Raw genomic sequence first — 114,259 nt, 5'->3', positions numbered from 1 at the left:
GAAGATCGGTACGACGGGGCGCGGTATCGGCCCGACCTACGCCGACAAGATCAACCGGGTCGGCATCCGGGTCCAGGACCTCTACGACGAGTCGATCCTGACCCAGAAGGTCGAGGCGGCCCTCGACGTCAAGAACCAGATGCTCACCAAGCTCTACAACCGGCGCGCGATCGCCGTCGAGCAGGTCGTGGAGGAGCTGCTCGGCTACGCGGAGAAGCTCGCTCCGTACGTCGCCGACACGGTCCTGGTCCTCAACCAGGCCCTGGAGGAGAACAAGGTCGTCCTCTTCGAGGGCGGCCAGGGCACGCTCCTCGACATCGACCACGGCACGTATCCGTTCGTCACGTCCTCGAACCCGACCGCGGGCGGCGCCTGCACCGGCTCAGGTGTCGGCCCGACGAAGATCAGCCGGGTCATCGGCATCCTCAAGGCGTACACGACCCGTGTCGGCGCCGGCCCGTTCCCGACCGAGCTCTTCGACGCGGACGGCGACGCGCTGCGCCGGATCGGCGGCGAGCGGGGTGTGACGACCGGACGCGACCGCCGCTGCGGCTGGTTCGACGCGGTCATCGCCCGCTACGCGACCCGCGTGAACGGCCTGACCGACTTCTTCCTCACCAAGCTCGACGTGCTGACGGGCTGGGAGGAGATCCCGGTCTGCGTGGCGTACGAGATCGACGGCAAGCGCGTCGAGGAGCTCCCGTACTCGCAGACCGACTTCCACCACGCGAAGCCGATCTACGAGACCCTGCCGGGCTGGTCCGAGGACATCACCAAGGCGAAGTCCTTCGCGGACCTGCCGAAGAACGCCCAGAACTACGTCAAGGCGCTGGAGGAGATGTCCGGCGCCCCGATCTCCGCGATCGGCGTGGGCCCGGGCCGCGACGAGACGATCGAGATCAACTCGTTCCTGTAGAGCAGCGGTTGGACGACTCACTTGGGCCGGTCTTGGGAATCCTTGACCGGCCCTTGGGCTGTCCGTGGTTACGCCGGTAACGGGGGAGGGTCAGCATCTACGCGGGTAGCCCGCCGCGCCCCGCATGCCACACCCGTCCTCTCCGCCTTCCCAGGAGCCCTGAATGCCCGTCAATCCCATGAACCGCCGTGAGTTCGTGCAGAAGTCGGCCGTCACCGGCGCTGCCGTGGCCGTCGCGGGAACCGTCGGTACCGGCAGCGCCCAGGCCGCCGAGCTCGCCTCCGCCAAGCCGCCGAAGGCGCCCAAGACCTGGTCGTTCTCGATCCTGGGCACCACCGACCTGCACAGCCACGTCTTCAACTGGGACTACTACACCAACGCCGCCCCGGTGGACTCCAGGGGCAACACGTACGGCATCGCGCGCATCGCCACCCTGGTCAAGAACCTGCGCAAGGAGAAGGGCGAGCACCGGGTGCTGCTCGTCGACGCGGGCGACATCATCCAGGGCACCTCGCTGGCGTACTACTACGCGAACGTCGACCCGATCACCGGCAAGGACGGCAAGCGCGGCCCCAAGCACCCCATGGCGGTCGCCATGAACGAGATGCGGTACGACGCGGCCGCCCTCGGCAACCACGAGTTCAACTACGGCATCGAGGTCATCCGCACCTTCGAGAAGCAGTGCGACTTCCCGCTGCTCGGCGCCAACGCCCTGGACGCCAAGACGCTGAAGCCGGCCTTCCGGCCCTACACCGTCAAGCACATCAAGGTGCCCCACGGCCCGGACATCAAGGTCGGCATCCTCGGCCTCACCAACCCGGGCATCGCCCTGTGGGACAAGGACAACGTCTCCGGGAAGATGGCCTTCACGGGCCTGGTCGAGCAGGCGAAGAAGTACGTGCCGCGGCTGCGCGCCCTCGGTTGTGACGTCGTCTTCCTCACCGACCACTCGGGTCTGGACGGCTCGACGTCGTGGGGCGACGAACTCCCCTACGTGGAGAACGCGTCGAACCTGGTCGCCGAGCAGGTCCCCGGCATCGACGCGATCCTCGTCGGCCACACCCACGTCGACGTCCCGACGTACACGGTGAAGAACGCGGAGACGGGCGAGGACGTCCTCCTCTCCGAGCCGTACTGCTACGGCTACCGCCTCTCCGTCTTCGACTTCGAGCTGGAGCACGTGCACGGCTCCTGGAAGATCACCAAGAAGACCGCCACCACCCTGAACAGCAACACGGTCGCGGAGGACCCGCGGATCACCGAACTCCTCACCGCCGACCACAACCTGGTCGTCAAGTACGTCAACACGGCGATCGGCACCTCCACGCAGAACATGCCGACGGCGGAGGCCTGCTGGAAGGACGTGCCCGCCATCGACTTCATCCACGAGGTCCAGACGGAGGCGGTGAAGGCGGGCCTGTCCGCGGCGGACGCGGCGCTCCCGCTGATCTCGGTGGCCGCGTGCTTCAGCCGTACCGCCGACATCCCGGCCGGCAACGTGACGATCCGCGACATCGCCGGTCTCTACATCTACGAGAACACGCTGTACGGCAAGAAGCTCACCGGCGCCCAGCTCAGGGACTACCTGGAGTACGCGGCGAAGTACTACCACCAGGTCCCGTCCGGCACGGCGGTGGACACCGCCACCCTCACCAACGCCAACAGCTTCTGGGACTACATGTACGACACCGCGTCCGGCGTCTCGTACGAGATCGACATCGCGGCCGCCGAGGGCTCGCGCATCAAGAACCTCACCTACAACGGTGCGGCGGTCGCCGACGACCAGGTCTTCGTCGTCGCCGTCAACAACTACCGCGCCAACGGCGGCTCCGGCTACCCGCACATCGCCGCCGCGGAGACCGCCTACAGCTCCACCAACCAGGTCCGGGACCTGATGATCGCCTACGCCACGGCCAAGGGCACCATCGACCCGTCGACCTTCGCGGCCACCAACTGGAAGCTGACGCAGGGCGGCACGCCCGTCTTCTAGCGCCTCTTCCGGCGCCTCGCCGGTTCGTCGTGTGGTGGGGGCCCCCCCCCCGGGGGGGGGCCCCACCACTTTTTCTTTTCCCCGAATAAGAGGGACCTGTCGATTTCATTTGTGGATTTCGTTGTTTCTGTGAATCCTGAAAATCTTGCACCGGCCGTAATTCGACGCTGTTATCGGATCGGGCTTTCACATTGAGTGTCAACGTTGTTGTTGGTAATGTCCGCGGCGCGTTCCCAAACTCTTCCGACCAGCCAACGGGTGCCTCCGTATGGCTAGTTCGGCATGCCGAAGGGGCAGTTAATGAGCAAAGAGAGAACCCGTCTGATCCGCTCCAGGCGGACTCGACGGGCCGTACTCGGAGCCGCCACGGCTCTGGTCCTCGCCGGTGGTGGATTCGCCGTGGCGAATGCGGCCACGCCCGCCGGTGAGAAATCGGCCGCGGGCGTCCAGCGGCCGGTCGACAAGCAGGCCAAGGGCACCGCGGCCGTCGTCAGCGCCGCCAACGCCTTCCTGAACACCCTGACCTCCGACCAGCAGGCCTCGACCCTGCTGGACTTCTCCCAGGCGAACGCGACCGCCTGGTCGAACCTCCCCTGCGGCGGGACCTGCCGTCCCGGCATCCAGTTCAGCACCCTGTCGGACGACCAGCTGGCCGCCGCCGAGGCCCTGCTGAAGACGGCCCTGGGCACCGGCAAGGACACCGGCTACGAGCACGTCCTGCAGACCCTCAAGGCCGACGACGTGCTCGCCTCGGCCGAGAGCACCAGTTCCGCCTCGGCCGCACCGACGGACGCGCCCACGGCGACCGACTCGGCCTCGGCCACGGCCACCGACTCGGCCTCCGCCGACCCCTCCGCCACGGCCACCGACTCCGCCTCCGCGGCGCCCACCGACGTCCCGACCGGCGCCCCGCCCTCCGGCGGTGCCGGCGGCGGGGGCGGCTTCTCGTACGGCAGCGGCTACTACTACCTGGCGCTCCTCGGCACCCCGTCCAAGACCGGCAGCTGGCAGCTGCACTTCGGCGGCCACCACCTCGCCGTGAACATCACGTACAAGGACGGCAAGGTCTCCGGCGCCAGCCCCTTCTTCACCGGCGTCGAGCCGACCAGCTGGACCGCGGACGACGGCACCACGTACGCGCCGCTGGCGAAGTTCCGCGACGGCCTGCTGAAGCTGACCGGCAGCCTGAGCACCTCGCAGCTGGCCGAGGCCAAGCTGTCGGAGTCGTTCAGCGACGTACTGCTCGGTCCCGGCAAGGACGGCGACTTCCCGGAGACCAAGGAGGGCATCAAGGTCAGCGAGCTGTCGCCGAAGCAGAAGAAGCTGGTCCTGGCGGCGATCCACCCCTGGATCGCGGACGTGGACGACGCCACCGCCGCCCAGCTGATGAAGACGTACGCGAAGGAGCTCGACGAGACCTACGTCTCCTACTCCGGCGGCACCGCTCTGGACACCCAGGGCGACTACGTACGCATCGACGGTCCCAGCGTGTGGGTCGAGTTCGTCGTGCAGAACGGCGTCGTGTTCCAGAACCAGGTCCACTACCACACCGTGTACCGGGACCACACCCGCGACTACGGGAACGAGTTCTCCTTCTCATGACCGGACCGCGAAACTGGCTGACCACCGTCCTGACACGCCTGGTCGCCGGGATCGCGATCGTGGTACCGGCGGCGCTCCTCCTCGGGGCGTCGCCGGCCGCCGCGCATCCGATGCCGCACTCGGTGGTGCAGTTGGACGTGTACAGGTCCTCGGTGTCCGCACGGCTGGAGCTGCCGGTCTCCGACTTCTCCCGGGCCAGCGGCATCGACCTGGACGACGTCACCGGCAAGGCCGTCCCGGCCGCGCAGACCAAGGCGATCCGCGCCTACCTCGCCCAGCACATCCACCCGACCACCACCGGTGGCAAGGCATGGCAGGTCGCCATCGGCTCGATGCACCTGAGCGCCACCCAGCAGACGTCCACCGGTACCTACCGCGAACTGACCGTCGCCGCGGTCCTCACCCCGCCCGCCGCCGCCGACGTACGCCACTTCACCTTCCACTACGACGCGATCGTCCACCAGGTCGTCACCCACGTCACCCTCGTGACCGTCCGCCAGGACTGGGCGAACGGCCAGGTCGACGGCAAGGGCACCACCCAGGTCGGCACCATCGAGCTGGACATCCGGCACATGAAGGTCCCGGCCCTGAAGGTCGACCTCGGCCCCGGCAGCGCCTGGCGCGGCTTCGTCGCCATGGTCGAACTCGGCGGCAACCACATCCTGACCGGCACGGATCATCTGTTGTTCCTGTTGATCCTCCTGCTGCCTGCCCCGCTGGCCGCGACCGGCGGCCGCTGGACCGGCCTGGTGGGCCCCCGCAAGGCGCTCGCCCGCATCGGCGGCATCACCCTCGCCTTCACGGCCGGCCACTCGGTCGCCCTGGCCGCCACCGCCCTCGGCCGCCTCCAGATCCCCTCCTGGCCGGTGGAGGCGTTCATCGCCGCGAGCATCCTGGTCGGCGCGATCCACGCGATCCGCCCGCTCTTCCCCGGGCGGGAAGCGGTCGTGGCGGGCGTCTTCGGCCTGGGCCACGGCATGGCGTTCTCCTTCGTACTGGCCGAAATGCACCTCTCCACCCGCCAGTTGGTCACCAGCCTGCTCGGCTTCAACCTGGGCATCGAACTGGTCCAGCTGCTGCTGGTCTGCCTCGCCCTGCCCTCGCTCCTGGTCCTGGCCCGGCTGCGCGCCCAGCCCGCGCTCCGCCTGACCGGCGCGGCGGTCACCGGGGTGGCGGCCCTCGGCTGGCTGGTCGACCGCCTCGGCCTGCCCAACCCGGTCGCCCGCGCCGCCGACAGCGCAGGCTCCCACACCACGCTGCTGCTGATCACGCTCACGCTGGCCGCACTCGTCAGCACCGGGTGGGCCCTGGCCACCCGCCTGCGCAGCGCACCCCGGGGCGGCGGCCTCAGGCTCCGATGGCGTGCAGACCCGGGCCGGTCATGAGCCTGCGGAAGCCGTCCTCGGCCGCCGGGTCCGCGGGGGTGACGGCGATCAGGTACTGGTCCGAGTTGTCGAGGGTGGCCAGGGTGTCGTAGCAGACGGCGAGTTCGCCGACGACGGGGTGCCTTACGCGCTTACGGCCGTGGGCGCGCTGCTTCACCGTGTGGTCCTCCCACCATGCGGTGAACTCCGCGCTCCGGTCCCGCAGTTCGGCGATCACCTCAAGCAGCCGCGGGTCGTCCGGATGGCGTGCGAGGTTCGCCCGCAGGTTGCCGACCGTCTCGCGGGCCACCCGCGCCCAGTCCAGCTGGACCTCGCGCATGCCCGGCTCCAGGAACAGCACCCGTGCGGTGTTGCCGCTGAGTTCCCCGGCTGCGCCGAAGTCCGCGCCGAGCAGAGCCGTCGCGGCCGCGTTGTGGGCCAGCACGTCGAAACGGAAGTCCACGACATAGGCCGGGATCAGCGGCATCCCCGCCAGCAGCACGCGCAGCGAGTCGCCGACCGGGACGGACAGGTGCCGGGCCACCGGGGTCTCGTCCCGCGCGATGAGATGCAGATGGTGCCGCTCGGACGGCGACAGCCGCAGCGCCTGGGCCACCGCGTCCAGCACGGCGGCGCCGGGTGTGCCGACCCGGCCCTGCTCCAGCCGGATGTACCAGTCGATGCTGACGGCGGCGAGCTGGGCCACCTCCTGCCGCCGCAGCCCCGGCGTCCGGCGCCGGCCCACGTCCGGCAGATCGACGTCCCCGGGCCGCAACCGCGCCCGCATGGCCCGCAGGAACTCACCCAGTTCCGCACGCCTCGGTGCCCGCTCGCCCGCCCTGCCCGCCCTGCCCGCCATGCCCCTCATGATCCCGACCCCGGCCGTGCGCTGTCGACCCGGGAGCCTGGTATCCCGAATGCCAGCAATCCGAGAGCCTTCCTGCCGGTGTCCCGCCTCCTTGATCGTGGTGCCACCGCAGACACCCACCCAGGAGGGCACCATGAGAACGTCGATCCGAGCCGCCGCCGCGCTGACCGCGGTCGCCGCCGCCGTCACCACCGGCGTGACCACGGCCAACGCTGACACGCACACCGGCCGTGCGGACGACGGAGGGTACGGCTACACCCAGGTCCGCAAGGTCGTCCCGGACTCCGCCGCCCGCTTCAGGGTCACCAGCCCCGACATCCGCAACGGCGGCACCATCCCGGCCGACTCCTACGCCGACTCGTTCGGCTGCTCCGGCGCCGACAAGCAGATACGGCTGTCCTGGCACGGCGCGCCGAAGGACACCCGCAGCTACGCGGTCACCATGTTCGACCCCGACGCCCCCACCGGCTCCGGCCTGTGGCACTGGCTGACCTGGGACATCCCCGCCTCGGACAGCGAGCTGGGCTCCGCCCTGCCGGCCGGCGCGGTGTCCGGCACGAACGACGCCGGCCAGACCGGCTACCTGGGCCCCTGCCCGCCGGTCGGCGACATCACCCACCACTACCGGATCACGGTCTACGCCCTGGACACCCCGAGCCTGCAACTGCCCGCGGCGACCCCGGCCGCGATCACCCGCTTCACCATGTCGACCCACGTCATCGGCACGGCGACGATCACGGCGACGGCGCGCAGGGCCCAGTAGCGCTTCGGCCTCGCCGGCAGAAGCCGCCCTCGGCGAGCGGTCACCGGGCCGCGTAGGCACCGCCGTTGACATGGATCACCTGTCCGGTCAGGTGGCCGGAACCGGGCCGGGCGAGGAAGAAGATCGCCTCCGCGATCTCGTCCGGGGTGCCTGGCCGCCGGTTGAACGCGGCGGACACCCGGGCCGCCACCCACTCCTCGGACATCGTGCCGGCGAAGAACTCGGTGTCCAGAGTGACCCCCGGTGCCACGACGTTGGCCGTGATCGCGCGGGAACCCAGCGTCCTCGCGGTCTCGACGTTCCACGCCTCCAGGGCGGCCTTGGCCGCGCCGTACGAACCGGATCCCTGCTTGGCGGCCACCGAACCGACGGTGACTATGCGTGCCCCGTCCGCCAGCCGCGGCTTGAGCGCCTCGGTGACCAGGACCGTGGTGAGCACGTTGGCCTCGTAGTTGGCCCGCCAGGCGTCGGCCACACCGGCGAGGTCGCCCGCGGCGGCGGTCGGACGGCGCCGGTCGGTGTTGCCGCCGGCGTTGTTGACCAGCACGTCGACGGTGGTCGGCAGTTGGCCGAGCGCAGTCTGAACGGCGGCCGGGTCGGCGGCGTCGAACACGGCGTGGGCCACCCCCAACCGCTCGGCGGTGGCGGCCAGCACGTCACCGCGCCGACCCGTGATCGTGACGTCGTGCCCGGCTTCGGCGAACAGCTCCGCGGTGGCGGCGCCGATGCCCGTCCCGCCACCGGTGATGACGACGTTGCGTTTCGTCGTAGAGGTCATGGGTCAGAAGTCTCGACCCTGAATCTTCGAGGTGTCAATGGATGTTCGAACATCCTGCGTCATGTCGAAGTTGTGTATCCTGCGGTCCATGTCAACCAGTGCGAAGACCCGCACGGACGAGGTGCACGCCCGGCTGCGGGCCGACATCCTCGGCGGGCGCTTCGCGCCGGGCGAGCGGCTCAAGTTCACGCCGCTGTGCCAGGACTACGACGCCAGCGTGGGGCTGATCCGGGAGGTGCTCGGCCGGCTGGCCGAGCAGGGGCTGGTGCTGGCCAACCCGCAGGTCGGTTTCCAGGTCAAGCCGATCTCCGTCGACGACCTGCTCGATCTGACCCGGACGCGGACGGACATCGAGTGCCTGGCCCTGCGGCGCGGCATAGAGCGGGGCGACACGGCCTGGCGCGCCCGGCTCGTCGCGACCCATTTCACCCTTGCCGACACGCCTCGCCGCGACGTGTCCGATCCGACCCGCGTCGCCCCGGCGTGGGAAGCCGCCCACGCGGACTTCCACGACGCCCTGCTCGCCGGGTGCGGCAGCCCCCGGCTGCACGCGATCGCGACGGCGCTGCGGGACAGCGCCTGCCTCTACCGCCGCTGGCAGGAAGCGATCGACCCGTACGACGCCGCGCGCGATCCGGCCCGGGAGCACGCCACCGTCTTCCAGCACGCGATCGACGGCGACGCCGACTCCGCCGTTGCCGCGCTGGCCGCGCACATCGAGCTGACCACCACGTTGATCGTGGCCTCGCGCACCCCGTCCTAAGCCGCCGCCGACCTCATGGTGCGGGCCATGACCACCTGCTCGTATCGTGAAAAGACAGAGCGCGGCTTGGCAAGCAGGAAGATCATGGCAAACCCGGCGGTCGACTACGCGGCGGTGTTCCAGGCCCTTCCCGGGGCCGCGGCGCTGGTGACTCCGCAGCTGATCTTCGCGGACGCCAACGCGGAGTTCGTGCGCCTCCGGGGCCTGCCCCGCGAGCAGGTGATCGGCCGCTTCCTGCCCGAGGACAACACCGAGAACCAATCCGCCGAGCCCCTCCTGCTCAGGGTTCTGGCGTCACTGCGCCGGGCGGCGGCCACCGGTCAGCGCAGTGACGTGGCGCTGCAGCGCTTCGACATCGAGGACCCCGACCAGCCCGGGGTATGGCACGAGCGGTACTTCAACGTGAGCAACATTCCCGTGTTCGGAGCCGACGGCCGGGTGACGCTGCTGCTGCACCGGCTGGAGGACGTCACCGAACTCATCCGCGCCCGTGAAGTCGCGCTGACCCTGCAGGAAGCCATGCTGCCCGCCCCTCGCCCGGTCGGCCGGCACCCGGCGGCCGTCCGCTACCGGCCCGCCGCCGAAGCCCTCAACGTGGCCGGCGACTGGTACGACCTGATCGACCTGCCCGGCGACCGCATCGCCGTCGCCGTCGGCGACGTCGTCGGCCACGGCCTGCCCGCGGCCTGCGTCATGGGACAACTGCGCAGCGCCCTCACCGCCGCCTCTCTCGTCCCCGAAGGCCCCGCCCGCGCCCTGGAAGTCCTCGGGCAGTACGCCCGCACCGTCGACGGCGCCGAGAACACCACCGTGGCCACGGCGTTCATCGACTGGGAGAGCGACACCATCACCTACAGCAGCGCCGGCCACCCCCCACCGGCACTCCTGCGGCCGGACGGGACCGTCGAGTTCCTGGACCGGGCCACCGACCCGCCGCTGGCCGCCCGCCCTCAACACGGCCCCCGGACCCAGGCCGTCGCGGCCTTCCGCGAGGACTCCGTCCTCGTGCTCTACACCGACGGCCTGATCGAACGCCGCGGCGAGGACATCGACACGGGCCTCGCCCGCCTCGCCGACTCCCTCGCCCGCCACCGGGCAGACGATCCCGAAGCCCTCGCCGACGCCGTGCTCACCGACCTGCTCCCACCCGGCGACGCCACCGACGACACGGCCCTGGTCATCGTGCGCCTGTGAACCTGGAAGCTTGCAGGAAGGCGGCCCAGGCGGCGGGGGAGAGGGCGAGGTGGGGGCCGCCGGGGGCCGTCTTGGAGTCGCGGATGTGGATGGTGTGGGGGCAGGGGGATATTTCCAGGCAGTTCCCGCCGCCGCCGTCGCTGTAGGAGGACTTGCGCCAGGTGTATGCGTAGGCGGTCTCGACGCAGTTGCCGCCGCCGCTGTCGCTGTAGCTGGACTTGAACCACCGAAGGGTGTCGGTGCCGGTCATCGCTTCTCTCCTGCCAACCGTTCGATGAGGCTGACCGAGTCGTCGGGACTCAGGGCCTGTGCGCGGATCTTCGCATAGCGGTGGGCGAGTTGGGACACTTCCTCCGGCTCGCTGACCAGGATGCCCTGGTCCTCGATCTCCATGTAGACGACGTGTTCGTGCTCCGCGGTCACCACCATCTTCATGGGGCCGCGGTCACCGGCGTACGTGCCCCGCAACCCCCGCTCCATCGGCAGCACTTGCAGGCACACATTGTCCCGCGCCGCGTCCTCGACGAGCGAGAGCAACTGCCCGCGAAGCACCTCCCAGGACCCGAACGGCCGCCGCAGCACGCTCTCTTCGAGGATCAGCTCGATCATCGGAGTCGGCTCCCGCTTGAACAGCGCTCGGCGGGCCAGCCGCGCCTCGACCAACTCCTCCCGCTTCTGCTCGGAGACCTGCGGAAAGCCGCCTCCGATCAGTGCCCGTGCGTAGTCCTCGGTCTGGAACAGGCCGTCGACCACATGCGTCTCGTACGACGAGATCGTGACCGCCCCGGCCTCCAGCTCCGAGAAGCCCCGGAACCGAGGGGGGTACTTCTCCAGCAGCATGTACTTGCGGGCCTTCTCGAAGACCCCCATGCCGCCGCCGATTGCCTCCTCGAGCTTCACCAGCATCTTGTCGCTGGCGGGCTGCGCGCACGTCTCCATGGCGCTGATCGCGGATGCCGTGTAGCCGGTCCGCTTACCCAACTCCTCCTGTGTCAGCTCCTGTTGCTCCCGCAGTGCCTTCGCCAGGGCGGCCACCATCTGTGCCGTGCCGCTCGCTTCCTCTTTGTTCTCAGCCCGCGCCATTGCGGTCACCCCCGAACTCAACCGAACTCAACCGGTCACAACCGACGCACCCCGATTTCCGACCGTATTCAGTGGTCGACTCAGAGTTATGGCGACGGTAGCCGCACCTGCCCAAACTGGTCCCATGAACACGCAAAGTGACCAGTTAAACCTCGGCTGGCTCCCGGCCTCCGGCGTTCAACTCCGCAAGGCCGGCGTCCAGTTCGACGCGGTGCGGGTGGACGACGGGGAGTGGGGGCGGCGGCTCGCCGACCGACTCGCGGAGATGACAGGGGGTGACCCGGGGCCCGTCATCGAGGTCGCCAGTGGGCGGCGGTGTGTGTACTTCCTGGTTCCGGCCGGGAGTACGGATCACCTGCCCTGGCCTGCGGAGGTGACCAGACTGACCGCCGTTCCGGCCCGGGTGTCGTACATCCCGATTCCCGCGCTGGACGACATGACGTGGCCGTTGGCCTGGCGCTATCGGCCCACCGCGCACGGGCGCTTCGTGCACACGCGATTGCTGCGGACCGCGCTTCACTCGCCGGAGTGAATTGCGTCAACACGCAGGCAGAAAAAAGGGATTGTGGCTTGCGTTCGGCTCTTTGCGAGGCCTTAAAGTCACGATCAACGAGATTGCCCCCACGGTGCGCCAACACCTGGGGGCTCGACACCGGGAGCTACCACTCCGATGCGCGTTCATCGTACGGCGCCCCTGCGCGCCTTCGCAGCCCTCGCCAACTCCCGTTTCGGGGACCGACGTCTGTCCTGGGGAGCGGTAGGCGTACTGACGTACCTCTTGGGGCTGCCGAACGGTTCCTGGATCACCGAGCGCATCCTCGCGGCACAGCGCGGCGAAGGGTGCATGTCGATCGTCGCGTCCCTGCGTGAGCTGGAGGAACGGCGGTATCTGCGGCGGGTGGTGCGGCGGGATCCCGTGACTCGGCAGTACTCGACGACCTGCGAGGTATTCGAGAGGCCGTACGAATCCGGGTCACCGGCGGGTGAATTGCAAAAAGTTCGCCTCATGGCGGCCTGAAAACCAGAGAAAGGAACGTCGATGACTGTCACACTCGTACGCCCTGAGACGGTATACCGCCAGTATACTGTCCTCATGGCTGACACCACGATCAAGGTCGACCCCGCCGTCCGCGACCGCCTCCAGGAGCTCGCCCGGGAACGCGGGATGAGCATGCGGGACCTCGTGGCGGAGCTGGCCGGGGCCACGCCCACCAAGGAGGAGCTGCGCAAGCGGTACGAGGAGACCAGGGCGTACGTCGAGGAGCACTTCCTGGGGCGGCCCTACAGCGAAGAGGACGAGAAGGCCGGCGAGCAGCTGTGGGCCGACATCGAGTCGGGTCGGATCGGGGAGGTCCAGTGACCGGGGAAGAGCGCTACCCGCTGGCGCGTGCCGTCATCTTCGACGACACGGCGGCCCTCGCACTCGGCGCCGGGAACAGCATGGCCTCGCGGCTCGTGGTCGAGGCCGAGAAGGACCCGGCTCTGCGGGTCTACATCCCCGCGGTGAGCCTGGCCGCCGCCGAGCGGGAGCGGGCCGGTGTCGCCGAGCACGTCGGTGCGCTGCCGTCCGTCAACATCGAGGGGCTCGACTTCGCGGCGGCCACCGCCGTCGGCAAGCGGCTGCGTGCCGCGAAGGGCGACTCGGAGCACGGCAAGGACGAGCCCGACTGGAGCGGCGCGCATGTGCTGCACCTCGCCCTGCCGACCGTCGAATGGCCGCGCGGCCGTGCCGTACTGACCAGGACCCCGATGCGTTACCGGGGCACGGGCATCCGCACCATCCGTATCGTCGAGAACTGATCCCGCCCGTCAGCTGAACACGATCATCGAGCCCTGGGCCAGGCTGCGCGTCGCCGCCGCGTGCAGGCCGAGCCAGACGTGGCGTTCGCGGGCGAAGGGGCTCGGGTCGTAGGGGGCCGGGACCGCCGGCTCTTCGAGGTCGGTCGGGGCGGCGGGGGGCTGCGGCGGGGCCGGGGGGTTGGCCGGGTCGATGCCGATCGACGGGGCGACGTACTCCAGCTCGCGCAGCAGGGCGTGGGAGGAGCCGAGGGGGCCGCCGCTGGCGAGGAGTTCGTCGCTGGCGAGCGGGTGCGGGAAGTCGACCGGGACGTACGCGCCCGCGTGGTCGTAGTGCCAGACCAGGTGCGACTGCTGGGCCGTCGACTCGAACATCTCCAGGAGCTGCTCGTAGTCGCCGCCCAGGTCGTCCACCGGGGAGACGGGCAGGCCGCAGACCTGGAGCAGGTACACGCGGCGGAGGAAGTGCAGGGCGTCGTAGTCGAAGCCGGCCACGGGCGCGACCTCGCCGGACAGGCCCGGCATGTACTGGTACACCGGCACCGGGGGCAGCCCGGCCTCGGCGAGCACCTTGTTGTACTGCGCGAGTTCCTCTGCGAACGGATTGTCGGGGGTGTGGCACAACACGTCGACGAGCGGTACCAGCCAGAGGTCACAGGCCAAAGAGGGCTCCTAGTATCAGCGCGTTCACAGCAAGTGCTCAGCCAGGTGGTCAGGGAAGAGTAATCCGTGCGGCGCCGGTCAGCTCCCCCCGTGCAGGTCCCATACCCAGACCCCACCGGTCCACTTACCGGGTTTTCCGGTCAGGGCCGCCACCGCCTGTCGTAGTTTCTCGTCATTGGGTTGCGGGGCGACCACCAGGACCCCCGCCTTCCAGTACGCGAAGTCCTTCTTCGCCTGCGCCTGCCAGTTCTTGCCGATCACCGGGACCTTCCCGGTGTACCGGACGTCCCGCAGCATGCTGGAGGTGTAGCGCGGGACGGCGCCGTAGATTCCGGTGCGGTCCTCGCCGTAGGGGCCGTTGAAGTATCCGCCGGGGAGCTTGAAGCCGAGCCCTGCGCTGGTCTGCCAGTGCAGGGCCTCCGCGTAGCCGGGGTCCGGCAGCGGGAGGGGGACGAGGGACTCGCCCTTGCCCACGTACGACTTCCACATCCCGCTGCTGATGAACTCCGGGACCGCCTCCCGCTGTTCCGACTTGAGCGGGGCCGGGACGATCGGGAGCAGGGCGAGGGCGACGGCGAGCAGGCCGAAGTACTGGGCGCCGATGCGGCGGGTGGCGAGGATCTTCTCCAGGGCCAGGGCGAGCAGCACGCCCAGCGCGGGTGCGCAGATCATCGCCACCCGGCCCTCGATGACGGACTCGAAGAGCGGGAACTTCCGCACCAGCGCCCAGGGGCCCGGATACACCGTCTCCGTCAGCGGGATGCGGATCTTCGGGCCCATGGACAGGACGGCCGCGGCGACAGAGGTGAACGCGAGCGCCTTGACCAGCGGCCGCTCCCACAGTCGTACGACGATCCCGAAGGCGACCAGGACCAGCGGCCAGCCGTAGAAGGCGTTCTGCTCGGTGGGGTTGAGGGAGAGCTCGTTGGCGCGGCCCGCGTTGCCGTAGAGCAGCGAGCGTTCGGCGAAGCCGAGGAGGGAGAGGGGGCTGTTTCCGGCGTTGTCGCCGTGCAGGACGCTGTGGTAGCTCTGCGGGCCCGTGAACTGCCAGTAGAGGGGGAAGGCGACCAGGGGGAGGCAGACCGCCCCGGCGATCAGCAGGCCCTTGCCGAGCGGGCGCCAGGCCTCCTTCGCCACCTGCGGCCGTACGACCGCGTACGCGACGGCGAACAGGGTCATGCCCAGCGCCGCGAGCAGGAACGGCTCCTCGCCCAGGAAGACCTGGTAGGCCGCCATCAGGCCGAGCACGATCCCGTCCCGCCGGACCCGGGCGCCGGTGGCCAGGCGCAGGGCACGGTCGATGATCAGCGGGATCATGAACAGGATCACGAAGTTGGGGTGCGCGTTGGCGTGGCTGACCATCGGCGGCGCGAAGGCCGCCAGGGCCGCGCCGACGAAGGCGGCACCCCGGTGCCGTACCACCCGCTTCACGATCAGCCAGTACCAGGCGACGGCGGTCGTGGCGAGCCCCAGCGCCATGCACACGGAGAGCGAGACGGCCGGACCGGCTATGAGGGTCAGCGGGGCGAAGGGGACGGAGACGCCCAGCATGACCGTGTTGGCCATGAGGTTCACGCCGTCGGGGAAGTTCTGGAAGTCGGAGAAGAGCGGGTTGCGGAAGTGCGCGAGGTTGTCCGCGGTCACCGCGAAGAACCACTCCCACTGGTTCTGGTCCTGGAGGGAGTCGACGAGATAGCGGTGGTCCGGGTCGAAGAAGCGGCCCGAGTAGAGGGCGATCGAGAGGGCGAGGAAGAGGACCGGGACCAGCAGGTCGGCCGGGCGCAGCCGGCGCAGCCGCAGCCGGGCCAGGTCGGCGAGGACCTTCGGGTAGTCCAGCGGGCCCACCTTGGAGCCGGGCCGGTGGCTCCAGCGGACCGGGACCTCGGCGATCGGGTGGGCGCCCCGGTGCAGGTGCTGCAGGACCTCGACGTCGATGCCCCAGCCGTCCAGCCGGGAGTCGGCGAAGGCCTCGCGGGCCAGGTCGCCGTCGAAGAGCTTGAACCCGCACTGGGTGTCCTTGATCCCCGGCACGGCGGTCGCGCGTATCAGCAGGTTCCCGGCGCGGCCGAGCAGCTCGCGCAGCCGGTGCTGGTGGTCGGCTATCTCCGCGCCCGGCACCGCACGCGAGCCGATCGCCGCCGCGCTGCCCTCGCTGAGCGCCTTGTCCAGCCGCTCCAGCTCCTCGATCGGCGCCGCCAGGTCGGCGTCGGTGACGAGCACGCGGCTGCCGCCCGTCGCGGCGACACCGAGGCGCAGGGCGTTGCCCTTGCCCCGGTTGCGGTCCGCGGTGACCAGGCGGACGTGCGGGTGCCGTAAGGCGGCCACCTCGCGGGTCCCGTCCGTCGAACCGTCGTCGGAGACGATCACTTCCCAGGAGCCGAAGCGGCTCTCGTTGTCGGCGAGGTAGCGGGTGACGGCGTCGAGGGTCGGGCCGAGCCGTTCCTCCTCGTTGTACGCCGGGATGACGACGGAAAGGTCGACGTTCCCCCTGTCCTCGTCCTCCGTGGTCTCCGTGGGCGCGGTCATCCGTTCTTCTCCGCCAGTCGCTCGATCAGGGCGAGGGAGTGCGTGTTGTACGCGGCGACGATCCCCCGGGCGGCCTCGGTGTCCCGGCGGGACAGCGCGTCGACCAACTCGGTGTGCCGGGACCACAGATACCCGCGTAGATCGGGCAGCCGGCGCAGATGCTGCACCGCGCACACCCAGGACTGCACGCGCAGCCGGTGCAGGAAGTCGGCGAGGTAGGGGTTGCCGAACAGGGCCGCCAGCTCCCGCCAGAAGCGCAGGTCGTAGCCGATGAGGATGGTCAGTTCACCGGCGGCCGCGGCGCGCTGCGCCTCCTCGCCGCGCCGCCGGACCGCGGCGAGGGCGGCGGCGACCCGCGGCTCCTCGGGGTCCTTGAAGGCCGGGTGGAGGCCGTCGGCGACAGCCTGGAACATGCCGTCGGTGACCAGGCTGCGGGCCTCGATCATGGTCCGGTAGTCGGCGAGCGTGTACTCGGGGACCCGGAAGCCGCGGTGCTGGTCGGCGTCGAGGACGCCCTGCGCGGACAGGTCGACCAGCGCCTCGCGGACCGGCGTGGCGGAGACCCCGTACTGCTCGGCGATCTCCTTGACGGTGAACTCCCGGCCCGGCTGCAGCCGCCCGGCGAGCACCTCGTCACGGAGCGCGTCCGCGATCTGCTGGCGCAGGGTACTGCGGGTCACAGCGCCGTTGCCGGGCATCGTCGGGTGCCTCTCCTCACGCGTACGGGTGACGTGCTCGCTTACAGATACATGTACGAGCACGCCACCTTACGCGTTCGGGTTCCGGGTGTACTCCTTCTGTACCCGGGAAGCTACCCGTGGGTCGGTTGTGAGGAGCGTGAGAGTCGCGCCCCCGAAGGGGCGCGGGGAACTGCGCGACCAGCCCCCACGCACCCGCAGCCGAAACGCAGCCTCACGCCACCGTGAACTCGTCGGCCACGCTCAGCGCAGCGTCCAGCGCAGCGAACCCTTCCTTCAGCTCGGCCTCACTCACATTGCACGGCGGCACGACATGCGTCCGGTTCATGTTCACGAACGGCCACAGCCCCTGCTTCTTCGCCGCAGCGCCGAAGGCGGCCATCGCCGCGTTCGCCTCCCCGGCCGCGTTGTACGGGACCAGCGGCTCCCGGGTCTCCCGGCTCTTCACCAGGTCGAGCGCCCAGAACATGCCGACCCCGCGGACCTCGCCGACGCTCGGGTGCCGCTCGGCGAGCGAGGCGAGCGCCGGCCCCACGACCTCCGCACCCAGCCGCTTCGCGTTCTCGACGACCCCTTCCTCCGCCATCACGTTGATCGTCGCGACGGCGGCGGCACAGGCCAGCGGATGCCCGGAGTAGGTCAGCCCGCCCGGGTAGGGCCGCTTGGCGAAGGTGTCGGCGATCTTCTGGCTGATGGCGACACCACCGAGCGGCACGTACCCGCTGTTCACGCCCTTGGCGAAGGTCATCAGGTCGGGTACGACCCCGAACAGGTCGGCGGCGAACCACTCGCCGGTCCGCCCGAACCCGGCCATGACCTCGTCCAGGACGAAGACGATCCCGTACCTGTCGCAGATCTCGCGGACCCCCGCCAGGTACCCGGCCGGGGGAACCATGATCCCGGCGGTCCCGGGGATGGTCTCCAGCACGATCGCCGCGACCGTCCCCGGCCCCTCGAACGCGATCGTGGTCTCCAGGTGCTCCAGCGCCCGCGCGGTCTCCTGCTCCTCGGTCTCCGCGTAGAAACGGGAGCGGTAGAGGAAGGGGGCCCAGAAGTGCACGACCCCGGCGGCGGCGCCGTCGGAGGCCCAGCGGCGCGGGTCGCCGGTGATGTTGATCGCCTGCTGGGTGCCGCCGTGGTACGAGCGGTAGGCGGACAGCACCTTCGGGCGCCCGGTGTGCAGCCGCGCCATCCGCACGGCGTGCTCGATGGCGTCGGCGCCGCCGTTGGTGAAGAAGATCTTGTCCAGGTCGCCGGGCGTGCGCTCGGCGATCAGCCGGGCCGCCTCCGACCGCGCCTCGACGGCGAAGGCGGGCGCGAAGGTCGTCATCTTCGCGGCCTGCTCCTGGATGGCGGCGACGACCTTCGGGTGCTGGTAGCCGACGTTGGTGAAGACGAGCCCGCTGGTGAAGTCCAGGTAGCGCCGGCCGTCGTAGTCCCAGAAGTACGACCCTTCGGCGCCGGCCACGGCGAGCGGGTCGATGAGGTCCTGAGCGGACCAGGAGTGGAAGACGTGCGCACGATCGGCCGCCTTCACGGCGGCTCCGGCCTGGGGATTGGGCTGAGGGGTCATGCCCGGGAGCGTAGGAGTGCCCGGCAGGTGAGCGATATCGGCGACATGTTCCGTGGTCAGGGGGATTCCGCGACAGGTTGTCCACAGCCTGGGGACACGGCTGGGCGAACGGCGCCGGTGCCTGTTACGTAACCGTAGACATAGCGCGGCGCGATCCCCGGAACGACCGCATTATTCTCGGCTCGATCACAAGTGTGAGCAAGGAGCGGATCTGCCATGGAGAAGCTGGGGCCGGGGGATCCGCAGCACATCGGGCGCTACCGGCTGCTGGCGCGGCTGGGCGCGGGCGGGATGGGGCACGTGTACCTCGCCCGGTCGGAGCGCGGTCGCACGGTCGCCGTGAAGCTGGTGCGGGCGGAACTCGCCGAGCACGAGGAGTTCCGGGAGCGCTTCCGGCAGGAGGTCCGCAACGCCCAGCGGGTCGGCGGGTTCTGGACCGCGCCCGTTCTCGACGCCGACACCGAGGCCGCCGTGCCCTGGGTGGCCACCGGCTATGTGGCCGGGCCGAGCCTCCAGCGGGTCGTCGAGCACGACCACGGGCCGCTGCCCGAGCGGTCGGTGCGCATCCTCGCCGCCGGGCTCGCGCATGCGCTCGGCAACATCCATGCGGCCGGGATCGTCCACCGTGACCTGAAGCCGTCCAATGTGATGCTCACCATAGAGGGGCCCCGGGTCATCGACTTCGGCATCGCGCGGGCGCTGGAGACGCTGCCCGGCGAACGGCTCACCCAGACCGGTTCCCTCCTCGGCTCGCCCGGCTTCATGGCCCCCGAGCAGGTGCGCGGCGACCGGATCACGCCGGCCTGCGACATCTTCTGCCTCGGCTCGGTGCTCGCCTACGCGGCCACCGGCCGGCTTCCCTTCGGCTCCACCGAGGGCGGCGCACACGCCCTGATGTTCCGGATCGCCCAGGAGGATCCCGACCTCTCCGGCCTCCCCGAGGACATCGCCGACGTGGTCCGCGACTGCCTGCGCAAGGACCCGGCGGCCCGTCCGTCGCTGGACGCGATCCTGGCCCGCATGGGAGCGGGCGACACGGTCTGGGAGGGCCGCTCCAGGGACCCCTGGCTCCCGGGCGCCCTGGTGGCCCAACTGGGCCGCCACGCCGTGGAGTTGCTGGAGGTGGAGGACCCTACGGTCTACGGGGCGCTGGTGGAGGCGCCTGTTGAGCGCCCCGAAGGGGCGCGGGGCGGTGTTGAATCTGCGGCTGCCGCCGCGGGGGCGCGACCAGCCCCCACGCACCCGCAGCCGACACTTGACCCCCCGTCCCCCGAACACGCCCCCGCCCATCCGGCCTACGGCTACCCGAACCAGCCTCACCAGCACCCGCAGCCGTACAACCCCTACGCGGCAACCGCCCCCGAACCAGCCCCCGACCCCACCCAGATCTACCCCCCCGTACCCCCACCTCCCCTCTACGACCCCCTCCCCGTGGACGAGCCCCGCCGCACCCCCCGCTCCACCGCCCTCCTCGTCACCATCACGCTGGTCGTGCTGCTGGCCGCGGGCGGCTCGGTGTACGCGCTCATGCGCAGCGGCGGCGGCGACGGCGCGGACGACAAGGCGGCCGGCAAGGTCACCCCCACCTCGTCGGCCACCGCCCCGACCACCGCCGCGGAGTCGACGCCCACGAAGTCGTCCTCCGCCTCGGCCACCCCGGGCGGCGCGGACACCGTCCCCACCGGCTTCCTCGGCACCTGGAAGACGGCCATAGACAACGACACCGGCCACAACACCCGCGAACTGACCATCCGCCAGGGCGCCGTGGGCGACACGGTCCTCACCCTGGTGGCCGACGGCCCCGGCTACCACTGCGAGTTCGCGGCGAAGCTCGCCAAGAAGCCCGGCTCGGACGGCCCGTTGGAGATCGGCGCCTCCACGGTGACGGCCGGCAAACCCCGTTCGTCGTGCAGCGCCGGCGACGCCACCGAGGTGACCCTGCTGTCGGGCGGCAAGCTGAAGCGCGTGACGAAGGACGGCGACGAGAGCCTGACATACAGCAAGGAGTGAACTGCCGCTCTGCCCGAGGCAGTTGAACGTTCGGCGAACAACAGTGCGGGCGACCGATATGTCCCTTCGTAGCCGTATCCCGCCCCTTACGGTGACCCCACCATCCGACTCCGGGGAGTTGCGGGGGCACCCACATGGAGTGGCTGAGCACGGAGAACATCGTCGCCGTGGGCACCGCGGTGCTCGGCATCGTCGCGTCCGCGGGCATCTTCTGGTACGAGCGGCGCGTCCCGCGCCGTAAACGGATCGGCTACCGCGTCCAGATGGACAACCCGATCGGCGACGACGTCCGTTCGGGCCGTATCGGCAGACGCCTGGGCCTGTTCGACGAGGCCCCGGACATGGCCGGTGCCACCCTGGTCCTGCTGCGCATCGAGAACGACGGTTCCCAGGGCATCGGCCGCGACGACTACACCAGTCCCGAACTGCACGGTCTCACCGCCGTGTTCACCGACCGGGTCATCCGGGGTGTCTCGGTCACCCAGCCGACCGACAGCGACCACCTCATGCCGCACTTCACCGCGGAGCGCGGCTTCGGCTACTCGGGCAACACCCTGCGCATCCCGCGGGTCCCGCTCAACCACGGGGAGCACTTCAAGCTCCTTGTGCTGCTGTCCGGCGGTGACGTCGGCCGGGAGATCAGGCTCGTCGGCGGGCTCCACGACGGCGAGGTGCACCCCAACCGCAGTGCCACCCCGGACGACGCCACGCCCCTGTTCAGCCGCGCCTCCCGGCTGATCACCATCATGCTGACGGTCAGCGTGCTCACCCTCGCCACGATCGTCGTGGCCCGCGACGACAACCCGCCGCCGATGGGCTGTGCGAAGGGCTCGCTGCGGGTCATCGGCTCGACCGCCTTCGCCCCGGTGATGCGGGACGCGGCGAAGAAGTACGAGAAGGACTGCGAGGGCGCGTCCATCACCGTGGACGCGCACGGCTCGACCGCCGGGATCCGGGAGCTGAACGACGCCGGGACGGACGCGAAGAAGGGCTCCCCGGCGGTGCTGGCCCTCTCCGACGGGCCCAAGCCCACCGACCTGCCCGAGCTGAAGGAGAGCCGGGTCGCCCTGGTGGTCTTCGCGCTGGTCGTGAACGACGACGTGACGCTGCGGAATCTCAGCACGGCTGACGTACGACGGCTGTACCGGGGCGAGATCACCGACTGGAAGCAGCTGGGCGGCCCCGACCTGCCGGTGCACCTGGTCAGCCGGGACGCCAACTCCGGCACCCGGCAGGTGTTCCAGCGCCGGGTGCTGAAGCGCGGCGAGATCGCCAACTCCTCCGTCGACTGCGTGCACAAGGACGACCCGACGGCCAAGGTGATCCGCTGTGAGCTGGACTCCACCGACCAGGTGCTGTCGGAGGTGGCCCAGCTGAAGGGGGCGGTGGGCTACGCCGAGCTGAACGTGGCGGAGGGGGCGAAGGGCCTGCACATCCTCTCCCTGGACGCCGACGCCCCGTCGGTGGACGCGATCGAGCACGGCGTCAGCCCGTACCCGTACCGCGAGATCGAGTACGCGTACACCTACGGCCAGCCGGCGGCCGACTCGCTGGCGTCGAGCTTCCTGTCGTACGTCGTCAAGGGGAACGGCGAGGACGTGATCCGCTCGTACGGACATGTGCCCTGCTACACCCAGGTGGGCATGAAGCTCTGCGCGTGACGCCCGCCGCCCGCCCCGGTCAGCCGAGGTCCACCCACGTCCCCTGCGCGGCCGAGCGGCTCATCGCGTCGAGGGCGGTGGCGCTGTGCACGGCGTCGTCGAGGGTCGCGCCGTAGGACGTGCCCTCGGCGACGGACCGCAGGAAGTTCCGGGCCTCGATCACCTTGAGGTCGTCGTAGCCCATGGCGTTGGCCGCGCCGGGCTGGAAGGCGCCGTACTCGCCGTGGCCGGGGCCGACGAAGACCGTGCTGACGGGCTGGTCCTGGTAGGAGGTGCCACGGCTGACGCCCAGCTCTCCCATCCGGCGGTAGTCCCAGAAGACCGCGCCCTTGGTGCCGTGCACCTCGAAGCCGTAGTTGTTCTGCTCGCCCACCGAGACCCGGCAGGCCTCCAGGACGCCCCGGGCGCCGGAGGCGAAGCGCAGCAGGCAGTTGACGTAGTCCTCGTTCTCGACCGGGCCCAGCTCGCCGCCGGTGGCCAGGGTGTGACCGGCGGTGGCGCCGGTCGGCCGGGCGCGCTCCGGGATGAACACGGCCGTGTCGGCGGCCAGCGACGCGATGTCGCCGAGCAGGAAACGGGCCAGGTCGACGCCGTGCGAGGCCAGGTCGCCGAGGACGCCCCCGCCGCCGCGTGCCCGCTCGTACCGCCAGGTCAGGGCACCGTCCGGGTGGGCCGCGTAGTCGCTGAACAGCCGGACGCGGACATGCGTCACGGTCCCCAGCTCACCCGAGGCGATCAGCTCACGGGCGTATGCGACGGCGGGCGCGTTGCGGTAGTTGAAGCCGACGGTGCCCCGCACGCCGGCCTTGGCCACCGCCTCCGACACCGCCCGCGCGTCCTCGGCGGTCAGCCCGACCGGCTTCTCGATCCAGATGTGCTTGCCGGCCTCGGCCATCGCGATGCCGATCTCGCGGTGCAGGAAGTTCGGCGCGGTGATGCTGACTGCCTGCACCCGCGGGTCGGCCGCCACGTCCCGCCAGTCCCGGGTGGTGGACGCGAACCCGAACTGGGCGGCGGCCTCCTCGGCCCGCCCCGGCACCTCCTCGGCGACGGCCACCAGCTCGGCGCGTACGGGCAGCTGCGGAAAGTGGTGGGGAACCCGCTGGTAGGCCTGGGAGTGCACCCGGCCCATCCACCCGAATCCGACGACGGCGACGCCGACCGTTCTCACGTCCATGGGCTGCCCTTCTCCACACCGTTCCAGCGACTGCGCTGCTCACGATGGGGGCCTGCCCTAATGATGTCAAGACATTCGGGCGTCCGGACAATTTCATCTGCCCCGCCGCCGTGGCTGCCCGCGCCGTTCCCCGCGCCCCTTTGGGGCGCCTCTGTGGCGCCGCCCGCTACAGCGCCCCGTCAGGGGCGCGGGGAACTGCGCGAGCAACCACGATGGCGCGGTACCGACCCACGGCGCGAAGCACTCACCCTCCAGGGGCGCGGGGAACTGCGCAAAAAGCCTCACGCAGCCGCACCGACCCCACAACCGCACCCCCTCACCGAGGCTCCGGCGGCCGCTGCCTAGGCATGTTCGGCCGAGCCCCGTTGGTGCCCGGCGGCAGCGGGAACCGCCCGTTCAGATGCCCCGCATCGGCCCGCGGCCCCGCCGCCACCGTCGCCTGCATGCCCAGCGGCGTCGGCCCCGTCCGGAACTCCACCATCCAGTCGGCCGTCTCCGTACGGACCAGCTCGGTCACGTCCTCCGAGAACCGCCGCAGCACCCCCAGGCACCGCTCGCTCGCCTCGCTCGCCGTCCCCTCCGCCGGCCCCAGCACCTCCCGCACGCTCTCCGACGCCCAGTCGAACTGCAGCACCTGCAGCCGCCGCTGCACGGCCTGCGCGGTGGCCATGTCCCTTATCCAGCCGGACGTCACCCCGAAGAACCGGTCGATGCCGACGCAGGACACCGCCAGCAGCAGCGCGAGGTACCCCCAGGGCGCGACCCCACCGACCACCCCGGTGAGGTCGAGGAGCGGCAGCGCGGCCCCCAGCACCGCTCCCACGGCCGCCCCGCACCGCAGCGCCCTCGCCCCCCGCCGTTTCCACACCCGGTCCGCCAGATACCACGCGGCCGTCTCCAGCGCCCCGCGCTCCACCCACCGGTACAGCTCGTCGAGCCGCTCGGCCGGCTCGCCCCAGTCCCCGAGCGGGAACGCCCGCCCGGTCAGATCACCCGGCCGCAGTCCGGCAGCGCCGTCGCCGCCCCGCCCGTCCTGGGGCCGTCCCTCGGGCTGCATCTCCGGCTGACCCACCCGGCACTCCTTAACTGATCCCGACCGGTCACGTTCCGTGACATCGGACCTGGCACTGGACCTGGCACTGGACCTGACAATGGATGCTGACGACGGGAACCCTTCCTACCGCCCAATGGGTGGCGAAGGCCTTGCTTTCGCCTCTTTTCCGCCCGGAAGTGGGCCTTGGTCAGGTATAGGCCCCTCGGGAATCTCACTCGAAAGAGTGGCGGGGCGATGGCTGCGTCGACCACGTAGGCTCATGCACAACAGAGAGAATCCGGACCCGACCCAGGAGCTGATCGTGATCCCCGGTGGTGGCCAGCCCAACATGCAGCAGCTGCTCCAGCAGGCTCAGAAGATGCAGCAGGACCTGGCACGGGCCCAGGAGGAACTGGCGAACACGGAGGTCGACGGACAGGCCGGCGGCGGCCTGGTGAAGGCCACCGTGACCGGCTCCGGCGAGCTGCGCGCGCTGAAGATCGACCCGAAGGCGGTGGACCCGGACGACACCGAGACCCTCGCCGACCTGATCATCGCGGCGGTGCAGGCGGCCAACGAGAACGCCCAGGCGCTCCAGCAGCAGAAGCTGGGCCCGCTGGCCCAGGGCCTGGGCGGCGGCAGCGGCATCCCGGGCCTGCCGTTCTGATGTTCGTCGCCCGCACGACACCCGTACCGCCTTCCTAGGACAGGCGGCAGCCAACTACGGTACGTACCGAAAGACTCCAGGAAGGGCAGTCCGTTGTACGAAGGCGTGGTCCAGGACCTCATCGACGAGCTGGGGCGGCTTCCCGGCGTCGGTCCCAAGAGCGCGCAGCGGATCGCCTTCCACATCCTGCAGGCGGAGCCGACGGACGTACGGCGTCTGGCGCAGGCTCTCCTGGAGGTGAAGGCGAAGGTCCGCTTCTGCGCGACCTGCGGCAACGTGGCACAGGAGGAACTGTGCAACATCTGCCGTGACGCCCGCCGCGACCCGACGGTGATCTGCGTCGTGGAGGAGCCGAAGGACGTCGTCGCGGTCGAGCGCACGCGGGAGTTCCGCGGCCGTTACCACGTGCTCGGCGGCGCGATCAGCCCGATCGAGGGCGTCGGCCCCGACGACCTGCGGATAAGAGAACTCCTCGCGCGTCTGGCCGACGGCACGGTCACCGAGCTGATCCTGGCCACGGACCCGAACCTGGAGGGCGAGGCGACGGCCACCTACCTCGCCCGCATGATCAAACCCATGGGCCTGAAGGTCACCCGCCTGGCCAGCGGCCTCCCGGTGGGTGGCGACCTGGAATACGCGGACGAGGTCACGCTCGGCCGCGCCTTCGAGGGGAGACGACTCCTAGATGTCTGACGCCACGCTGCACGCGACTGCGCAGGATCCTGACGACTTCGCGGTCCAGATCGCCGACCAGGTGGAGAGTTTCCTGGTGGCCGTGACGGAGGTGTCGAAGGGCGACGAGCCGGACTCGGCGGTCCCCTTCCTCCTCCTGGAGGTCTCCCAGCTCCTGCTGGCCGGCGGCCGCCTCGGCGCGCACGAGGACATGGTCCCCGACGAGCGCTACGAGCCGGACCTGGGCCCGGAGCCGGACGTCGACCAGCTCCGCGAGAACTTCGCGCGCCTGCTCGACCCCATCGACGTCTACTCCGAGGTCTTCGACCCCTACGCGCCCCGCAAGGCGCCCGTCCCGGCCCGTATCTCGGACGACCTGGCCGACATCATCACCGACCTCCGCCACGGCATGGCCCACTACCGTTCGGGCCGCATCACGGAGGCCCTGTGGTGGTGGCAGTTCTCCTACTTCTCCAACTGGGGCCCCACGGCCTCCGCGGTCCTCCGAGCCCTCCAGTCCGTCCTCATCCACGTCCGCCTGAACCAGCCCCTGGAGGAACTGGACGGCCTGGACACCGACCAGGACACGATGGGCGACGAGACCCTGGAGTTCGAGGCGGGCCAGGTCATGGAGCAGGAGATCGGCGGGGCACTGGGGGCACGCTCCTCCTCCAAGTAGGACAGCCTCCGTCCCAAGCGGTCCCTACGGTCACCGGTGACATTCCGACACCGGCGAGAGGATCGCGATGCCCGAGCAGCCCGGAAACGCCGCACCGGACGGGTACACCACAGTCGCGCCCTGGGTCGTCACCGACGACACCGGGGCGTTCCTGGACTTCGTCACCCAGGCGTTCGGGGGTACGGAGCTGGGGCGGGTGCCGACCGAGGACGGCCTGATCGGACACGCCGAGATCCGGATCGGCGACACCGTCGTCCTGGCCTTCGACCGGCACCCGGACTGGCCCGGCCTGCCGAGTCTGCTGCGCGTGTTCGTCGCCGACGCGGACGACACGTTCGACCGGGCCGTCGCGGCTGGTGCCGAAGTCGTCACGTCTCCGGCGGACGACGCCTTCGGGCAGCGCGGCGGGCGCGTCAAGGACCCCTTCGGCAACATCTGGTGGGTGGTCGCCCACGTCGAGGACGTGTCCGAGGAGGAAATGTGGCGTCGGCTGCGCGAGCCGGTGTACGCCGAGGCCATGCGGGTCGCCCAGGAGACCCTCGACGCCGAACTCGGCGGCCGTGGGCAGGGCCGCAGCAGCGCTCCCGTGCAGGTCGATTGAGCCGCTCACGATCACAAGAAGGTGATGCACCATCACATTCGGTAGTGGAGATGGGTCCCGTGTTTCCGCAGTTCGGCCCGGGGCTTGAGCCTCGGGTTTCGAGCTCTTCCCTGGGGTTTTGGGCCGGCATGAACCGACCCAACCAGCCATGTCTATAGGTGAGTTGAAGCCGCCTACCTCGAAAGAGTGACGTTCCGTGATCGGCTTGCGCCGGAACGTAATGTCGCTCTAGGTTCGCGGCAAATAGATCGGCCCCGGTCGGTGCTGGAACACCGGCCCCGGGGCCTGGACCTACGTATCGAGGGACCTCGATACCTACGCGAACGAGGAGCCTCGACAGTGGCTTACGCCCACCCTAGCTCCGCCCTGCCGTCCCCGTCGCACCCCGTGGCCAAATCGGGTTACGGCAAGCGCTCCACGGGTGACGAAGACCCGCACGCCGACCCGGACTTCGCACACCTGAGTCCCCGCGACCGCGACCTCGCCGTGTTCATCGACCATCTCCACGACGGTCACGCGATGGGCTACAAGGCGATCGCAGCCGAGCATCCCCGCTATGGCCAGCAGGTCGGCCGAGTGGTGGGCGGAGTTCGCGCGGAAGCTGAACCGCAAGGACGTCACCGAGGACTACCTGCCGGGGCTGGCCCGCGTCGAGGAAGTTCAGCCGGCCGAGGACATCGATGTCGCGGACGTCGAGCCGGAAGACGGCACTGCTCTTCAGGTCCTCGGTGAAGTGCGCGCCTCCGACTCCCGTATGGCCCTGTCCGACGCCGACTGCCGTTCCCTCGCGTCCCTGGCCGAGGAGTGGCTGTCCCGTGGCGCGACCCCGAACGACATCACCAGGGCCCTGACGGACGGGCTTCCCTCCGCCGTCGCCAACCCGGGCGGACTCGCCCGCAACCGATTGGAGAGCAGGATGCCCCCGAAGAAGTCCAAGGCGAAGGTCCGGCAGAAGGCCGCCCGCCGGGCTCACGTCACCCGCGTGATCATGGCCTGTGGTCTGTGCGACGCGGACGAGCGGACCGAGCGCGTCGAGGCCCTGCGGTGCGCGGCGGGGCTGCGGTGAGCGTGCAGGAGGTGCCGGTCGGGGCAGTATGGAGTCGAGGAGGCGACGCCATGACCCCCGGGACCGAGTACCAGCCACAGATGTCAGTAGAGGAGTTCGAGGAACTCGAACGCCATGCCCCGGAGACCGTGCGGCTGGAGTTCATCAACGGAAGGGTCCAGACGAAGGCCGTGACGGATGGCAACCACGACCAGATCATTGCTTGGTTGCAGCGGTTGTGCATGCAGCACCGTCCCGAGCTCTGGCTCTACGGTGACCGTGGGATGAAGGTCGAGCGCTATCGCAAGGGTAGGGCCCGGCCGGACGGGGTACTCGCGCCCTTCGGGTTCCCGGTCGGTCATGGGGACTGGTCCGAAGCGACGGGCGTGCTCATGGCAGTGGAAGTCACGTCCCACGACTCCGACACCCACCAGCGCGATCGCGTCGAGAAGCCCGACGGCTACGCGGCAGCAGGCATCCCCGTCTACCTCCTCATCGACCGTGACGACTGCTCGGTCGTCGTCTTCAACCAGCCGGAGGACGGTCGCTACCGGCACGAGGAGAAGCTGCCAATCGGAGCGTCGGTCAGGCTACCGGACCCCGTGAACATCACCCTCGACACCGAGCCTCTGAAGGAGTTCGCGGACTGAGTCGCCGCACGACGACGGTCACAGCGTCCATATCCCCTTCGCCACCGCCGTCACCCCGCCCGTCAGGGCGAGGAGGAGGACCAGGCGGCGGGCGTGGTGTTCGGGCATGCGGTCGCCCACCGCTCTGCCGAGCAGCCCGCCCGTGAGCATGGCGCAGCCCACCGCCGCCCACTCCGCGCCGCTCAGCCCCGGCACCCCGTTCGCCGTCACCGAGAAGGCGTTCACGACCACGCCGTAGAACTGGGCGTTCGGGACGAACTCGCGTACCGTCCAGCCCGCGTTGAGGGCGTAGAGGGAGACCGGGGGGCCGCCCACGCCCGCCGCCGAGTTCATGAAGCCGCCGACCGCGCCGGCCGTCAACGCGCCCGCCCGGCCGCGGAGTACGGGGACCCGGGCGCCCCGCATGACCAGGAGCACCGCCGCCGTCACCAGGGCGCCCATGGTCAGGAGGAGGAACGGCGGCGGGAGCCGGTGGGTCAGCCAGGTGCCCGCGGGCACGGTGCAGGCCGCCGCCGCGCACAGCGGGACCATGGCCGCCGGACGGACCCGGCGCCAGCCGCCCGCCAGGCCCACCACACTGATCGCGCCCGCCGCGCAGTTGGCGAGCGCGACGCCCTCGGCGGGGCCGAGAAGAAGGATCAGGGCCGGTACGGCGACCAGCGCGAAGCCCATGCCGGTCAGCCACTGCACACTCGCGCCCAGCAGCACGATGCCCGAGAGAAGGATCAACGCCGTCGTCATGGTGTACCTGCCTACACCAACGGTTCGGGAGCGCACTCCCTCGTTGCGGTCCCCGGGAGACGGAATCGTTGATCTCGCCAGGTCAACTGCTCCCGGACAAGGACATCTCCCATGAAGTCGCTGCTCGCCTCCCGGCCCGTCCTGTGGTTCCTCTTCCTCTTCAACCTCGTCGTCGCCGCCGTCGCGCCCTTCGTCGTCGACGGCGCGCAGGGCGTGCTGACCGCCGTCGGGATGGGGGTGGTGTCGCTCGGTGCCGGCGTCAGTCTCCTGCGCAGCTGAGGGAATTGGCTCAGCCCTGCACCTGCGCTGTACGTCGGCTGCACGGGCGTTAACCAGCGGAAAGCGAGTCTTGGGCCATGACCCGAAAGACACGTATACGCGCCGCCGCCGTCACCTTCACCGCCCTTGTCACCGCCGCCACGGTGAGCGCCGGGGTGAGCCAGGCCGGTGGCTCCAAGCCGCCGCACGAGCCGAGCAAGAAGCAGATCGCGGCCCTCTTCGACCGGTGGAACGCCGCCCTGCGGACCGGTGACCCGGAGCAGGTGGCCGACCTGTACGCCAAGGACGCGGTGCTCCTCCCGACCGTCAGCAACAAGATCCGCACCAACCACGCCGAGATCGTCGACTACTTCGAGCACTTCCTGCAGAACAAGCCGGTGGGCGAGAAGAAGCGGACCATCGTGAACGTCCTCGACCCGAACTCCGCCATCGACACGGGCGTCTACGAGTTCACCCTCACCGACCCCAAGACCGGTGCCCAGCGGGTCGTCGAGGCCCGCTACACCTACGAGTACGAGAAGCGCGGCGGCAAGTGGCTCATCGTCAACCACCACTCCTCGGCGATGCCCGAAGGGTGATCCGCACCCACAGCCCGCCGCCCGGCGCGTCCCGCAGGGTCACCGTGCCGCCGTCGTCCGTCAGCAGCTGGCGTACGACGGACAGCCCGAGGCCCGAGCCCGAGCGGCCGGTCAGGCCCTGGCCGCGCCAGAAGCGGTCGAAGGCGCGGGACTTCTCCGCGTCCGTCATACCGGGGCCCTCGTCCAGGACGGAGAGCGTCACCTCGTCGGCGTCGGTCTCGATCCGCACGGTGATGGTGGCGCCGTCCGGGGACACCTCCAGGGCGTTGGAGAGCACGTTGTCCAGCACCTGGTCCAGGTGACCGGGACCGGCCAGCACGGACGGCCGGCCGTCGGCGGTTCCCCTGAGCGCGATGTCGACTCCGCGCTCGTCGGCGGCCGGTCTCCAGACGGAGAGGCGCTCGTTCACGATGTCCAGCAGCTGCAACGGCTCGGGCGCCGTCACCTTCGCCTCCGCGCGCGCCAGCACCAGCAGGCCGTTCACCAGGCGGCTCATCCGGACCACCTCCGCCGTCGCCTGTTCCACGTCCTCGCGGACGAACTCGTCGTCGACCCCGTCCGCGATGTTGTCCAGGGACAGGCGCAACGCCGTCAGCGGGGTGCGCAGTTGGTGGGAGGCGTCGGCGACGAAGATGCGCTGCGAGGCGACCAGCGTGTCCAGGCGTTCCGCGCCCTGGTTCAGGGTGCGGGCCAGGGTCTGGGTCTCGGCCGGGCCGGTCACGGGGGAGCGGGCGGTGAGGTCGCCGTCGCCGAACCTGCTGGCCATGGAGTTGAGTTCGCGCAGGGGGCGGGTGATCCGGCGGGCGGCGACCGCCCCGATCGCGGCGGCCGCCGCCAGCACGAGCACGGCCAGGCCGGCCCGGAAGCCCCAGATCTGCCAGAGCCGGGTGGTCATGTCCGACGTCGAGTAGACGATCCGGACGGCCGCGTCCCCCTCGGCGGGGACGGTGACCGTCAGGTGGCTGCCCCAGATGAGGTCGGAACCCCAGTCGGTGGTCGGGGTGTTGTCCGTCACGGCGCGGGTCAGCGCCCGGTCGGCGGTGGGCCTCGGCAGGTCCGGGGCGCAGCTGCTGCCGGGGGCCGCCTGGACCGTGCCGGGGGTCTCACGGTCGTACGCCTTGGCCACCTCGGTCAGGGCCTCGCAGGAGACGCCGTCGGCGCCGCCCAGCAGCAGCGCCATCGTCTTCGCCTCGCGCAGGACGGAGAGTTCCGTGTCGTCGCGGAGCTGCTTGGTGAGGGTGAAGGCGACCGGGACGGTGAACAGGAGGATGGCGACCGCCACGAGCAGGATGTAGCTGCGGATGAGCTGGCGGTTCATGAGGTGTCCGCGCCGTGGGTGTCGCCGTGGGTGTCGCCGTGGGTGTCGCCGTGGGTGTCGCCGTGAGTGTGCCCGGCTATCTCCAGGCGGAAGCCGACGCCCCGGACGGCCTCGATGGTGATCGCGCCGGCGAGCTTGCGGCGCAGGGCCGCCACATGCACGTCCAGGGTCTTGGTCGGGCCGAACCAGTTCGCGTCCCAGACGGCCTCCATGATCTGCTCGCGCGACATCAACGCGCCCGGCTCCTCGGTGAGGAAGGCCAGCAGGTCGTACTCCTTGGGGGCCAGCACCACTTCCGCGCCGTCCAGGCGGACGCGCGCGGCCTTGCGGTCCACGGTCAGACGTGGTCCGTAGCGGTCGGGTCCACTGCCCGCCTGGGCAGGCGGCCGGGTGCGGCGCAGCACCGCCCTTATCCGGGCGATCACCTCACGGACCCCGAACGGCTTGGAGACGTAGTCGTCGGCGCCCAGCTCCAAGCCGACCACCCGGTCCGTCTCGTCGCTGCGCGCGCTGATCACGATGATCGGCAGGTCGCCGCGGAGCCGGAGCGCCCTGCAGACGTCCAGGCCGTCGGTGTCGGGCAGGCCGAGGTCGAGGAGTACGACGTCACAGGGACCGGTGTGGGCGAGCGCGGCGGCGCCCGTGGTGACCCACTCGACCTCGAAGCCGTACCGCTTCAGGCCGCGTCGGAGGGACTCCGCGACCGGCTCGTCGTCTTCCACCAGGAGTACGCGCACGCCCCGTACCTTAAATCTTGAAACTTCATTCATGGAGTTCGCTGTGAGGCAGGGCACTTTCCGCGTGGTGTGCCGTTCGCTGGGCAGGTTCCGGTGGCGAGTGCCGCCGTCTCACCATGCGGGAGCGCGCTGGTGGAATTCGGACGCTCGTTAAACTGAGCCGACACAAACAGACCGAGCGAGGAGCGCACGTGGGCCTTGTCGTGCAGAAGTACGGAGGCTCCTCCGTTGCCGATGCCGAGGGCATCAAGCGCGTCGCCAAGCGAATCGTGGAAGCGAAGAAGAACGGCAACCAGGTGGTTGTCGTCGTTTCCGCGATGGGCGACACGACGGACGAGCTGATCGATCTCGCCGAGCAGGTATCCCCGATGCCTGCCGGGCGTGAGTTCGACATGCTGCTGACCGCCGGAGAGCGTATCTCCATGGCACTGCTGGCCATGGCGATCAAAAACCTGGGCCACGAGGCCCAGTCGTTCACCGGCAGCCAGGCAGGCGTCATCACCGACTCGGTCCACAACAAAGCCCGGATCATCGACGTCACGCCGGGGCGGATCAGGACGGCGCTCGACGAGGGCAACATCGCGATCGTCGCCGGGTTCCAGGGCGTCAGCGCGGACAAGAAGGACATCACCACGCTGGGGCGCGGCGGGTCCGACACGACGGCCGTGGCGCTGGCCGCCGCGCTGGACGCCGAGGTCTGCGAGATCTACACCGACGTCGACGGTGTGTTCACCGCCGACCCGCGCGTGGTGAAGAAGGCGCAGAAGATCGACTGGATCTCCTTCGAGGACATGCTGGAGCTCGCCGCCTCCGGTTCCAAGGTGCTGCTCCACCGCTGTGTGGAGTACGCGCGCCGCTACAACATCCCGATCCACGTCCGGTCCAGCTTCAGCGGACTGCAGGGCACGTGGGTCAGCAGTCAGCCGATTGGGGACCAGAAGGTGGAGCAGGCCATCATCTCCGGTGTCGCGCACGACACCTCCGAGGCCAAGATCACGGTCGTCGGTGTGCCGGACAAGCCCGGCGAGGCCGCCGCCATCTTCCGGACCATCGCCGATGCCGCCATCAACATCGACATGGTCGTGCAGAACGTGTCCGCCGCCGCCACCGGCCTGACGGACATCTCCTTCACGCTCCCGAAGACCGAGGGCCGCAAGGCCATCGACGCGCTGGAGCGCAACCGGTCGGGCATCGGCTTCGACTCGCTGCGCTACGACGACCAGATCGGCAAGATCTCGCTGGTCGGCGCGGGCATGAAGACCAACCCTGGCGTCACCGCCTCCTTCTTCGAGGCCCTGTCCGACGCCGGTGTGAACATCGAGCTGATCTCGACCTCCGAGATCCGCATCTCGGTCGTCACCCGCGCCGACGACGTGCCGGAGGCCGTGCGCGCCGTGCACACCGCCTTCGGTCTCGACTCCGACACCGATGAGGCCGTGGTCTACGGAGGCACCGGCCGATGACCGCCAAGCCGGCGCTCGCGGTCGTGGGGGCGACCGGGGCCGTCGGTACGGTCATGCTCCAGATCCTGTCCCAGCGGGCGGACGTCTGGGGCGAGATCCGCCTGATCGCCACCCCGCGCTCGGCCGGCCGCAAGCTGACCGTGCGCGGGGCCGAGGTCGAGGTCGTCGCGCTGTCGGAGGAGGCCTTCGACGGGATCGACGTCGCGATGTTCGACGTGCCCGACGAGGTGTCCGCACGCTGGGCGCCGGTCGCCGCGGCCAGGGGCGTGGTCGTCGTGGACAACTCCGGGGCCTTCCGGATGGACCCCGAGGTGCCGCTCGTCGTCCCCGAGGTCAATCCGCACTGCGCCCGCAACCGGCCGCGCGGGATCATCGCCAACCCCAACTGCACCACCCTGTCGATGATCGTCGCCCTGGGCGCGCTGCACGCCGAGTTCGGGCTGCGCGAGCTGGTGGTGTCGTCGTACCAGGCGGTGAGCGGGGCCGGGCGGGCCGGCGTGGAGACGCTGCGGGCCCAGCTGTCGCTGGTCGCCGGTACGGAGCTGGGCACCAAGCCCGGTGACGTGCGGCGGGCGGTCGGGGAGCACACCGGGCCCTTCCCGGAGCCGGTGGCGCTCAACGTCGTCCCGTGGGCCGGGTCGCTGCGGGAGGACGGCTGGTCGTCGGAGGAGATGAAGGTACGGGACGAGTCCCGCAAGATCCTCGGCCTGCCGAAGCTGCCGGTCGCGGTGACCTGCGTACGGGTCCCGGTGGTCACCACCCACTCCCTGACGGTGCACGCCAGGTTCCAGGGCCCGGTCACGGTCGACGGGGCCCGGGAGATCCTGGACACGGCCCCGGGCGTCGTCCTCTTCGACAACCCGGCCGCCGGCGAGTTCCCGACACCCGCCGACGTGGTGGGCACGGATCCGACATGGGTCGGACGGGTTCGGCGGGCGCTCGACGACCCGACCGCGCTGGAACTCTTCGTGTGCGGGGACAATCTTCGCAAAGGGGCCGCTCTGAACACCGCTCAGATCGCCGAGTTGGTGGCGGCGGAACTGACTGGCCGTTCAGGTATGGCGGATGTTGTGTGAACAGCCGGTGACCATGGCAAACGCCCTGTAGGCGCGCTGGGTGGGAGCGGGCCCATGGGTAGGATCCGCGTAAGAAATGTGTCCCGGAGCATGGTCCAAACCTCTTGAACCCGAACCCCTCCGCGTTCGAAGATTTTCCTCCCCGTCCTCCGCAACCATGCGGGCGGCGGGGAGCGTCTTTGCGGTCGCCTGCTTACCAGGCACTTACGCAAACCGGGCCTTCGGGCCGCGGGGACGCATGATCCTGGCGTGGGGACGCCGTGATCGGGGCGTGGGGACGCCCGTTCATAATGGGACATAAGGGAAGAGCGGGTCGCATGACGGCAATTGAGGCACCGTCGGGTGTGCTGCCGGACGCGCGCGGAGCGGTGCCGACCGTACCGGCCGGCCCACCCGGCCCACCCGGCGGATCCGGCATGCGTGTTACCGGCGGGCCCGGCGTGTGCCCGTCCGACGGGCTCGGTGTGCGCTCGTCCGACATGCCCGACGTAAAAGTGATGCCCGGCACGTACAACCCCGGCGGGGGTAGGCGTGTCCAACTGGCGTGGCAGAGGTTCTCGAACTCAGTGCGCCCCGCGGCGCGACGGCACTACGGCCGCCCCGCGCCGGCCTGCGCCCCCGCATGCCCGGTGCGCCCGGCGGCATGCCGGTGATCGCGCCCATGCCCGCAGCGCGGCCCACCCGCATACCCAGCCAGCGCGACGGCGCCGACGAGACGCCGGCCGCGGCCGGTACCACCGTCGACCACCTCACCGAGACCTACCGGGCGCACTACCGCTCGCTTCTCGGCCTCGCCGCGCTCCTCCTCGACGACACCGCCTCCTGCGAGGACGTCGTCCAGGAGGCGTTCATCCGCGTCCACTCCGCCCGCAAACGCGTCCGGGACCCGGAGAAGACCCTGGCCTACCTGCGCCAGACGGTCGTCAACCTGTCCCGCTCCGCGCTGCGCCGCCGCATCCTCGGCCTCAAGCTCCTCTCGAAGCCGATGCCGGACGCGGCCAGCGCCGAGGAAGGCGCCTACGACCAGCTGGAGCGGCGCGACCTGATCAAGGCGATGAAGGGCCTCCAGCGCCGCCAGCGCGAGGTCCTCGTACTGCGCTACTTCGCCGACATGACCGAGGCCCAGGTCGCCGAGACGCTCGGCATCTCGCTGGGCTCGGTGAAGGCGTACGGTTCGCGCGGTATCGCGGCCCTGCGGGTGGCGATGGAGTCGACGGTATGACGGACAGCCCCGAGGGAGGCGACTCACATGATCGCCACGAGCCCTACGCCTGGCACGAGCCGACGCATGATCATGAGCCCGGTTCGGGGCCCGGTTCGAGGCACGGTTCGGGGGAGCCGGCGCCACGACAGCACGACGAGCAAGAGCACACGCAATCGCACGCTGGGAACGGAACTGTGAACCACGGCCCCGACGAAAAGGGCCCCGAGGGCCTGGGACCGGGCCCTGAAGGGCTCCGGAGCGGGCTCGGCCCCGGCGTCAGGGCCGGTGCCGACGGCCCCGACGCCCTGGACGGGTTCGACGCCGACGAGCTGGCCCTGCGCCGGCTGCTGCACTCCGCGGTCGACGACCTCGCGCCGCGCGACGGCTCCCTCGACCACCTGCGCCGCGCGGTGCCCGCCCGCCGGGCCCGCAAGCGCCAGGCCGTCGTCGGCATGGCGGCCGCGGCCCTGTTCATCGGCACCGCGGTCCCCGCCCTCATACACGTATCCAACTCCGGTGGCACCGACCCCAACACCTCCATGGCCGGCCAGGCCTCCCAGGCACAGGGCGGCTCCACCGGAGGCAAGAACCCGGACGGCGGCGCCAGCACCGCGGGCGGCAACAGCGGCCAGACCACCGGCGAGCGCCCCGGCGGCGCCAAGGACGGCGGCAAGAGCGAGAACACCGGCGCCGGCGACGGCACCAAGGTCGTCCCCACCGCCAGCGCCGCCAGCAGCGCCCCGGTCTGCACCTCCGCGCAGCTCGGCACCCCGACGTCCACCGTCGACGCCGCCGACTCGACGGGCGTCGTCTACGGCACCTTCCACATCCTCAACGTCTCGACGACGAGCTGCACCGTCGGCGGCCCCGGCAGCGTGGCCTTCCTCGCGCAGGGCGCGGCCGACGCCACCAAGATCCAGGTGGTGCGGCACACCTCCGGCGACGCGGCGGCCGGACTGCCCGACCCGACCACCGAGCTCACCGGCCTGATCCTGGCGCCCGGCGCGGCCTACGACGAGAGGTTCGGCTTCGTCCCCTCGGAGACCTGCCCGACCACCGGCACCAGCACCGGCGGCTCCACCGACACCGGCGGCACCGACGGCGGCACGGCCTCCCCGAGCCCCTCCGAGGGCGCCAGCAGCAGCGCAGGTACGACCACGTCCGGGTCGGACGGCACCACCACCCAGCTGCTCACCGAGGACGGCACGGCCGACGGGAGCATCGCGGTCTCGTACACCCCGCAGGCCGGATCTCCGACCGGCTCGGCGACGGTGACGAACGCGTGCGCCGGGACGGTCTACTGGACCGGGGTCCTGTCGGCGGTGTGACGGGCGGCCGGGGGTCGCGCCCGGACCTGGGTCAGACGGTGGCGGTCGGCTGCCGGGCTTCCTCGTCCGGGTCCGGGACCAGGCCGAGCTCCGCGTCCCGGGCGAACTCCACCTCGCGGCGAAGCAACCGGAACCACATGAACACCACGAACCCCGCGAACACGAACCACTCACCGGTGTAGCCGAGGTTCTGGAACGCCTTCAGGTCGAGCCCCGAGTTGTCCGGCGCGGTCGCCGGTACGGCCGTCATCCCCGGGTCGGCCTTGTCCAGGGTGATCCACGCGTCGTACACGGGGTACGACACCAGGTTCACGAGTGAGGCCGCGCTGATCGCCGCCGTCTGCCCCGACGGCAGCCCGCCCTGGTTGCTGACGCCGTTGTCCCCCGGCGTCTCGGAGGCCTGCAGCGCGCCGGTCACGGTGACCTCGCCGGTGGGCGGGGCGGGTGCCTTGGCGGCGTCGGCCTTGCCGGGCAGCCAGCCGCGTACGACGGGCAGGGCCTTGCCGGAGTCGGTGCGCAGCAGGGCCAGGACGTAGAAGCCGTTCTTCCCGTCGACCTGACGGTCGGGCACGAGCAGCTGCTTGGCGTACCGGCCGGTGACGGTGGCCCGCTGACCGGAGGTCGACTGGTCGACGGGCAGCAGCTCGGCGAGCGGCCGGGCCGCCTCCGTCTTCGCCGTCTCGACCTGCTTGTCGGCGCTGCGATGCGCCTCGACCCGCGCCTCGAAGCGGCTCAGCTGCCACGACCCCATGAAGATGCAGAACGGGATGGCGAGCAGCACGAAGACGTTGATGCCCCACCAGCGGGGTGTCAGCAGGAAGCGGTACACGCCGTCCACGGTACGGGGCGGTTCATGGCGGTTTACGGGCGGGGTGGGCGCGCGTCGGGGCCACCGCCGACCTTGGGGTTCGCAAAGTTATCCACAGGCTGCGGATGCTCCTCGACGCATTGTGGGCGGGGACGGGCACTATGGGGCCATGACTGCGGCCATGAGTGAGAGCGACATGCCGGACTGGGAGAAGCGCTTCCGCGCCCCTCGGGTCTCCCTGCCGGACTGGGCGGAGGACGCCCCCGACCGTTCCCTGTTCGTGTCGAACGCGACGGGGACGTACGAGCTGTACGCCTGGGACCGCGCGAGCGGGGAGCAGCGCCAGGCGACGAACCGGCCGAACGGCACGACGGACGGGCTGCTCTCCCCGGACGGCGCGTGGATCTGGTGGTTCGACGACAAGGACGGCGACGAGTTCGGCGTCTGGCGCCGCCAGCCCTTCGGCGGCGGCGCCGACGAGGAGGCGACGCCGGGCCTGGACCCGTCGTACCCCTCGGGCCTGGCGCTGGGCCGGGACGGCCGTACGGCGGTCGTGGGCCGCTCGACGGACGACGAAGGTACGACGATCTTCCTGGCCAGAACGGGCGAGGAGCCGCTGGAGATCTACCGGCACGCCGAGTCGGCGGGGGTCGGCGACCTCTCCCACGACGGCTCGCTGATCGCGATCGAGCACACCGAGCACGGTGACGCCATGCACTCGGCGCTGCGCGTGGTCCGTCCGGACGGTACGACGGTCGCCGAGCTCGACGACACCGCCGGCGGCACGGAGGAGCTGGGCCTGGAGGTGCTGGGCTTCGCCCCGGTCGACGGCGACCCGCGCCTGCTCATCGGCCACCAGCGGCGCGGCCGTTGGGAGCCCCTGGTCTGGGACGTCGTCTCCGGCGAGCAGACGGACCTGACCCTCGACCTGCCGGGCGACGTGAGCGCGGAGTGGTACCCGGACGGTGGCGCGCTGCTCGTCGTGCACAGCCACAAGGCCCGCAGCGACCTGTTCCGCTACGACCTGGCCACGGGCGCGCTGGAGCGCATCCCGACCCCGGCGGGCTCCGTCTCCGGGGCCACGGCCCGCCCCGACCGCACCGTCGAGTACCTCTGGTCGTCGGCCGCCGAGCCGCCGGTGGTCCGCTCGACGACCGGCGAGGTGGTCCTGGACCCGCCCGGGATGAAGTGCCCGCCGTCGGTCCCGGTCTCGGACGCGTGGGTGGAGGGCCCCGGCGGCCCCGTCCACGCCCTGATCCAGAAGCCGGCCGGAGCCGTCGGCCCCCTGCCCACCGTCTTCGACCTGCACGGCGGCCCGACCTGGCACGACAGTGACAGCTTCGCGGCGGGCCCGGCGGCCTGGGTGGACCACGGGTACGCGGTGGTCCGCATCAACTACCGCGGCTCCACGGGTTACGGCCGGGCCTGGACGGACGCGCTGAAGCACCGGGTGGGCCTGATCGAGCTGGAGGACGTGGCGGCGGTCCGGGACTGGGCGGTGGAGTCCGGCCTCGCCGACCCCGACCGTCTCGTCCTGACGGGCGGCTCCTGGGGCGGCTACCTCACGCTCCTGGGCCTGGGCACCCAGCCCGCCTCCTGGGCGGTGGGCATCGCGGTCGTCCCGGTCGCCGACTACGTCACGGCGTACCACGACGAGATGGAGTCACTGAAGGCGATGGACCGCACGCTGCTGGGCGGCACCCCGGAGGAGGTCCCCGACCGCTTCGCCGCCTCCTCCCCCCTCACCTACGTGGACGACGTCAAGGCCCCCGTCTACATCTCGGCCGGCCTCAACGACCCCCGCTGCCCGATCCGCCAGATCGACAACTACGTCAACCGCCTGGCAGCCCGCTCGGCCCTGCACGAGGTCTACCGCTACGACGCGGGCCACGGTTCCCTGGTGGTGGACGAACGCATCAAGCAACTCCGCCTGGAAATGGAGTTCGCCGAACGCCACCTCACGCCTACGGCGGCGGCGCCGACAGACTGACCCCGCTTTCCCACCCACCCACCCGACTCGGTCCATGAAGAAGCGAGGCCCTCACCCCCGCTGGGGCACGCCAGGGGGCGCGGGGTACTGCCGAGCAGGCAGCGCTCAGGCGCCCCGTCGGGGGCGCGGGGCTCTATCCGATATACGGCTCCGCCGCGTGGGCGCGAGCGACCACGACGGCGCGGCACCGAACCACGGTGCGGCACCGAACCACGGCGCGGATTCCCGAAAGGGGTGCAGGGCGCTGCTGAGCGCGCGGCCCTGAAGCGCCCCGTCAGGGGCGCGAGGAACTGCGCGACCAGCCACGACGTACCCGCAGGGACTCACGCCACCGCAACCCACCCACCCCCACCCCTCAACTGGGCGAGTCGGGTGGGTGGGTGGGCAGAACCCGGCGTCCGGACAGCTCGGCCAGCCCCCTCCGGGTCGCGACCACCACCACCCGATCCCCACCCCGCAGCACATACTCCCCCGCCGCAACCCCCGGCCGCCCCTCAAGCGCCAGCACCCGCCAGGCCCCCGCCCGAAACGCCCCCTCCACGGTCCGCCCCTCCAAGTGCGGATGCCCGCCCACCTCCACCACCGCCACCAGCAACACCTTCCGCTCCACCGGAATCGCCCCGAGGATCTGCCGCCCCAGCATCGCCCCCGCGAAGGACGGCGCCGCCAGATAGGACACGCTCCGGCTCCGGGTGACGGCTTGCGGATGCGCCGCCCGCAGCGTCCGGTACACGGCGGTCGCGAAGTCGTCGTCGTACAGCCGCAGCACGGCCGTCAGATCGGGCCGCACGGACCGCGCGTACAGCACGGCCTCCAGATTCGTCGTGTCGGCGCTGGTCACCGCGAGCAGCGCCTGCGCCCGATGGATCTTGGCGGCCTCCAGGACCCCTTCCTGGGTCACGTCCCCGAACACCACCGGCACCCGCAGCCGCCGCGCCACCGCCAGCCCGCGCGCCTCGGGATCCGACTCGACGCACACCACGGGAACGTGCAGCTCCCGCAACCGCGTCAGCACGCGGGTACCGATCTTCCCCAGCCCGAGGAGCACCACATGCCCACTCAGCCCCCGAGGCGGCTTGCGCAGCGCGGAAGCCGTCCGGAAGGTCCCGAGCGCCTCCAGGACCGCCGCCAGCAGCACCGGCAGCAGCAGCAACCCGACCAGCCCCGACAGCAACTGCAGGATCTGCCGGCCGAGCGACGCCCCGATCGCGGGATTGTCGATGGCGAACAGGTCGAGGAGCGTGTAGTAGAAGGCCCGCACCGGATGCATGTGCGTCACCACCGACAACGCGACCGCGAGCGCGACCACGCACGCCACGCTCCCGGCCAGCGACCACCTGAGCCGCCGCGAGAAGAGCGAGGCGAGCGGCGGTACGACCCCGACCCCGCGCCCGGCCGGCTCCGCCGCCCCCGCGGACGACGACACGTGCTCCAGCACCATCACGCCACGCTCACCGACGTCCGCAGCCGCCCGTACCTGCTCCCCGTCCGGCAGCATCAGCGGCCCTCGCGCCCGGCCGCCCTCGGCCGGCTCGGGCCCGGTGCTGTTCGGCGAGAGCAACGCCAGTGGGAACAGCCCCCGTTCGGCGGCGTCCTGTCCCGCGACGGCACCCGGCGGCAGGTCCACCGCCCGCAGCACCAGGCCCTCCGTGTGGATGACCTTGCCGCGCCCGGCGAGGGCGGTGGCGGCGAGCGCGGGTGCGGCGGTGTCGGCGTCGGACAGCACGATCGTGGAGGCGTCCCCCACCGCGCCGCCCCCGGTGCCGTCCGCGTCCCCGATCGCCAGCGCGGCCGCCTGGTCGAGGAGTTCCTCGATGTGCTGCCCCAACCGCCGGTTGTACAGGCGCAGTACGAGCCGCAGCCGTGGATTCAGCCGGCGGGCGGTGAGGGCGGCCCGGATGTTGGTCTCGTCGTCGTCGTACACGAGCGCGAGCGCGGCGGCCCGTTCCACACCCGCCTCGGCGAGCACCGCCTCACTGGCCTCGACGGCCTCCAGCACCCGTTCTCCGCGCGGCCCTTCAGTGGCACCGGCGACCGGAGCGGCACCGCCGGCACTGCTCCCGTTCCCGCCGCCGTTGCCGCCGTTGCCGCCCGTCCGTCCCACGGTCGCGCTGACCACCCGGTCGAACAGCGCGGCCGAGGCTGCCCGGGCGCGTCCGACGACCGGCGGCCGCGCGATGCGCACGTTCGGCGGTACGACAAGGGTGACCTGTTCGCCGTAGACCGTGCGCAACTCGGCGGCCAGCCGGTGCGCGAGTCCGTCGTCCCCGCACACCACCATCTGGGCCGGACCGCCACCACCTTGATAAGGAACGCTCGCCACAAGGGAAAAGACTGCCTCAACGGGACGCATGGTTCCAGCAACGAGGTGAACAGCCGCCCCTGACCGCCCGTAGGGAAGGTGAGGGAGCATAATCCCTGATCTGACCGAAGTGCCGGAGGTATCCGACCCGTGGCCATCACCGAGAAAGCCGCCCCGCCCGGGGTTGCGCCCGAGGACGGGACCCCCGGCGCCGACGGCCCCCGCACCCCGCCCGACCAGGAGGGCTGGCACCTCAACTCCCCGCTGGCCCTGACCCTGCTCCTCCTCGTGGTCGTGGTGTTCCAGGGGCCGGTGCGCGGCGCGCTGTCGAAGCCGGTGATGCAGAGCTGGATGACGGTGTTCGTGGCGGTGGTCGTCCAGGCGCTCCCGTTCCTCGTCCTCGGTGTGCTCCTCTCCGCCGCTATCGCGGTCTTCGTCCCGCCCTCCTTCTTCGCCCGCGCCCTGCCCGGCCACCCCGCCCTGGCGGTGCCGGTCGCGGGCCTGGCCGGGGTGATCCTCCCGGGCTGCGAGTGCGCGTCGGTCCCGGTGGCCGGCGCCCTGGTCCGCCGGGGCGTCACTCCCGCCGCGGCCATCGCCTTCCTCCTCTCCGCCCCCGCGATCAACCCGATCGTGCTGACCGCGACGGCGGTGGCGTTCCCGCGCAACCCCGAGATGGTCGTGGGCCGCTTCGCCGGCAGCCTGCTGGTGGCCTGCGCGATGGGCTGGCTGTGGCAGCGGCTCGGCCGTACCGACTGGCTACGGCTGCCGGCGCACGCGCACCACGAGGGCGAGACCAAGGGGGAGGCGTTCTGGTCCTCGGTCCGGCACGACACCATGCAGGCGGGCGGCTTCCTGGTGCTCGGCGCGATGGCGGCGGCGACGCTGAAGGCGGTGGCCCCGGCGGAGTGGCTGCGTACGGCGGCCGCCAACCCGGTGGTCGCGATCCTCGCCCTGTCGATCCTGGCCGTACTCCTGTCCATCTGCTCGGAGGCGGACGCGTTCGTGGCGGCTTCCCTGACCCAGTTCTCGCTCACCGCGAAGCTGGCGTTCCTGATCGTGGGCCCGATGATCGACCTCAAGCTCTTCGCGATGCAGGCGGGCACCTTCGGCCGCGGCTTCGCCCTGCGCTTCGCCCCGGCCACCTTCGTGGCGGCGATCGCGGGCGCGGTCCTGACCGGGGCGGTGCTGCTGTGAACCGGCAGGCACAGGCGGCCGTGATGTTCCTGGTCGGCGCGGCCCTGCTGCACGCGGGCGGGACCAACCTCTACCTGCGCTACGTCAAGGCGGGCCTGCAGCCGCTGGTGCTGGCCGCGGGCGCCGTCCTGATCGTCTCGGCGCTGGCGACGGCGTGGTACGAGTGGAAGCGCGCCCGCGCCCGGAAGGAGGCCACGTCCGAGGCACAGTCCCAGGCCCAGCACGAGGCACAGTCCCAGGCCCAGCACGAGACGCAGCCCGAGGCGCAACACGAAGCACATGCGCACCCGGAACCCCGGATCTCCTGGCTGCTGGTCCTCCCCCTCCTCGCCCTGATCCTCGTCGCCCCGCCCGCGCTCGGCTCCTACAGCGCGCTGCGCACCGGCACGGCCCTGCAACAGCCGTACGGCTACCTGAAGTTGCCCAAGTCCGACCCGATACCGCTCAACCTGGTCGACTACGCGGGCCGCGCGGCCTACGACCACGGCCGTTCGCTGGCCGGCCGCCAGGTCCGGATCGCCGGTTTCGTGGCCGTCGACTCGGCCGGCACCCCGTATCTCGTCCGCATGGCCCTCAACTGCTGCGCGGCGGACGCCCAGCCCGTGAAGGTGGGCCTGACCGGCAAGATCCCCCCGGTCCTGCAGCCGGACGCCTGGCTCCAGGTGACGGGCACCTACACCACCAAGCAGACCCGCGACCCGGTGAACAACGGCCCGATCCCGTTCCTCCAGGTCACCGACGCCAAGCCGATCCCGACACCGGCCGACCCGTACGACGAGACCTGGAACAACTGACGAGCCTGTCACGGCCTGTGGTCGCGTCCGTCCCGTGGGGCGAAGGCCGCGAGGGCGTCGGCGTCGGTCGCGCGTGCGTGCAGGAAGTAGTCGGCCCATTCGGTGATATCGGGGTAGGACGAGTCCTGGCTGAGTCGGGTGACTGCGCTCTGGATATCGAAGTTCGTGGTGCGAAGTTCGACTCCCGGGCCCAGGAGGGCCCAGTGTGCTCCGGTTCGTCCGTAGGGCATTCCGATGCTGCCTGGGTTGATCACAAGTCTGCCGTGGGCGAGACGGACGAACGGCATGTGGGTATGGCCGCAGACCACGGTGCGGATGTCGGTGTCGAGCCCGTCGAAGACTTCCCTCCAGCGGTCGAGGCGGGAGTCGACAAGGACGACCTCTTCGTCGTCGCGAGGGGTGGCATGGCAGAACAGCACCATTCCCAAGCCGTTCACGGGCAGAGAGAGTGATCGTGGCAACGAGCCGAGAAGGTCGAGATGGTCCTCACGGAGCTGCGAGGCTGCCCAGGGGGCAATGGGATCGGGGATGGTGTCGCGTTGCCCCCGTCGGAATTCGAGGAGTTCGCGGTCGGCGTTGCCGCTGATCCAGATGACGCGGTCGCCGAGGCTGGTCAACAGGTCGAGAACCTGGGTCGGTTGCGGGCCGGCGGTGATGTCGCCGGTGAGCACGATGTGATCGGCGGTGCTGACGTCCGGTTCGGCGAGTACGGCCTCCAAGGCCGGCAGTACGCCGTGAATGTCGGACAGGACGGCTACTCGGTTCAGCATGGTCACCACCGTGGGGTGAAGGCAGCCGCGCGGTGTGGTCTTTCGCCCGGCGCGTAGCTCGGCCTGATCAGTGGGTCGAGGCCCTCACGGCCAGGTGCGCTCGATACGGTCGTGGCGCACGGCGTACGCCGCCGGACCGCCCTTCTCAAGGGCCCGATGGATCGCATCGACGCGTGCGACGAGCCGTTCGACCATCTCGCTGCTGCGAAGCTGCTGGTTGTCGAGGTAGAACAGCACTGCTTCACGCTCCAGGACAGGCTGGATCTCCAGGTCCCGGGCCTTGATCCGTCCGTCCTTCGAGAGCGGGACCCAGGATCGGTCGAGACCGTAGGTGATCCACTTCTCGTCGGGAACGTCCTGCCCGTCGTCAGGGAAGACGTCTCCGATCCGGTGAACCGTCCACCCGCAGGTCCTCAGCCCCTCGGCGACACGACGACCGGGATTCCGGTCGAGGAAGAACTCAGGCGGCAAGGTGCACCACTGCCTGGCAGAGGGCATCCACCTGCTCAGGCGTCATGTCGTAGTCGTAAGCGATGTCTTCGACCGTTTCCCCGGCCTCCCAGAGGTCGGTGATCGCCTTCACCGTGACTCGGTTGGCGGCCACCACAGGAAGACCGTGGCCGAACCGCGGATCGATCACGACGGGGACGGACTCCGGATACTGTCGCAGTCGCAGGCTGGAGGGGAAGTCCTCGCCGGGCTCCCAGGTGAGGTAACGGAGGTAGTCGGAGACCACCTCCTTGATGGGAACTTGGCCGTCCCGGGCTCTTCGGAGATCCCCCCACCCGTGCTCGACGAAGATGTCCACACCGTCCGTGGCGATCCGCTTGGACACAAGACCGTACGGGGTGTCGAAGGCGTCCCGTACCGTGGCGGCCGCCTCCCTGATCTCGCTCATGCGGAGACCCAGCGAACGCAGAGAACGAAGGACGTGTGCCTCGGCCACTGCGATGAACGGAACGGAAGGCTGCCCCCTCCGCACCGGCTCCACCTGGTGGACCAGCGGCGCTCCGGCGGCCTGACCCTTCAGCCACGTGGCGAGAGTCGACTGCGGAATCTCAAGGTAGGAGGTCGTTTCCCTGGGTGTCAGAAGTCCGTCCGTGAATCTGTCGACCATGCCCCACCTCCTCCTGATGCCGGGTTTCGCATCGTTGCGCATCAAGCCGCCCACCTGCGGGTGGACCGCACACCCGGCCACCAGCTCAACCGGCCGCACGGAGATCGTTCCCGGCCCGGCAGTCCCGGCAACGTCCGCGTTCCGGCGCGCGGAACGCCCGGTCGCAGCCGTCGCAGGTCTGGAAGGGCGGGACGGTCGGGCGGTCCGCGAGACGCTTCGACGGGAGTGGGGGCGGGGCGGGAAGGGGCGTCTCGCGCAGGCGGAAGGCGAGGATGCCTGCCGGGCGGGCTCGGAAACGGTCGGGCAGCCTTGCGGTGAGGAACTCGGTGAGCCGGGGCGCGTCGACGCCGGCCGCGAGCCATTCGGAGACCGCCGGTGCGAGTCGTGCGGCCTCCTGCCCGGAAAGGATCAGTCGCGGATCGACGCGGCGCAGTGCCGTGAGTACGGCGATGGCCCGCGGGTCGGCATCGGCGAGCGAAGCCGACGTCTCCGTCTCCGGCCCCGCCTCGGACGGTTGGGGTGTGTGCGCCGCTGGTTGCGCGGTTACCGGGCCGCTCGCGGGCGTTGTCCTACGGGGGCGGGGCGGCTTCGGCGGCTCGGGAGGCTCCGGGGCGGGGGAGCCGCCGGGGACGTCGTAGAAGTACGTCCGGGTACGGATCTGCCCGGAGGGCAGGCGCTCGCGGCGGCGCTCCAGGTACCCGGCCTCTTCCAATTCCCTGAGCGCTCGCGAGATGAGGATCTCGCCCTCGTCGAAGTGCTCGCACAGGGCGGTGATGCTCACGGCGGTGCCGTCGGGCAGGGAGAGGATGTACGTCGCCACTCCGACCGTGACCGCGCTCCCGCGCCGTTGAGCGAGGGCGTTGGAGATCACGGTGAAGTCGGCCGTGAGGCGGGTGCGGACGTGGATCACGCCGGAGGTCGGTGCTCCGGCGTCGGCGCGCAGGCGCGCGTTAGACTGCGGCTCAGCCATCGGGAAGTTCTGCTCTTCCTGATCGGTCAGGCCCTCGTTCGGGACGGCAATCCCGGCCGGGGGCCGTATCTGCTTGCGGTTGTCGCGGTGAACGTAACCGCCCGTATCCCGCCCCTGCAAGCCGGTCACTCGGACGGGTGACGCGGGCTTCGGCGCGCGGGAGGGTGGGCGGGCGGGCAGTTCTTTCCCCCGGTTCTCTGGGGAGGTCAGCGGCCCGCCGGATCCTCGCGATCCAGGATCCGGCGGACCGGGAAGGCGGGCCGTGACCGGCACCCGGCAGGCTCAGACGCGGTGGCGCCGGCCCGCCTTCAACTCGCCTATGAACAGGGCCCAGGAGCGGGCCTCGAAGGTCAGGGACGGACCGGCCGGGACCTTGCTGTCACGGACGGGGACGGCGCCGGGGAACCCGTCGGCCACCTCCACGCAGTCGCCCCCCTCCTGATTGCTGTAGCTGCTCCTGCGCCAGGCGGCGCCGTTCGGATCGGGACGGGACCTTCGCTCCACGGTGGTTGTCCTCCCTCACGGATCGGATCATGTCGACTCCGCGGTCGGTCTGGTCCGTGTCGAGGTCGCGGACGCCGACTCCGTGCGGAGGCCGCCTGCCGCTGCGCCCTCGTGCGTTCCTGACGGGGAGTCGGGGCGCGGCCTGCTCCTGGTGGACGTCCTGGCCCTGCGGTGGGGGTGCACGCCGCGTCACCCCGTGGGCAAGACGGTGTGGGCGGAGGTGCTCATCGCCTCGCCGTGACCGGGGTTGCCGCTGAGCCCGGTCACGTCCGGCCCACCGCGTCCTGGCCGGGCACCGTGGTCTCCGGGACCGGGGCGTCGGTCGGCAGGGGCTCCGCTGTCGGGGACCGGCCGGTGAGGCGGCGGGCCAGGGGTTCGGTGTAGCGGGCGGTGAGGGGGCCCACGATGACGAGGATGAGGACGTAGGCCGTGGCCAGGGGGCCCAGGGAGGGTTCGATGCCGGCGGTGACGGCGAGGCCCGCGATGACGATGGAGAACTCGCCGCGGGCGACCAGCGTGCCGCCGGCCCGCCAGCGGCCCTTGGCCGGGATCCCGGCGCGTTTCGCGGCCCAGTAACCGGTGGCGATCTTCGTCAGCGTGGTGACGGTCGCCAGGGCGAGCGCGGGCAGCAGCACCGGCGGGATGCTCGACGGGTCGGTGTGCAGGCCGAAGAAGACGAAGAAGACCGCGGCGAACAGGTCACGGAGGGGCGCCAGGAGGTGGTGGGCGCCCTCCGCCACCTCGCCGGAGAGCGCTATGCCGACGAGGAACGCGCCCACCGCGGCGGAGACTTGGAGTTTCTGTGCGATGCCCGCGACCAGCAGGGTCAGGCCCAGGACCACCAGGAGCAGCTTCTCCGAGTCGTCGCTGGAGACGAACCGCGAGATGTGCCTGCCGTAGCGGACGGCGATCAGCAGGACCAGCCCCGCGACCCCGAGGGCGACCGCCAGCGTGAGGCTGCCCGCCGCGAGACCGACGCCGGCCAGCAGCGCGGTGATGATCGGCAGGTAGACGGCCATGGAGAGGTCCTCCAGGACCAGGATGCTCAGTATCACCGGGGTCTCCCGGTTGCCGAGCCGCCCCAGGTCGCCGAGGACCTTGGCTATGACTCCGGAGGAGGAGATCCAGGTGACGCCGGCCAGCACCACGGCCGCCACCGGGCCCCAGCCCAGCAGCAGGGCCATCGCGGCACCGGGCAGCGCGTTCAGCGCGGCGTCGACCAGGCCCGCCGGGTACTGCGTCCTGAGGTTGGAGACGAGATCGCTGGCCGTGTACTCCAGGCCGAGCATGAGGAGAAGGAGTACTACGCCTATCTCGGCGCCGATCGCGACGAACTCCTCGCTGGTGCCGAGCGGGTAGAGCCCGCCCTCGCCGAAGGCGAGCCCGGCCAGCAGGTAGAGGGGGATGGGCGAGAAGCGGAGGCGTCCGGCGAGCCGGCCGAGCAGGCCGAGACCGAGGATGATCGCACCGAACTCGATCAGGAACACGGAGGAGTCGTGCACGCGGACTCACTCCCGCCCGAGTATCGCGGCGGCCGCGTCGACGCCCTCACGGGTGCCGATCACGATGAGCGTGTCCCCGCCGGCGAGCCGGAAGCCGGGGGTGGGGGAGGGGACCGCCTCTGCGCGGCGCAGCACGGCGACGATGGAGACGCCGGTGTCGGTCCGCATCCGGGTCTCGGCAAGGAGCCGGCCGTTCCAGTACGAGGTGGCGGAGAGTTCGATCCGCTCGGCCACCAGCCCCAGGTCGGTGGTGGACAGCAGGTTCGGGCTGTGGTGCATCGGCATCAGCGCGTCGATGAGGGCCGCCGTCTCGCCCGAGGACAGCCGCAGCGACAGGGCGCAGGCGTCGGGGTCGTCCCGGTGGTAGGCGCTCAGAGTCCGTGAACCGTCCCGGTGCGCGACCACGGACACCTTGTCCTGCTCCCGCGTGGTGAGGTCGTAACGAACCCCGATTCCCGGCAACGGCGTCCTGCTCAGGCGTGGAGCCCCCAAGGCTGTCTCCCCTGTCTCGTCGTCTCGCCCCGCTGGTTCTTTGCACTTTCTTTAACAACACCCTAACGGGGAAGGCGGGAGACACGGGCCGGGGGCGGTTCAGGACGGGGATCAGGACGGAGATCAGCGTGGGTATCAGCGTGGGGATCAGGACGGGTAGGGGACGTAGCAGTCCAGGGCCGGGTGGTACAGCACGTGCCAGGTGCGGCCCTCGACGACTCCGCTGGCCGGCAGGCCGTGGCAGGTCTGGATCCACTCGATCTTCTGCTGCATGACCGTGCCGTAGAACCCGTCGGGGGCGACTTTGGGCGGCTGCCCGCCCCACGCGTTGCTGAGGCACTGCGCCTGTCTGACCGCCGCTCCGGTGGCGCCGTACGTCAGCGTCGGCCGGTAGCCCGATGCCACGTAGGAACAGCTCTGGCCGGGGGCGGCCGAGGCGGTGTGGGGCGCCGCAGGGCCCAGGGCGACGGCCGCGCCCAGTACCGCGGCCGAGGTGAGCAGTCGGTTTCGTCTCATGCCCGCTCCTTCGGGGGGCGACTCGACTTCTGCCCATGGTCGCGCGGGAGCGGTGGCACCCGCGAGTCGGGAGCCCCCCGGTCACCGGGAGCCGGGGACGCCCGCCATCTCCGCTGCTGCCGACGTCTCCGACGTCTCCGACGCCCCGGGGCGCGCCGAGCGCCGGTCGCGTACGGCGGCGAGCGCGCCGAGCAGGGCCATGGTCAGGCACCCGAGCAGCACGACGGTGGACGACGCCTTCAGCATCGCAAGACCGGACCCGGTGAGCAGCACGACCAGGGCCCAGCGCACCGTGGATCCGGCGACCCGGCTGGAGACGAGGGAGCCGAGCAGCACCCCGGGGATGGCGCCGATCAGGAGCGTCGCCGCGAGCCCCAGGTCGGCGTCGCCGACGAGCAGGTGGCCCAGGGCGGCCGCGGCCACCATGGGGATGGCCTGCACCAGGTCCGTACCGACGAGGTGGTTGGCCTTGAGCCGCGGGTGGGCCAGCATCAGCATCACGATGATCAGGGAGCCCGAGCCGACCGAGGTCATCCCGACGATCACCCCGCCCACCAGTCCGATGAGCAGCGTGGCCGCGGGCCGTACGGGGACCCGGGCGTCCTCCCCGTCCTCCCCGCCCTCCCCGTCCGTGGCGTCCGCGGCGGTGCGGCGGCGGTCGAGCCACATGCGGGCGAGCATGCCCACGACGGCGAGCATCAGCGCCGTACCGACGACGTACTTGACGCGCTGCTGCAGGTCGTCGCCGTCGCCGAGCGCGCGGAGCAGGAACACGCCGCCGAAGGCGGCCGGGACGGCGGTCGGCAGCAGCCAGCGCACGATGTCCCAGCGCACGGTGCCGGCCCGCTGGTGGATCAGCGCGCCGAACGGCTTCATGAACACGGAGGCGGCCAGGTCGCTGCCGATGGCCGCGGTGGGATTCACCCCGAACACCATCACCATGATCGGCGTCATGAGCGCTCCGCCGCCCATGCCGGTGAGCCCTACGGCGAAACCGACCAGGGCTCCCGCGATGACGATCGGAACAGTGGAATCCATGGTGGGGGACCTTAACCACCATTCCTATGGGAAATGTATGGAACGCCGCCGGTTTCAGTGCTCCGAGGCCGTCCCGCCCGGCTGAAACCGGGCTGAAGCCGGGCTGAACCGCCGCGGCGGCACGCTCTGCGGCATGACGACGAACGAACACGAACTCGCGATCGCGGCCACCGGGCTGCGCAAGGCCTACGGGGACAAGACCGTCCTCGACGGCATCGACATCCGGGTGCCCGCCGGCACGATCTTCTCCCTCCTCGGGCCGAACGGCGCGGGCAAGACCACGGTGGTCAACATCCTGTCCACCCTGATCTCCGCCGACGGCGGCGAGGCCCGGATCGCCGGGCACGGCCTCACCGCCGAGGCCCAGGCGGTACGGGCCGCCATCGGGGTCACCGGCCAGTTCTCCGCCGTGGACGGACTGATCACCGGCGAGGAGAACATGCTCCTCATGGCCGACCTGCACCACCTCTCCAAGCAGGAGGGACGGCAGGTCACCGCCGAACTGCTGGAGCGGTTCGACCTCACCGAGGCCGCGAAGAAGCCCGCCTCCACCTACTCCGGCGGCATGAAGCGCCGGCTCGACATCGCCATGACCCTGGTCGGCAGCCCGCGGATCATCTTCCTCGACGAGCCGACCACCGGCCTCGACCCGCGCTCCCGGCACACCATGTGGCAGATCATCCGCGAGCTGGTCTCCGGCGGCACCACCGTCTTCCTCACCACCCAGTACCTGGAGGAGGCCGACCAGCTCGCCGACCGCATCGCGGTGCTCAACGGCGGCAGGCTCGTCGCCGAGGGCAGCGCCGAGGAGCTGAAGCGGCTGGTGCCCGGCGGTCACGTACGGCTGCGGTTCTCCGACCCGGTGGCCTACGAGCAGGCGGCCACCGCGCTCCGCGAGACCACCCGCGACGACGAGGCCCTCACCCTGCAGATCCCCAGCGGCGGCAGCCAGCGCGAGCTGCGCGCCATCCTCGACTGGCTCGACGCCGCCGGTATCGAGGCCGACGAGCTCTCCGTGCACACCCCCGACCTGGACGACGTGTTCTTCGCCCTGACGGGCAGCACCGACGACACCGCCAGCAACGCCGGCACCGCCGACAAGGAGACCGTCCGATGAGCACCGCTTCCTACGCCCTCCGCGACAACCTCACCATGCTGCGGCGCAACCTCCTGCACGCCCGCCGCTACCCCTCCCTCACCCTGAACCTCCTGCTCACCCCGGTCATCCTGCTGCTGCTCTTCGTCTACGTCTTCGGCAACGTGATGAGCGCCGGCATCACCGGCGGCCACGCCGACCGGTCCGAGTACGTCGCCTACCTCGTCCCCGGCATCCTCTTCCTGACCGCGGCCATGACCTCGCTCGGCACCGCGGTGGCCGTGGCCACCGACATGACCGAGGGCATCATGGCCCGCTTCCGCACCATGGCGATCTCCCGCGCCTCGGTGCTGATCGGCCACGTGGTCGGCAGCGTGATCCAGACGATGATGGCGCTGGTCCTGGTCCTGGGCATCGGGCTCGCCATCGGGTTCCGGCCCGACGCGTCGCCGGTGGAGTGGCTCGCGGCGGCCGGCCTGATGGCCCTGGTCAGCCTGGCGCTGACCTGGCTCGCCGTCGGCATCGGCCTGATCAGCCCCAACGCCGAGGGCGCCAGCAACATCGGGACGCCGCTGGTGATGCTGCCCTTCCTGTCCAGCGCGTTCGTCCCGGTGGACGCCATGCCGGGCTGGTTCCGCTGGTTCGCCGAGTACCAGCCCTTCTCGCCCTTCATCGAGACCCTGCGCGGTCTGCTGCTGGGCAGCGAGATCGGCACGAAGAACGCGGTGCTCGCCCTCGCCTGGGGCCTGGGCCTGACCGTGCTGGGCTACCTGTGGTCCAAGGCGCGGTTCAACCGTGAGCCCCGGCAGTGAGCCCGTGCAGCGCCTGGCGGGCCGCCGCCCGCAGCTGATCCGGCTCCAGGGCCGCGTACCCCGACCTCGCGTCGGCGTACGCGGCCCTGTCCGCGTTCTCGGCCGCCTCCCGGGACCGGGCCGAGGAGAGCGTGGGCAGGTCCCGCATCACCGGCAGCACCTCCGCCAGCGCCAGCAGCCGTACCGCCGTCGTGTCGCCACTGGCCAGCCCCGCGTGGCCGAGCGCGAGCAACACCGCGCCGTAGACCGGCAGTTCCAGCAGGTCCCCGGCGCCGGAAGCGTTGCCGGACAGCATCCCGAGCAGCCGTTCGCGCAGCTGCCCGGCCAGCTCGGCGACCGGTTCCAGCCGGCCGTGCTGCGCGTGCGCGGCGAGCGCGGCCGCCTGCAGGTGGAGAGACCACGAGTCCAGGAAGGGATCGTCCGCGGCCTGCGCACTGGCCTCCCGGATCCCGAGTGCCGCCTGCCGCCAGAGGCCGAGGCCGACCTCGGTCAGCCCCCGGGCCAGCGCGATCTCCGCCCGGGCCTGGAGCAGTTCGGGGGTGAAGGCCTCGGGAGAGCCCGGCTGCCGGTCCGGGGCGGCGCGGCCCAGCCAGTACTCCGCCTCCTCGATCTCCCCGCGCTGCAGGCAGGCGGAGACCAGCGCGAAGCGGACGCCGATCGCGTCCGACCAGGTACCGGCGTCACCGAGCGCGTCCGCGGCCCGGAGATGGTCGTACGCCTCCGCCCCGCGTTCCGTCTTGAGGCACAGCTCGCCGATCCGCCCGTGGCTGAGCAGCATCATGATCGGGTTGCCGAGCGGCCCCACCGCTGTGGCCATCCGGCGGGCGTAGTGGAGGGCGCGCTCCGTCTCGTACGCGGACTCCCACAGGTAGCTGGCGACGCCCGCCGCGATGCCCGCCAGCAGCGGCTCGCCGGCGTCGCACAGCTCCTCCAGCCGCTCGTACCGAGGCGGGCGCATGTCGGGGGCCGCGCACAGCACGGCGGCCAGGGCCCGCGGCACGGTGTCCGCCGGGACGGGCGGCAGGCGGCGCAGCGTGACGAGCTGCCGTGCGGCGTGCGGGCCGTAGCCCATGAAGAGACCGGCCGCGCAGACCGCCGCCGCGCTCCGGGCCGTCTCCACGTCCTCGGGGTGCTCCGGTCCCGGGCGGAAGTGGGACAGCGGCCCGCCGGTCTCGGCGGCGAGGGTGACGAACCGGGTGTAGCTGTTGCCGACGGACCACAGGGAGGCCAGTACGGCGGTGACGGCGGCGGTGGCCGGCCCGTCGGAGCGGGCCAGGGCGTGCCGCAGCGCGAGGACGAGGTTGTCCTGCTCGGCGCGGACGCGGTCGAAGGAGGACAGCGCGTCGGCGCTGTACATCCCGGCGTGGTGGGCCCGGCCGAAGTCCCGGGCCCAGGCGAGGAACCGGCCCGTCACGGCCTCGTCCTCACCCGCCTCGGCCCGCCGGGCGGCGCCGAACTCCCGCAGCGTCTCCAGCATGTGGAAGCGCACCCCGGCCGGACCCTCACCCACCTTGATCAGCGACTGCCCGGCCAACTGCTCCAGCAGCTCCATCGAGTCCAGGCCGTCGCCGTCGCCGTCGCCGTCGCCTTCGCCGTCGGTGGCCGTGACCACGTACTCCGCCGCGGCCGCGTCGAAGCCGCCGGGGAACACCGACAGTGCGCGGAGCGCCGCCCGTCCCCCGGGCTCCAGCAGGTTCCAGCTCCACTCGACCACGGCCCGTAGCGTGCGGTGCCGCTCGGGCGCGTCCCGGGCGCCGCCGCGCAGCAGCGCGAAACGGTCCCGCAGCCGGTGCGCGATGTCGGCCACGGAGAGCACCCGCACCCGGGCCGCGGCCAGCTCCACGGCCAGCGGCAGCCCGTCCAGATGACGGCAGATCTCGGCGACCCGGTCGGCGGGCAGGTCCACGCCGGGCCGGGCGGCCCGCGCCCGCTGCCCGAAGAGCTCGACGGAGGTCGCCAGGGACAGCTCCGGCAGTGCGTACACCGACTCCGAGGTCAGGCCGAGCGGGGCCCGGCTGGTGGCGAGCACCCGCAGCTCCTTCGACCGTGATATCAGCGCCTGTACGAGAGCGGACGCGCCGGCGATCACGTGCTCGCAGTTGTCGAGCACCAGCAGCGCCGGTCGGGGACCCAGCGCGGCGACGATCCCGCTCACCGTGTCCTTGCCGCCGCCCGGGAGCTGGCGGCCCTCCCCGCCGCCGACGGCAGAGGCGACCTCGTCCGCCACGTCGTCGTCGGTGACACCGGCCAGCGTGACGAAGTGGACGACGGGCTGTTCGGCCGCCCGGCTCACCGCGTGCGAGAGACGGGTCTTGCCCAGCCCGCCCGGCCCGACGACGGTGACCACCCGGGCGCCCCGCAGCAGCCCGGCCACGGCGGCGACGTCGGCGTCCCGGCCCAGCAGCGGGTTCGGCTCGTGCGGCACCCCGTGCCGGACCGGCGCCGCGTCCGCGCTCAGCAACTCCTGGTGCACGGCCCGGAGTTGCGGCCCCGGGTCAGTCCCCAGCTCGTCCCGCAACCGGCGCCGGTAGCCGTCGTACCGGGTCAGCGCCGCGGCCCGGCCCGCGCCGGCGGCCTCGCAGCGCAGCAGTTCCGCCAGCACCTCCTCGTCCCGCGGCAGTTCCCGGTTCAGCTCGGCCAGCGGTGCGCTGGCCTCCGCCCGCCGTCCCAGCCGGGCCAGCGCGAGGGCATGGGAGCGCACCAGCGCCCGGTGCGCCCGCACCCGCTCGGCCCGCAGCGCCACCACCGGGTCGTGCAGTTCCTCGTCCGCCCCGGCGCCCACGCTCCCGTCCCACAGCGCCAGCCCCGCGACGGCCCGCGCCAGGGATCCTTCGTGGTCCCCGGTCCGGGCGCGCTCGCCGGCGGCCGCCTCGTGCACGAGGAGCGCGGAACTGTCGACCCCCATCTCGTCCAGCCCCAGCCGGTACCCCGTCGGCGTGCTCAGGACCAGCTCGGCACCCAGCTGCGACCTGAGCCGGGACACCAGGATCTGCACCGCCTTGCCCGGCCGCTCCGGCAGCTCGTCCGGCCACAGCCCCTCCACCAGCCGCCCGGTGCTGCAGCCGGTGCGCAGGTCCGCCGCGAGCAGCGCCAGCAGCCCGCGCAGCCGGGGCGCGGTGATCTCCCGTCCACGGCAGGCGACTCGGGGCAGGAGAGTGAGCTCGGGGGTCTCGGTGGTGGTCACCAGTGCAGACTAGGCGGGTCCGGCAGCGCCCTGAAGGGGCGCGGGGAACTGCGCGACCAGCCACGACGGCGCCGCAGTCGACACACGGCCTATCGCGGCACTTTCAATGTCGTGACGCGGCCCGGCCGAAGGTCCGCTCGAACGACACCGACGCGGCCTCCTCACGCCACTGCACCGCAGCCTTCGCGCTCGCGTCGAGCAGGGCCCGGCACTCCGGCCCCGGCACACGCCCGCTGCCGGGCAGCTGCCCGGCGCACGCGGCGACCGGACGGTAGCCGTCACGCGTGGGGTTGCCCCGCCACAGGCTGCCGCCGGGCAGGAAGGCGTACTCCAGGGAGGCGCGGGCCAGGTCCTTGAGCTCCGGGTACGTCAGGCCGTAGGTCTCGGCGGCGTACTGGTACTCGTGGCTGATGTCGGTGCGGGAGACGCCGGGGTCGTCGGTGGCCAGGACGACCGGCACCCCGTACGACCGGTAGGTGTCGAAGGGGTGCGCGGCGCCGCGCACACCGAGGATCTGCGCGTTGCTGGTGAAGGGCACCTCGACGGCGATCTGCCGGGCGGCCATCGTGCGGGCCGTCCGCTGCCAGTCGTCCTCGTGGCGGAGGTCCACGCCGTGGCCGACGCGCTCGGCGCCGGCGATGTCCACGGCCTCCCGGATGTGGAACCGCAGGTCCTCCGGCGGCACCAGTCCGGGCCGCAACTCGCCCGCGTGCAGGGTGACATGCGCCCTCGGGTAGACCGTGTGCAGGTACCTCACCATGCGCATCTGCAGGGTGTAGTCGGCGAGCGCGACGGGCCCGTCCTCGGGTTGCACGAGGTTGACGGCGAGGAAACGGGGATCGCGTTCGGCGAGCCGCATGCCGAGGGCCAGTTCGGTGAAGACGCGTTCCCGTGACTCGCCGCGGAAGGCCTGGTAGACGAAGCGCACGGTGAGCTTGCAGCCGGGGCGGGGACGGTCGGTGCCGCAGCGGGCGGCGGCCTGGAACTCGGCGTCGGCGTCGTCCGTCGCCCGGCGCGCGTCGGCGACCACCTCGTCGAGCCGGCCGCTTCCGACGAGCCTCGCGTGCAGGGCGGCGAGGTCGGGGTCCCAGCCGACCTCGTCGGCGAGCTGCTCGGCGCGGTCGGAGGCCGGGTTGACCATGGTCTCCAGATAGAACTGGTGCTGCGCCGCGACCGAGTCGGCGACCTCGGCGAGCACCTTGCCCGGATGGAGCGAGGGCACCAGCCCGAACTTGTCGAACGTGGCGAAGAAATGGTCGTGGCCGCTCTGGTCCGGCGGGAAGCCGTACATGGACCAGGCCCGCAGGATCGCCTCGCGGAAGTCACGGTCCTCACGGGCGTCGGCGGCCGGCCGGGTGCCGGGGCCGCAGGGCGGTACGACGGCGGTCAGCGTCGCGGTGTCGATGCACAGCCCGTCCTCGGCGGCGAGCGCGATCAGGTACTCGGTCCTGACCGCACCGAAGAGGTGGTTGTGCAGGTCGCCGCCCTTGGGCAGCTTGCGGAAGAACCTGCGCAGGGCGCCGGGGTCCTGGGCCGTCCGCAGCGACGTCAGGTAGGCGTCGGTGCGGGCTTCGGCATCCGTCGGCGGGCGTGCTGCCGACCGGGCCCCGGTTTGTGCGGCCGCGGGTGGTGCGGCCGACAGGCCGGTCAGCAGGGAGCAGCAGAGCAGAGTCAGGGCCGCGGCGAGAGCACGGGCACGGGCACGGGCCAGGGCCGGGTGCCGGGAGGCGGCTGCGACGGCGGGCGCCGTGCGGCGTGGGTGGCCGGCAGTGCGAGTGCCGTCGTAGGTCGTCACGGACCGATGATCATCAAGTCGGCCCGGCCGGGACGGGACAGCCACGCGGCACGCACCGCGGAGCCACCCGAGCGGGCGCAGCGGTGCGTGCGGTGCGTGCGGCGTGGGTGGCCGTCCCGCGGGTCAGGCGTCGGCCGGCGGGCGGTCCGCCGTGACGACGTAGTAGTCCAGCAGGCCGTCGCGGTACGCCGGCAGGAAGTTGCGCGGCCACTGCACGGGCATGTCGACGCCGGCGAGGAAACGGTCCAGGCCCGGCCAGACATGGGTGCCGATCGACTCGGCCCGTACGCCGGTCAGGCCTGCGGTGCCGAGGGCGTCGAGCAGGGACACCAGCGGGTGGGCCACGTCCAGGCCGGACGCGAAGCTCTCCAGCCGCGCGGCCAGTTCCCCGCCCGCGTTCTCGGCACCGGCCGGCAGGAAGAAGCTGGTGACGGCCAGCCGGCCGCCGGGGCGCAGGACGCGCGCCGCCTCGCGGACGAACGCGGGCAGGTCGCGGAAGTGCTGGGCGGCCTCCACCGAGTACAGCCGGTCGAACCGGCCGTCCTCGAACGGCATCCGCTCCGCCGCCCCGTGCGCGAAGCCGAGCCGCTCCGGCGCGCGGGCGAGCAGACCGGCGTTGGCCCGGCGGGCCCGCTCCAGTTGCTCGGGGTGGATGTCCAGACCGGTCACGGCGGCGAACCCGAACTCCTCCAGCGCGAGCGCCGCGCCGATCCCCAGCCCGCAGCCGACCTCGACCGCGCGGGCGCCCGCCCCGTCGAGGGTGCCGAGCACGTGACGGTAGAGGTTGCGCTGGCTGCGGACCCGGTCCTCGGCGGTCAGCGGGCGGTCCAGCGGGATCCCGTCCCAGTGGCCGAAGTTGATGAACCCGCCCGCGAACGCCGGTGCGGAGCTGAGGTCCTGGGGCCCGTAGACGGCCCGCACGGCGGGCGCGACGGCGAGGTCGCGGGTGGGGTCCACGTGATCTCCTCTTCCACGAATTCCACGATGTCTCCCCGGCGAACGGGTCGGACCCGGACGTTCTCCCCCGATGGGCGCCCACTCAGTCCGCGTCGTGCATGTGTCCGTGTTCGTGCCCGGGTGCCTCCCCCTGCTCCCCGCCCTCCGGCGAGCCCCCCATCATCCGCAGCATCGCCGGGCCGCCGCTGCGCAGGAACCGTACGACCAGCGCGGCGGCCAGCAGCAGGAAGGCGATGTTGAGGTACGTGGTGTAGTTCCAGCTGATCCCCTCGTCGGGGATCTTCGCGTCGGCCTGGTCGGGGACCAGCCCCAGACCGCCGAAGACGAGCTCCACGACGTAGCCGGCCACCGCCATCGAGACGAAGAAGGTGCCCAGCAGGAAGGCGGCCATCCGGGCGCCGTAGTACTTCCGGTAGATGTTGAGGATCGGCAGGATCAGCAGGTCGGCGTAGATGAAGGCGATGACGCCGCCGAAGCTGATGCCGCCCTTCCAGAGCACCACGGCCAGCGGCACGTTGCCGATCGAGCAGACGAACGACACGATGGCCACCACCGGACCGATCAGCGGCCCGGTCAGCTTGGCCGCGAGCGGATGGCCGGCCAGGAAGAAGCTCTGCCAGAAGTCGTCCGGCACCCAGGCGGCGATCGCCCCGGCGATCAGCAGGCCCGCCACCAGGTCGCGCAGGATCGCCGCCCACTCCATGACGAAGATGTGGGAGACGGACGTGAACCCGTCCCGGGAGAGGAGCCGGCGGACGAAACCGCCCTCGCCGCCCACGGACATGTCCATCGCCGCGTGCCCCTCCATGGAGCCCGCCAGCCCGCGCTCGGCCTGTTCCCGCGCCCGGCGCAGCAGCCGCTCCCGCAGCAGGACCCGGAACAGCACGGCGAGGACGACGATCATGATCGGGCCGCCGACGAACTCCGCGGCGGTGAACTGCCACCCCATCAGCAGGGCCAGGATCACGCCCAGTTCGATCACGAGGTTGGTGGAGGCGATCTCGAAGGCCATGGCCGCGGTGAAGTCCGCGCCCTTGCGGAAGAGGGAGCGGGCGAGGGCGACGGCGGCATAGGAACAGGACGAGGAGGCGGCGCCGAACCCCGCGGACAGCGCGAGCGTACGGGGCCGGTCGTCCCCGAGCAGCCGTACGACCGTCTCCCGGCGCACCACGGCCTGCACGACCGCGGAGAGCGTGAAGCCGAGGATCAGCGCCCAGGTGATCTCCCAGGTCATCGACCCCGCGATGGAGAGCGCGTGCCCGATCGCATGCATGGTGTCCGCCCTTCGCAGCCGATCGCGACCATCCGGTTATATACCCCTGGAGGGTATACTGGCCAGTGGTACCACGGCATCCGGGTGGTGGCGTCGGTGGCAGTAGACTCCGCCACGGTCGCGAGGGGCCCAGGGGGGAGCCGCATGGTCTGGTCACGGTTGCGCCGCGGGCGGACGGCTCCCAGGCTCCCGCTGCCCGGCCCGTGCTGGCACCGGCGGCACACCCTGCGCACGGACCGCCTCCTGCTCTACACGCCGGAGACGACACTGGACCTCGCCGCCGCCGCGGCCGCCGCCTCGGACCCCGAGGCCCAGCGATGGCTCGGCTGGGGCGACCGCGTCGTCGCCGACGTGGACGTCCGCGAAGGCCTGCTCCGGCTGCTTCCCGGCGACACCGAGACCCTGCGGAGGTCCCGGTTCCTCAGGAACCTGCTGGCCCAGCCCTATGAACTCCACTCCGGCGAGGAGGAGGTGCTGGTCGGCGTACGCCTGGACGACGGCAGGTACGCCGGGTGCACGGTGCTGCACCTCGGCACCGGGGAGATCGGCGGATGGCTGGCGCCCGAGGCGCGCGGTCTGGGGCTCGGCACGGAACTGTTCCGGGCCGCCGCGGTCCTCGGCCACACCCACCTGGGACTGCGGACGCTGCGGGCGGGACACGAACCGGCGAACACCGCGAGCGGCCGGGCCCTGGCGAAGGCCGGCTTCGTGGCGGCCGACGGACCGCCACGCCACACCCTCCCCGACGGCCGCGAGATCGACGCCCGCTGGCTCCAGCGCACGACGACGGCCCCGCTCACCCGCTGCCGGGGTGCCGCCCCGCTACCTGCGTGAACCGCACCCCGGGCAGAAGGCCGCTCCGTCCGGCACCACCGCGGAACAGGAGGAACACTGTTCGGACCGGGCCAGTTGGTAGCCGCAGCCGGAGCAGAAGGCGGCGCCGTGCGTCTCGGTGCGGCACTGCGGGCAGACCAACTGGCGGGGCGTGCTGGGGTCGTAGCCCTGCCCGGTCTGCTGCCCCGCGGCGTACGCGCGTTGCGAGGCCATGTCGTTGAGGCCGCGCTGCTGGGCTGCCATGGCCTCGGCCGCCGTGTCCGGAGCGCAGCGCAGACACAGCCCCTGGGCCGCGTTCCAGCAGCGGCCGCACACGTAGTCGGTGCAGCGCGCGCAGCGGTTGAAGTGCCCCTGCGCATTGTCGATCGCCCGCTGGAACGCCTCGTCGCGGGCGCGCCCGTAACCGGCCCCCGCCAGCCCTTCGGCCGCCGATGACAGCCCGGTACCGGTACGGCCGAGCAGCCCCCACGCCACGTCGGCCCCCTTCCGCACCCAGGTCGCGGCCCGCTCTCCGGTGTACGGCTCGAACGGCGAGCGCCAGGTGTCGTAACAGCGGGAGCAGGAGAACTCGAACTGGAACCCGGCACCGGTCCCGTTGCGCTCGCACAGATCCCGGTAGTTGTTGCTGAAGTAGATCTCGGCGCTCATGTGGTCCCCCCACAGGTCAGGCCATCGGCACACATGCCGTACGACGCTGGGGAAACGGTACTGGTTCTGGCCAAAGCCGCCGAGTTCAGGACATGGCCTCGCCATGACCTCACCATGACCTCAGGGCGTGCCCCAGGCCCGGTCCGCGAGCAGGCGCAGGCCGTTGAGGCCGACGAGCACGGTGGAGCCCTCGTGCCCGGCGACGCCCAGGGGCAGGGGCAGGTCGCCGGTGAGGTCCCAGACGACCAGCCCGGCGATGAACAGCCCGGCGACGACGAGGTTCTGCACGACCAGGCGCCGGGCCCGGCGGGAGAGCGCGACCACGGCCGGGATCGTCGCCAGCTCGTCGCGTACGACGACGGCGTCGGCGGTCTCCAGGGCCAGGTCGGAACCGGCGCGGCCCATGGCGATGCCGGTGTGGGCGGCGGCGAGCGCGGGGGCGTCGTTGACGCCGTCCCCGACGACGAGCACCTTCCGCCCGGCGCGCGCCAGTTCCCGCACCGCGGTGACCTTGTCCTGCGGCAGGAGACCGGCACGGACGTCCGTGATGCCGGCCTCGCCGGCCAGCCGGGCCGCCGCTCGCGGGTTGTCACCGGTGACCAGTACCGGAGCGCTGCCGGTCAGCCGGCCCAGCGCGGCGACGGTGGCCGCCGCCTCCGCGCGCAGCCGGTCGGCGATGCCGAGCACGCCGACCGGCGTACCGTCGGCCATGACCAGCACGGCGGTGCGGCCCTGCTCCTCCAGTCCGGCGGCGACCGCGGTGACGGCGGCGACGGTGGCCGGCGGATGCGCGCTGCCGTCGGCCGGCAGCCGGGCGGGGCTGCCGACCTCGATCCTGCGGCCGGCCACCACGGCGGTGACACCGGTACCGGGCGCGGAGGCGAACCCCGCCGCGGCCGGGATGTCCAGGCCTCGGCTGCGGGCCGCGTCCACGACGGCGCGGGCCAGCGGGTGCTCGCTCGGGTGCTCGGCCGCCGCCGCGAGCCGCAGCAGCTCCTGCTCGTCCGGCCCGGACCCGGTCAGCGGACGGATGTCGGTGACGCGCGGGGTGCCCTCGGTCAGGGTGCCGGTCTTGTCCAGGGCGACGGCGTCCACCTGGCCCAGGCGTTCCATGACGACGGCCGACTTGACCAGCACACCGTGCCGGCCGGCGTTGGCGATCGCCGACAGCAGCGGCGGCATGGTCGCCAGGACCACGGCACACGGGGAGGCCACGATCATGAAGGTCATGGCCCGCAGCAGGGTGGACTGCAGCCCGGCGCCGAACAGCAGGGGCAGCGCGAACAGGACCACGGTGGCGGCGACCATCCCGATCGAGTAGCGCTGTTCGACCTTCTCGATGAAGAGCTGGGTGGGCGCCTTGGTCCCGGCGGCCTCCTCGACCATGGCGACGATCCGGGCGATGACCGAGTCGGACGGGTCGCGTTCGACCTTCACCCGCAGGGCGCCGGTGCCGTTGAGGGTGCCGGCGAACACCTCGTCCCCGGCCGCCTTGGCCACCGGCAGCGGCTCGCCGGTGACGGTGGCCTGGTCGACGTCGCTCGCGCCGTCCAGGACCCGGCCGTCGGCGCCGACCCGTTCGCCGGGCCGTACCAGGAGGGTGTCGCCCACGCACAGTTCCCCGGTGGGCACGGTCTCCTCGGTGCCGTCGTCCGCGAGCCGGGTGGCGGTGGTGGGGGCGAGGTCGAGCAGGCCGCGCACGGAGTCGGCGGTGCGGGCGGTGGCGATCGCCTCCAGCGCTCCTGAGGTGGCGAAGATGACGATCAGCAGGGCGCCGTCCAGCACCTGCCCGATCGCCGCCGCACCGAGCGCGGCGACCACCATGAGCAGGTCCACGTCCAGGGTCCGCGCACGCAGGGCCCGCAGGCCGGCCCAGCCGGGCTCCCAGCCGCCGGTGACGTAGACGGCCGTGAACAGCGGGCCCCACGACCAGGCCGGTGCCGAGGCCAGGTGAAGCGGCAGCGCGGCCAGGAACAGCAGCAGCGCGGCCGCCGCCCAGCGGGCCTCGGGCAGCGCCAGGATCCGGGTACGGGTGGAAGACATCCCGCCACCATACAGGAACATATGAATAGCAATTCATTCGTTCATGGGTGGCGTCTGTACGATGGGCGCATGGGTCATGGAGCCGCACAACCGGCCGGAAACGTTCCGCGCGCCCGCCTCACCGCGGCCAACGCGGCCAAGGTCGCCACCACGCTCCAGGCCCTGGCGACCCCGTCCCGGCTGCTCATCCTGGCCCGCCTGCGCGAAGGCCCGCTGCCCGCGACCGAACTCGCGGCGGAGGTCGGCATGGAGCAGTCCGCCTGCTCCCACCAACTGCGCCTGCTGCGCAACCTGGACCTGGTCGTGGGCACCCGCAAAGGCCGCTCGGTGGTCTACTCCCTCTACGACAACCACGTCGCCGAACTCCTCGACCAGGCCCTCTACCACGTCGAACACCTCAGGCTCGGCCTGAACGACGCCGCCGCCGTGGACGCGGAGCCCGGGACGGTCGGCGCCCCCACGGCCTGACGAACGGGGCCGGACCCCCGGCCCGGCCCCGTTCCGCCGGGCCGGCTACCAGCCGACGGCGACCAGGAGCCACTGCGGGTTGGCGTGGGAGATGAAGGAGGACTGGCCCGCCACGTCGTCGTAGGGGAAGCCGTAGGCGAGGTGGTTGATGGCGTTGTCGTGCCAGAACTTGGCGTAGTAGTTCGCCGGTGCCGCCGTGTAGAACTGCGCGGGGTCGGACTGCTGGGAGGCCGGCAGGGTGGCGACGTGCCGGTTGAGCGCGGCGCACGTGTTCGGGTCGGCCGCCAGTGAGGCCGCGCAGCCGAAGATGTCGGAGGTGGCCGCGGTGACGCCCACCGACTGGGCGTACGAGGTGAAGTAGTTCGCGTTGGCGCCGCCCGCCCGGAAGCTCGGGTCGCTGCCGGGCGCGATGATCCGGTACGGGGCCTGGGTCTGGGCCAGCACCTTGAACTGGCTCGGAACGGCGTCCGTGAAGCGCTGGAAGGTGGTGGCGCGGTCCTCGGCGAAGGTCTGCCGGTTCTCGCCGACCTCGGTGTCGTAACCGTCCTTGGTGTGCAGGCGCATGGCCAGCTTCAGGCCGAAGGCGTCGACCCGGGTGGTGTTGCCGTTGAAGACGTTGTTGCCGACCGTGAACTCGATGAAGTCGTAGTACGAGCTGGTGGGCGAGCCCAGGTAGAAGTACATGCGGCCCGCGGAGTTGGCCGGCATGTCGAGGTAGGGCTGCTCGGCGATGGAGTGCGTCTGGCCGTTGAAGCTCCAGTACACCTGGCTGTCCGGGTACTTGCCGTTGGTGCGGTTGAGGATCTTCACCTCGACGGCGTTGTTGGCCGCGGGGATGTCGCTGGTGCTGCCCCAGAAGTCGTCCGGCGGGGTGGTGGACCCGGGGCCGTAGACCTGGAACTCCCAGAGCGAGTAGCCGTACGGGGTGCCCCGCGCGGTGCCGTAGAGGCGGACGTAGCGGCCGCTGCCGGTGACGGTCAGGTTCTGGGTGCCGCCGGTGGCGGTGGTGGTGGAGTAGACGGTGGTCCAGGTGGTGGCGTCGGTGGAGGTCTGGATCTGGAAGGCCTTCGCGTAGGCGGCCTCCCAGTTCAGGGTGACGCTGCTGAGCTGCTGGACGGACCCGAGGTCGACCTGCAGCCACTGCGGGTCGGAGAAGGCCGAGGACCAGCGGGTGCCGGTGTTGCCGTCGACCGCCGCGCTCGCGGGGAAGGACGCGTTCTCGGTCGAGGAGGCGGTGGCCGGCCTGCCCTGGGACAGCAACTGGTCGGCGGCGTGCGCGGGCGACGGTGCGAGGACCGCGAAGAAGGCGGCGATCAGGACGACGACCAGTCCGAGAGCCGCGCGTGGGCGTACGGCGGCGGCCGGTGGTCTGCGGGTGGGTGCGCCGGCGGAACTCTGCATGCGGGTCTCCTCAAGCCGGTACGGCGTGCGTGGGGATGGAGCAACAGCAGACATGAGAGCGCTCCCTCGGGTTGTAGACCCGCCACTGCCCGCCGTCAACAACTGAAGCCGAAATCAATCGGGTTGAGCCCGCACGGACGACACGGCGCAGATCCCGGCCCCGCCACGGCGCGCAACGCGCCCGCCGGATTCAGCTTCCGACTGCTTGGACGGCCCCAAGCCGCCGCCTTTTTACAACCCTTGACGCAACCGGTACGGACCTTTCCGCGCCGCCACGCTGCCGCTCAGGGCGGCAGGGCAGCACGGAGGCGGAGAGACAGCGGGGGACTGGATCAGTCCTTGTCGTCCCCGCCGCGCTTGTTCTTCCCCTTCTTGGGGGCCTGCTGTTGGTCCGGGCCGTTGTCGCCGCCGGTCGGCGGGGGGTTCAGGGCCGAGGGCGTGGCCGGGGCCGGGTTCGTGGCGCTGGGCCGGCCGGTCGGTGGTGTGTCCGCGGAGCTGTGGTCGGGGGAGAACCACGCGATGCCGATCAGCAGCGCCGCGAGGAAGACCACCACGGCGGCGATGGCACCCACGGTCCTCGATCGCGGTACGCCGCCCAAGGCCCGGCCTCCCGTGCGCTGACGACGCCGCCCCCGGTGGGCCGGCGCGCTGCCGGTGGCGGTGGACGGGAAGGCGTAGGTGGTGACGGAGCCAGGGGGCACGTTCGTTCCGGGCCATGCCCCCGAGGGCGCCCCGGAGGGGGTCGTACGCGGCTCCGGGGCGGGGCGCGGGGCGGCTGCCGGGAGGGGCTCGGGACGTCCCCGCCAGGAGCCCGCGGCGAACCATTCGGCCGTCTGACGCGCCGAGGGGCGGTCCTCGGGCCGCTTGGCGAGGAGACCGAGCAGGTAGTTCTCGAAAGCGGGCGGCAGCGCGACGCCCAGCTGCCGCGGCGGCACGGGGGGCGTGTCGAGGTGGTGGTGGAGGACGGCGATGGGGCTGTCGGCGTTGAACGGCGTCCGGCCGGTGAGCAGTTGGTAGAGCACGCAGCCGAGCGAGTAGACGTCGGACGGCGGTCCTGCGGGCTTGCCGAGGGCGCGTTCGGGGGCGATGTACAGGCTGGTCCCGACGATCTGACCGGTCGCGGTGAGCGCGCCCCCCGGGTCGTCCATGAAGCGCGCTATACCGAAGTCACCGATCTTCACGGATCCGACGGCGTCCAGGAGGAGGTTGCCGGGTTTGATGTCCCGGTGCACGATGCCCTGCTCGTGTGCGTCGGCGAGCCCGGCGGCCGCCTGGGCGGCGATGCGGGCGACCTCCTCGGCCGGCAGGGACCCCGCCTGGGCGAGCACGCGGTGCAGACTGTCGCCCTCGACCAGCTCCATCACCAGGAACAGACGGCCCTCCTGCTCGCCGAAGTCGACGACGCCGACGACATGGGGGTGCTGGAGCCGGCCCGCTGTCTGGGCCTCCAGACGGAAGCGGGCGGCGGCGGTGGGATCGGAGTTCTGGGCGATCAGGAGCTTGACCGCCACCGGTCTGCCGAGCATTTCGTCGTACGCCCGCCAGACCTCTCCCATCGCACCTCGCCCGATGGCGGTCTTCAGCCGGTACCGGCCCGCTATCAGCACCTTTTGCTTCATCCTCACACAGTGAGACGACTCGACCGCTGTCGGCCATGTCCCTGTGAGAGGACGGATGTTGGTGGGTTGCCGCAGCTTCCCCACTCTACTGGCGGGCCGACGGCGACCGACCACGAACGGGACTTGCTCCCCCGCGATCAGCTGTTGCCCGACACCTCGACCGGCCGCACCCGCACCCGCACCCGTGTCCGTTCCGGTGTGTGAGCTGATCCGGGACGTGAAAGGGCCGCCGAGACTTCCGGGATCATGCACTGCGCCGTCGTTGTCGCGGTGTCACCCTTGCGCCTGCGGCACACGAAGCGTGGCCGTCGGGGGATCTGCAGAGGCGGGCGAGTGCAGTGGGGGACTTTCTGGGGGCGGTCACGGCGTTTCCGACCGTGGTCTTCACCTTCGCGCTCGGCGTGGTTGCGGTCTACTGGCTGCTGGTGCTCCTGGGGGGCGCCCACTTCCATGGGGCGCGCGGAGGACATCACGGCCACGGGCACGGCCACGGGCATGGCGGGGGACGCCATGGCCACGGGGGACTGCAGAAGGTGCTGGGCCTGGGCGGGGTGCCGATCACCGTGGCGGTGTCGCTGGTGATCGCCTTCGCCTGGTTCAGCGCGCTCAGCGGCCGGGTCGTGGCCGGCAGCGGACACGGGGGAGTCCTGCTGCCGGTCGCCCTGGTCGGCGGTTGGGCGGGAGCGCGGGTGCTGGCGTGGCCGCTGCGGCGGCTGATGCCGGCGCCCGCCCCGCCGCCGTCCCGCCGGGACTTCGTCGGCCTCGGCTGCGTGATCCGCACCGGACGGGTCGGCCCCGACTTCGGACAGGCCGAGGTCCGTGCGGCCGACGGCTCCTCCGCGGTCGTACAGGTCCGGCAGAGCCTCGACGACGCGGCGGGGCCGGGCGGCGTGCTCCGCACCGGGGCGTCGGCACTCATCTACGACTACGACGACGCGGGCGAGTACTTCTGGGTCATGCCCGCCGTGCCGGCCTCCGGCTGACGCGACAACCCCCGTCGTTCGTCCGGGCGCTCCGCACGCCCTTCGTTCTCACATCTCGTTCTCTCATCCATCCACGGCAAGGTCGTCCAAGGGAACAGCCATGTCTGTCGTCACTATCGGAATCGGCGTACTCGTCGCCGTCCTGCTGCTCATCGGCCTGGGCACGCTGCTGCTCTTCGGCCGGCTGTTCCGCAAGGTCGTCCAGGGCGAGGCCCTGATCGTCTCCCGGCCCAAGAGCGTCGACGTCACCTTCACCGGCGCCCTGGTGCTGCCGATGCTGCACCGGGCGGAGGTCATGGACATCTCGGTGAAGACCATCGAGATCTCCCGCACCGGCCGCGAGGGCATGATCTGCAAGGACAACATCCGCGCCGACATCCAGATCACGTTCTTCGTCCGGGTCAACAAGACGGTGGAGGACGTCGTCAAGGTCGCCCAGGCGATCGGCACGGAGCGGGCCAGCCATCAGGAGACCCTGCAGAACCTGTTCAGCGCGAAGTTCGCCGAGGCGCTGCGGACCGTCGGCAAGCAGCTCGACTTCGCCGACCTCTACACCAAGCGCGAGGAGTTCAGGGACCGCATCGTCGCGGCCATCGGCACCGACCTGAACGGCTACCACCTCGAGGACGCCGCGATCGACCACCTCGAACAGACTCCGCTGGGACAGCTCGACGCGTCCAACATCCTGGACGCCCAGGGCATCCGGAAGATCACCGAACTGACGGCGCTGGAGCACATCCGCACCAACGACTTCCAGCGCAACGAGGAGATGGAGATCACGCGCCAGAACGTGGACGCGCGCGAGGCCGTGCTTGAGCTGGAACGGCGGCGCGCGGAGGCGGAGATCCGGCAGCGCAAGGGGATCGAGACCCTGCGCGCCCAGGAGGAGGCCACCACCGCGCAGGTCCAGGAGGAGGAGCGGCTCAAGGCGCACAGTGCGCTGCTGCGGACCGAGGAACTGCTCGGCGTCCAGCGGGAGAACCAGGTGCGGGAGATCGCGGTCGCCGAGAAGAACCGGGAGCGGGTCCTCGCGGTGGAGAGCGAGCGCATCGAGAAGGACCGGCTGCTGGAGGTCGTCAACCGGGAGCGGGAGGTCGAGCTCGCCAGGGCGGAGAAGGACAAGCAGGTCGAGGTGGAGCGCCGGACCGTGGCCGACGTGGTCCGCGAGCGCATCGCGGTGGACCGCACGGTCGCGGAGCAGGAAGAGGAGATCAAGCGGGTCCGGGTCGTCCAGGAGGCCGAGCGCACCCGGCAGACCGTGATCATCGCCGCCGAGGCGGAGGCGCAGGAGCAGCTGGTCAAGGACATCAAGGCGGCCGAGGCCGCCGAGCAGGCCGCGCACCTGCGGGCCAAGGAGCAGCTGGTGCTGGCCGAGGCCGGGCAGAAGAGCGCGGAGCTGGAGGCCGCCGCCAACGTGCGCCGGGCGGAGGGCGAGCGCGCCCTGGCCGGGGCGGCCGGCCTGGCCCAGGCCGAGGTGGCCGAGCGGCAGGCGATGGCCGAGGCGGCCGGCGTGCGGGCCCGGCTTGAGGGCGAGGCCGCGGGTCTGAAGGAGAAGGCGGAGGCCGTCGAGAAGGTCGGGCTCGCCGAGGCCGCGGTCGCGGAGAGCAAGGCGAACGCGGAGGCGGCGGGCATCCGGGAGCGGCTGCTCGGCGAGGCCGCGGGTCTCAAGGAGAAGGCGGCGGCGATGGCCGCGCTGGACGAGGTGTCCCGGACCCACGAGGAGTTCCGGCTGCGCCTGGCCGCGGACAAGGAGGTCCGGATGGCCGCGCTGGAGGTCCAGAGCAAGGTGGCCGAGGCCCAGGCGGCGGTACTGGCCGCCGGGCTGGAGAGCGCGGACATCGACATCGTCGGCGGCGACAGCGTGTTCCTGGAGCGGCTGGTCGGCGCGGTGTCCTTCGGCAAGGCCATCGACGGCGCGGTGCAGGGCTCGGAGACGGTGCAGGCCCTCGGGGCGGACTGGCTGAACGGCGAGAAGAGCTTCAGCGGCGACGCGACGGAGGTGCTGCGCTCGCTGGCGGCCGGCGGCCCGTGGAACCTGGCCCTCCTGATGAAGCTGCTCGCCGGCCAGACGCCCGACGGCACCACGCCAGCCGACCCCGTACAACTCGCCAACGGTTCAACCAAATAGCGCGACCACGACAGTGCCCCGTAAGGGGCGCGGGGAACTGCGCGACCAGCCACGATGGCGCCGCAGACGATCGACGGCGCATCGCGGCAACGGTACGACGAAGTAGCGCGAGGACGAAGGCGCCCCCGAGGGGGGCGCCTCGAAGGGGCGCGGGGCTGTATTGATGTGCGGCTGCCGCCGCGCGGGCGCGACCAGCCACGACGAAGCCGCAGACGATCGACGGCGCAACGCGGCCAGGAGGAACGGAAAGCAACCATGGGCGTCGAGGACGGCACCTACCAGATCCTGCGGGCAAGGCTCGCCGACCGCGCCGCGGAACTCGGCCGGCGGGCCGCCTCGCTGAACTCCCGTCGGCAGGAGGCCTTCGGCTCCCGCCCACTGGAGCTGGCGGGCTCGGCCCGGCCGCGCACCGGCGGCGAGGGCACCGCATGCGGCGTGGTCGCCGTACGGCCCGACGTCCTCCTCCTGGGGACCTCGGCGCCCGGCCTGGACGCGGGCCTGCTGTCGCTGCACACCCCGGACGGCTCGGCCCTGGGGCCCGAGAAGGTCCCCGGCCTGCTCGACGACGAGCGGTTCCACCGCGACCTGGCCGAACTGCTGCGCTACTACCGGGACGCGCGCCTCACCGACCTGCGGCGTACGGCGTCGGGGCGGCTGCTCGCCGTGTTCCGCACCGGTGAGAACGAGGGCGATCTACGGGTCCTGAGCTGGCAGTTGGCGGCGGACCGGGTCGAGTACCTGGGCAACCACGGTGAACGCGACCTGCCGCAGCCGCCCGTCTCCGAGCTGCCGTGGACGACGACCGGACGCGAGCACCACGCGGACGGCAGGATCCTGATCGAAGGCGGCGAGGGCGCGGTCTCGGTCGCCACCACCGGCGGCAGCCTCACGGTCCGGGCGCACCCCGGCGACCGGCCGTTGTTCCAGGAGGCGGTGGACGAGCCGCTGCAGAGCCTGGCCGACGCCACGGTCGCCTACGCGGCGACCGGCCCCCTGCTGCTCCTGCGGGTCCGCCCCTACAACGAACCGGCGGACCGCTACCTGGTCGTCAACACCCGTACCGGTTCGGTGCGTCGCCAGGACTCCCTCGGCCGCGGTGCCAGGCTGCTGCCCGCCGAACAGGGCCTGATCTTCCCCGGCGGCTACGAGCTGGCGGACGGCAGCCACCGGGCCTTCCGGATCGGCAGCGGTGCGGCCGGTGCGGCCGGTGCGGCCGGCTCGTCGGGCGCGGGCGGGGCGGGTGCCGGCTCCGCGGCCGACGGGCCCGCCGCGGACGAACTGCGCTTCGACGCGGTGCTCCCCTCGCCCAACGGCGAGGACCTGCTCTACGTCCTGCGCCGGCCGGGCCGTGCCCAGGTCCTGCTGCTGCCGTGGAACACCGTTCGCCGCGAGGCCGCGAGCGCTCTGCACGGCGCGGCGTACGCCCTGCTGCCGGACGGCACCCTCGTCCTGCTCAGGCCGGACCACGAGCCTGTGCGCACGCACGAACTCCAGCTCTGGAACACCCCTTTCCAGTCCGCCGAGCACGCCGCCGCCCAGCCGGTCGGGGACGGCCCGCTGGCGCGGATCGGCAACGCCGACCTGGTCGCGGGCATCGCCGACTGCCTCGACGTGGTCCGCAGCGCGACCGCCGCGGTACAGGAGAAACAGACGTCGGCGTCCCCGGAGCTGATCCTCGACGCCTGTGCCAAGGCAGCGGACCGCCACTACTGGCTGGCCGACACCGGCCTGCTCGAACCGCTCACCGAACTGCGGGCCGCAGCAGAGCAGTTGGCTGCCGAGCAGGCCAGGGTCCGGCAACTCGCCGCCCGCGCCGCGCAGGCGCTGGACGAGGCGCGTACGGAGGCCGCCGCGCTGGTCCGCCGTTCCCACGGCGAACCGCCCGCCGACGCGGACGCCTGGACCGTACTCCTCGCCGAACTGCGCCGGGCCCAGGGCCGTACCCGCACCCTGCGCGAACTGCCCCAGCTCGACCTGGCCGCACTGGACCGGGTCGAGGCGGACCTGGCCGCCGAACTCGCGGCGGCGACCGAGCGCGCCTTCGCCTTCTTCGCCGGTCCCGACGCCTTCGCCGCTCCTCTCGCCGCCGCGCGGCTGGCCGCCGAGGAAGCCGCCTCGATCGCCACCGCCGCCGAGGCCGCCCGGCTCGCCGACCGTCTCACCGAGCAGGCGGACGCCCTGGCCACCGTCACCGACCTGGTCACCGGCGCGGCCGATGCCGACCCGAGCGCGGGAACGGCCGTACTGCTGGCCATCGGCGAGGTCCTGGCAGCCGTCAACCGTGCCCGGGCGGTGCTGACCATCCGCCGCCGCACCCTGATGGACGCCGAGCACCGCGCCGCGCACGCCGCCGAGTCCGCGCTGCTCGCCCAGGCGACGACCGCCGCGCTGTCCGCCGCCGACAGCCCGGCCGCCTGCGACGACCAACTCGCCCGTCTGCTGCTGCGGGTGGACGCGCTGGAGGCCCGCTTCGCCGAGGCCGAGGACCTCGCCGCCGACCTGGCCCTGCGCCGGGAGGAGATCCGGCAGGCGTTCGCTGCCCGCCGCCAGACCCTGCTGGACGAGGCCGCCGCCCGCGCCGACCGGGTCGCCGCCTCCGCCCGGCGGGCCCTGGAGGCGCTGAGCCGCAGGCTCGCCGGGCTCGGCTCGGCGGCCGACGTGCACGCCGCGCAGGCCGCCGACCCGATGGCGCTGCGCATCCGCGCCGCCGCCGGGGAACTGCGCGACCTCGACGACCAGGTACGCGCCCAGGAACTGGAGGACGGCCTGCTCGGCGCCGTCCGCACCGCCCTGCGCGAACTGCGCGACCGGGCCGACCTGTCCGAGGACGGCGGCGCCGCCGTCCGCCTTGGCCGCCACCGCTTCGCCGTGCGCCGCGAACCGGTGGAACTCACCCTCCAGCCGGACGGCGACGACGGTCTGGCCTTCGTCGTCACCGGAACCGGCTACCGCCGGTCCGCCGCTCTCCCCGAGCTGCTGGCCGGCCGCGAGTTCTGGACGCAGCCCCTGGTGAGCGAGTCACCGACGCTCTACCGCGCCGAGTACCTGGCCGCCTCGCTGCTGTCCACGGCCACCGGTGAACCGGGTGAACCGCTGCTCGACCAGGTCCGCCGCGCGGCCGAGCGCGGCTACGACGAGGGGTACGAGCGCGGCGTCCACGACCACGACGCCGCCGCCGTCCTCGGCGCGCTGCTGCGACTCCGGGCCGGCGCGGGGCTGCTGCAGCACCCCGCCGAGGTACGCGCCACCGCCCAGCTGTTCTGGGCCCACGGCGCGACCGACGCCCAGCGGACCGCCTGGCAGCGCCGCGCCCGCTCCCTGGCACTGGCCCGCGTCCACTTCGGCCCGGACGGCGTGGCGACCGCCTCCTCCGACCTGGCGGCCGAACTCGCGGACGCGGTGGGAGAGTTCACCACCGCCCTCGGACTCCCCCCGGCGCCACGGGCGGGCGACTACCTCCAGGAGGAACTCGCCGACCCGCACGACGGATTCGCCACCGGCGTCGCCGCCCGCACCCTCCTGGACGGCTTCCGCCACACCGCCGCCGCCCCCGCCCTCACCGCGGACCTGGACGCGCTCGACACCGACCTGCCCGCACGGCACCAACTCGCCGCCGCCTGGCTGGGCTCGTACGCCGCCGCCCACGCGGACGGCGCGGACGAATCCGACGGCGAGGGCGTGCCGGAGGCCGTGGCGCACCTGTGCGCACCCGACCTGCCGCGCTACGAGATCACCGCGCCCGTCGGCGCGACCGTCGACGGCCTCCTCGGCACCCACCCCCGCGTCCACGAGGGCCGGCTGACCGTACGCATCGACGAACTCCCGCACCGTGCAAGGGTGTTCCGAGAAGAGCGAGCCCCGGCCTTCCGGGCCTTCCAGCGACAGCGCGCGGACGTCCTGGCCGCCGAGCGGGCCCGGCTGCGCCTGGACGACCACCGCCCCCGCCCGCTGGCCGGCTTCGTCCGCAACCAGCTCATCGACCAGGTCTATCTCCCGCTGGTCGGCGACAACCTGGCCAAGCAACTCGGCACGCTCAACACCACCGGCACCACCGGCACCACCGACCGCAGCGGCTTGCTGCTGCTCCTCTCCCCGCCCGGCTACGGCAAGACAACCCTGCTGGAATACGTCGCCGACCGCCTCGGTCTGCTCATGGTCCGCGTCGACGGCCCCGCGCTCGGCACCGGCACCACCTCGCTCGACCCGGACCGCGCCCCCGACGCGGCCGCCCGCCGCGAGGTCGAGAAGATCGTCTTTGCCCTGGAGGCAGGCAGCAACGTCCTCCTCCACCTCGACGACATCCAGCATGTCTCGGCCGAACTGCTCCAGAAGTTCATCCCGCTGTGCGACACGCAGCGCCGCGTCGAGGCCGTCAGCGACGGCGTCGCCCGCAGCTTCGACCTGCGCGGGCGCCGTTTCGCCGTCTGCCTCGCGGGAAACCCCCACACCGCGAACGGGCACCGGTTCCAGATCCCCGACATGCTCGCCAACCGCGCCGACGTCTGGAACCTCGGCGAGGTGCTCACCGGCCATCAGGACCTGTTCGCCCTCTCCTTCCTGGAGAACGCCCTCGCCGCCAACCCGGTGCTGGCCCCTCTCGCCGGAACCGACCCGGCCGACCTCGGCCTGCTGGCCGCCCTCGCCGCCGGCGACCCGGGCGCCCAGGCCGACCAGCTCACCCACCCGGTGCAGGACCTGGACCGCGTGCTGGCGACGCTCACCCGGCTGCGTCGCATCCAGCAGACCGTCCTGGCCGTCAACGGCGCCTACATCGCCTCCGCCGCCCAGGAGGACACCGACCGCCGCGAACCGCCGTTCCTGCTCCAGGGCTCCTACCGCACCATGGCCCAGCTCGCCGCCCGGGTCGACCCGGTCCAGAGCGACACCGAGGTCGAGGCCCTGCTCGACGACCACTATCTCGCCGAGGCACGGACCCTGGGCAGCGCCGCCGAGGCCAACCTCCTCAAACTCGCCCGGCTCCGCGGCCGGTCCACCCCGGAACAGACAGCCCGCTGGCACGCACTGTGCGCCGCCTACCCGTCCGCTGTCTCTCCGTCCGCCGCCTACCCGTCCGCCGACTGATCCGGCCACCCCAGCAGCCGCGCACCGAACACGGCCGTCTCCAGGGTGTAGCGCTGCAGCGCGTCGTCGGGATCCAGTCCCGTGAGCCTTACGACGTGCGCGATGCGGTACGCCAGCGCGCGCACACTCAGCCCGAGCCGCCGCGCCGCCTCCGCCGCGACGTAGCGCGACTCCGCGTAGGCGGTCAGGGTCTCCAGCAGCAGCTGAGCCCCGCCCCGCGACTTCCGCAACGGGCCCAGCACCCCGCGCACCAGGTCCTCCAGGGCCTCCCGGTCCCGCAGCAGCACCGGCAGGACCAGCAGGTCGGCCGCGTTCAGCAACTTCCCGTCCAGCCCCAGCTGGGCCGCCTGCTCCAGGGCGTTGCGCGCCTCCTCGTAGGAGTGCACGACACCGCCGGGCCCGCTGTGCGGACGGCCCACCACGACCCGCCGCCCCTGCGTCAGCTCCGCGAACGCCTTGATCGCCGCAGGCTCACCCGCGCCGGCGGGCACGATGCACACCAGCCGCCCGTGCTTCACCGCCAGCAGGACCTCCTCCTCGCCGAAGCGGCCGAGCAACTGCCGTTCCAGCGCCCGCACCTGGGGGTCCTCCAGGTCGTAGCCGTCGCCCTCGGCGACCGCGACGACATGCGCGCAGGCCAGATTGAGCCCGAACCGCTCGGCGTGCTCGGCCAGCCGCCCCAGATCACTGCGACTGCTCAGCAGGTCCGCCACGAACTCCCGCCGCCCGGCCTCCTCCTGGCGCAGCCGCTCCCGGTAGGCACGGCCGTGCCCCGCTGCGAGCGCGGCCACCGCCGCTCGCAGCGCCGCCATCGACGCCGCGTCCACCGGCTGCCCCTCCCAGACCCTGCCGGTCGCGGCCAGCCGCTCGTCGACCAGCTCGGCAAGCCCCCGCCCCTCCTCGGCAGCCCGGTCGCCGTACTCCCGAAGCGACTCCAGCTCCGCACGTCGCAACCGCCGCCCGCTCCTGGCCACATCCTCCAGCAACCGCGTCCACGAACCGTCCTCGGCCGCAGCGGACACACCGGAACCCGCTCTGTCCGTAGCCAACTCCCGCTTCCTCCCCCGCACCCTGCGACAGCGACCTGCCAGCGTACGCCGCACCGCAGCCACACAACACCTGAGGTGGCGTTCTCGCGTGCGGCACCCGGCTCTGCTGCTCGGCGCGGGCGGCGTCGGCCTATCCGTGTGTGACGGTCTTGCCGAGGCCGAGCCACGGCCGCAGGCCTCGCTGCGCTTCCCGCAGCACCTCACTCCGGGGCAGCTCGTCAGCTCGTTCGATCACGACGAGGCCCCAGTCCTTCCGCCGGACTGCGCCAAGTGTCACTGCTCGCTCCCGCAGCAGGTACGTCACCGCCGAAGCCGGGTCGGCCACCGGAGGACTCACCCCATAGCCGGCGAGTTTCCCGACGTACCGGTCCAGCCACTGCTCGCCTTCCCTCGTCGCGGCTCGGGACAACGCGGACTCGGCATTCCCGTCGAGGAAGACCATGACCGGCCGGACCCGCGCGAGGACCTCGGTGAGGTCGGTCATGAAGGCGTCGATCGTCTCCTCGCCGTGCCCCATGGCCAGCAGCGTCGGCACGAACGGCATCAGCGCGTCCGCGACCACCACGTCGTCGCCGCTCGTCACGGCCGCATCGACGAAATCCGCAGTCGCCGCGATCAGTGTCCCCGGCTCGACCCTGCCTGTTGCCCCGAACTCCTCGGCCACCGCGGCGAACTGAGGTCGGGTCAGGATCTCCTCCTCGCGGAAGTGGTCCACCCGCAGCCCCGCATCAGCCAGCCATTGGGACAGCCCGGCACACAGCGTCGACTTGCCCACGCCGGGAGACGCTCCCCACACAGCGACCAGAACTGTCATGACTGCCGAGCCTAGGAGCGGCAGCCTGGACCGCCAACTCCACGGCCGGGGGTTCGAACGCGCGAATCACGGCTCGCGGGTCCACGGGTTCTGCAGGGTCCGCGGGGCGGCCGGGTCGTGGTCGTAGCCGTTGAGGCTGCGCACCAGAGCTTCGCTGTAGACACCCTTGACCCGGAAGTTCTCCAGATCATCCGCGCGTACGACCATGTTGACGTACCGGCGGCCGTTGCCCCGGTGCCGGCCCACCGCAGGCCGGCGACCCCAGCCGGGGTCCCGGCGGACGGGCGGGAGCCACAGCAGGGTGCCTGCGCGGAAGTGCCTCGTGGGAGTGGCCCGGTCAGGTGGCCCCGGGGCGTGGGGAGCCTCGGAAGACCTGGCCGGTGTGCCAGGAGCGGTGGGTCTCCGCGATGGGCCGGATGCCGGGTTGAGGGCCGATGAGCGGGCGGCCGGCGAGGGCGGTGACATGCTCGCGGGCGGCGGGGCTGCGGCCGACGAAGCGCTGCGAGACCAGGATGCGTTGACCGTCGCCTATACCGAGGACGCCCTTGTCGAACAGCTTGTGGTGCAGTGAGCACAGGCACAGGCCGTTGTCGACGTCGTCCGGGCCGTCGTACGCCCACCAGCGCACATGGGCGGCCTCCAGCCCAACGGGCACGGTATCGATCATGCCGTCGTAGCCGCAGAAGGCGCACTGGTACTCGTAGGCGGTCAGCACCATCTCACGCATCCGCCGGTCCCGTCGGCGCTGTTCGGCCGCTGCCAGGGTGCCGGTCTCCGCCAGCTCCAGTTCCAGGCCCACCGCCTCGCACAGATCCTGGTGCAGCGACGGAGGGAAGTGCAGATCCAGCAGCACCCTCGCCATCCGGCCCAGCAGCGACGGCTCCCGGCGCAGCGCCACCCGCAGGTCCGGGGCCAGCCGCCCGGCGGCGCCGCCGGCCCGCAGTTCCCGGACTCCTGTGCCCGGGCTGCCGACGCCGCGGTCGGTCCGTACCTCCCACACCTCGTCGCTGACCAGGTGATGGAAGGGATAGGCGGGCGTGGTCCCGTGCGCCGGGCCGTACTCGGCCAGCAGCTGCTTCAGATCGGCCTCCACCGCGGTGTAGCGCAACTCGCCCTCGGCGTCCGCCTGGAAACGTGCCAGCGCGTACAGCAGCAGCAACGGCTTGTGCGGCGCCCGCACCCCGTCCCGACTCCACTGCCTCAGACCCGCGGCACGCTCCAGCCAATCCATGACCGTGATCGTAATGGCGCCTCGCCGCACCTCACGTCGTCCGGGGTGCGCCTGCTCCCGCGCTCCCCGCAAGCGCACCGGCCTCTGCCACGTGTCTGCCGGCCCGCCACTCCAACGCCTGCGGTTCCTCGGTGAACTCGATCAGATGCTGTCCGGCGAACCGCTGCAGTGCGTCCCGCACTTCCGTCGGGGTGGCGTAGAAGAACTCCTTCCGGCTGTTCACCTGGTTGACCCGCTGTGCGGCGAACTGCCGGTGCAGTTCGGTCTCCAGGCCGACCGCGTCCTTGCTGAAGATCAGCGCGTGGACGTCGAAGCGGAACGGGACCGCGGCACCGCTCAACTCATAGATGCGTTCCAGCGGTTCGAGTCGGCGAGTCATGCCGATCTTCACCATGCGATCGCCGAAGGCGCCGATGTTCGAGATGACGTACACGTAGCCGGTGCGGACGTTCGCCGCGCGGGACTCGACGTCCTGCAGGGCGTTCTCGATCTCGGCCAGCTTGGCCTCCATCTCCGCCGCACCCGCCTCGTCACCGCGCTCGCGCAGGCGGTCGAGCGCCGCCTGATAGTGGCCGAGTTCCTTGTTCAGTTTCTCCCGCTGCCGGTCGAGTTCCCGCTGGACCGCGGCCTCCTCACGCTCCCGGGCGCGCGCCTCACGCTGGGCCTCCTTCTCCTCCTCCTTCTTCTGCAGATAGTCGGCTGTGAGCTCCAACTCCCGCACCCTCGCGTTGTGGTACTCGTCGGAGATCCGGATGTGCATGGTCGCGCCGAGCCGGGCGATCGTCTCGCGGCTCTTGTAGAGCCGGTCGACAAGGGAACTCAGCCGGTGCGGCCGCATGGAGCGCACCGCGTAGTCGGCCTCGGCGTTGTAGGCGCGCAGCATGAGCTTGGAGAAGTCGCGGACCATCTTCTGGCCCTCGCGCTTGGAACCGTTGACCGTCCAGTCCGTGGCCGCATGGACGGCGCGGCCCGCGCGGGCAAGCGTCTTGATCTCGTTCTGGAGGGAGTCGAGCCGGCTGCGGTAGGCGATCGCGTCGTGCAGCGCATGCCGATACGAGTAGACCCCGGCCTCCTGCAGCATCGCGATCTCATCGGTGCTGACGATCTGGGCCTGCAACTCAGCCAGCCGCCGCTCGGCGGCGGACACGTCCATGCGGTGGCGTTCGGCGTCCTTGCGGACCCGCTCGGTCTCCTTCGCGGTCCGGCGCGCGTCGCCGAGAATCTCCTTCGCTGTCTCACGAGCGTCCTTGAGGATCCCCGCGGCCTCCTCAGCGGCTTCGGCAGTCGCTCTCTCACGCAGCGCGGCGGCCTCCGCCTCGACCTGCCGTACGAGGCCGGCGACCTGCGTGGCATCCAGCCCCTGCGTCCTGGTGATCCACGCACGCAGCTCGTCGGCCTCGGAGACGGCACTCGCACGACGCCGCCCGAACAGCCCGCCTTTCCGCGGCGACGGCACCGCGGAGGCTCCCGCGGCAACGTCAGCAGTGAGGGCATCAGCGGTGGAGTCGACGTCCGGAACCCACAGTTGCCATCCCGCCGGCATCGGAGGCCACGACGGATCGGGCCGCCAGTCCGGTGGCGGCATCCATCCCGCAGGTGGCACCGGCCAACCCGGCGGCGCATTGAAGCGATAAGTACTCATGTCCCAGCCCCCCTCGCCCCTGGGGCGTCCCACAGCCCACAGTCCACCGGATAATTCCGGCAAAAAACGGAGAATAACATTCTGTACTCGATCCATCACTCGGCGCCGGAAGACTGCATCTCGTGACGATCTTTTGACTATGAGTGAAAGGCGGTGATGTCACCGGCGCAGTCACAAGGCGGGGATACGCGCCCCCGGATGCCCAGGACGGGCGGGGGAGAGGATGCGACGCTGGAGTGAGGGGCCCGCCCGCGAGTGGAGGTCCGAGTGCGTCTCATCCGGTCCGGGGCCCTCTCCTTCGGCCTGGCGACCATGTCCCGGTGCGGCTCAATGGATGCGACATGGATGCGGCATCGATGCGGCATCGATGCGACGCAGAATCGTGCGGTCAGTCTGATCGTGCGGCCAGTCTGTGAGCCGGCCGGCCAGGGCACCACTCACCGAGCGTCGCCAGGCGGCCTTACCGCGTGGATCCGGCCCGCCGGGACCAGGACCGCGCGACCAATCCGGAAGGCAGGTGCGTCCCATGCGCACGTCGACCCGTATCGCCGGTGCCCTCACCGGCCTGACCCTCACCCTCGGTGGTGCGGTCCTCGCCGCTCCCGCGGCCCGGGCGGACATCCCCGCCTGCACACGGATGGCCGAACTGGCCGGTGCCACCGCTTCCGACTCCGTCACAGCGGCCTGCAGCCGTGGCGTGGTCGGAGACCTGCAGAGTTGTGTGACCGGGCTGACCGGGGCCGGAGTGGCGGGCGGCGCCGCGACCGGTGCCTGCCGGGCGGCGGCCCACGAACCGCGTTAGAGGACCGCGCGCGGCAGCCGCCTGCCACTCCGGCCCCGTTCGGAGGCAGGCACGGCTCGATGCGCACGCGGCGTACCGATGCGGCCGGTCGAGGTGGGTGACGTCATGCCTCTCCGGGGCCGGGCGGCCACCGCCCGGGCGCGGCGCCCAGCCCAGCCAGCCCAGCCTCGCCTCGCGGGCCTCATGCGGAGCGCCCATGCTGAGCAAGAGGGCGCCGTCGGCCTGAGACTTGTCCTTCCCGAAGGCCGAACGAAGGCGCCTGAGAGGAGGAGGGCATGCGCATGCGAAGAATCCTGGGCCTCGCCCTGGCCGCGGCAACCCTTGCCGGCGTGAGCGCCGTCGGCGCTGTCAGCGCCGGGGCCGCCTCGTCTCCGAACATCTCCAGAGACGACTGCACGGCCGCCGGCGGACAGATCGTCGCACGCGCCTACGCCGGCTACGCCTGCGCGCTGCCTGACGGGACCACGCAGGCGATCACTTGACCGGTCGGCGCACGGCTGGGCAACCAGTCCGGCCGGTGCACCCGGCGCGGTGGGTATGGAGTGACGGCACCCGGTCCACCGTCGCGTGGATCGCCCGCGCCCGTCTCGACACCGCGGCACTCGCAGTCCCGCCGGCCTCGAGTCTGGATGTGCCGACGGTGACGGAGTCTTCCTACTGGCGCGGGCGATGATCGCGCCGCTGTCCGCGTTGAGGTGCCGGCATCGCCGACCGGCACGCGGCCCACGGCCCTCTCCGGGGACCTACGAGACGGCGCCGTAACAGCACGACCAAGGAGCCGACCGGCACGCTGCACCCGCCGGTCGGCTCCGCCGTGCTCCTCGACGACCCCGGGGACGACCCCGGGGACGACTCCGTCGTTCGGCCCATCAAGGGCACCGGCTGCAACGCCGAAAAGGACCAGGCGGAGTCGCCCCACCCTCGCGTTCCGGTACGCCTCCGCGCCCCAGGCCGCCCCGATGACGGCGGTCCCGTACCCCGGCCGACAGGCCCGGAGGAAATCCCGCATGCGCGTCTTCCTGCCCCTGACCGCCGTCACCACCGCCGCGCTCCTGCTCGTCACGGTCACCGGCGCGACTCCCGCCGCAGCAGCAGACCGGAACCCCGACGGCACACCACTGGTCAAGGTGTCCCACGGCGACCCGTACGCGAAGTGCACCATCGGAGCGAGGTCCCCCGACAGCGTCGTCTACCCGGCCACCGAGGTCGAGCCGTACCTGTCCGTCGATCCGCGCGACCCCAAGCACGTGGTCACCGTGTTCCAGCAGGACCGCTGGAACGACGGCGGCGCCCGTGGTCTGGCGGCCGGCTGGACCACGGACGGCCGCACCTTCCACCAGAGCACGCTGCCGTTCAGCCTGTGCGCCCCCGGCGGCGCGGACTACGAACGGGCCACCGACCCCTGGGTGAGCACCGGACCGGACGGCACCGTCTACGCCGGCGGGGAGGGCGTCGACTTCACGAAGAGCACGCGCACCGCCCTCCTGACCGTCACGTCCCGCGACGGCGGCCGCACTTGGCAGAACCTCACCACCACGCACGTCGACGAGCAGCCGTTCTTCAACGACAAGCCCTCACTCACCGCCGACCCGATCCGCAAGGGCACCGCCTACCAGGTCTGGAACCGCCTCGACAACGACCCACCCGGCCCCAGCTCCCTCGACGGTCCCGGCTACATCTCCCTCACCCGCGACGGCGGCCGCACCTGGAGCAGGGCCCGGCCGTTCGTCGACACCAGCACCGTGCCCAACACCCAGACCATCGGCCATCTGATCGTCGCCGACCGGCGCACCGGCACCCTGTACGACTTCTTCGACCGGATCACCTTCTCCGACGACCTGAGCACCGTCGTCGAAGCCCGCTACGAGGTGGTCACCTCGACCGACGCCGGAGAGACCTGGAGCGCCCCGGTCACCGTGGCCCGGGACACGTCCGTACCGGAGGTCGACCCGAACGACCCCACCAAACTGCTGCGCGCCGGGTCCACCCTGCCGAGCCCGGCCGTCGACCCCGCGACAGGCACGCTGTACATGGCCTACGAGGGCTCGGACTTCTCCGGTGGAAAGTTCGACTCCGTCCAGCTTGTGCGGTCCACCGACGGCGGACGCACCTGGGGGACCCCGGAGCTGATCAGCCCCGAGGGCGTTCCGGCCTTCTCACCGTCGATCGCGGTCGCCGAGCGGGGCACGGTCGCGCTCACCTACTACGACCTGCGCTTCCTCAAGCCCGGCAACACCACCACCCTGCCCACCGCCTACCAACTGGCCACACTGCAGTACGGAAACCCGAAGCTCCCGACCGAACGACGGATCTCGCGGGTCTTCGACTGGCTGCAGGCGCCGTTCGCCGGGGGCTACTTCCTCGGCGACTACCAAGGCCTGGTGGCAGACGGCAAGGGAGTACGGGCGGTGCTCACCGAGACCCACTCCGGCGCACCACAGAACCGTACGGACGTGTACACCGGCAGTCTCCGCACCCGCGCTCCCGCCCGCCGCGTGCTTCCGGGCCGACTCGGACCTGGCGTGCCCGACGGGTCGGCACAGTCCCCGCGACTCCCCCGGCCGCGCTCGCGCGAGAGCGCCCCGCGGCGCGTGGCTGCGGGGCGCCTCGCGGGGTTTAGTCGACCTGCTCCCCGTCGTGCGTACCGCCCTTGCAGAGGTTGCCCGGTTCGTTGATCGCGGGAATTCCGCCGCCCTGCCTGCACTCAGAAGGGGTGACGGAGGATGGGGCACCCTGTGCGGTGGCGGTGGCGGCGCCTGTGAGGCCGAGTCCGGCGAGGGCTGCCGTGGCGATGACGGTGGCGAGGATTCGTCGAATGCGCATTTGGTTCGCCTTTCACGGATTGCCTCGGTTGGGGCACTAGTCAGCTTGATCTTCACCCATGTGGGTGGCACGTCATGTTGGGCCATTCGGGTGACAGTGCTGTCGCGTGCAGGGTCGGTGACGCGAGCCGTCGGACAGGCCCTGGTCGACGGAGTGTTCCCGGAACTCCCGGAGGACATCAGCGACCGGCCGGCGGACGTGCGGGAGCCCCTGCTCGTCGTGGCCGACGCAGCGGGCGGCACGTGGCCGGAGAGGGCTCGCGCCGCGTGGCAGCGCCATTGCCCGCCCCCGGCGGAAATGGCGGACCCGACAGGAACGGGGCCACCGCCCCCGGAACCCTGCCGAGGAGGCACCGCCGCATGACCACCGCTGCTCCACCTGCCGAACAGCTCCTCTACCGGTCCGAAGAAGCGGTCAAGGCACTCCCATCGGGTGCTGGACGGCCTACGAGGAGATACGCCTCGGGCGACTTCAGACCGTCCGTATCTGCCGCCGCCGGCTCCTACCGCCGGAGTGCATCGCGCAGCACGTCGAACTCCTCAAGCGCGAGGCAGAAGCCACCGCCTGAGATTCACCCCGATTCCACAGGGCCGCGCCACGGAAGCGGTCTACCGGAAGCAGCTCCGGCCCGTGATCACGGAGGGGGCCGAAGCAATGGACGTGATCTTCGCAAACCAGGATGACGAACATGAGGCGCTTGGCGCCTGAGTCCCGGGCCAGGCGCTTGGGGGGCAGGTTCGGAGAGATACGAGAGTGGTCCTCCCACCGCGTGTGGGGGCAGCACGCCGCCACACGGAGCCGCTCCTTGCCGCCCGCCCGCGACTCGGTCAGGGAGCCGGGCGTCTGGGGTCGATCGGATCGTCCGAGACCACGATGGCGGGATCCTTGACTCCGAGCTGGCGACGCGCGGCCACGAACAATCTGCGCATCGAGTCTCTCAGCCTGTCCTCCACCGCACGGCCGCCGTAGTGGTCCATGAGTTCGTCCGGACGGCCCTCGTGCACGGCGCGCACCCACCAGGCGTGGTGCTCGACTTCCCTAGCCGCTTGCTGGAGCTCCGCCGTTCCCAGGATGCGCAGCTGCTGCACCACGGACCGGAGCCGGGCGTGTTCGCTGTCGATCTTGTCAGTCTGCTCGTTCCGATCCGCGACTCGGTCAAGGCGACGGACAAGATGAACGAGCTGCCGCGCCGAGGCGGCACACTCCTTGCACAGGTCGTAGAGCGGCGCGTCCCAACGCACTGCCAGGGCGTGCCGCTCCCTTCTCCTCTCCATCAGATACGTGGGGATGACACCTACGGCGGCACCAACTACCACCAGCAATACGCTCGTTGCTGTCGCGGAAGCATTCATGCCGGACATCCAACCGAGTGCGGGCCCACAGACACCAACCCGGCGAAACTATCTGGTCACAGCACCAGCGGATCACGGACCCACTCGAATCTTGATCGAAAGCCTTTGGCCCCCTGTTTGGCCCCTGAGCACGACAGAGGGCCAATCGCGATCACACGATTGGCCCTCTGCCCAGCGTCGGGGTGGCGGGATTTGAACCCACGACCTCTTCGTCCCGAATGAGGCTCGGACACGATCGCCACCGGTCGATTTGCTGTTTTGCCTGGTCAGGGTGTTGGGGTGGGGCAGTGCCGGTTGGCGCCGAGGGGACTTGGGGAGCGGGTCGGCTCCCAGATGGCTCCCAGCGGGTGGAGTTCCGGTCTCGTGCTGGGCCGGGACCCGGCGCGGATCGTGCCACAGCGGCCATCGCCACGACGACTGCAGTCACCACAGTGGTGAGTACGCCGGGTTGCCCAAGGCCAAGGCTCGCTTCACCCATGTTCTTCGGGATGTCCAAGTGCTTCGCCATCGCTCGGATCGGAACTGCTCGGCCTGGAGTGGACATGAGGGCACCTTCGTGGCGGCTAAAACCATGCAGTGCCGGCCAACGTCGCGTGAGGTGCCTGCAGAAATGGCGTGGAGTTACCGCTTACCGACTTGATCGCTGGCAGGATTCGGTGCGTCTGAGCAGCGCACGCATGTGCGATCCGAAATGGCGATGAGGTGGGGGCGGTATGGCCAGAGGGCCGGAGGTCAGTGAGAGTGTTCGCCGGGAGCTCTGGAGGCTGGCAAACGGCATGTGCCAGATGTGTCGGCGGGAGCTGGACCCCGGGACTGCTGGACGCACTGCAACGGCTCAGACCGCACACAACGTGGCGCTCAGCGATCACGGGCCCCGAGCGGACCCCGCCCTGCCGATCGAGGCTAGGAACGCCGTAACGAACCTCTTGTTGCTGTGCTCGACCTGCCACGACATCGTCGACAAGAACAACGGGAAGGCGTACACCGTTGAGGAATTGTCCAGGCGCAAGGCGGAACATGAGACGTGGACTGCCGCGCTGAGGAAAGCCGGACAGTCGTGGAGGATGAGCTACAGCAGCATCGACTACCTCAACGTGCCGAGGGTCGCGATGCTTCCGGGCGGGGATGTCGTGAGCCAGGCGGCTCAACGTGCTGGTCTTGACCCCACGCGGCCGTTCTCTGGGCAGGGGTTCGCCCCCGGGGTGTTCGTCGGGACGGTACGTCCTGTCTTCGAGTCGTGGCGGGATCATGCCGTTCCTCTCGACGAAGGGCGTCTGGGCACGATCCAGCAGGGGATGTACGTGGCATTCAATGCGCCGATGCGCAGCCGCAACACATCCAACCAGCCTTTTCCTCGGCCGCTTACGGGGTCATGGCAAGACGACCCCTACCTGTCCTTTCGGTTGGGTGGACGGACGATCATGATCCGGTACGACCCGCAATGGCTGACCACCGCCACCGCTGGCACGGATTTGGTCAGCGCAGAAGCGGAGCAGGTCGCCTATGCCGGGATCGGACTCGTCGTAGGCGAATCGGCCGATGCCATTCGGATCTCCGCACTGTTCTTCGGGAAGCCGCAAACCTCCGAAGGGGCTTACATGAAGTACATCGTTCAGGGCGAGGGCCCGATCGCAGGAGCAGTAGCTGTCGATGACTTTGAGACAGAGGTGTCGTCGAGTGCGTCGGGGTCCCAACTGCAGGGGGCTCCTCGTGACCGGAGCAGCGATGACGTCACTGTGGCGCTGCACTTCAACGAACTCGAGGTCTATCCAGGGCAGATCGAGCGGGAGACATTCCGGCAGCTGATGCGTGTGGTACCGGAATTCAGGCGTGATCTCACGGTCTCCATAGGTACTGTCTTCACCCACTCGGTGCTGACCGCCATGCCGAAGCCACTCGACATCGCCGCGTCCCTCTTGGCAGGCGCGCCCAAAGTGTGGTCGACGCACTCCATTCACGGCCTGGGCACTTTGCTGGCAGATGTGGAAGTGGCCTATGCCCTCGTGCGTGGTGTGCGTAGAAGCCAACTCGAGGACCTGCACCAAGCGCTCCTGGCTGGGTCGGAGAGCTATCTCGGGGCTGTCGAGGTACACCTTCGACGCCCGATGCATCAGCACTTCTATGCGGCGACCCCCCGCTTTCGACTCGTCGAAGCGGATCTCCGGCTGCTGTACAGCGCGAGGGAGTACTACGGGGAGCTCGGCAACTGGGACCACAGACCTCACGATCTGCTCGATGAGTGGGAAGCGGAAGAGATCTTCGAGAGCGTGAGGTGGGAGGAGGACAAGGAGCAGAGCGCCGCCGACCTGCGGCAAGCTGAAGAAGAGGTCTCGGAATTGATGGCCATGATCGACCGTGGTGAGGCGGCTGCGGAATGATGGACGTGGGCCGACAGCTGGTGGTGCGGCCTCTCCCCCAAGGTGGAATTGCCGCGTAGTCCACGGGCTACGGCTCGCAGTGTGGCGGCTGGGGCCCGGCCAAACGGCTCGGGCTGTCGTGGTCTCGGGTGGCGTCGAAGGGGTTCGGAGAGCGAGTCGGCTCCCAGATGGCTCCCGAGGAGCCACTCGTCCGGACCTCGCCATTGACGTTCTGCATGTACTTGGCGAGGCGCTCGGGGACCATACCCATGAGGCTGAGACTGATGGACGTGGCTGCTGTCATCGTCCCGGCGGAGGCGCCGGCCACGCGGTCCCCTTGACTGCCGCGTCAAGCAGGTCGCCGAGCCGATGCCAGGCGCCAGGGCCGGCGTGCGACATGGGACTCTCTGCGAACCGCTGCCACGCCGCGTCACTGTCTCCGAGGGCCTCGGTGACGTAGGCGGCGACTGCGGGATGAGTGGTGTCGTAGTGCGGGCCGCGGGCCTTCAGCGCTGACCAGGCAGGCAGCAGCCGGAGCAACTCCGCAGGGCACTCGGGCTGGGCCAGCATGATCTCGACCCAGCTCCCACGAAGGTCGGGTCCGCCGCCCAGGCGCCTGCGCAGGTGCAGAGTGAGATCAAGCAGTGTCTGCTGTGGGGCGGAGTGGCGGGCCAGTACGTCGTCGAAGGTGAGGGACTTCCGGTAGGTGCGGGCGGCAAAGGAGAGCAGGGCCTCCTCGACGAGCGTGTCATTGCCCATGTGCCGCTCCAGGTAGGCCACGAGAACGTTCTCGTCGGCGTCCGCCAGCTTCTTGAAACCGATGCCCTGCGGGTCGCCGAGGGAGGCCGTGCGTCGGCCCGGCCGGGCGGGGACGGGATCGGTGACGAGCGGCATGATGGTGGCGATCAGGTCCTTGGCCCGTCGGTTCTCCTCCCACGCGGAGTTGCCGGAGGAGGAGTAGCCGTGCGCACCAGCTTGGGCGGACAGGGCCCGCCGGGTGTCCTGGACCACGAGACGTGCTTTCTGCCGCGCCTCGTCCGGGACTTCGGGGAGATGTACGAGGAGTGCGTGCAACCAGCCGAGATCACGCACGACCGGATAGCGCGAATCGGGGTCCGGCTCCCAGAGGCTCAAGGCGGTAAGGGAGATGGTCGCGAACCGGGTGCCGAGGGTGGCAACGAGTTCTTCGGACGCGAGCCATTCCCGGGGCTGTCCGAGACGCTGAGCCTCGCCGGGGTTGAGGAGGAACCGCCAGGTTTGCCTGCCTGCGCGCTCCACCCAGGCGACAGCGGAGCGGCAGGCCATGGTCTGGAGGTACCCGGACTGCATCTCCTCGTCGAGGAATCGCTCCACGTAGTCCCGCTCCTCCTGGGACGCAGCCGCCAGCTCGTCGGCGTAACGCTCTCGTGCCTGCGCGGGCGTCAGCCCGTCCCGGCAGGACCGGGAGATCCGGGTGAGGAGGACCGCTCGACCGAAGTACTCCAGGTCGTGTGCGGCGAGTTCCTCCAACAAGGCTGGTTCGACGTGCCATGGCAAGGAGCTGAGCAGGTGCTTGCGCACCACGCGATCGGCGGAGGGGTGCCGCCCGGACCAGGCCAGCAGGCGGCGGTGATGCCCGGTGTGCGCCCGGACGATACCGGTCCACATGCTCTCCCATGCGTCGGACGCGGCACGGTGGCGCTCCATCCACGCCTCGACGTCTTCTTCGCCGTCATGCTTGTCCGGCCCGAACGGGAGGCAGTCGAGGGCTGCGACGAACACATCCTCATGCAAGCCGTGTTCACCGAGTACCAGCTGGGCGGGCGTCGGAGCCGTCAGCAGCTCGGGGGTGATGGTCAGGCCCGTTGCCGAGCGACGGTGGAGCTCAGCAACGACGGCGCGGATGAGCGCTGCCCCGCCCTCTCTCCGGCCAAGCACACCGAGTCGTGCCTCAGAGCACTCCCGTAGAAACCGCACCCTGTATGCCTCCGGGCAGGCGGGGTGCGACAGGGCGACGCGGGTCAATTCCATACGGTCGGTCGTCATGTACGGCTGCGGTTCGCGATTCCGATCGCTCTCCACCGCTGTGGCCAACAGCCACTCGGGCGCCGACTGCCCGAGCGGTCCCGTGAGCAGGGCCATGAGCAGGCCGTCCCGGCCCGTGCCCTGGGATGCCGTGCGTATCGCCTCGACAGCCATGCGCGTGGGCGGGGAGTCGGCGGATGCCTGTGCGATGACCGTACGCAGAAAATCGAAAGGAAGAGACGTACGTGATTCCGCCGCGGCCATCGGACTCCAATCTCCAACACCGCACGCCCCTGGCCCCTGATCGGACCCACCCTGGCACGGTGATCCAGCAGGTGTTGGCGTCAATCATGCCGAAAGGGACTGACAACGCAGTCGGTTGCGGACATACGAGTCTGAAGGGGGCTTGCGGAGCAGGCTGGCTCCCGGAGTTCGGCACGGCACCGACGTCTCTACGCCTGGTGTGACAGGTCGGCCACCAAGAGGTCGAGGGTCGCCTCCTCATGGAGCGCGACGCCGAGGGCGGTCATGGCAGGGGCGAGGTCCGGGTCCCAGTCCGCGCTGACCGGCTCGCCGTCGAGCGCCAGTTGAGGGATGCCCTCAGCCTGACTACGAGCGGCCAGATACTCGTAATCCGCAGTGCCCATGCGCCACGGCCGGGCTTCGTAGCGGCGGATGACTCGGTTGGCCAGAGCTATCCCGGGCCAGTCGAAGTCGCCGTGGTAGGCGAAGCGACAGCCCGTGGCGGCGAGGGCGTCGAGAAGTGTGAGAACCACCGTGGCGGCGCTGCCGGACGTGCACACGAGGGGCTGGATGCACGCCGCGTCCGCCGCGGCTTCCACCACGCGCGGATTTTCACAGATGTGGATGAGCGTTCCGGCGGGGAGTTGCAGCCGCAGGGAGTGCAGGTCGCGCGGTGTGAGGTGGGCTTCGGCGTGATACTCGGTCCGCTCCCGCAGGGCACGCTCCCGCCAGCCCTCTCCGTCGGGCCGCAGCCCGTAGGTGAGCACCGTGCTGGAGACCTCGTCCGGCGTGACGGACACCAGCCGCCACAGAGCGCGTCGACCGGCCGCGTCGTCGGGGAACTCGGTGCCATGGGCGAGGGCGACACCGCGTTGGACGAGGCGTGCGAGCCAGGTGCCGTCGTCCAGGCCGTGCGCGGAGCCAGTCGCCATGGCGGCGAGTTCTCCTCGGCCGAGTGCGCCGCCCCGCTCGGGCCCGAGGAGAGCGGTGAGGACCTGGACCGCCTGCTGGAGTGTCCATATCGCCGCTTCGGGCGGCACTCCTCTCGGAACACCTGCACGGCGCAATAGGTCGTACCACTGCCGGGACCATTCCTGGCCGGCGAGCGGGGAGGCGTCCAATGAGGAACCGAGAGACGACCACACCTGCTCACGCCGTGCCGTCGCATCTGCGCGGGCGGCACGGCGGTCGGTGAGTGGCGGGCCGAGTTCCTCCAGGGTCTGCCTGAGCCCGAGTCCGGCGGCCGAGGCGCGTAGCCGTGCGTCGAGCATGTCGAGCCGTACGGTCGCGGAGGTGCCTGTGAGGGGTTTGCCCAGTAGGAGAGACAGGTCGCCCCGTTCCTGGGCGTTCATCGCGGTCAGCCGGAGCGAACCCGTGGCCTGTACGCCGTTGCTCTCCAGGCGTTTGCGCACTCCCTCCCAGAGCCGGGTGAGCCCAGGTCCCTTCAGCCAGTCACGCGTCGCGGAGGGCAGCCCGCTCATACGGACACCAGACGCCGGTGCCGACCGTTCCAGGTGTAGTGCAGGGTGGCCACCCCGCGCACATGGGGATCACGGAGGCACTCGTAGATGTGCAGGGACGGAACCTCGGGCCAGTTGCCCATGAGCCGCTCGCTGGTGAGGACGAAGTCGAGATCGAGGTCGACGAGGATACGGCCCAACCGGCCATGGGTGGGTTCGTCGACCTTCGCGAAGGCGTCGTCCAGGAGGATCAGCCGCGGCGCGTGCGGCGCCGACTCGGCGAGGCTGGTGAAGTGGGCGGCAGCCGCGGCAAAGAGCACGAGGTAGGAGAGCACTCGCTGCTCGCCCTGGCTGAGACCGGTCCGGCCGGTCAGTTTCCGACGGCGGCCCGGAGCCGCGTCCTCGACCACGAAGGTGTGGAAACGGAACCAGTCGCGGTAGTCCAGCGCGGTCCGCAGATGGGCGGCGTAACCAGCAGACGGGTCGGCGCGCCTGGCGTCCTCGATCCGACGTTGCAGCACCTCGCGCAGCTGCTCGGTCTGCTCGCGCGTTCTGAGGCTCGACGGACTGCGCAGCAGCTCGACGGCCGCGCGCACGTCCGCGTCCACGTCCTCGTCCAGCTTCCACAGCAGCTCGACGCCGAGACCGTGGGATGTGCGTACGGTCCGCAGGGTGTCGTTGAGAGCCGCAACCAGGTTCGCTGCGGTGATGACCTGTGCCGAGAGGTGGTCGCCGAGTTCACCGGTCAGGAACCGCTGGAACACCTCACGCTCGCGCTCGGTGAGCCGGCCCCGGGCCTCCGCGGCCTGGACCGCGATCCGCTCGCCCACGGCTGCGACGTCATGGGACCCGTGGTCGTCGACCAGGCGGCATACCTTGATCCCGTCGCGTTCCTCCAGCTGCGCGTCGAACCCGCCGGCCAGTTGGTCGCGCAGCTCGGTGTGCCGGTTGAGCAGGGCGCTGTCCGACACCTCGCCCTTTGGGCGGCCGAGGGCCTGTTCCACGGCGTCGGCGAGTGCCCGCAGTGCTCGCAGACGGCTGCGGACGTCCGTGCCGGGATCGTCCGACACGTTCTCGGGCAGCGAGGACCAGTCCAGCCCGGCGCCGCGCGCCACCTCGGGCCGACCGAGAGCACCGCGAAGAGCGCTGCCGGTGTCGATGACCGCCGTCTCCTGGTCCGCCAGGTTTCCGCGCAGGCGCTTCTCGTCCTCTTCCGCGCGCACGCGCAGGTCGTGGAGTTCGTCGCGGGCTCGCCCAGCCGCGGGGAGGGCGTGGACGGCGTTCGCGATGCGCTGCTTGGCCTCCTGCTCCCGGGTGAGGATCTCCTCCTCGGACGCCCCGATCGCCTCCTCGCGGGTGCGCAGGTCCTGCTCAGCGGTGCGCAGTCCGGCGAGGTGGAGCCGGTAGCTCTCGTCCGCGGCCAAGCGGTCCTCTCGGGCGCGTGCGTACCGGTCGGCATCGGCCTGGTTCGCGCCGAGCCGCTCGCCCGTGCCGCCGACGGCCCTGCGCAGATGCCCGACACCGCTGAGCAGGCCGGCCAGTGCGGTGCGTACGCGGTCCAGGGCGGTTGGGTCACCGGGCAGGTCGTGGGCGGTCGCCGTGGCATCCGCCTCAGCACGCGCCGATACCGCGAGCGCGCGGGCCTCCTCGGCCAGCCGTGCCGCCCGGGCCGCCTTGGCGATCAGGTCACGCAGCGTCCTCTCTGCTGATTCGGTCCTGCTCCATGCGTCCGCAAGATTCCGTGCCCTGGGGAAGCCCCGTTCCGCGAGCGTGAGAGCCCGACGCATGGCATCGGCTACGGCGAGATCCTCGCGGACGCCGGCCAGCCGCCGTTCCGTCTGCGTGATCTGCTCCTCCAGCTCGGCGAGGATGCGCCGCCGGGTTTCGGCGCGTACGGCGGCCCCCACGTACTCGGTGTCGCCCTTGTCGTGGCGGCCGCTGAGCACGCCCAGACGCCAACTGCCGTCGTAGAAAACCGCGTTGTGGGCGAAGTTCTCCTGTGCCGGTGCGAGTGCGATGGTGGCCAGCAGACGCCCCACCTGCTCGGGTTTGACGCCGCACCCCGGTTCAGGGGCCGGGCGCAGGGCCGAGGCGAGAGTCGGGCCGTCCGACAGCAGGGGACCGGCCCGTAGAAGGGTGTCCCGGGTGCCGGGATCGAGAAGAACGCCGTCCGCGCCCACCCACGCGTCCAGGATTCCGCTAGCCTCCAGGGCTCCTTCCAGACCGGCTCGGTCGGCCGGAGCGAGTTCGTCCGCGAAGTCCACGAGCCGGTAGAAAGGTGCTCCACTGCCCGGCGTCCTCGCGGCGACGCGATGGTGCGGGGCCGGCGGCTCAGGGTCGGTACGTTGCTCCCAGTCCCGCTTCTGCTCAGCCAGGCGGTCGAGTTCCTCGCCGAGCCGACTGACGTCGAGCGCCAGGGCGTCCCGGAGTCCGGTGAGTTCCTCGCCGTACGGCTCCAATGCGGCCTGAGCGGTCTGCCGCGCCTGGCTGTCGATGTTTGGTGGCAGCGTGCGGTCCGCGAACGGCGCGTCGGCGGAGGTCTCACAGCCGACGGAGGCGTGGACGGCGTCCAGAGGCGGGCAGTCGGGCCCCAGCGCGGTCCGTGCGTCCGCCACCCACTCGGCGACACGGTCCGCATAGGCGCGGCTCTCCTCAACGACCTTCTGGCGACTGACGTCGAGACGACCGGCGGCCTCTTCCGCCTCGCCCTCCAGCCGTTCCCGCTCGGCATCGGCCTGATCCGCCCCGCCCCGGGCCTCGTCCGCCCGTGAGATGAGACGGGTCACCTCCTGAACCATCCGGGCCCGGTTTCTCGCGACCGCCTCGGCGTCCTCTAGCTGGTTCTGCCAGGACCGTAGACCCTCCAGCGTCGTGGCCGTGTCCACGCGGGCCACGGGTCGGTGCCGTACGGTGCGCGTCTCCCTGTCCGGAGTCGTCAGCTCTGTCTCGGTGGCCTGGGCGAGAACCGTGCGCGGTAGCGCCACCGCCGCGCCGAGATGGCCGGTGGGAAGCCCGGCCTTCTCCGCCTGCGTCAGCAGTTCCCGGTGCTCGGTTCCCAGCTCGGTCAGGCGGCTTCCGAGGTGTTCGACACCTTCGGCCAGCCGCTCAGCAGTGCTCTCCTCCGCGTCGTGCGCGTTCCGCAGGGTGGTGAACGCGGCCACGGCGGCGGTGTGCAGTGCCTCCACCGTGCCGCGGCGTTCCGACAGTTCGCGCAGGCTGCGGTAGGCGTGACTGGCGTGCAGGGCGGCCAGGTCGGTCCGGGCGGCCTGTTCCTCTTCGCGCAGGGTCTCCAGTCTGCCCTCCGACTCCTCCTCCTGCGTCCTCAGGTCGCTCGTCCGCTGTGCGGCGTCTCCGGCCGCCCGGCGCCGCTGCGTGAGGACGCCCAGCTCGTGGCTCACTCTCTGCGCGGAGGTGCGCAGGACTCCGGCCAGGTAGCCGCGGTAGCTGGTGAGGAACGTGCGCAAGGCCGCGTCGGTGCGTTCCAGGCGGCCGAGTTCGTCCCGTACGGCGTCGAGGTCGTGGAGGTTGCGCGCCACCTTCTCGACCACGTCCTCGTCGAGCCCCGGCAGGGTCTCGCTGAGCAGGGAGGCCAGGCCCCCGTGTTCGATGCGGTCCCCGACTGTCGGGCGCCGCAGTCGGTGGAGGAGCTGGGTGAGGTTGCGGTAGCGCGTCGCATCGGTGATGCCGAACAGTTCCCGGGCCACACGGGAGCGGTGCTGGACCGCACGTTCGGTCGCGTTGTCGGAACCGACGATCTCCTTGAGCCGGTCGACCGGCAGCGGCTTACCTGCCTCGACCAGGTGCAGCTCCTCACCGACCCGCAGCGGGGTGACGAAGAACGTCGGCAGCGCCTTCTGCGTCGACTTCGAGGCACGGATGGCGGCGCCGAGCGTCAGGTGGCGGTGACCGCCGTCGTCGGCCGTGCCCCGGAACTCCACCCACAGGTACCCGAGACGGTTGGTCTGCTCGAACCCGTCCAGCATCAGCCAGGCGAGCGTGGTGCGGCCGGTGCCTGTCGCGTCCAAGGCCCGGGAGTCGCCGTCCAGAAGATAGGGGAGCAGCATTTCCAGGGCCTTGGACTTGCCCGCGCCGTTCTTGCCGCGCAGCAGCAGCCGTCCGTCGCCGAAGGAGAACTCCTGCTCGTCGTACTGCCAGACGTTCTGGATGCCCGCCCGGTGCAGCCGGAAACGCGCGCCGGTGGTCGTCGCGGGGCCGGAACGCGGCAGTGGAACGAGGCCACGCGCGTCGGTGGTCATAGCGGCAACTCCTCTTGGACGTCCGTGCCTCTGCCGGCCGCGGTGGCCCGGCGCACGGTGACGTGGGTGGCGTAGCGGGCCGCTGCGGTCAGCAGCACCCAGCCGTCGCCGCCGGGCCGTGCGCCATGGACATCGGTCACCGTCCGTCCTGCCGGCGCCTCTTCGACGTATCCCTCCGGCAGTCCTTCTCCCTCGGCGCGCAGCCGCCCGGCGCGGGCCATCAGCCGCATGCGGACCAGCAGGTCCAGTACGGCCTCACGCAGGGAGGGAAGGTCCTCCAGGTAGCCGCGTTGCCAGTTGCTGCGCTGCCCGTACTCGGTGATGAGTTCGGCCAGCAGTTCGTCGACCAGGCCGTCCGGGACAGCCACTCCGATGACGAGCGTCCCGCCGGTCGCCGGATGCCCCGGCTCCTGCGGCCGAAGCTGTTCCACGAGCCGTTCCGCCAGCAGCAGTGCGGCCTGTGCGACGGTCCCGGTGCCCGGCAGGTGCAGATCCGTCAGCTCCTCCTCGGGGTCCACCAGAGCAACCCCCTCGGCACGGATCTCCATCTCCAGCCCCAGGAGTTCGGAGAAAGCCTGGGCTTCCCGGCGCTGCCGGGTGCGCAGCCAGTCGCGCTCGGCGTCGGTCAGCTCGTCGAGGTGGACGACGGGTGTCTCGACCAGCATCCGACGCACATAGGTGCGCGGTCCGCCGAACCCCGGGTCCGCTGCCCGCCGGACCAGGTCGGCGCCGTCCCGAGCCTGTGCGAGCGGGCCGGCGACGACCACGCGGGCCAGCTCCCGATCCACTGTGATCAGGGCCTCTCCGCCCGCCTCCTGCGCGATCGCGGCCACTTGGCCCTCGGTCTCGATGAGCACGCCCCAGTCGACCAACTGGCGCAGGGCTGCGACCAGGGTCCGTTTCCCGGCCACCCGGCCCGTCTCCTCCAGCTCGATCCCCGCGTCGGCCGCGGCGGCCCTGATGTCGGCGACCAAGTGCGACAACAGCATCTGCTCGGGCGCGGTCACCAGCACGGACAGGGCCAGCGCGAGGCAGGCGTACGTGTGTGGGGTGAAAGGGGTGCCGGTGGAGCGCTCCAGCCGGTGTCCCGAGCTCGCCCCCAGCCCCGCCTTGAAGAGCCGGGCGTAGGAGCTGTCGACCAGCAGGCGGTAGCCGAGTACCTGCTGGAACCGTTTGCCCAGCCAGTCGGCGTGCCTGCGGATCAGCGGGAAGAGGTCGGCATGGGGGCCGTCCGACGCGACCAGGGGGTGGGCGAGCAGCAGCCGGGCGGCGATGCGGCGTTCGGCGGCCAGGGCCACGTCGTGAGTCGAGGGAAGGGTCATGACACGCTCGCCTCCGCTTCGCCGTCGACCGCGGCGGAGGTGCGACCGATGTCCAGCTCCAGGTCGTCCAGCAGCAGGTCACCGTCGGCCGAGTACAGCACCGTCTGCGTGCCCGCCGTCCGGCGCACGGTGAGCCGGATACGCAGTTCGGCGTCTTCGCTGCTGGCCGAGTCGAGGCCGAACCCCGCCGTCCCCTCCCCGTCCGTGCCGGCATGCCTCCTGAGCTGAGCGTTTCCGAGTGCTGTGGCCAGCAGCTCCAGGAGCAGGCCGAGCGCCGCCGACGTGAGTCGAACCTCGGCGAACCGGCCGGACGCGCTACGCAACTCGTCCGCCGCCGCTGCCCTGGCCGCTGCCCGCTGACGGGCGGCCTCCCGCAGCCGCTGCTTCTGCGCGGAGTGGTCCTCCACCGCGGAGGCCCGGCCCCGCTGTGCGCGGCTGCCCCTCTCACGCAGAGCTACCGGCACTTCGACCACCGGACCGGTCCACCAGCTCGTGTAGGCGGGCACCACTTCGTCGGTGGCCGGAGGTACGCCCAGGTGGCGGGCGCCGTACAGTCCGAAGGCGGCGACGGCGATGTCGTGTGCATCCTGCGGCGCGGCTTCGTCGAACCAGCGGGCCAGCCGCAGCAGATCCTTGCGACGGGACATCTCCCCGGTGGCCGACCGCAGCATTCGCTTGGCGTTGGCGAGCAGCGACTGCAACGCGCGCAGGGTGGCGTCGCGCAGCTGGTCGACCTGACTGCCGTGGCCGTCGATGTCGCTGAACCAGCCGCGCAGGCCATCCCAGTCCGCGAGCTCGCGGCCCCGGCTGCGCTGGACCCGGATTTCCAGGCGGCTTTCGCCCTGCGTCGAGAGCCCGGTGAGCCCTTGGGCGTGGGCGTCCAGCCGGTCCAGCAGAGCCGGGATGTGTGGCCACAGGGTGTCCAGCGCCGCAGAGATCCGGGGCGCTCGAAACGCCACGTCCTCCGTGATCGCCTCGACGTAGTCCAGGAGCAGCTCCTTGAAGCCTTGGTATTCGGCGCTGTCGAGGTCGTAGCGGGACAGCACCTGCCCGAGGTAGGCGTAGAAGTCGCGTATGGAGTCCGCGAACTCGGTGAACTGCACGAAGAGCGTGCTGACCCGCTCCAGCCCGTCCTGCGGTTCTATGCCGCCGGGCGTAGCTACGAGATCGGCTAGCTCACGCAGTCCGCGCTCGACCAGTGCCAACAGTTCGTTGCTCACCTCGCGGGCGGCGTCGGCCTCGGCCAGGACCCCGTCGGCGTCGCGCTGGATGCGTTCGCCCAGTTTCGACAGCTGGTAGCGCGAGCGGGAGCGCTGGTACTCGCTGATGCTGGACGCGTTCACCGTGTGGCTGCTGCGGAGCAGGTTTCCCCACTGCACCAGCTGTTCCAGCCGGACCGTGAGGGTGTCGGCGTCGAGTCTTGCGGCGGAACCACCGGCCTGGCGCAGCTTCGCCATGATGTCCGGGACGGCGAGATCCGCCAGCAGCGTTCCGCAGAAGACACGCATGATCGCGACGTGCTCCAGCCGCTCGGGCGCGCTGAGGTACGTGTACGCGTTCAGCCGCCGGCGCGCCTCCTCGTCGGCGTCCTGAGCTGCGCCTGATGCGGGTGCCCCCATGCTCGCGAGGTTACGCGGTGCATCCGACTGCCGCCGGTGTGTGGCCGGAATTGCCACAGACGTGTGCCAGCTCGTAGTGGTTCCCGTGGCAGCGGCTTGTGAGGCAAGGGAGGGTGCCAGGTTCGCCCTGAATGGGCCCTTCGACTTCTGTGCCGAGTGGCTTCTAGGAGAATGGGGTACGTTCAGGCGCGTATCGATGGGGCGGGAGGAGGCACGCGGTGTCGTACGAACCCAAACTTGCTGCGGCTCTTTCCGGTGCCACGCTGCGCCAGCTGTCTCACTGGCGCCGAGCCTCCGGGCCCAAGGGCGCTGTGCTCGTGCCCGAGATCTCCAGTGAACGGCCGATCCTCTACTCGTTCCGCGACGTTGTGGCACTCCGCATCTGTGTACAGCTGCGTGAAGAGGCTTCGTTGCAGAAGATCCGCCGTGCGTTGAACACACTCAGGGAAGACCTGGGCGAGTGGGAGCACCTCTCCTCGTACAAACTCGTCGCGGGCCCGGACACCATCTACCTGGCCGAGCCCGACCACGCGGTGGACCTGATCAAAGGCGGCAACGTGGTCATCCACCAGATGGTGGATGTACTCGCTCCCTTCTACAAGGACGGCCGGAGCATTCCCGCCCTTCTCACCCCGCGTGAGCACGTAGCGGTCGACGAGGCGGTCCGTGGTGGCGAACCGGTCATCCAAGGCACCAGGATTCCCGCATCGGACGTCGCTGCTCTTGTGAGGGACGGCATCCCACCAGACCAGATCGGTGAGTTCTACCCAGGTGTGACGGCCGAGGCTGCCCGTGACGCGGCCGACTTCAGCGAGTACGTCGACAGCTACGGCAGCAGCGAGCCCCGGCAGGTCGTCGCTTGAAACTGCTGCTCGACGAGAATGTGCCCCGGCCCATGGCCGAGATCGTGCGGATCCTGTTGAAGGCGCATGACGTCGTCCACGTTCACGAGCTCAAGGGCTGGACGGGCACGAAGGACATCGAGCTGTACGCCAGAGCGAAGACTGAGGGCTTCGACGTCGTCATCACCAACGACACCAAGCAGCTCAGCCGGCCGCTCGAAGTGGCGGCCATTGCACGGTCGGGCCTGCATCGCATCGAGTATCGCCAGAACAACAAGCATGGCGGCCTGGTGGGCCTGGGCACGGCGATCGCCACTGTGTGCGCCGCTCTTCCTCATGCCCTGTCCGAACTCGAAGCAGCTGGCGGCCAGCGCCTCGTCTCTCTGACGTCAATCGACCCGACCCGCCAGAAACGCCTCCAGATCACGGACCCGGCCGCCGTCCCGCCGAAGCACTGGCCCGGTGGCGATTCAGCTGCCGGGTCCTGACCTCTCGATTCACGAAGGATCCCGGCTGGTAACCCAACACACGCGATGCCAGGAAATGAGCCGGCGTCGCGCCGACTGCGCTTGTTCTCATCAGGACTCGCTGCTCAACTCTTCCTGGATCTCGGTGATGCGACGCTGGGTCGCCGCGGCGTTCTTCTGCTGACGGGCCAGCTTCGCCTTGGCAGCCGCCAGCTCCTGGGCGAGCCGCTCCTGATCAGCTTCCGCCCGCTCACGGATGGTCCCGTCATCGCGGTACGCGGGCCCTACCCGCTCACTGCTCACAACACCGCGCCGCTCCCCGCATTCTGGGCAGTCGACGACGCGGGCGGAAACGTAGCTGTGCTGGCGATGCTGGATGTGGGGCACCACGTGGTCGCAACGGAGGGTGAGGTTCCAGGTATCGAGGTCTTTCTTGCGTTCCTCCTGGGAGGGCCAGGAAGCGAACAGCCTGGCGAGCTTCTCCATCTGCTTCGGCCCCACCGGCGGTGGCGGGCAACAGAAACAGCAATGCGTCACCCGAGAGCCGCTGATGCTCCACCGGCCACTCCGGCAGTCGGCGTGCCGCTCGCGGAATCTCCGGTCGGCTTCCTCGTACTCACGCCTCTCCGACTCGGACAACTTCATGAGGGGATACCAGTCCCCCAGCCCATCGTGTATAGGCTCTCCGCAACCCCGGCAGGACTCACCGGCCGCGTACTCCGCCCAACTGAGGCGCGTATTCTCTCGCTTCCACCGCTCATCCCGCTCGCGACGCCGCTGGTCATCCGCTTCGGCATCGAGCGCCGAGCGTAGAGCACGTTTGGCAGCTCGCTGTCGGCGCTGCTCCTCCGTCAGCTTGGCCATGGGCTCCACCTTCCGCTGTGCCGCGTTCTTGTGCACAACCGCGGAATCCATGCTGGCGTGGCCGCCCCTGGTATCGCTTGGCTGTGCGCTGGATGACGACCTGTGACCAGACTCGGATCGCAAGTGGTTCTCGCTTGACTGTTGTCGTCTGGTACTCGGCCGGATTCCGCGCAGTGCCCCAGGGCGCACGGCGCCGAGTTCACAAGCGCGCTAGCGAACAGGGTGGGGTGACGCCCTGATCAGGCGGGTGCCGTGGCCGCCCTTCGGGAGAGCTCGACCAGGGGCCTGAGTGATCGATGGATCAGGCTCCTGGCCTGCCTGGAACTTCGCCGCCGTGGTGGCGGGACTTTACCCCATGACTTTTTCGTCCCGAATGAGGTTCGGAGGTGGTCGGCACCGGTTTGTTTGCTGTTTTGACTGATGGTGTCCCTCGTCGTGGTGTACGGGATCAGTGGGCGGGAGTGCGCGGGCGTCTGCCCGGGGCGCACTTCTATGGGTGAGTACCGCTCCCTGAACAGGAGGCGGGCCACCGCGTAACTCTCCTTGGTGAACGCCCAGTTCAACCACGAGGAGTGCACGATGGCCCTGTCTCAGTCTGAGCTGATATGGCTCCTTGAGTCACTACGCTCGACCGACGGAATCGAGCTCATCCGCGCCATCGCCGAGCGAATGGTGCAGGAGCTGATCGAGGCCGAGGCGAGTGCCCACATCGGCGCGGAGTGGAACGAGCACACGCCGACGCGGACCAATATCCGCAACGGGCACCGAGAGAAGGTGCTGACCACGTTGGCCGGCGACCTGGACCTGGAGATCCCCAAGGTCCGCACCGGCAGCTTCTTCCCCAGCCTGCTGGAGCGACGGCGCCGCATCGACCAGGCCCTCTACGCCGTCATCATGGAGGCATACGTGCACGGCGTCTCCACCCGCAGTGTCGATGACCTGGTCAAAGCCCTCGGTGGGGACAGCGGCATCTCGAAGTCGGAGGTCTCGCGGATCTGCCAGGCGCTGGACCAGCCGCTGACCGCGTTCCGCACCCGACCGCTGGATCACGTCCGCTTCCTCTACGTCTACCTGGACGCGACCTACTGCAAGGCGCGCGTGAACCACCAGATCGTCTCGCGGGCCGTCGTAGTCGCCACCGGCATCACCGAGGACGGAGGCCGCGAGGTCCTGGGCCTGATGGTCGGAGACAGCGAGAGCGAGTTGTTCTGGAAGGAGTTCCTGCGCTCGCTGCGAGAGCGCGGTCTGTCCGGGGTCCGCCTGGTCGTCACCGACCAGCACGCCGGGCTGGTCGCCGCGGTCCGCAAGGTGATGCTCGGCGCCGCCTGGCAGCGGTGCAGGGTTCATTTCCTGCGCAACGTCTTCAGCGTGATCGACCGGGATTCCGGTGAAATGGTCGCCGCGACGATCCGCACGATCTTCACCCAGCCCACCGCCGGCCTCGTGCGCACTCAGCTGGACACCGTCGCCGACATGCTCGGCGCCCAGTTCCCCAAGGTCAAAGCGATGCTGTTGGAGGCGAAGGATGATCTGACCGCGTTCGCGGACTTCCCGCCCAGGCACTGGAAGAAGATCCAGTCCACGAACCCGCTGGAGCGAGTGAACCGGGAGATCAAGCGCAGGATCGACGTCGTCCAGGTCTTCCCCAACGACGACGCACTCATCCGGGCAGACGACGCTGCGGAGTTGGCACTGGTGGAGTCCTCGCGTCACGTCCGGGGGAGCACGGAATTCGAGGCCGCCCGAATGATCCTCGGATTCGTTCGACCGAAGAACAGGTTGCGACTGCGCCGAACGGTGGCGGACGCAGGCGTTCTGGAGCTGAGCCGCCTCGACGAGACTGCACCGCTCATCGGCATGGACGCCGCCGAACTGCGCGGCGACACCATGGTGTTCGAGAACCACCGCGGAATGTGCCTGGCCGGGTGGCCGGTCCCCGAGCGCATCGCCCGCCACGTGGCCGGACGCCTCGCCGACGAGATCCTTCCGGAGGTGGACCGCAAGCAGCAGGACATCGAGCAGGAGCGTGCCCAGCCCTCCTGGTACTCCTACAACCGGCGTGACGAGCGCAAGCTGGACGCGGAGGCGGCAGTCCTTCGAACCGTCCGGGCGTGGTGCGGCCAGGACAAGGTCGACCGCTACGACGAGTTGGTTGCCCTGCGCGCCGAGGTCATCCGGCTCGGAGAGCTGGTCGAGAAGGCGGTCAAGGCCCTACGTGACCGCGGCCACGGCGTCATCGCCTCCACCATTGAGCGCGACCTGGGCGTCCATATCTCCAGCCTTGATCCTGACGTGCGTCGATGAGACCGCGCCACGGATCTGGCTCCACCTTGGGCGGCGCCGGCTGAACAGCGGGCTTCTTTTCCTTCTCCGGCCGGTGTGGGTGCCAGCCGTCGAGGAACGGCCGCAGTTGATCTCCCGTCGGCTCCGTATGGAAGTTGAGAGAAGCCAAGCCCTTGCCGCTAAGAGTGGGGTCAAGCCGGTCAGCCTCCGCCTTCCCCCAAGCCGACCACTCTCGCAGCCTCTCGGCTTCGAGGGCGTCTTCCGACGCCGCGGCGGCATCATCCAGAGCGGCACAGAACATTCGGATCTCCCCTGCGGCCTGCCACTGCTCAAGGGCCGTGCCGAAGCGCTCGGCCCGTACTGCGTGAACCGTCTTGATCGAAGCCACGCTGACGGCGGACTCCCACTCCCGCCGCTCGCGCTCCTCTCGCTCCGCTTCCAGACGTCGGCGCTCGGCCTCCTGCCGCTCCCGCTCCTCCCGCAGGCGCTGCTGCTCGGCTTCATGTTCCAGTCGAGCCCGCTCCTGCTCCTCCGCGCGCGCCTTCAACGCCCGGAAGACTGAACCGACCTGCTCCTCCAATGGCTTCTTGGCCGTGTCGGCCCATTCCTTCTTCCAGCCGTAGCTGTAGCCCGACTGCTGGCTGATCAGCAGCTCCAGTTCGCCGGACGGCTCGAACTTCTGGGCCGGGGTGACACGCTGCCAGTCGTACGTACGGCGGCCCGGCTGCTTGGGGACGTACCGGACCGGCTTCTGCCGTTCGCGGAAGCTGACCTCGTACGTCCTGCCGTGGACGGTGAGCAGCGGCCTCGGCTGTCTGCGCTTCTTCGACACCGCGATCTCGCCGTGGCGTGCGAGGGCTTCCTCGGCGAGGAGCCGGAGCAGCGAGAGCACTCGGGGGAGGACCGCTTCCGAGATCTCGAAGGCGCTGTGATCCGTGCTGACTGCGGCGATCACGTCCTCGACATCGGTGATCACACGGCTGCGCGCCAGCCGGATCCGGTTCCACTCGGTCTCGTCCTCGCCGGTCACCCGGAGCAGGCCGAGGAAGAAGTCCCCCTTCGCCCGCCCGCTGTACTTCAGGCTGTATCCCTCGGGGGCACACTGCCGGGCCGCGTCGAAGGCTCTGCGGTAGCGGGCTCGCTCCTCGTCGCTGGGGTTCGGGATCCGAAGGAATCGACCAGCCTGCTGTACCTCCGCGATCAAGGTGGCTCCGACTTCCGCCGGCGACGGCTGTCGGGGCTTGGCGGCGCGCTGCGGCGCCGGCTTCGTCGGGGACGGGGCTGTGACTTTCTTCTGCGGCGGAGGGGCCGGTCGTGTCCGTTGGTCGGAACCTGTTGACCGCTGCTTGCGCTGAGCTGGTTCCGGCCGGTCCGGGTGATGGCCGTGTTCCAGGTAGAAGCGCCCCGCATCAGTGATCTCCGCCTGCCACTTCCCATCCTGCTTGGGCATGGTGATCAGGCGCCGCTCCTTGAGCGCGCGGGCGGTGAGAGCGATCTCGGGGCTGTCCGACGTGACCGGGTCGGCTCCGTCCCCGATGCGGGTGAGGAGTGCGAGCTGCCGGTCATTTAACGGAGACCATCGGTGCATGTCGATCGTCGTACCGTCTGGTGTCTCCTCGGCACAAGCCGTGGGGTGACTCTTGCGGAGCGCACGGCGCACTCGGAGGCGGTACACCTCTCGCTGGGAGCCGCCGGGGAGCCGCTCCCTGAAGTCGGCTCCCAAATGGCTCCCAAAACAGGGCCGCAACGCAAATCAGGCCCGGTGCTGATCTCTCAGCACCGGGCCTGACCTGGTGTTTCTCTGTCGGGGTGGCGGGATTTGAACCCACGACCTCTTCGTCCCGAACGAAGCGCGCTGCCAAGCTGCGCTACACCCCGGTGTCGCTGCTTTGCTGCTTGTCGCGGCGACGTCGTTTACTTTAGCCCACTGGTGGCTGGAGACGAAATCCGGTTTAGGGGCGGCGTCCGACCGGGTTCGGGCGGGTGTGGTCCAGGGCTACCAGGAGGACCGCCAAGGCGTAGAAGGAGAGGCCCAGGAGGAGGGCGTTGGCGAGGGTGGCGCGGTAACTGTGCTGCTCGGCGTCCAGGAAGGGATAGAGGTAGCGGCCCGGCGTGCCGGGAACGACCAGCTCCGCCCGGATGAGGGTGAAGGTCAGGTAGGCCAGGGGGTACAGCATCCACGCCGGCGTCTGGCGGAGGTGGAGGCGGGCCGGGGGCGTGAGGACGAGCCAGTCCAGGAGCGCTGCCGCGGGGGCCGCCGTGTAGAGGAGCTGCAGAGCCAGCCACTGGCCGTGCCAGGCCACCGGGAGATGTGTCGTGCCCGTCATCGAGAACGGGGGCGTGGTGTGGCCCAGAAGCAGGTGGTAGACCAAGGCCGAGATCACGGCGTAGAGAAGTGCCGCGCCGGTCAGGGACGAGGGCAGGGGGCGGGCCGCCTGCCAGGCTCGGCGGGCCGAGGCGAGACTGACCAGGGTCAGGAGCACCGCCGCCTGGACTCCGAAGTAGCTCATGATCCGGTCCGGGCTGCCCAGCAGCAGCTCCAGGGCAACGCCCGCCGATGCCAGCGCGGCCGTCGCGAGGCGGAACACCGCGGTCACGGGGCGGCGGACGGGGGCGACCACCGCCGTCGCCGGCACGTATCCGGGCATCAGTACGGGGGTGCCCGGGACCGCGGGGAGGTCGGGTATGTCCCTGGGTATCGGAGGAGTCGTCGTCATGCCCTCAAAGTAGGGAGAAAAGGGCATTTCTAGCGCGTTGGTCTACGCCGGATGGGTTATCCCGCGGTTCTTCCCGGTTGTCCCGCGCCGGGCTTTCCGCGCCGGGCTTTCCGGGTCGGACCTTCCGGGGCGGGCCTGCTGGGTCGGGTCTGCTGGGTCGGGTCGGCCCGGCCGGGGTACTCCTACTCCCGCCCCACCAGCGTCAGCAGCGTCGCCTCCGGTGGGCAAGCGAAGCGGACCGGGGTGTAGCGGTTCGTGCCGCAGCCCGCCGAGACGTGGAGATAGGACGTACGGCCCTCCGCCGTGTGCGTGGACAGGCCCTTCACGCGGTCCGCGTCCAGGTCGCAGTTGGTGACCAGGGCGCCGTAGAACGGGACGCAGAGCTGGCCGCCGTGCGTGTGGCCGGCCAGGACCAGGGGGTAGTTGTCCGCCGTGAAGGAGTCCAGAACGCGCAGGTACGGGGCATGCACCACGCCCATCGAGAAGTCCGCCGTACCGGACGGGCCGCCCGCCACCTGCGGATAGCGGTCGCGCTTGATGTGCGGGTCGTCCAGTCCCGTCAGCTCCACCGAGACACCCTCGATCTTCAGGGTGCCCCTCGTGTTCGTGAGGTTCAGCCAGCCCGCCCCGTCGAAGCCGTCCCGCAGGTTCTCCCAGTCGATGTGGATCGCGCCGACGACCGGCGGGTTGCCGTTCAGGCCGTGCTTGCCGCTCACCTTCTCCAGCAGGTAGCGGGCGGGGTTGCGGGGCGTGGGGCCGTAGTAGTCGTTGGAGCCGAAGACGTACGCGCCCGGGAACTCCATCAGCGGGCCCAGCGCGTCCAGTACCTCCGGGATGGCTTCCGGGTCGGACAGGTTGTCGCCCGTGTTGATCACGAAGTCCGGGCGCAGGCCCGCCAGCGACTGCAGCCACCGTTGCTTCTTGCGCTGACCGCCGACCATGTGGATGTCGGAGACCTGGAGCACCCGCAGCGGGCGCATCCCCGGCGGGAGGACCGGGACGGTCACCCGGCGCAGGCGGAAGGAACGGACCTCGAAGCCGGCCGCGTACAACACACCCGCGGTGCCGAACGCCGCGATTCCCAGGGGTACTCCGTATCGAGCGCGCATACAGCCATCGTGTCAGACCGAGCGAGCGCTCAGAGACCGGGCGGTACGTGAAGCGGGTAAATCGGCGGGCGTTGGGCCCGTGGCACCTGCGACAATCGGTGCCATGACCACCACGCTCAAGTCGAAGCTGCAGGACGACCTCAACGCCGCGATCAAGGGACGCGACGAGCTCCGCTCGGCCACGCTCAGGATGACGCTCGCTGCGATCACCAACGAAGAGGTCGCGGGCAAGCAGAAGCGCGAGCTCTCCGACGACGAGGTGCTCAAGGTGATCGCCAAGGAGGCGAAGAAGCGCCGGGAGGCGGCCGAGGCCTTCGCGCAGGGCGGCCGTGCCGAGAGCGCCGAGCGGGAGAAGGCGGAGGGCGGGGTCCTCGCCGAGTACCTGCCGAAGCAGCTCAGCGACGAGGAGCTGGACGCGGTAGTCACCCAGGCCGTCGCGGAGGCGAAGGCGGCGGGCGCCGAGGGGCCGCGGGCCATCGGCGCCGTGATGAAGATCGTGAACCCGAAGGTGGCCGGCCTGGCCGAGGGCGGCCGCGTCGCCGCCGCGGTGAAGAAGCGGCTCCAGGGCTGACCAGCCCTGACAGGCCTGACAGCCCTGACAGCCCTGAGAGGGCTGAGAGCAAGGCAGAGCAGAGCAGGCAGTACGACGGTGGGGCCGCACTTCTGGAGAAGAGGTGCGGCCCCACCGTCGTAACGGAAGATCCCGGAGGACCCGGAGGACCCGGAGGACCGGGAGATCAGCCCCGGTTCCCGCCGTTCCCGTTGTTGCCGCTGTTTGTGTTCCCCTGGATGAAGCCGTCGGGGAGGGAGAAGGTCGGGGTCGGGGTGGTGCCGCCGTCCGTCGATCCGTCCGTCGTGCCGCCGACGAGACCGCCGATCAGGCCGCCGGTGTTGTCGCCCCCGTTGCTGTTGCCGTTTCCGTTCCCGTTGCCCTTGTCGTGGTCGTTCTCGTCCGGGATGTCGACGAGGTTGAAGGACTCGGACGGCTTGCCCTCCAGGGCGCCCGTCATGGCGTCCTTCCAGATGGGGCCCGGGGTGTCGGCGCCGTAGACCTCGGAGTGGTAGACGCCACCGATGGTGATGTTGGTCATCTCGATGTTCTGCTTGGCGCTGCCGACCCAGACCGCACCCGCGAGGTTGGGCGTGTAGCCGACGAACCAGGCGTTCTTGCGGGAGTCCGTCGTACCCGTCTTGCCGGCGCTCTCCCGGTCGTCCAGGCCGGCCTGCTGACCGGTACCGGAGTCGATCACGCCGCGCAGCAGGGTGTTGATCGTGTCGGCGGTCTTCTCGCTCATCGCGCGCGAGCAGGTCGACTTCGGGACGGCGAGTGACTTCTGCTCGTTGCCGACCTTCTGGGTGATCGACTCGATGGCGACCGGCGTGCAGTACATGCCGCGGTCGGCGAAGGCGGCGTACGCGCTCGCCATGGTCAGCGGGGAGAGGCCGATCGCGCCGAGGGCGATGGACGGGGTCTCCGGAAGCTTCGAGCCGTCGCCCTGGTGGACGTTCAGCGAGTCGGTCATCTTGACCACCGGGCACAGGCCGATGTCGGAGATCAGCTGGACGAAGTAGGTGTTGATGGACTTGGCCATCGCCTTCTTCATCTGGTACGGCCCGACCTCGGACTCGTTCTCGTTCTGGACCTGCTCGCCGTCCGTGTTGACCCACTGCTTGCCGTTGCACTGCTGGACGGGGCTCGGGTAGTTCATCTTGTACGGCGACGAGTACTCCTGCGTCGCCGACTTGCCGCCCTCGATGGCGGCCGCGGCCACGAACGGCTTGAACGTCGAACCCGTCGGGAAGCCGTAGTTGGAGCCGCCGTAGTCCCGGTCGACCGAGAAGTTGTACTCGGTCTCGTTCTTGTTGTAGCCGTACGGCTTCGACTGGCCCATCCCCAGGATCTTGCCCGTGCCGGGCTCGACCAGGGTGGCGGCGGCCGCGACCGAGTCGGACTTGTAGACGTGGTCCTTGATCGAGCTCTGCACCGAGTCCTGGGCCTGCGGGTCCAGCGTCGTACGGATGGTCAGGCCGCCCTGGTTCCAGAGCTTGGCGCGCTCCGCGCTGGTCTTGCCGAACGTCGGGTCGGTGAGGAAGACGTTCTCGACGTACTTGCAGAAGAACCCGGCACCCTTGACGGCGGTGATGCAGCCGTTCTTCGGCTGGGTGACATGCAGCCCGAGCGGGGTCTCCTTGGCCTTGTCGGCCTCCGCCTGGGAGATGTCGCCCAGTTGGGCCATGCGCTCCAGCACGACGTTGCGTCGCTTGGTCGCCTCGGCCTCGTCGTTGACCGGGTCGTAGCGGCTCGGTGACTGGACGATGCCGGCCAGCAGGGCCGACTGCTGGAGGTTCAGGTCCTTGGCGTGCTTGGAGAAGTAGCGCTGGGAGGCGGCCTCGATGCCGTAGGCCTGCTCGCCGAAGAAGGTGATGTTCAGGTAGTTCTCGAGGATCTTCTTCTTGCCGAGCTTCTCCTCCAGCTGGATCGCGTACTTCAGCTCCTTGACCTTGCGGCCGAGGGTCTGCTGGGTGGCCTCGGCGACCTTGGTCGGGTCGTCGCCGGCCTCCTCGATGAAGTAGTTCTTCACCAGCTGCTGGGTGAGCGTGGACGCGCCCTGGGAGACCCCGCCGCTCTGCGCGTTCTTGTTCAGCGCGCGCAGCACGCCCTTCAGGTCGATGGCGCCGTGCTGGTAGTAGCGCGAGTCCTCGATCGCGACGATCGCCTTCTGCATGTAGGGCGAGATGTCCTTGAGGTCCACCACCGTGCGGTCACGGGAGTAGACCTGGGCGATCTGGTTGCCCTTGCTGTCGAGGATCGTGGTGCGCTGGCTGAGCTGCGGGCTCTTCAGGTTGGCCGGGATCTCGTCGAAGCCCTGTACCGAACCTTTGGCCGCGAGGCCCAGGGCCCCGGCCGCGGGCAGCGCGATGCCCGCCATCACGGCTCCCGCGAGCACACTGACACCGAGGAACTTGGCGGCCTGCTGCGTGGTCGACAGCCCACCGCCCGAGCGCTTCTTTGGCATGGGGGCAGCCTAATCCGTAGTGCTGAGCGTTCCGGGGGAGCGGGTGTCTCTCGGGATGTTCGAGTGCCGGATCGTGACATACGGGACCAGGCGCATGGGGCCGTCATGACTCGGCGCACGGCACGACGACATGAACGGTCTACCTTGCCATTCGCCGGACACACGTACAGGCCTTGGCCTAAGCTGCTCTCAACTGTCACAGCAGTGCGGCCACGTATCAATACGTCCGGCGACCCCGAATCGTTCCGGAACCCGCCCACTTTTTTCGGGTGATGTGTTGGTCGCGTGTCCGAATCCGCCTCGTGTGTCACCTGGCGTCCGTTGTGACGCGCCGCAGCTGTCCCGGTTTGCCGTGATGATCACGCATGTCGTCAGCTCACTCCCGCGGGTGATCTGCCGCTTACCCATAGTCCGTTCGGGCCATTCAAGATTGGGCCCGAAGGGGGTGTTGCGCTGTGCCCGCCTTCCGTAACGTCCTCAACTGGCGGCGGTGAATATGCCGCTGCCGCCGTGGGGGAGCCTCGATTCGGGAGAGGACGGCGCCGGTATGGGCTGGGTAACCGACTGGAGTGCGCAGGCTGCCTGCCGCACTACCGATCCGGATGAACTGTTCGTTCAAGGAGCAGCGCAGAACAGGGCCAAGGCGGTGTGCACCGGATGTCCGGTACGCACTGAATGCCTGGCCGATGCGCTGGACAATCGCGTCGAGTTCGGCGTGTGGGGAGGCATGACGGAGCGGGAGCGCCGCGCACTGCTGCGCAGGCGGCCCACCGTGACCTCCTGGCGCAGGCTCCTGGAGACAGCTCGCTCGGAGTACGAGCGGGGGACCGGGATCGTCCCCCTCGACAGCGACGAGGTGTACGAGCACTACGCAGCGGTGAGCTGAGCGGCGAGGATCCACGCAGCGGTGAGCTGAACCGGGTATCGCTACGGCAGCTCCGGCCGGCTGGCCGCGAGCCGGTCGCCGATGTCCCGCAGTCCCGCGAGGTCGTGCACATCGCCGGGCAGCGCGGCCACTTCGACCACGGCCACTTCGGGGTGGCGCGCGGTGAAGCGGTCACGTGTGCGCTGCTCGCGGGAGAGCAGCTGCATACGTTCGGCGTGCAGCCTCAGCAGACCTGCGGTGAACTGGTCGACGGTGCGGTCCGGGGCCTCTGACGAGGGGGATTCGTCAGTCATGTCCTCAGGCCCTGACGAGGGGGATTCGTCGGGCCGGGACGCGGACGGCACGGGCGCGGGTGATTCAGAACTGCCGTACGTGTCGGGAGAGTTACGAAGTCCAGCTTTCCCGCCACCCTGATCGACAATGCGGGGCTCTTCAAGATTTTCCGCGGCTTCAGGATTCTCCGAGGCCTCAAGATTTTCCGCGGCGGCGAGCGCACGCTCGGCCGACAACCGGTCGGCGCCGCTGCCGTGGACCCTGTTGAGGACCAGACCGACCAGCGGCATGTCCTCCGCGGCCAGCCGCTCCACGAAGTACGCGGCCTCCCGCAGCGCGTCCCGCTCCGGAGCCGCCACCACCAGGAACGCCGTACCGGGCGCCTGAAGCAGCTTGTACGTCGCGTCCGCGCGCGTGCGGAACCCGCCGAACGTCGTGTCCATCGCGGCCACGAACGTCTGTACGTCCTTCAGCAACTGCCCGCCGAGCAGCTTGCCGAGTGTGCCGGTCATCATCGACATGCCGACGTTCAGGAAGGCCATGCCGGCCCGGCCGCCGAGCTTCGCCGGTGCCGTCAGGAGGCGGATCAGGCGGCCGTCCAGGAAGGAGCCAAGGCGCTTCGGCGCATCGAGAAAGTCCAGGGCGGAGCGGGAGGGCGGGGTGTCCACCACGATCAGGTCCCACTCGTCCCGGGCCCGCAGCTGGCCCAGCTTCTCCATCGCCATGTACTCCTGCGTGCCCGCGAAGCCCGCCGAGAGCGACTGGTAGAACGGGTTGGCCAGGATGGCGGCCGCCCGCTCGGCGTCCGCGTGCGCCTCCACGACCTCGTCGAAGGTGCGCTTCATGTCGAGCATCATGGCGTGCAGTTCGCCGCCCGCCCTGCGCTCGCCGCCCGCCCTGCGCTCGCCGCCCGCCCTGTGCTCGCCGCCCGCCCTGCGCTCACCGTCACCCGCGGCCGAGCCGCCGCGCGACGCCGCTCCCCGGTCCTCGGTGCCCTTCACCTTCCGCGGCACGTTGTCCAGCGAGTCGATGCCCATGGACTGCGCCAGCCGCTTGGCCGGGTCGATGGTCAGCACCACCACCTTGCGGCCGCGTTCCGCCGCCCGCAGGCCCAGGGCCGCCGCGGTGGTGGTCTTCCCGACGCCGCCCGAGCCGCAGCACACCACGATCCGGGTGTTCGGGTCGTCGAGCAGCGAATCGACGTCGAGCGCGGGCGCGTGGGCCAGCCGGCGTGCGCCGTCCTGCGCCGGTTCCTGGGCCGGATCCGGATCCGGAGTCATGACATCCCCTGTTCCCGCAGCTCGGTGGCGAGTTCGTACAGGCCCGCCAGGTCCATCCCCTCGGCGAGCAGCGGCAGTTCGTGCCGCTCCAGGTCCAGCTCGGCGAGGACCGCGCGCTGCTCGTGCTCCAGCGCGTACCGCTCGGCGTACTCGGAGGCCTGCGTGAGCAGCGGGTCCACCAGCTGCTCGGCCTTCCCGCCGCGCCGCGCCCCGCCGAGCCCGGCCGCCGACAGCGCCTGCGCCACGGCGGTGCGCGGCACGGTCCGTACGAGTTCCAGGTCGGCGGCGTCCAACACCTCCGGCCGGACCATGTTCACGATGACCCGGCCCACCGGCAGCCGCGCGGACCGCAGTTCGGCGATGCCGTCGGCGGTCTCCTGGACCGGCATCTCCTCCAGGAGCGTGACCAGGTGCACGGCCGTCTCCTTGGACTTCAGCACCCGCATCACGGCCTGCGCCTGGTTGTGTATCGGGCCGATCTTGGCGAGGCCGGCCACCTCGTCGTTGACGTTCAGGAAGCGGGTGACGCGGCCGGTCGGCGGGGCGTCCATGACGACGTAGTCGTAGATGAACCGCCCGGCCTTGTCCTTCCTGCGCACCGCCTCGCACGCCTTGCCGGTCAGGAGGACGTCCCTGAGGCCCGGCGCGACGGTGGTGGCGAAGTCGATCGCGCCGAGCTTCTTCAGGGCCCGGCCCGCCCCGCCGAGCTTGTAGAACATCTGGAGGTAGTCCAGAAGGGCCAGTTCGGGATCGATGGCGAGGGCGTAGACCTCACCGCCGCCCGGCGCTACGGCGATCTTCCGCTCCTCGTAGGGCAACGCCTCCGTCTCGAAGAGCTGGGCGATGCCCTGCCGACCCTCGACCTCCACGAGAAGCGTCCGCTTCCCCTGGGTCGCGAGGGCCAGCGCGAGTGCGGCGGCGACCGTCGTCTTTCCGGTCCCGCCCTTGCCGCTGACGACCTGGAGCCTGCTCACGTCTTCGAGACTAACCAGTCGGCCGGACACTCACGCGGGAGGCTGTGGATAACCGTGCGTGCGGTGGGCCACGTGTCCCGTGCGTCACAGCGGATACAGTCGGCCACATGACCAAGTGGGAATACGCAACCGTGCCGCTGCTCGTCCATGCCACGAAGCAGATTCTGGACACCTGGGGCGAGGACGGCTGGGAGCTCGTCCAGGTCGTGCCCGGGCCCAACAACCCCGAGCAGCTCGTGGCCTACCTGAAGCGGGAGAAGCCGTAATGAGCGCCGTCGAGGCCAAACTGGCCGAACTCGGTCTCGCGCTGCCGGCGGTCGTCCCGCCGCTCGCCGCCTACCAGCCGGCCGTCCGGTCGGGTGTGTACGTCTACACCTCCGGCCAGCTGCCGATGGTGGACGGCAAGCTTCCGGTCACCGGCAAGGTCGGTGCCGAGGTCACCGCGGAGGAGGCCAAGGAGCTGGCCCGCACCTGCGCGCTGAACGCCCTGGCCGCCGTGAAGTCCGTCGCCGGTGACCTGGACCGCGTCGTGCGGGTGGTGAAGGTCGTCGGCTTCGTCGCCTCCGCGACCGACTTCACCGGCCAGCCGGGTGTGATCAACGGCGCCAGCGAGCTGCTCGGAGAGGTTCTCGGCGACAAGGGCGTGCACGCGCGCAGCGCGGTGGGCGTCGCGGTGCTGCCGCTGGACGCTCCGGTCGAGGTCGAGGTCCAGGTCGAGCTGGAGCCGTAGCCCACCGAAGCGGGAGCGGTAGCCCT

95 protein-coding genes, 1 tRNA gene and 4 pseudogenes (1 of these 100 running past the window's edge) are annotated in these 114,259 nt (G+C 70.7%); 49 read left to right on the top strand and 51 right to left on the bottom strand.

Going from position 1 to position 114,259, the window contains the following annotated elements; genetic code table 11:
* From ACFWPS_RS05690 to ACFWPS_RS05675, 4 genes are all read left to right on the top strand, one after another.
* Positions 1-916, top strand: partial view of an adenylosuccinate synthase gene (locus ACFWPS_RS05690; protein ID WP_383701331.1) — the 3' portion only. Its footprint begins 368 nt before the window's first position; the window shows 916 of its 1,284 coding nt (coding positions 369-1,284); its start codon lies off the left edge, out of view; it ends in the stop codon at positions 914-916.
* Between the two features lie 163 nt (positions 917-1,079).
* Positions 1,080-2,906: a bifunctional metallophosphatase/5'-nucleotidase gene (locus tag ACFWPS_RS05685; RefSeq protein WP_383701329.1), complete on the top strand. Its 1,827-nt coding sequence runs from the start codon at positions 1,080-1,082 to the stop codon at positions 2,904-2,906.
* Positions 2,907-3,206: 300 nt separating this feature from the next.
* A complete protein-coding gene (locus tag ACFWPS_RS05680; protein WP_383701327.1) occupies positions 3,207-4,508 on the top strand; it encodes a DUF3500 domain-containing protein in 1,302 nt (433 codons plus the stop codon).
* Positions 4,505-5,893, top strand: coding sequence for a HupE/UreJ family protein (locus ACFWPS_RS05675; RefSeq protein ID WP_383701325.1), 1,389 nt, complete (start codon positions 4,505-4,507; stop codon positions 5,891-5,893). The genes ACFWPS_RS05680 and ACFWPS_RS05675 overlap by 4 nt, the downstream gene beginning before the upstream one ends.
* Here the strand turns inward: ACFWPS_RS05675 and ACFWPS_RS05670 are convergent.
* Positions 5,856-6,731, bottom strand: coding sequence for a helix-turn-helix transcriptional regulator (locus ACFWPS_RS05670; protein WP_383701323.1), 876 nt, complete (start codon positions 6,729-6,731; stop codon positions 5,856-5,858). The two genes, ACFWPS_RS05675 and ACFWPS_RS05670, sit on opposite strands and share 38 nt — an antisense overlap.
* A 142-nt stretch (positions 6,732-6,873) precedes the next feature.
* Here ACFWPS_RS05670 and ACFWPS_RS05665 point away from each other — a divergent pair, with 142 nt between their 5' ends.
* Positions 6,874-7,503, top strand: coding sequence for a YbhB/YbcL family Raf kinase inhibitor-like protein (locus ACFWPS_RS05665; protein WP_383701320.1), 630 nt, complete (start codon positions 6,874-6,876; stop codon positions 7,501-7,503).
* Positions 7,504-7,543: 40 nt separating this feature from the next.
* Here ACFWPS_RS05665 and ACFWPS_RS05660 read toward each other — a convergent pair whose 3' ends face one another.
* Complete coding sequence (locus ACFWPS_RS05660) at positions 7,544-8,281, bottom strand: SDR family oxidoreductase (protein WP_383701317.1); 738 nt, start codon at positions 8,279-8,281, stop codon at positions 7,544-7,546.
* A gap of 88 nt (positions 8,282-8,369) precedes the next feature.
* Here ACFWPS_RS05660 and ACFWPS_RS05655 point away from each other — a divergent pair, with 88 nt between their 5' ends.
* Entirely contained in the window at positions 8,370-9,044 is a 675-nt protein-coding gene (locus ACFWPS_RS05655) for a GntR family transcriptional regulator (protein WP_383701314.1), read from the top strand.
* A gap of 84 nt (positions 9,045-9,128) precedes the next feature.
* Positions 9,129-10,238 (top strand): PP2C family protein-serine/threonine phosphatase, encoded by a 1,110-nt coding sequence (locus tag ACFWPS_RS05650; RefSeq protein WP_383701311.1) that lies wholly within the window; start codon positions 9,129-9,131, stop codon positions 10,236-10,238.
* Here the strand turns inward: ACFWPS_RS05650 and ACFWPS_RS05645 are convergent.
* Both ACFWPS_RS05645 and ACFWPS_RS05640 read right to left on the bottom strand, forming a co-directional pair.
* On the bottom strand, positions 10,222-10,488 hold the full coding sequence (locus ACFWPS_RS05645; RefSeq protein ID WP_383701308.1) for a DUF397 domain-containing protein: 267 nt from the start codon (positions 10,486-10,488) through the stop codon (positions 10,222-10,224). The two genes, ACFWPS_RS05650 and ACFWPS_RS05645, sit on opposite strands and share 17 nt — an antisense overlap.
* Positions 10,485-11,321 carry a helix-turn-helix transcriptional regulator gene (locus tag ACFWPS_RS05640; protein ID WP_383701305.1) on the bottom strand — a complete coding sequence of 279 codons (837 nt, stop codon included), beginning with the start codon at positions 11,319-11,321 and terminating at the stop codon, positions 10,485-10,487. The genes ACFWPS_RS05645 and ACFWPS_RS05640 overlap by 4 nt, the downstream gene beginning before the upstream one ends.
* 124 nt (positions 11,322-11,445) lie before the next feature.
* Between ACFWPS_RS05640 and ACFWPS_RS05635 the strand changes: the two genes are divergently transcribed.
* From ACFWPS_RS05635 to ACFWPS_RS05620, 4 genes are all read left to right on the top strand, one after another.
* The gene (locus tag ACFWPS_RS05635; RefSeq protein ID WP_383701302.1) at positions 11,446-11,853 is read left to right on the top strand and encodes a hypothetical protein; all 408 of its coding nucleotides are present in this window, start codon (positions 11,446-11,448) and stop codon (positions 11,851-11,853) included.
* A 138-nt stretch (positions 11,854-11,991) separates the two neighbouring features.
* A complete protein-coding gene (locus ACFWPS_RS05630) occupies positions 11,992-12,339 on the top strand; it encodes a hypothetical protein (protein WP_383701299.1) in 348 nt (115 codons plus the stop codon).
* A 75-nt stretch (positions 12,340-12,414) separates the two neighbouring features.
* Positions 12,415-12,681, top strand: a complete 267-nt coding sequence (locus tag ACFWPS_RS05625) for a hypothetical protein (RefSeq protein WP_383701297.1) — start codon at positions 12,415-12,417, stop codon at positions 12,679-12,681.
* Positions 12,678-13,121 carry a hypothetical protein gene (locus ACFWPS_RS05620; RefSeq protein WP_350780981.1) on the top strand — a complete coding sequence of 148 codons (444 nt, stop codon included), beginning with the start codon at positions 12,678-12,680 and terminating at the stop codon, positions 13,119-13,121. Before ACFWPS_RS05625 ends, ACFWPS_RS05620 begins: the two co-directional genes overlap by 4 nt.
* Positions 13,122-13,130: 9 nt before the next feature.
* On the opposite strand, the gene ACFWPS_RS05615 is transcribed toward ACFWPS_RS05620, so the two are convergent.
* The 4 genes from ACFWPS_RS05615 to ACFWPS_RS05600 all read right to left on the bottom strand — a co-directional run bounded on the left by ACFWPS_RS05615 (position 13,131) and on the right by ACFWPS_RS05600 (position 18,578).
* Positions 13,131-13,781, bottom strand: a complete 651-nt coding sequence (locus tag ACFWPS_RS05615; protein ID WP_383701294.1) for a hypothetical protein — start codon at positions 13,779-13,781, stop codon at positions 13,131-13,133.
* Between the two features lie 78 nt (positions 13,782-13,859).
* Positions 13,860-16,307, bottom strand: coding sequence for a dolichyl-phosphate beta-glucosyltransferase (locus ACFWPS_RS05610; RefSeq protein ID WP_383701291.1), 2,448 nt, complete (start codon positions 16,305-16,307; stop codon positions 13,860-13,862).
* Positions 16,304-17,005, bottom strand: a complete 702-nt coding sequence (locus tag ACFWPS_RS05605; protein WP_383701288.1) for a GntR family transcriptional regulator — start codon at positions 17,003-17,005, stop codon at positions 16,304-16,306. Before ACFWPS_RS05605 ends, ACFWPS_RS05610 begins: the two co-directional genes overlap by 4 nt.
* Positions 17,006-17,219: 214 nt before the next feature.
* Positions 17,220-18,578 (bottom strand): aspartate aminotransferase family protein, encoded by a 1,359-nt coding sequence (locus tag ACFWPS_RS05600; protein ID WP_383701285.1) that lies wholly within the window; start codon positions 18,576-18,578, stop codon positions 17,220-17,222.
* A 216-nt stretch (positions 18,579-18,794) separates the two neighbouring features.
* Here ACFWPS_RS05600 and ACFWPS_RS05595 point away from each other — a divergent pair, with 216 nt between their 5' ends.
* Complete coding sequence (locus ACFWPS_RS05595; protein ID WP_383701282.1) at positions 18,795-20,588, top strand: protein kinase; 1,794 nt, start codon at positions 18,795-18,797, stop codon at positions 20,586-20,588.
* 134 nt (positions 20,589-20,722) lie between these two features.
* Entirely contained in the window at positions 20,723-22,249 is a 1,527-nt protein-coding gene (locus ACFWPS_RS05590; RefSeq protein WP_383701279.1) for a substrate-binding domain-containing protein, read from the top strand.
* A gap of 19 nt (positions 22,250-22,268) precedes the next feature.
* Here the strand turns inward: ACFWPS_RS05590 and ACFWPS_RS05585 are convergent, their stop codons facing one another.
* Positions 22,269-23,426 (bottom strand): Gfo/Idh/MocA family protein, encoded by a 1,158-nt coding sequence (locus ACFWPS_RS05585; protein WP_383701276.1) that lies wholly within the window; start codon positions 23,424-23,426, stop codon positions 22,269-22,271.
* A gap of 316 nt (positions 23,427-23,742) precedes the next feature.
* Complete coding sequence (locus ACFWPS_RS05580) at positions 23,743-24,498, bottom strand: SLATT domain-containing protein (RefSeq protein ID WP_383701273.1); 756 nt, start codon at positions 24,496-24,498, stop codon at positions 23,743-23,745.
* A gap of 283 nt (positions 24,499-24,781) precedes the next feature.
* Between ACFWPS_RS05580 and ACFWPS_RS05575 the strand changes: the two genes are divergently transcribed.
* The 6 genes from ACFWPS_RS05575 (at position 24,782) to ACFWPS_RS05550 (ending at position 28,773) form a co-directional block, all read left to right on the top strand.
* The gene (locus ACFWPS_RS05575; protein ID WP_383701495.1) at positions 24,782-25,126 is read left to right on the top strand and encodes a YbaB/EbfC family nucleoid-associated protein; all 345 of its coding nucleotides are present in this window, start codon (positions 24,782-24,784) and stop codon (positions 25,124-25,126) included.
* A gap of 93 nt (positions 25,127-25,219) precedes the next feature.
* Complete coding sequence (gene recR, locus ACFWPS_RS05570; RefSeq protein ID WP_359206251.1) at positions 25,220-25,819, top strand: recombination mediator RecR; 600 nt, start codon at positions 25,220-25,222, stop codon at positions 25,817-25,819.
* A complete protein-coding gene (locus ACFWPS_RS05565; RefSeq protein WP_383701270.1) occupies positions 25,812-26,477 on the top strand; it encodes a DUF5063 domain-containing protein in 666 nt (221 codons plus the stop codon). The genes recR and ACFWPS_RS05565 overlap by 8 nt, the downstream gene beginning before the upstream one ends.
* A gap of 67 nt (positions 26,478-26,544) precedes the next feature.
* Positions 26,545-27,078 carry a VOC family protein gene (locus ACFWPS_RS05560; protein ID WP_383701267.1) on the top strand — a complete coding sequence of 178 codons (534 nt, stop codon included), beginning with the start codon at positions 26,545-26,547 and terminating at the stop codon, positions 27,076-27,078.
* 556 nt (positions 27,079-27,634) lie between these two features.
* Positions 27,635-28,144, top strand: a complete 510-nt coding sequence (locus ACFWPS_RS05555) for a hypothetical protein (RefSeq protein ID WP_383701264.1) — start codon at positions 27,635-27,637, stop codon at positions 28,142-28,144.
* A gap of 50 nt (positions 28,145-28,194) precedes the next feature.
* A complete protein-coding gene (locus ACFWPS_RS05550) occupies positions 28,195-28,773 on the top strand; it encodes a Uma2 family endonuclease (protein ID WP_383701261.1) in 579 nt (192 codons plus the stop codon).
* Positions 28,774-28,791: 18 nt separating this feature from the next.
* Here the strand turns inward: ACFWPS_RS05550 and ACFWPS_RS05545 are convergent, their stop codons facing one another.
* Positions 28,792-29,514: a sulfite exporter TauE/SafE family protein gene (locus tag ACFWPS_RS05545; RefSeq protein ID WP_383701258.1), complete on the bottom strand. Its 723-nt coding sequence runs from the start codon at positions 29,512-29,514 to the stop codon at positions 28,792-28,794.
* A 111-nt stretch (positions 29,515-29,625) separates the two neighbouring features.
* On the opposite strand from ACFWPS_RS05545, the gene ACFWPS_RS05540 reads away from it, so the two are divergent.
* Together ACFWPS_RS05540 and ACFWPS_RS05535 are read left to right on the top strand one after the other, a co-directional pair.
* Complete coding sequence (locus tag ACFWPS_RS05540; protein WP_383701255.1) at positions 29,626-29,793, top strand: hypothetical protein; 168 nt, start codon at positions 29,626-29,628, stop codon at positions 29,791-29,793.
* 77 nt (positions 29,794-29,870) lie between these two features.
* On the top strand, positions 29,871-30,371 hold the full coding sequence (locus ACFWPS_RS05535) for an SgcJ/EcaC family oxidoreductase (protein WP_383701252.1): 501 nt from the start codon (positions 29,871-29,873) through the stop codon (positions 30,369-30,371).
* On the opposite strand, the gene ACFWPS_RS05530 is transcribed toward ACFWPS_RS05535, so the two are convergent.
* Positions 30,337-31,689 carry a sensor histidine kinase gene (locus ACFWPS_RS05530; protein ID WP_383701249.1) on the bottom strand — a complete coding sequence of 451 codons (1,353 nt, stop codon included), beginning with the start codon at positions 31,687-31,689 and terminating at the stop codon, positions 30,337-30,339. The two genes, ACFWPS_RS05535 and ACFWPS_RS05530, sit on opposite strands and share 35 nt — an antisense overlap.
* Entirely contained in the window at positions 31,686-32,426 is a 741-nt protein-coding gene (locus ACFWPS_RS05525; RefSeq protein WP_383701246.1) for a response regulator transcription factor, read from the bottom strand. Before ACFWPS_RS05525 ends, ACFWPS_RS05530 begins: the two co-directional genes overlap by 4 nt.
* Positions 32,427-32,617: 191 nt before the next feature.
* On the opposite strand from ACFWPS_RS05525, the gene ACFWPS_RS05520 reads away from it, so the two are divergent.
* The 4 genes from ACFWPS_RS05520 (at position 32,618) to ACFWPS_RS05505 (ending at position 37,497) form a co-directional block, all read left to right on the top strand.
* On the top strand, positions 32,618-33,889 hold the full coding sequence (locus ACFWPS_RS05520) for an aspartate kinase (protein WP_383701241.1): 1,272 nt from the start codon (positions 32,618-32,620) through the stop codon (positions 33,887-33,889).
* Positions 33,886-34,965 (top strand): aspartate-semialdehyde dehydrogenase, encoded by a 1,080-nt coding sequence (locus ACFWPS_RS05515; RefSeq protein WP_383701238.1) that lies wholly within the window; start codon positions 33,886-33,888, stop codon positions 34,963-34,965. The genes ACFWPS_RS05520 and ACFWPS_RS05515 overlap by 4 nt, the downstream gene beginning before the upstream one ends.
* Positions 34,966-35,509: 544 nt before the next feature.
* The gene (locus ACFWPS_RS05510; protein ID WP_217552258.1) at positions 35,510-36,187 is read left to right on the top strand and encodes a SigE family RNA polymerase sigma factor; all 678 of its coding nucleotides are present in this window, start codon (positions 35,510-35,512) and stop codon (positions 36,185-36,187) included.
* Positions 36,188-36,363: 176 nt separating this feature from the next.
* Entirely contained in the window at positions 36,364-37,497 is a 1,134-nt protein-coding gene (locus ACFWPS_RS05505) for a hypothetical protein (RefSeq protein WP_383701235.1), read from the top strand.
* A 31-nt stretch (positions 37,498-37,528) separates the two neighbouring features.
* Here ACFWPS_RS05505 and ACFWPS_RS05500 read toward each other — a convergent pair whose 3' ends face one another.
* Positions 37,529-38,326 (bottom strand): SURF1 family protein, encoded by a 798-nt coding sequence (locus ACFWPS_RS05500; RefSeq protein ID WP_383701232.1) that lies wholly within the window; start codon positions 38,324-38,326, stop codon positions 37,529-37,531.
* Between the two features lie 148 nt (positions 38,327-38,474).
* Here ACFWPS_RS05500 and ACFWPS_RS05495 point away from each other — a divergent pair, with 148 nt between their 5' ends.
* Positions 38,475-40,295, top strand: coding sequence for a prolyl oligopeptidase family serine peptidase (locus ACFWPS_RS05495; RefSeq protein WP_383701229.1), 1,821 nt, complete (start codon positions 38,475-38,477; stop codon positions 40,293-40,295).
* Between the two features lie 355 nt (positions 40,296-40,650).
* Here the strand turns inward: ACFWPS_RS05495 and ACFWPS_RS05490 are convergent, their stop codons facing one another.
* A complete protein-coding gene (locus ACFWPS_RS05490) occupies positions 40,651-42,576 on the bottom strand; it encodes an NAD-binding protein (protein WP_383701493.1) in 1,926 nt (641 codons plus the stop codon).
* 171 nt (positions 42,577-42,747) lie between these two features.
* Here ACFWPS_RS05490 and ACFWPS_RS05485 point away from each other — a divergent pair, with 171 nt between their 5' ends.
* Together ACFWPS_RS05485 and ACFWPS_RS05480 are read left to right on the top strand one after the other, a co-directional pair.
* Positions 42,748-43,791, top strand: a complete 1,044-nt coding sequence (locus ACFWPS_RS05485; protein WP_383701227.1) for a permease — start codon at positions 42,748-42,750, stop codon at positions 43,789-43,791.
* Positions 43,788-44,585 (top strand): TIGR03943 family putative permease subunit, encoded by a 798-nt coding sequence (locus ACFWPS_RS05480; RefSeq protein WP_383701225.1) that lies wholly within the window; start codon positions 43,788-43,790, stop codon positions 44,583-44,585. Before ACFWPS_RS05485 ends, ACFWPS_RS05480 begins: the two co-directional genes overlap by 4 nt.
* Positions 44,586-44,593: 8 nt before the next feature.
* Here the strand turns inward: ACFWPS_RS05480 and ACFWPS_RS05475 are convergent, their stop codons facing one another.
* From ACFWPS_RS05475 to ACFWPS_RS05455, 5 genes are all read right to left on the bottom strand, one after another.
* Positions 44,594-45,355 (bottom strand): metallophosphoesterase family protein, encoded by a 762-nt coding sequence (locus ACFWPS_RS05475; RefSeq protein WP_383701491.1) that lies wholly within the window; start codon positions 45,353-45,355, stop codon positions 44,594-44,596.
* Positions 45,356-45,439: 84 nt separating this feature from the next.
* Positions 45,440-45,826, bottom strand: a complete 387-nt coding sequence (locus ACFWPS_RS05470) for a toxin-antitoxin system, toxin component, PIN family protein (protein ID WP_383701223.1) — start codon at positions 45,824-45,826, stop codon at positions 45,440-45,442.
* On the bottom strand, positions 45,816-46,472 hold the full coding sequence (locus tag ACFWPS_RS05465) for a DUF433 domain-containing protein (RefSeq protein ID WP_383701489.1): 657 nt from the start codon (positions 46,470-46,472) through the stop codon (positions 45,816-45,818). Before ACFWPS_RS05465 ends, ACFWPS_RS05470 begins: the two co-directional genes overlap by 11 nt.
* Before the next feature lie 85 nt (positions 46,473-46,557).
* Positions 46,558-47,442: a hypothetical protein gene (locus tag ACFWPS_RS05460; RefSeq protein WP_383701221.1), complete on the bottom strand. Its 885-nt coding sequence runs from the start codon at positions 47,440-47,442 to the stop codon at positions 46,558-46,560.
* Between the two features lie 282 nt (positions 47,443-47,724).
* Positions 47,725-47,946 carry a DUF397 domain-containing protein gene (locus ACFWPS_RS05455; RefSeq protein ID WP_383701219.1) on the bottom strand — a complete coding sequence of 74 codons (222 nt, stop codon included), beginning with the start codon at positions 47,944-47,946 and terminating at the stop codon, positions 47,725-47,727.
* A gap of 31 nt (positions 47,947-47,977) precedes the next feature.
* Here ACFWPS_RS05455 and ACFWPS_RS05450 point away from each other — a divergent pair.
* A pseudogene (locus tag ACFWPS_RS05450) lies at positions 47,978-48,187 on the top strand (ATP-binding protein); the annotation flags it as partial.
* 22 nt (positions 48,188-48,209) lie between these two features.
* Here ACFWPS_RS05450 and ACFWPS_RS05445 read toward each other — a convergent pair.
* The 4 genes from ACFWPS_RS05445 to ACFWPS_RS05430 form a co-directional block, all read right to left on the bottom strand.
* Positions 48,210-49,448, bottom strand: a complete 1,239-nt coding sequence (locus ACFWPS_RS05445; RefSeq protein WP_383701217.1) for a cation:proton antiporter — start codon at positions 49,446-49,448, stop codon at positions 48,210-48,212.
* A gap of 6 nt (positions 49,449-49,454) precedes the next feature.
* On the bottom strand, positions 49,455-49,940 hold the full coding sequence (locus tag ACFWPS_RS05440) for a cation:proton antiporter regulatory subunit (protein ID WP_383701215.1): 486 nt from the start codon (positions 49,938-49,940) through the stop codon (positions 49,455-49,457).
* Positions 49,941-50,087: 147 nt separating this feature from the next.
* The gene (locus ACFWPS_RS05435; protein WP_383701213.1) at positions 50,088-50,456 is read right to left on the bottom strand and encodes a peptidoglycan-binding protein; all 369 of its coding nucleotides are present in this window, start codon (positions 50,454-50,456) and stop codon (positions 50,088-50,090) included.
* 81 nt (positions 50,457-50,537) lie between these two features.
* Complete coding sequence (locus ACFWPS_RS05430) at positions 50,538-51,494, bottom strand: sulfite exporter TauE/SafE family protein (protein WP_383701211.1); 957 nt, start codon at positions 51,492-51,494, stop codon at positions 50,538-50,540.
* 133 nt (positions 51,495-51,627) lie between these two features.
* On the opposite strand from ACFWPS_RS05430, the gene ACFWPS_RS05425 reads away from it, so the two are divergent.
* Both ACFWPS_RS05425 and ACFWPS_RS05420 read left to right on the top strand, forming a co-directional pair.
* Positions 51,628-52,611, top strand: coding sequence for an ATP-binding cassette domain-containing protein (locus ACFWPS_RS05425; RefSeq protein ID WP_383701209.1), 984 nt, complete (start codon positions 51,628-51,630; stop codon positions 52,609-52,611).
* Complete coding sequence (locus tag ACFWPS_RS05420; RefSeq protein WP_350786227.1) at positions 52,608-53,402, top strand: ABC transporter permease; 795 nt, start codon at positions 52,608-52,610, stop codon at positions 53,400-53,402. Before ACFWPS_RS05425 ends, ACFWPS_RS05420 begins: the two co-directional genes overlap by 4 nt.
* On the opposite strand, the gene ACFWPS_RS05415 is transcribed toward ACFWPS_RS05420, so the two are convergent.
* The 4 genes from ACFWPS_RS05415 to ACFWPS_RS05400 form a co-directional block, all read right to left on the bottom strand.
* Positions 53,380-56,586 carry an ATP-binding protein gene (locus tag ACFWPS_RS05415; protein ID WP_383701207.1) on the bottom strand — a complete coding sequence of 1,069 codons (3,207 nt, stop codon included), beginning with the start codon at positions 56,584-56,586 and terminating at the stop codon, positions 53,380-53,382. The genes ACFWPS_RS05420 and ACFWPS_RS05415 overlap by 23 nt on opposite strands.
* 103 nt (positions 56,587-56,689) lie before the next feature.
* Entirely contained in the window at positions 56,690-58,297 is a 1,608-nt protein-coding gene (locus ACFWPS_RS05410) for an adenosine deaminase (protein ID WP_383701486.1), read from the bottom strand.
* A gap of 207 nt (positions 58,298-58,504) precedes the next feature.
* A complete protein-coding gene (locus ACFWPS_RS05405; RefSeq protein WP_383701205.1) occupies positions 58,505-59,338 on the bottom strand; it encodes a class I SAM-dependent methyltransferase in 834 nt (277 codons plus the stop codon).
* A gap of 82 nt (positions 59,339-59,420) precedes the next feature.
* Entirely contained in the window at positions 59,421-60,611 is a 1,191-nt protein-coding gene (locus ACFWPS_RS05400) for a permease (protein ID WP_383701203.1), read from the bottom strand.
* A 144-nt stretch (positions 60,612-60,755) separates the two neighbouring features.
* On the opposite strand from ACFWPS_RS05400, the gene ACFWPS_RS05395 reads away from it, so the two are divergent.
* On the top strand, positions 60,756-61,445 hold the full coding sequence (locus ACFWPS_RS05395; protein WP_383701200.1) for a GNAT family N-acetyltransferase: 690 nt from the start codon (positions 60,756-60,758) through the stop codon (positions 61,443-61,445).
* Here ACFWPS_RS05395 and ACFWPS_RS05390 read toward each other — a convergent pair.
* Both ACFWPS_RS05390 and ACFWPS_RS05385 read right to left on the bottom strand, forming a co-directional pair.
* Positions 61,434-62,093, bottom strand: coding sequence for a zinc ribbon domain-containing protein (locus ACFWPS_RS05390; RefSeq protein WP_383701198.1), 660 nt, complete (start codon positions 62,091-62,093; stop codon positions 61,434-61,436). The two genes, ACFWPS_RS05395 and ACFWPS_RS05390, sit on opposite strands and share 12 nt — an antisense overlap.
* Positions 62,094-62,213: 120 nt before the next feature.
* Positions 62,214-64,136 (bottom strand): heavy metal translocating P-type ATPase, encoded by a 1,923-nt coding sequence (locus tag ACFWPS_RS05385; protein ID WP_383701196.1) that lies wholly within the window; start codon positions 64,134-64,136, stop codon positions 62,214-62,216.
* A 69-nt stretch (positions 64,137-64,205) separates the two neighbouring features.
* On the opposite strand from ACFWPS_RS05385, the gene ACFWPS_RS05380 reads away from it, so the two are divergent.
* Positions 64,206-64,604: an ArsR/SmtB family transcription factor gene (locus ACFWPS_RS05380; protein ID WP_383701194.1), complete on the top strand. Its 399-nt coding sequence runs from the start codon at positions 64,206-64,208 to the stop codon at positions 64,602-64,604.
* 45 nt (positions 64,605-64,649) lie between these two features.
* Here the strand turns inward: ACFWPS_RS05380 and ACFWPS_RS05375 are convergent, their stop codons facing one another.
* Positions 64,650-66,005 carry a beta-1,3-glucanase family protein gene (locus ACFWPS_RS05375; protein ID WP_383701192.1) on the bottom strand — a complete coding sequence of 452 codons (1,356 nt, stop codon included), beginning with the start codon at positions 66,003-66,005 and terminating at the stop codon, positions 64,650-64,652.
* A gap of 332 nt (positions 66,006-66,337) precedes the next feature.
* Positions 66,338-67,612, bottom strand: coding sequence for a serine/threonine-protein kinase (locus ACFWPS_RS05370; protein ID WP_383701484.1), 1,275 nt, complete (start codon positions 67,610-67,612; stop codon positions 66,338-66,340).
* A 350-nt stretch (positions 67,613-67,962) separates the two neighbouring features.
* Here ACFWPS_RS05370 and ACFWPS_RS05365 point away from each other — a divergent pair, with 350 nt between their 5' ends.
* From ACFWPS_RS05365 to ACFWPS_RS05355, 3 genes are all read left to right on the top strand, one after another.
* A complete protein-coding gene (locus ACFWPS_RS05365; protein ID WP_383701190.1) occupies positions 67,963-68,607 on the top strand; it encodes a hypothetical protein in 645 nt (214 codons plus the stop codon).
* 100 nt (positions 68,608-68,707) lie between these two features.
* Complete coding sequence (locus tag ACFWPS_RS05360; RefSeq protein WP_383701188.1) at positions 68,708-70,735, top strand: SPFH domain-containing protein; 2,028 nt, start codon at positions 68,708-68,710, stop codon at positions 70,733-70,735.
* Between the two features lie 255 nt (positions 70,736-70,990).
* Positions 70,991-75,817, top strand: a complete 4,827-nt coding sequence (locus tag ACFWPS_RS05355) for a DNA repair ATPase (RefSeq protein WP_383701186.1) — start codon at positions 70,991-70,993, stop codon at positions 75,815-75,817.
* On the opposite strand, the gene ACFWPS_RS05350 is transcribed toward ACFWPS_RS05355, so the two are convergent.
* The 5 genes from ACFWPS_RS05350 to ACFWPS_RS05330 all read right to left on the bottom strand — a co-directional run bounded on the left by ACFWPS_RS05350 (position 75,799) and on the right by ACFWPS_RS05330 (position 80,367).
* Positions 75,799-76,866 carry a PucR family transcriptional regulator gene (locus ACFWPS_RS05350; protein WP_383701184.1) on the bottom strand — a complete coding sequence of 356 codons (1,068 nt, stop codon included), beginning with the start codon at positions 76,864-76,866 and terminating at the stop codon, positions 75,799-75,801. The genes ACFWPS_RS05355 and ACFWPS_RS05350 overlap by 19 nt on opposite strands.
* A 130-nt stretch (positions 76,867-76,996) precedes the next feature.
* On the bottom strand, positions 76,997-77,680 hold the full coding sequence (locus tag ACFWPS_RS05345; protein WP_383701182.1) for a hypothetical protein: 684 nt from the start codon (positions 77,678-77,680) through the stop codon (positions 76,997-76,999).
* Between the two features lie 66 nt (positions 77,681-77,746).
* Positions 77,747-77,926 (bottom strand): hypothetical protein, encoded by a 180-nt coding sequence (locus tag ACFWPS_RS05340; protein WP_383701180.1) that lies wholly within the window; start codon positions 77,924-77,926, stop codon positions 77,747-77,749.
* 91 nt (positions 77,927-78,017) lie between these two features.
* Positions 78,018-78,911 (bottom strand): phosphorothioated DNA-binding restriction endonuclease, encoded by an 894-nt coding sequence (locus ACFWPS_RS05335; protein ID WP_383701178.1) that lies wholly within the window; start codon positions 78,909-78,911, stop codon positions 78,018-78,020.
* Between the two features lie 31 nt (positions 78,912-78,942).
* Positions 78,943-80,367 (bottom strand): DUF4041 domain-containing protein, encoded by a 1,425-nt coding sequence (locus ACFWPS_RS05330; protein WP_383701176.1) that lies wholly within the window; start codon positions 80,365-80,367, stop codon positions 78,943-78,945.
* Positions 80,368-81,079: 712 nt separating this feature from the next.
* Here ACFWPS_RS05330 and ACFWPS_RS05325 point away from each other — a divergent pair.
* The 4 genes and pseudogenes from ACFWPS_RS05325 to ACFWPS_RS05310 all read left to right on the top strand — a co-directional run.
* Positions 81,080-81,355 (top strand): hypothetical protein, encoded by a 276-nt coding sequence (locus tag ACFWPS_RS05325; RefSeq protein WP_351713601.1) that lies wholly within the window; start codon positions 81,080-81,082, stop codon positions 81,353-81,355.
* A gap of 275 nt (positions 81,356-81,630) precedes the next feature.
* Positions 81,631-81,837, top strand: a complete 207-nt coding sequence (locus tag ACFWPS_RS05320) for a hypothetical protein (protein ID WP_383701174.1) — start codon at positions 81,631-81,633, stop codon at positions 81,835-81,837.
* A gap of 525 nt (positions 81,838-82,362) precedes the next feature.
* On the top strand, positions 82,363-84,030 hold the full coding sequence (locus ACFWPS_RS05315) for a sialidase family protein (RefSeq protein WP_383701172.1): 1,668 nt from the start codon (positions 82,363-82,365) through the stop codon (positions 84,028-84,030).
* A 292-nt stretch (positions 84,031-84,322) separates the two neighbouring features.
* A pseudogene (locus ACFWPS_RS05310) lies at positions 84,323-84,445 on the top strand (DUF3631 domain-containing protein); the annotation flags it as partial.
* A 560-nt stretch (positions 84,446-85,005) separates the two neighbouring features.
* Here ACFWPS_RS05310 and ACFWPS_RS05305 read toward each other — a convergent pair.
* Complete coding sequence (locus ACFWPS_RS05305) at positions 85,006-85,539, bottom strand: hypothetical protein (RefSeq protein WP_383701170.1); 534 nt, start codon at positions 85,537-85,539, stop codon at positions 85,006-85,008.
* A 1,055-nt stretch (positions 85,540-86,594) separates the two neighbouring features.
* Between ACFWPS_RS05305 and ACFWPS_RS05300 the strand changes: the two genes are divergently transcribed.
* Positions 86,595-87,908 carry a hypothetical protein gene (locus ACFWPS_RS05300; protein ID WP_383701168.1) on the top strand — a complete coding sequence of 438 codons (1,314 nt, stop codon included), beginning with the start codon at positions 86,595-86,597 and terminating at the stop codon, positions 87,906-87,908.
* 279 nt (positions 87,909-88,187) lie between these two features.
* Here the strand turns inward: ACFWPS_RS05300 and ACFWPS_RS05295 are convergent, their stop codons facing one another.
* The 5 genes from ACFWPS_RS05295 to ACFWPS_RS05275 form a co-directional block, all read right to left on the bottom strand.
* Positions 88,188-90,155: a hypothetical protein gene (locus ACFWPS_RS05295; RefSeq protein WP_383701166.1), complete on the bottom strand. Its 1,968-nt coding sequence runs from the start codon at positions 90,153-90,155 to the stop codon at positions 88,188-88,190.
* 188 nt (positions 90,156-90,343) lie between these two features.
* Positions 90,344-91,615: a TIGR02679 family protein gene (locus tag ACFWPS_RS05290; protein WP_383701164.1), complete on the bottom strand. Its 1,272-nt coding sequence runs from the start codon at positions 91,613-91,615 to the stop codon at positions 90,344-90,346.
* Entirely contained in the window at positions 91,612-95,850 is a 4,239-nt protein-coding gene (locus ACFWPS_RS05285) for a TIGR02680 family protein (protein WP_383701162.1), read from the bottom strand. Before ACFWPS_RS05285 ends, ACFWPS_RS05290 begins: the two co-directional genes overlap by 4 nt.
* Positions 95,847-97,172 (bottom strand): TIGR02678 family protein, encoded by a 1,326-nt coding sequence (locus ACFWPS_RS05280; protein WP_383701160.1) that lies wholly within the window; start codon positions 97,170-97,172, stop codon positions 95,847-95,849. The genes ACFWPS_RS05285 and ACFWPS_RS05280 overlap by 4 nt, the downstream gene beginning before the upstream one ends.
* A complete protein-coding gene (locus tag ACFWPS_RS05275; protein WP_383701158.1) occupies positions 97,169-98,791 on the bottom strand; it encodes a TIGR02677 family protein in 1,623 nt (540 codons plus the stop codon). Before ACFWPS_RS05275 ends, ACFWPS_RS05280 begins: the two co-directional genes overlap by 4 nt.
* A 218-nt stretch (positions 98,792-99,009) precedes the next feature.
* Here ACFWPS_RS05275 and ACFWPS_RS05270 point away from each other — a divergent pair, with 218 nt between their 5' ends.
* Both ACFWPS_RS05270 and ACFWPS_RS05265 read left to right on the top strand, forming a co-directional pair.
* Complete coding sequence (locus ACFWPS_RS05270; RefSeq protein ID WP_383701156.1) at positions 99,010-99,654, top strand: DUF433 domain-containing protein; 645 nt, start codon at positions 99,010-99,012, stop codon at positions 99,652-99,654.
* On the top strand, positions 99,651-100,121 hold the full coding sequence (locus ACFWPS_RS05265) for a DUF5615 family PIN-like protein (protein ID WP_383701154.1): 471 nt from the start codon (positions 99,651-99,653) through the stop codon (positions 100,119-100,121). The genes ACFWPS_RS05270 and ACFWPS_RS05265 overlap by 4 nt, the downstream gene beginning before the upstream one ends.
* Before the next feature lie 90 nt (positions 100,122-100,211).
* Here the strand turns inward: ACFWPS_RS05265 and ACFWPS_RS05260 are convergent, their stop codons facing one another.
* Entirely contained in the window at positions 100,212-100,964 is a 753-nt protein-coding gene (locus ACFWPS_RS05260) for a hypothetical protein (RefSeq protein WP_383701152.1), read from the bottom strand.
* A 579-nt stretch (positions 100,965-101,543) separates the two neighbouring features.
* Here ACFWPS_RS05260 and ACFWPS_RS05255 point away from each other — a divergent pair.
* Both ACFWPS_RS05255 and ACFWPS_RS05250 read left to right on the top strand, forming a co-directional pair.
* A pseudogene (locus tag ACFWPS_RS05255) lies at positions 101,544-102,632 on the top strand (IS256 family transposase); the annotation flags it as partial.
* Positions 102,615-103,268: pseudogene (locus ACFWPS_RS05250) on the top strand (PE-PGRS family protein); the annotation flags it as partial. The pseudogenes ACFWPS_RS05255 and ACFWPS_RS05250, both read left to right, overlap by 18 nt.
* Here the strand turns inward: ACFWPS_RS05250 and ACFWPS_RS05245 are convergent.
* The 4 genes from ACFWPS_RS05245 to ACFWPS_RS05230 form a co-directional block, all read right to left on the bottom strand.
* Positions 103,198-104,907, bottom strand: coding sequence for a PE-PGRS family protein (locus ACFWPS_RS05245; protein WP_383701150.1), 1,710 nt, complete (start codon positions 104,905-104,907; stop codon positions 103,198-103,200). The pseudogene ACFWPS_RS05250 and the gene ACFWPS_RS05245 sit on opposite strands and share 71 nt — an antisense overlap.
* 144 nt (positions 104,908-105,051) lie before the next feature.
* Positions 105,052-105,125 (bottom strand) — tRNA-Pro (locus tag ACFWPS_RS05240).
* Positions 105,126-105,199: 74 nt separating this feature from the next.
* On the bottom strand, positions 105,200-105,964 hold the full coding sequence (locus tag ACFWPS_RS05235; RefSeq protein ID WP_383701148.1) for a Pr6Pr family membrane protein: 765 nt from the start codon (positions 105,962-105,964) through the stop codon (positions 105,200-105,202).
* A 182-nt stretch (positions 105,965-106,146) separates the two neighbouring features.
* Positions 106,147-107,073: a metallophosphoesterase gene (locus ACFWPS_RS05230; protein WP_383701146.1), complete on the bottom strand. Its 927-nt coding sequence runs from the start codon at positions 107,071-107,073 to the stop codon at positions 106,147-106,149.
* 103 nt (positions 107,074-107,176) lie between these two features.
* Between ACFWPS_RS05230 and ACFWPS_RS05225 the strand changes: the two genes are divergently transcribed.
* Positions 107,177-107,644, top strand: coding sequence for a GatB/YqeY domain-containing protein (locus ACFWPS_RS05225; RefSeq protein ID WP_383701144.1), 468 nt, complete (start codon positions 107,177-107,179; stop codon positions 107,642-107,644).
* 166 nt (positions 107,645-107,810) lie between these two features.
* Here the strand turns inward: ACFWPS_RS05225 and ACFWPS_RS05220 are convergent, their stop codons facing one another.
* Complete coding sequence (locus ACFWPS_RS05220; RefSeq protein ID WP_383701142.1) at positions 107,811-110,090, bottom strand: transglycosylase domain-containing protein; 2,280 nt, start codon at positions 110,088-110,090, stop codon at positions 107,811-107,813.
* A gap of 547 nt (positions 110,091-110,637) precedes the next feature.
* Here ACFWPS_RS05220 and wblA point away from each other — a divergent pair.
* A complete protein-coding gene (wblA, locus tag ACFWPS_RS05215; RefSeq protein WP_067046754.1) occupies positions 110,638-110,976 on the top strand; it encodes a transcriptional regulator WblA in 339 nt (112 codons plus the stop codon).
* Positions 110,977-111,017: 41 nt separating this feature from the next.
* On the opposite strand, the gene ACFWPS_RS05210 is transcribed toward wblA, so the two are convergent.
* Both ACFWPS_RS05210 and ACFWPS_RS05205 read right to left on the bottom strand, forming a co-directional pair.
* On the bottom strand, positions 111,018-112,529 hold the full coding sequence (locus ACFWPS_RS05210) for an ArsA family ATPase (protein ID WP_383701140.1): 1,512 nt from the start codon (positions 112,527-112,529) through the stop codon (positions 111,018-111,020).
* Positions 112,526-113,503: an ArsA family ATPase gene (locus tag ACFWPS_RS05205; protein ID WP_383701138.1), complete on the bottom strand. Its 978-nt coding sequence runs from the start codon at positions 113,501-113,503 to the stop codon at positions 112,526-112,528. The genes ACFWPS_RS05210 and ACFWPS_RS05205 overlap by 4 nt, the downstream gene beginning before the upstream one ends.
* A gap of 107 nt (positions 113,504-113,610) precedes the next feature.
* On the opposite strand from ACFWPS_RS05205, the gene ACFWPS_RS05200 reads away from it, so the two are divergent.
* Together ACFWPS_RS05200 and ACFWPS_RS05195 are read left to right on the top strand one after the other, a co-directional pair.
* On the top strand, positions 113,611-113,769 hold the full coding sequence (locus ACFWPS_RS05200; RefSeq protein ID WP_019992579.1) for a DUF4177 domain-containing protein: 159 nt from the start codon (positions 113,611-113,613) through the stop codon (positions 113,767-113,769).
* A complete protein-coding gene (locus ACFWPS_RS05195; protein ID WP_383701136.1) occupies positions 113,769-114,233 on the top strand; it encodes a RidA family protein in 465 nt (154 codons plus the stop codon). Before ACFWPS_RS05200 ends, ACFWPS_RS05195 begins: the two co-directional genes overlap by 1 nt.
* Positions 114,234-114,259: the final 26 nt, after the last annotated feature.

Origin of the sequence: Streptomyces sp. NPDC058457 (genome assembly GCF_042720695.1) — a bacterium.
Lineage (GTDB): Bacteria > Actinomycetota > Actinomycetes > Streptomycetales > Streptomycetaceae > Streptomyces.
Note: the sequence above shows the minus strand (reverse complement) of the source record. Positions and strands in the feature narration are given on the sequence as shown.

Coding starts and splice junctions, on each gene's coding strand:
- ACFWPS_RS05325 (WP_351713601.1), top strand. CDS start 81,080: ATGCGCACGTCGACCCGTATCGCCGGTGCCCTCACCGGCCTGACCCTC.
- ACFWPS_RS05345 (WP_383701182.1), bottom strand. CDS start 77,680: ATGACAGTTCTGGTCGCTGTGTGGGGAGCGTCTCCCGGCGTGGGCAAG.
- ACFWPS_RS05465 (WP_383701489.1), bottom strand. CDS start 46,472: ATGGTCGACAGATTCACGGACGGACTTCTGACACCCAGGGAAACGACC.
- ACFWPS_RS05355 (WP_383701186.1), top strand. CDS start 70,991: ATGGGCGTCGAGGACGGCACCTACCAGATCCTGCGGGCAAGGCTCGCC.
- ACFWPS_RS05640 (WP_383701305.1), bottom strand. CDS start 11,321: ATGGCGCGGGCTGAGAACAAAGAGGAAGCGAGCGGCACGGCACAGATG.
- ACFWPS_RS05530 (WP_383701249.1), bottom strand. CDS start 31,689: ATGAACCGCCAGCTCATCCGCAGCTACATCCTGCTCGTGGCGGTCGCC.
- ACFWPS_RS05535 (WP_383701252.1), top strand. CDS start 29,871: ATGACCCGAAAGACACGTATACGCGCCGCCGCCGTCACCTTCACCGCC.
- ACFWPS_RS05630 (WP_383701299.1), top strand. CDS start 11,992: ATGCGCGTTCATCGTACGGCGCCCCTGCGCGCCTTCGCAGCCCTCGCC.
- ACFWPS_RS05675 (WP_383701325.1), top strand. CDS start 4,505: ATGACCGGACCGCGAAACTGGCTGACCACCGTCCTGACACGCCTGGTC.
- ACFWPS_RS05260 (WP_383701152.1), bottom strand. CDS start 100,964: ATGGCCAAGCTGACGGAGGAGCAGCGCCGACAGCGAGCTGCCAAACGT.
- ACFWPS_RS05595 (WP_383701282.1), top strand. CDS start 18,795: ATGGAGAAGCTGGGGCCGGGGGATCCGCAGCACATCGGGCGCTACCGG.
- ACFWPS_RS05335 (WP_383701178.1), bottom strand. CDS start 78,911: ATGGATTGGCTGGAGCGTGCCGCGGGTCTGAGGCAGTGGAGTCGGGAC.
- ACFWPS_RS05495 (WP_383701229.1), top strand. CDS start 38,475: ATGACTGCGGCCATGAGTGAGAGCGACATGCCGGACTGGGAGAAGCGC.
- ACFWPS_RS05515 (WP_383701238.1), top strand. CDS start 33,886: ATGACCGCCAAGCCGGCGCTCGCGGTCGTGGGGGCGACCGGGGCCGTC.
- ACFWPS_RS05360 (WP_383701188.1), top strand. CDS start 68,708: ATGTCTGTCGTCACTATCGGAATCGGCGTACTCGTCGCCGTCCTGCTG.
- ACFWPS_RS05290 (WP_383701164.1), bottom strand. CDS start 91,615: ATGAGCGGGCTGCCCTCCGCGACGCGTGACTGGCTGAAGGGACCTGGG.
- ACFWPS_RS05400 (WP_383701203.1), bottom strand. CDS start 60,611: ATGCATGCGATCGGGCACGCGCTCTCCATCGCGGGGTCGATGACCTGG.
- ACFWPS_RS05555 (WP_383701264.1), top strand. CDS start 27,635: ATGGCCAGCAGGTCGGCCGAGTGGTGGGCGGAGTTCGCGCGGAAGCTG.
- ACFWPS_RS05680 (WP_383701327.1), top strand. CDS start 3,207: ATGAGCAAAGAGAGAACCCGTCTGATCCGCTCCAGGCGGACTCGACGG.
- ACFWPS_RS05590 (WP_383701279.1), top strand. CDS start 20,723: ATGGAGTGGCTGAGCACGGAGAACATCGTCGCCGTGGGCACCGCGGTG.
- ACFWPS_RS05560 (WP_383701267.1), top strand. CDS start 26,545: ATGCCCGAGCAGCCCGGAAACGCCGCACCGGACGGGTACACCACAGTC.
- ACFWPS_RS05210 (WP_383701140.1), bottom strand. CDS start 112,529: ATGACTCCGGATCCGGATCCGGCCCAGGAACCGGCGCAGGACGGCGCA.
- ACFWPS_RS05585 (WP_383701276.1), bottom strand. CDS start 23,426: ATGGACGTGAGAACGGTCGGCGTCGCCGTCGTCGGATTCGGGTGGATG.
- ACFWPS_RS05665 (WP_383701320.1), top strand. CDS start 6,874: ATGAGAACGTCGATCCGAGCCGCCGCCGCGCTGACCGCGGTCGCCGCC.
- ACFWPS_RS05280 (WP_383701160.1), bottom strand. CDS start 97,172: ATGACCCTTCCCTCGACTCACGACGTGGCCCTGGCCGCCGAACGCCGC.
- ACFWPS_RS05395 (WP_383701200.1), top strand. CDS start 60,756: ATGGTCTGGTCACGGTTGCGCCGCGGGCGGACGGCTCCCAGGCTCCCG.
- ACFWPS_RS05645 (WP_383701308.1), bottom strand. CDS start 10,488: ATGACCGGCACCGACACCCTTCGGTGGTTCAAGTCCAGCTACAGCGAC.
- ACFWPS_RS05490 (WP_383701493.1), bottom strand. CDS start 42,576: ATGGTGGTGTGCGGGGACGACGGACTCGCGCACCGGCTGGCCGCCGAG.
- ACFWPS_RS05320 (WP_383701174.1), top strand. CDS start 81,631: ATGCGCATGCGAAGAATCCTGGGCCTCGCCCTGGCCGCGGCAACCCTT.
- ACFWPS_RS05235 (WP_383701148.1), bottom strand. CDS start 105,964: ATGACGACGACTCCTCCGATACCCAGGGACATACCCGACCTCCCCGCG.
- ACFWPS_RS05295 (WP_383701166.1), bottom strand. CDS start 90,155: ATGGCCGCGGCGGAATCACGTACGTCTCTTCCTTTCGATTTTCTGCGT.
- ACFWPS_RS05650 (WP_383701311.1), top strand. CDS start 9,129: ATGGCAAACCCGGCGGTCGACTACGCGGCGGTGTTCCAGGCCCTTCCC.
- ACFWPS_RS05670 (WP_383701323.1), bottom strand. CDS start 6,731: ATGGCGGGCAGGGCGGGCAGGGCGGGCGAGCGGGCACCGAGGCGTGCG.
- ACFWPS_RS05220 (WP_383701142.1), bottom strand. CDS start 110,090: ATGCCAAAGAAGCGCTCGGGCGGTGGGCTGTCGACCACGCAGCAGGCC.
- ACFWPS_RS05635 (WP_383701302.1), top strand. CDS start 11,446: ATGAACACGCAAAGTGACCAGTTAAACCTCGGCTGGCTCCCGGCCTCC.
- ACFWPS_RS05390 (WP_383701198.1), bottom strand. CDS start 62,093: ATGAGCGCCGAGATCTACTTCAGCAACAACTACCGGGATCTGTGCGAG.
- ACFWPS_RS05430 (WP_383701211.1), bottom strand. CDS start 51,494: ATGGATTCCACTGTTCCGATCGTCATCGCGGGAGCCCTGGTCGGTTTC.
- ACFWPS_RS05625 (WP_383701297.1), top strand. CDS start 12,415: ATGGCTGACACCACGATCAAGGTCGACCCCGCCGTCCGCGACCGCCTC.
- ACFWPS_RS05435 (WP_383701213.1), bottom strand. CDS start 50,456: ATGAGACGAAACCGACTGCTCACCTCGGCCGCGGTACTGGGCGCGGCC.
- ACFWPS_RS05540 (WP_383701255.1), top strand. CDS start 29,626: ATGAAGTCGCTGCTCGCCTCCCGGCCCGTCCTGTGGTTCCTCTTCCTC.
- ACFWPS_RS05315 (WP_383701172.1), top strand. CDS start 82,363: ATGCGCGTCTTCCTGCCCCTGACCGCCGTCACCACCGCCGCGCTCCTG.
- ACFWPS_RS05195 (WP_383701136.1), top strand. CDS start 113,769: ATGAGCGCCGTCGAGGCCAAACTGGCCGAACTCGGTCTCGCGCTGCCG.
- ACFWPS_RS05460 (WP_383701221.1), bottom strand. CDS start 47,442: ATGGCTGAGCCGCAGTCTAACGCGCGCCTGCGCGCCGACGCCGGAGCA.
- ACFWPS_RS05275 (WP_383701158.1), bottom strand. CDS start 98,791: ATGGGGGCACCCGCATCAGGCGCAGCTCAGGACGCCGACGAGGAGGCG.
- wblA (WP_067046754.1), top strand. CDS start 110,638: ATGGGCTGGGTAACCGACTGGAGTGCGCAGGCTGCCTGCCGCACTACC.
- ACFWPS_RS05200 (WP_019992579.1), top strand. CDS start 113,611: ATGACCAAGTGGGAATACGCAACCGTGCCGCTGCTCGTCCATGCCACG.
- ACFWPS_RS05565 (WP_383701270.1), top strand. CDS start 25,812: ATGTCTGACGCCACGCTGCACGCGACTGCGCAGGATCCTGACGACTTC.
- ACFWPS_RS05375 (WP_383701192.1), bottom strand. CDS start 66,005: ATGCAGAGTTCCGCCGGCGCACCCACCCGCAGACCACCGGCCGCCGCC.
- ACFWPS_RS05550 (WP_383701261.1), top strand. CDS start 28,195: ATGACCCCCGGGACCGAGTACCAGCCACAGATGTCAGTAGAGGAGTTC.
- ACFWPS_RS05385 (WP_383701196.1), bottom strand. CDS start 64,136: ATGTCTTCCACCCGTACCCGGATCCTGGCGCTGCCCGAGGCCCGCTGG.
- ACFWPS_RS05285 (WP_383701162.1), bottom strand. CDS start 95,850: ATGACCACCGACGCGCGTGGCCTCGTTCCACTGCCGCGTTCCGGCCCC.
- ACFWPS_RS05300 (WP_383701168.1), top strand. CDS start 86,595: ATGAGCTACAGCAGCATCGACTACCTCAACGTGCCGAGGGTCGCGATG.
- ACFWPS_RS05600 (WP_383701285.1), bottom strand. CDS start 18,578: ATGACCCCTCAGCCCAATCCCCAGGCCGGAGCCGCCGTGAAGGCGGCC.
- ACFWPS_RS05545 (WP_383701258.1), bottom strand. CDS start 29,514: ATGACGACGGCGTTGATCCTTCTCTCGGGCATCGTGCTGCTGGGCGCG.
- ACFWPS_RS05230 (WP_383701146.1), bottom strand. CDS start 107,073: ATGCGCGCTCGATACGGAGTACCCCTGGGAATCGCGGCGTTCGGCACC.
- ACFWPS_RS05425 (WP_383701209.1), top strand. CDS start 51,628: ATGACGACGAACGAACACGAACTCGCGATCGCGGCCACCGGGCTGCGC.
- ACFWPS_RS05685 (WP_383701329.1), top strand. CDS start 1,080: ATGCCCGTCAATCCCATGAACCGCCGTGAGTTCGTGCAGAAGTCGGCC.
- ACFWPS_RS05420 (WP_350786227.1), top strand. CDS start 52,608: ATGAGCACCGCTTCCTACGCCCTCCGCGACAACCTCACCATGCTGCGG.
- ACFWPS_RS05380 (WP_383701194.1), top strand. CDS start 64,206: ATGGGTCATGGAGCCGCACAACCGGCCGGAAACGTTCCGCGCGCCCGC.
- ACFWPS_RS05605 (WP_383701288.1), bottom strand. CDS start 17,005: ATGCCCGGCAACGGCGCTGTGACCCGCAGTACCCTGCGCCAGCAGATC.
- ACFWPS_RS05660 (WP_383701317.1), bottom strand. CDS start 8,281: ATGACCTCTACGACGAAACGCAACGTCGTCATCACCGGTGGCGGGACG.
- ACFWPS_RS05305 (WP_383701170.1), bottom strand. CDS start 85,539: ATGTCCGGCATGAATGCTTCCGCGACAGCAACGAGCGTATTGCTGGTG.
- ACFWPS_RS05225 (WP_383701144.1), top strand. CDS start 107,177: ATGACCACCACGCTCAAGTCGAAGCTGCAGGACGACCTCAACGCCGCG.
- ACFWPS_RS05655 (WP_383701314.1), top strand. CDS start 8,370: ATGTCAACCAGTGCGAAGACCCGCACGGACGAGGTGCACGCCCGGCTG.
- ACFWPS_RS05610 (WP_383701291.1), bottom strand. CDS start 16,307: ATGACCGCGCCCACGGAGACCACGGAGGACGAGGACAGGGGGAACGTC.
- ACFWPS_RS05475 (WP_383701491.1), bottom strand. CDS start 45,355: ATGCTGAACCGAGTAGCCGTCCTGTCCGACATTCACGGCGTACTGCCG.